The sequence below is a fragment of the Sporosarcina limicola genome (genome assembly GCF_014873855.1).
Classification (GTDB): Bacteria; Bacillota; Bacilli; order Bacillales_A; family Planococcaceae; genus Sporosarcina; species Sporosarcina limicola.
Window position 1 is genome coordinate 1 of the sequence record NZ_JADBEL010000019.1, and the last position, 82,932, is coordinate 82,932.

An 82,932-nucleotide genomic window follows, 5' to 3' on the forward strand; every position below is an offset into this window, starting at 1 on the left:
TTCTGGTAAGCTTATTCACTACTATCCCCTGCTCTGACTTCTCACCTTCCGTCGAACCCTTCTTGTCCATTACGGGGTTGAACGATTCTTACCACCTGAGGTGGAGATGATGAGACCTCCTTGGGTCACGTCAATTCTCTTTCCCTCGAATCCAGTCCTCCTAACTAACAGGATATAGTTGTGGTTTTGGACGTCCCTACGTCTTGCAAGGTTATCCTATCCTGCCAGCCAACATGGTTTATGCTATCTGTTCCAAGTTTTGCCTTCTGGTCCTCCGCACAGAACCTCGCGATACCTGCACTACCAGTCAGCTATACATTTCCGCCACTACGGCATGTTAGGGACTTTCACCCGTTAGAGAAAAGCGCTGCCAAGCGCACAAAAACACCCAGAACCGTTGAAGGTCTAAGTGTTTTTAATGAATTGAATCGATTCAATTCAGAAGAGATTAATTAAATAAAGTTACTTTAATCGTTTCAAGAACGTTTTTCTAATAACTGCTTTCATTTAGCGCACTTCCCGTTACATACCTCTAAAAAACAATCCAAGATGAAGTTTTATTAATTATTTTCGTCAAGCGTTAAAATGTTGCACTAGAATATTTTATTTCTGCTCAATTCTTACTTTTGCACCTAACGATATATAATACTCAGCTAAAGCTAGAGTATTTTCCCCATACCCCTCAGCTATTAGAAACCCACTACTATTTAATCTGTTTCGTATTTCATCGAATGATAGACCCGTTTCTTTTTTTATTGCTAAGATCACTTTTGATTTATTATCACCTAGGTCATCAAGATACACATATTTTTTTTTTACTTTTTCTTTTATTAGTTGCTCAATTGGGGCAAAATTCTCTTTTGATTTTGCAATGGGAAGAAATCCACATATATTTTTAATTTCTTCATTATTTAATTTAACCTTCCACTCCTTCTCCATTAACTCATAATAATCAGATTGATATTCTCCGCTTTTATAGTACCTATCATCATGTTTATCTAGCCATATAGATAAAAAGTAGTCGAATTTCTCCAGTGAATCCACTAGGAGCTTCGGTGAAAATTCTCCACCAACATAATCATAATAAACTGGAGTTTCAACTTCACTTATATCTGCAATTACCGGATTCCCACTCCAACTCGAGATAACAATCCAATTTTCATTCCATTTCATTTCATTTGAGAAGTCTTTCCAATATTCATCTTCCCTAATGAACCTGTAACCTTCTAAAGCAACCAGTAGATTTTCCATACCAATTATATAGAAATCGTTGGTCCAATAAAACATTATGTCTTTAGATTTAGGTAAATTACTATACCATTTCAAAAGTGCTTGGCTTAAAAGGGGAAGGTTAAAATTTTCTTCTAACTCCCGTTTCGTTTCTTCAGATGTTCCTAGATATCTAATCTTACTGCTGTTTTCACTTTCAGATATCGAATGAGCTAAGAATGTCATCGTTTTTTACAGCCCCCTCCACTGTTGTATCTATCTGTCATTGCTTGGCGATCAATTAGTCGACCAGAAGTTGCATTTCTGAAACTTTGTCTATGACCTCTCTCACCATATAAATGTTCATTATATCCTCCAACATGTTTACCATTTGGTAAAAACCTAATATTTCTCGGATCTCCCTTCAAAGCATCCCCTAAAGCACCATTTTTATGATTAGTAATATGGTGCCCTGTAAAACCACCCACTTTTCCACGTGTTTTTAGTTCTTCTAATTCAGCCGCATTCCAAGGATGAGTTCCACTCCCTGTTTTATCGACCAATACTTTTTCTAGTTCCCAAGCCCGTTCTATACCTTGATAATATGTTCCACTTATTGGTGTTACCTTTGTCGGTTTATACATAATTAAGTTTAATTCTGATAAATCCACACCTGGTAACATTGGAGATTTTGGAGCTAGACCAAATGTATCAATTGCGTTGTTAGGGTTTCCGACATACCCATACAAAGTCGGATTTCCACCCGCAAGTCCTATCGGATCTTGCTGAGTATAATTCCCTTGTTCTGGGTCATAGTAACGGAATCGATTATAATACAATCCAGTTTCAACATCTTCATACTGACCTTGATAACGGAATGGGATGAAATCTTTCTCCCCTGTAAATTCTTTCACTCTGCCATAAATATCAAGCTCTGCTGACCAAACTTGATTACCTTCTTCATCATAGGCTTCGACAGGCGTTCCAAGATAGTCACTAATAATACTGTAGTTACCTTCATCCATAATTTTAGCTGAAGGGACGAACCCATCATTAAACACCCATGTGACTAGATTAGCTGGCATTTCAGATTCATTCTGTGAAGAATGCTCAACTAGATTTTCTAGTGTAGCTGAATCATTCTCTGATAAATACTCATGTAGAATCGTATTTCCATCCCACACGAATCTCGTTGTTTTTTCATTAGAACTCTTCTCAATCCGTCTACCCATCGGATCATACTTGAAAGTAACTTCCGTCTGATCTGGTTTGATGACTTTTGACATCATCCCGTTGCCGTTATATTCGTACTTCCACGTATCACTATTTTTTTCGACCTTCTGAACGAGATTCCCTTCCTCATCGTAAGAAAATGTTGCTTCTCTTGTTTCAAGCAATCTGCTGCCGGCACCATAGACACGATCGGTCTTTTCTTTCGTTTCATATAAATTCCCAACGTCATCGACATTGCGGTGTAAGTAGTCAAATTGACCGTCTTGATTGGACCAGACGAGGTTGCTGAATTCGTCATAGCCATAAGTAACTTGTCCGGCGGTTAACTCGTTGACCATGCCTTTTAATCGATGATTGACATCCCAATTGTAAACTCTTCTTCGTGTATGACGGTTTTGACTACTTATTCGATGGTTTGTTGGTCTACCTGTGACATCATACTGCCATTGACTGATGACATTCCCGGGTAAGATTCTTTCGATTTCTTGACCTAGCTCATTGTACTGCATCCCCGCTGTCCACTGGTCTTGATCTGAGCGAGAAGCTGTGATTTGTGTGGCATTCCCCATCGTATTACGAGCGACATCAATTTTTGCACCTAAGCTACTTGTAACCTGTGAACGACTGCCTAAATCATCATAACTACTCGCAATCCACTGGTCATTCTGCCATTCCTTGATCACTTGTCCAGAGGGGTCTCGCTCGAGCTTTACGGTCATATGCTCATTAGCAGTCTCGAGTAACGAACCATTTTTGTCATAGCCATATGTTTCCCACGTGTCATCATAATAATCAGCTCGAATGACATTCCCTATACCGTCATGTTGATACGCCGTCCAACGATCACCCGGACGTTGAATTTTCTGAACCAATCCTGCCTGACTTCGTTCATACGTTTTGGTTAGCTCATCAAAACCGATTTCCTTAACGATATTCCCTTTCGTATCCCGTTCAAACTGGTACGCTTCGCCTTTTTCATTGATGACAGCGGTTAACTGCTCTTCTGTATCATAGGTGAATGTGACGTTCTTCCCACCTTGTTCTCGAGAGGTCAAGCTGCCAAGAATGGTGTAGGCAAAGGAAACTTGCGTGTGGTTATCTTTCGCAAAAACAACATCGTCATAGGCATCATACCGTAAGCGAACGTCGTTACCATCTGACAGGTTGGCCCGTACAAGCCGATTCAATTTATCATAATTGAACTTTTCTGTTGCCCCTAACGGATTGGTCGTTGTTGTGCAATTACCCCGACGGTCATACGCCCATGTCGAACTCGTCCCGTCTGGTAATGTCACTTGACGCAAGTTCAGCTCATCATCGTAAGCTAAGTTTACCATATGACCTTGCGCATTCGTGACCGTGTCAATTAAATAATTCGTGTTATAGGAAAATTCCGTTTTCGTTCCATCTTCTAAGACATTCGCTTGTAATGTCCCGTCTTCATTATAAATCCACTGGCGACTTCCACCCTCTGCGTTAACAGCCTGAATCAGCCTATCCCGCTCATCATACTGAGAAGATAAAGTACTGCCATCTGCAAGGGTAATCGTCACAGGATTTGCCCACTCATCATAGCTAAATGTCGTCACACGACCCTCTTCATCTACTGCTTGGAGTAATTCAAAGTCGTCGTTATAGTCCGTACTGACTTCACTACCATCCGGATGAACAATTTTCGTACAGAGGTTATCTTCGTTAAAATAATAAGTACTCTTATTGCCTAAACTATCAGTAATTTCGTTATAGCCCTCGTAATACGCAAGCTCACCTGCAAGGACATTCCCGTCTCCCCATGTCTTGATTACGCGTGCACCTGTTGTGGGCCCGTCATATCGCCAGAAGAAGGAATTTTTATTGCGATCTGTTTTTTGCATCATTAAGTGATTGGTATAATTTATATGCGTACTTTGCCCTAACGCATCTTGGATTTCGACTAAATCTTGTCCATCATTGTAAATATAACGAACTAAAACTTCACGCTTCATCTGCTTACACAAGGCGACTTCTGTCATTCTGCCCACTTCATTGGTCGTCACCTCAAGCACTCTCCCCACACTGTCGGTTACTTGGGCTAAGAAGCCTTTAAGGTTATAGGCAAATTGTATGTGATGGTCTTGTTCATTTTTCACTGCTTTTAAGCGGTATTTCGTTTCGGTTGTTTGTTCAAATACATACATCAATCGTGTATCATGCTCAAACAAATGGTACGCCTCACCTGTATTCGTCAAGGTCATTCTTTCCCGTTTATTAAAATACGGTAAGTCCGTGGGCAAAATCGGAAAGCCAACTGCTCGGCCATCTGTCACCACAATCCCTATCAAGTCTTCTTCTTCAAAAATCTCCAAGGCTAGATCATATGTAAAATGCATACCATGACCTGACAAGCCAACCCGACGGCTATCACTGTACCAAGCGCGTCCCCATGAAAGAGGAATCGGTCCAGGTAGTTCAAAATCGCTGGCTTCATAAATCATGCGCCCTGTGATTAAGTCAACAGGATCACGTCCTGTTTTACAAAACTTGTCACTTTGCCCTTTTGTACAGTCAGATTTCTTTAAGGTTTTAGGCTTCGTTTTCGTCGGCACGATTTTAGCCATATCTTTCATCTTGTCTACTGTCTTCGAAACAGCTAGCACTTCGTCCATTGATGCGACGACTTTATCTGCGGCGGTTTTCACGCTCTTAGACCCTTTGTTGGCGAGCGCCGTAACTGTATCTAGCGTCGCGGATACTTTCGCATAAGCTACTTTCATCCCTTTGACTACTTTTGCTGCATCAGCTGCCTTATCCGCAACTTTTGCGGTTTTACTGACGGCTTTTGCCGCTTTTTTGACCTGATAGGCCGTTTTTGCCGCATCACCAATACCCGGAATTGTACCGACTAAGTTCATGGCTGCCCCCATGTAATCTCCCCGTGCCAAGCTTAGTCCTGCATTCGCAACGATTGTTAGTTTCCCGTATTTTTGGCAATAGAATGGACATCAGCTTTTGATTTTCTAAAAGAATCATACGCCCCTTAGTTAATATGCAAAAAAATTAGCACATTAACTTGGAAGAATGCAGATATGATACATCCGGAGGAATTTAAAAAAATCTATGTTTTTGCGGGGTGAATAAAGTGATGTTTACACAAGGATCAGTCATAAATGCTTTGATATCAAGGTTTCTAGCCGTTTTCGTTCCTCGTGTCTAAAAATCCCTGTAGCAGATAAGGACAGACACTAAATACACGAAAAAACAATTCCTTTTCTAACATAAAAAACATATGTAAAGAAGAACTTATAACGTCTTCTTTACATATGTTTTGATATCTTAATAACACAATCTTTTATCATCAAATGAATCATACAGAATAGGCTGTAGTATAGCCCTGTACACTACATATCGACAAATTCCGGTCGTTGGGTACTTCCCTCTTTAACAAAATTTATACCCTTTATTTTTTCCTCTTTACATGCTTTCACAAATACATCATCAACAATTATATTTCCTGTATATTCTTTCATTCTTACAATATGATGCCCATTTAGAGAATTTGGTACATATTTTATAGATAATAGTTTGATGGGTCCATCAGGCAAAGACTTTATTAATGGTCTATATTCCGATTTCTCCATATCTAAACAAGATACTACATTTAATACATTCATGACAAAAAATGATTCATTGGTTTCGCCAGTCTCTGTTGATGTTATAACTGTAGGAATGAACTGACAATCTGAACCTAATCCTTCTATCAGCTTTTTTAATTTTAAACTTACCAATGCCCCCCCTATTGTTGGCAACATATTATACTTGTTTAAATAACTATCAAATTTATCTACTGAATAATAAAGTTTCTCATCCAAAGGATAAACAATACCTTTTTCTAAGTCAGACTGATCATATGTGTTCTTTTCACTATAAGAAAAATAAACATCTCGTCTGTAATCGCCATATAACTGATAATAACTCATAAATATCACCCTTCACAATGTACTTTTGTTCTACCCTTTCTCAACTCTTGCCTTTGCTCATTTATCAAATCTTGCATAGCACCACGATACTGTTGAGAAGTCCATTTTTCCTCTTTTCCTTTGTCTACGAGTACAGTTAATTCTGCGCGAATATCCTCGTTATATTTATAATGAAAACTGGTAAATCCTCTATGAACAGATCTAGTTGGGTGATTATCTCTACTAGTAGGTAAATAGATCAGATTTCGTATATTATTTACATCATACCCACTTAATTTAAATATATCATGCGGATTTGCACCATTAAATAAAGACTTCGGAATAATATGATGTAATTGATATCCATCAGGCTTAGGCATATTTCCATAATTCCATCCATCAACCGGCTTTGATTTACCAAATGCTAGTCCAAATGGATCTATCTCAATCATTGGATTATATACATACCCATACAACGTCGGATTCCCACCCGCAAGCCCTATCGGATCTTGCTGAGTATAATTCCCTTGTTCTGGGTCGTAGTATCGGAATCGGTTATAATACAATCCTGTTTCAACATCTTCGTACTGGCCCTGATATCTATATGGAATGAAAACTTTCTCACCGGTAAATTCTTTCACTCGTCCATAAACATCAAGCTCAGCCGACCAAACCTTCTTACCTTCTTCATCATAAGCTTCAACAGGCGTTCCAAGATAGTCACTAATAATACTGTAATTACCTTCATCTGTAATTTTAGCCGAAGGGACGAACCCATCATTAAACACCCATGTGACTAGATTAGCTGGTGTTTCAGATTTACTCTGTGAAGAATGCTCAACTAGATTTTCTAGTGTTGCTGAATCATGCTGCGAAAAATACTCATGTAGGATCGTATTCCCATCCCAGACGAAATTCATTACCTTTTCGTTTGAACTCTTCTCAATCCGTCTGCCCATCGGATCATACTTGAAAATTACTTCTGTCTGATCTGGTTTGATGACTTTCGACATCATCCCATTGCCGTTATACTCGTACTTCCACGTATCACCATTCTTCTCAGCCTTCTGAACGAGATTACCTTCCTCATCATAAGAGAATGTTGCCTCTTTCGTTTCGAGTAATCTGCTGCCGGCACCATAGACGCGATCTGTCTTTTCTTTCGTTTCACACAAATTGCCGACGTCATCGACATTGCGGTGTAGGTAATCAAATTGACTGTCTTGATTGGCCCAGACGAGGTTGCTGAATTCGTCATAGCCATAAGTAACTTGTCCGGCGGTTAACTCGTTGACCATGCCTTTTAATCGATGATTGACATCCCAATTGTAAACTCTTCTTCGTGTATGACGGTTTTGACTACTTATTCGATGATTTGTCGGTCTACCTGTTATATCATATTGCCATTTGCTGATGACATCCCCGGGTAAGATTCGCTCAATTTCTTGACCCAGTTCATTGTACTGCATCGCCGCTGTCCAATTTTCTTGACCCGTGCGTGAAGCAGTGATTTACGACACATTTCCCATTTTATTACGAGCGACATCGATTTTTGCACCTAAGCTACTTGTAACCTGTGAACGGCTACCTAATTCATCATAACTACTGGCAATCCACTGGTCATTCTGCCATTCCTTGATCACTTGCCCTGAAGGGTCACGCTCCAACTTTACCGCCACATGCTCATTGGCAGTTTCTAGTAACGAACCATTCTTGTCATAGCCAAACGTTTCCCAAGTGCCATCATAATAGTCAGAACGAATGACATTCCCTATACCGTCATGTTGATACGCTGTCCAGCGATCAGCTGGACGATGAATTTTCTGAACCAATCCTACCTGACTTCGTTCATACGTTTTGGTCATCCCATCAAAGCCGATTTCCTTGATGATATTCCCTTTCATATCCCGTTCAAATTGGAACGCTTCACCTTTTTCATTGATAACAGCTGTTAATTGTTCTTCTGTATCGTAGGTGAATGCAACGTTCTTGCCACCTTGTTCTCGAGAGGTCAAGCTGCCAAGAATGGTGTAGGCAAAGGAAACTTGCGTGTGGTTATCTTTCGCAAAAATAACATCGTCATAGGCATTGTACTGCAAGCGAACATCGTTACCATCTGACAGGTTTGCCCGTACGAGCCGATTCAAGCTATCATAACCGTACTTCTCTGTGGCTCCAAGCGGATTGGTCGTTGTTGTGCAATTACCCCGACGGTCATACGCCCATGTCGAACTTGTCCCATCTGGTAATGTCACTTGACGCAAGTTCAGCTCATCATCGTAAGCTAAGTTTACCATATGACCTTGCGCATTCGTGACTGTTTCAATTAAATAATTCGTGTTATAGGAAAATTCCGTTTTCGTGCCATCTTCTAAGACATTTTCCTGTAATGTCCCGTCCTCATTATAAATCCACTGACGACTTCCACCCTCTGCGTTAACAGCCTGAATTAGCCTATCCTTCTCATCATATTGTGAGGAGAAGGTACTGCCATCTGCCTGCGTAATCGTCACAGGATTTGCCCACTCATCATAGCTAAATGTCGTCACACGACCCTCTTCGTCGACTGCTTGGAGTAATTCAAAGTCGTCGTTATAGTCCGTACTGACTTCACTACCATCTGGATGAACAATTTTCGTACAGAGGTTCTCTTCGTTAAAATAGTAAGTACTCTTTTGGCCTAAACTGTTGGTAAATTCGTTATAGCCCTCGTAATACGCAAGCTCACCTGCAAGGACATTCCCGTCTCCCCATGTTTTGATTACGCGTGCACCTGTTGTGGGCCCGTCATATCGCCAGAAGAAGGAATTTTTATTGCGATCTGTTTTTTGCACCATTAAGTGATTGTTATAATTTATATGCGTACTTTGCCCTAACGCATCTTGGATTTCTACTAAATCTTGTCCATCATTGTAAATATAACGAACCAAAACTTCACGATTCATCTGCTTACACAAGGCGACTTCTGTCATTCTGCCCACTTCATTGGTCGTAACCTCAAGCACTCTACCCACACTGTCGGTTACTTTGGATAGGAAACCTTTAAGGTTATACGCAAATTGAATGTGATGGTCTTGCTCATTTTTCACTGCTTTTAAGCGGTATTTCGTTTCGGTTGTTTGTTCAAATACATAAAACAATCGTGTATCATGCTCAAACAAGTGGTACGCCTCACCTGTTTGGGTCAAGGTCATTCTTTCCCGTTTATTAAAATACGACAAGTTCGTGGGCAATATCGGAAAGCCAACTGCCCGGCCATCTGTCACCACAATCCCAATCAAGTCTTCTTCTTCAAAAATCTCCAAGGCTAGATCATATGTGAAATGCATACCATGACCTGACAAGCCAATCCGACGACTATCACTGTACCAAGCGCGTTCCCATGAAAGAGGGATCGGTCCAGGTAGTTCAAAATCGATGCCTTCATAAATCATACGCCCTGTGATTAAATCAACAGGTTCAAAACCGTATTTACAAAACTTTTTACTTAATCCTTTTGTACTTTTAAATTTCTTTAATACTTTATGGTTCACATTCGTGAGCGCAATTTTGGTTATATCTTTCATCTTATCTACTGCCTTCGAAACAGCTAGCACTTCGTCCATCGATGCGACGACTTTATCTGCGGCGGTTTTCACACGCTTAGATCCTTTGTTGGCAAGCGCTGTAACTGTATCTAGCGTCGCGGATACTTTCGTATAAGCTGCTTTCATCCCTTTGGCTACTTTTGCTGCATCCGCTGCCTTATCCGTAGCTTTTGCGGTTTTACTGACGGCTTTTGCCACTTTATTGGCCTGATAAGCTGTTTTTGCCGCATCACCCACACCTGGAATTGCACCGACTAAGTTCATGGCTGCGCCCATGTAATCGCCTCGTGCCAAGCTTAGTCCTGCATTCGCAACATCCGCTATGGCATCGAAACCAGGAATAAACCCAGCGACATCCAATGCTAAATTTACGCCATCTAAAATACTGCTAAATCAATTTCATGACAAGAATAGTACAACATCCCTAAAACTAAAGCCACACCATAATTTTCCTATCTAAATATTTCAATGTGAAAAAACACCTACAAATTAATTCGGTCTAAATCTTTACCCGAACATTCAAATGTAGGTGTTTTATTCCACCTCACTCATTTTTTTCTTTAGAGAGTACAGGTTAGGTACTTTTATTCAGGAATATGGATAAGACTGCACGTGCTAGTTCGGGTTGATTCACTCTCAATAGTCACGACAAGTGTGTTATTTCAGTCAAACAAGATTGTTTAAACTAACACGCTGGAGTGAGCATCAGGCACCACATATTAAGCCGTTGAACTAATCATTGAAAATATTGATGTACAGTAGTCTAAAAATCCATAAACGTATCGTGATCCATATAATAATTTAGTCCTAGTATAAAATCATCAATTGAAGCTTGTTTTTTCTGGTGTAAGACATTCATTAACACATCTTCAAATTGTTGTCCGTCATAAAAAAATTCCAATGATTCTTTAATTACAAAATCTGGGTACACCTCCTCGTCGTCATCTGTAATAGTTGGATTGAGATCCAAATAACAAATTAGGTCTGTACTCGCAATTTCTTCATCTTCATTAGTATACAAACAGAAGTTAGTATTTTTAAAACCGTTTTTTTCAACATCCTTTGAAATAACATATATTATCTGACTTAATTTATATGGCATTCTGAACTCTATATTCTCCATAAAAATCCTCCTCTACTTTTTGCATTTCGGCTTACCAGTTTCACCATCTAACTTCCCGTTTCTACCTGGCTTTCCTCCTCCCCAAATGTCACGACCTCCAGCTTTAGTTGGATGATATAATCCATGATTTTTAGCGTGATCAGCGCGGTCTACAAGTGTAAGCCTTCTTACATCTTCATGATGATGCCATGTAAGATCTACCGGACTTGATCCCATACCAGGGTTTTTCAACCAATCATGTAATGCAGGATACCGACCTAGCATATCACGTCGGAAAACTAAATCACTATTGAGTTTATTAATAAATGCTTTATTTGCTCTATTAAACTGAACTTTATCACTTGAATATTGATGTTGAGGGTCTAACATAAAAGCATAAAATATATGATATTGACTATTATTAGGGCGATTAGCCAATCCTAATGGATCAATCATAGTATTCGGATCATTAGTATATCCATATAAAGTAGGGTTATTCCCCGCAAGTCCTATCGGGTCTATCTGAGTATAATTCCCTTGTTCTGGGTCGTAGTATCTGAATCGGTTATAATACAAACCAATTTCTGCATCTTCATACTGACCTTGATACCTAAATGGAATAAAGTCTTTCTCACCTGTAAATTCTTTCACTCGTCCATAAACATCAAGCTCAACTGACCAAACCTTATTACCCTCTTCATCATAAGCTTCGACAGGCGTTCCAAGATAATCACTAATAATACTGTAATTACCTTCATCCGTAATTTTTGCTGAAGGGATGAACCCATCATTAAACACCCATGTGACTAGATTAGCTGGCATTTCAGATTCATTCTGTGAAGAATGCTCAACTTGATTTTCTAATGTAGCTAAATCATTCTCTGAAAAGTACTCATGTAGAATCGTATTCCCATCCCACACAAATCTCATTGTTTTTTCGTTAGAACTCTTCTCAATCCGTCTACCCATCGGATCATACTTGAAAGTAACTTCCGTCTTATCTGGTTTGATGACCTTCGACATCATCCCATTGCCGTCATATTCGTACTTCCACGTATCACCATTCTTCTCAGCCTTCTGAACGAGATTACCTTCTTCATCGTAAGAGAAAGTTGCCTCTCTCGTTTCGAGCAATCTGCTACCGGCACCATAGACGCGATCTGTCTTTTCTTTCGTTTCATACAAATTGCCGACGTCATCGACATTGCGGTGTAGGTAATCAAATTGACTGTCTTGATTGGCCCAGACGAGGTTGCTGAATTCGTCATAGCCATAAGTAACTTGTCCGGCGGTTAACTCGTTGACCATGCCTTTTAATCGATGATTGACATCCCAATTGTAAACTCTTCTTCGTGTATGACGGTTTTGACTGCTTACTCGATGATTTGTCGGCCTTCCTGTGACATCATATTGCCATTGACTGATGACATCCCCGGGTAAGATTCTCTCAATCTCTTGACCCAGTTCATTGTACTGCATCGCTGCTGTCCACTGTTCTTGATCCGCGCGAGAAGCTGTAATTTGCGAGACATTTCCCATTTTATTACGAGCGACATCGATGTTGGCACCCAGGCTACTCGTAACCTGTGAACGACTGCCTAATTCATCATAACTACTCGCAATCCACTGGTCATTCTGCCATTCCTTGATCACTTGTCCAGAGGGGTCTCGCTCGAGCTTTACGGTCATATGCTCATTAGCAGTCTCGAGTAACGAACCATTCTTGTCATAGCCAAACGTTTCCCAAGTGCCATCATAATAATCAGCTCGAATGACATTCCCTAGACCGTTATGTTGATACGCTGTCCAACGATCACCCGGACGATGAATTTTCTGAACCAATCCTGCCTGACTTCGTTCATACGTTTTGGTCAGCTCATCAAAGCCGATTTCCTTGATGATATTCCCTTTCGTATCCCGTTCAAACTGGTACGCTTCGCCTTTTTCATTGATGACAGCGGTTAACTGTTCTTCTGTATCAAAGGTGAAGTTGACGTTCTTCCCACCTTGTTCTCGAGAGGTCAAGCTGCCAAGAATGGTGTAGGCAAAGGAAACTTGCGTGTGGTTATCTTTCGCAAAAACAACATCGTCATAGGCATCATACCGTAAGCGAACGTCGTTACCATCTGACAGGTTTGCCCGTACAAGCCGATTCAAGTGATCATAATTGAACTTTTCTGTTGCCCCTAACGGATTGGTCGTTGTTGTGCAATTGCCACGACGGTCATACGCCCATGTCGAACTTGTCCCGTCTGGTAATGTCACTTGACGCAAGTTCAGCTCATCATCGTAAGCTAAGTTTACCATATGACCTTGCGCATTCGTGACCGTGTCAATTAAATAATTCTGGTTATAGGAAAATTCCGTTTTCGTGCCATCTTCTAAGACATTCGCTTGTAATGTCCCGTCTTCATTATATAGCCACTGACGACTTCCACCCTCTGCGTTGACTACCTGAATCAGCCTATCCTTCTCATCATATTGTGAGGAGAAGGTACTGCCATCTGCCTGCGTAATCGTCACAGGATTTGCCCACTCATCATAGCTAAATGTCGTCACACGACCCTCTTCATCGACTGCTTGGAGTAATTCAAAGTCCTCGTTATAGTCCGTACTGACTTCACTACCATCTGGATGAACAATTTTCGTACAGAGGTTCTCTTCGTTAAAATAATAAGTACTCTTATTGCCTAAGCTATCGGTAATTTCGTTATAGCCCTCGTAATACGCAAGCTCACCTGCAAGGACATTCCCGTCTCCCCATGTCTTGATCACGCGTGCACCTGTTGTGGGGCCGTCATATCGCCAGAAGAAGGAATTTTTATTGCGATCTGTTTTTTGCACCATTAAGTGATTGTTATAATTTATATGCGTACTTTGCCCTAACGCATCTTGGATTTCTACTAAATCTTGTCCATCATTGTAAATATAACGAACCAAAACTTCACGATTCATCTGCTTACACAAGGCGACTTCTGTCATTCTGCCCACTTCATTGGTCGTCACCTCAAGCACTCTCCCCACACTGTCGGTTACTTGGGCTAAGAAGCCTTTAAGGTTATAGGCAAACTGTATGTGATGGTCTTGTTCATTTTTTACTTCTTTTAAGCGGTATTTCGTTTCGGTTGTTTGCTCAAATACATACATCAATCGTGTATCATGCTCAAACAAATGATACTCCCCACCCATATTGGTCAAGGTCATTCTTTCCCGTTTATTAAAATATGGAAAGTTCATGGGCAAAATTGGAAAGCCTACTGCCCGGCCATCTGTCACCACAATCCCAATCAAGTCTTCTTCTTCAAAAATCTCTAAGGCTAGATCATATGTAAAATGCATACCATGACCTGACAAGCCAACCCGGCTACTATCGCTGTACCAAGCGCGTTCCCATGAAAGAGGGATGGGTCCAGGTAGTTCAAAATCGATGCCTTCATAAATCATACGCCCTGTGATTAAATCAACAGGATCACGTCCTGTTTTACAAAACTTGTCACTTTGCCCTTTTGTACAGTCAGATTTCTTTAAGGTTTTAGGCTTCGTTTTCGTCGGCACGATTTTAGCCATATCTTTCATCTTGTCTACGGTCTTCGAAACAGCTAGCACTTCGTCCATTGATGCGACGACTTTATCTGCGGCGGTTTTCACGCTCTTAGACCCTTTGTTGGCGAGCGTCGTAACTGTATCTAGCGTCGCGGATACTTTCGCATAAGCTACTTTCATCCCTTTGACTACTTTTGCTGCATCAGCTGCCTTATCCGCAACTTTTGCGGTTTTACTGACGGCTTTTGCCGCTTTTTTGACCTGATAGGCCGTTTTTGCCGCATCACCAATACCCGGAATTGTACCGACTAAGTTCATGGCTGCCCCCATGTAATCTCCCCGTGCCAAGCTTAGTCCTGCATTCGCAACATCCGCAATGGCACCAAAACCAGGAATAAACCCAGCGACATCCAATGCTAAACTGATGCCATCTAAAATACTGCTAAATAAGCTTTTCTTCTCTTTCTTCGCCACTACCTTTTGCGGGAAAATTAAGTCAACTTTCTGCGTGGCTTCGATTGCTTCGGCATTTAACTTCGGTGGTTGGCTTTGCTTCTCCGTACCTTCTTGATCAATGAGCGTACTGATTAACTGGGTGTCAGCCGCGAGGATGATATGACTTTTCTCTTGCGCTGATAGTGCAATCCACTCTTCTGCCTCCATGAACAGCTCTTTCATGCCGCTCATTTCGAGTGTTTCATCCGCCGCTATCATGATGGTACTGTCGCTCAGGAACGTCACGCCTTCTCCATCATCCATCTGTACTTCCAATACCCCTTCTACTGCACTAAAGGTAATCTCGCCAACACCTAATGTCATGTCTTTCCCAGCAGTAGTTGCCAATGACTTAACGGTAGAATCCGCCATTTTCTTCGTTGCTTTTTGTTTCCCCTCTGATGTGACTGAATCTACGCGCACCGAGCTGATGATGATGGCCTCTTCTTCCACTGCGCTTAGAAAGTGCAATTGGGCACGTGCACCTATTGGGGGCATTAAATACATGACGCTATTGGCATCTGCAGAATAAGCAAACCAATGCGCTTTTTCTTTCTCTTGCTTGTCATCTATATCTAAATGAATTTTAACGGTGTTTTGCGTGACATCTACTATTTTCCCTGCAAATGCTGCACCAATGAGATCTAAGTTGCGTACCAATCGCTGACGAATACTTTTCTCTGGTTGAGCCGTATAGTGAAACTTCAATACACCGCCATCAAGATAGATTTCCCGAACCGTTATGACATAGGATTTTCCCTTTAATTGTACCAACGTGCCCAACTCATGAGCTTCCGTGCTTTCAAACGCACAAAAAGTATAATCGGCTTCGCTCACATCAGTACCCTCATTTTCAGTAATCAACCGATACGCATCCACATCCATACGTAAGACAGAAGGCAGATCGTCGATGGTTACGCTTTTCCTACTTGGAGGTGTACCCAGCCAAAATTGCGCACCCTTTCCTTTTAGATCAGGAAAAACAACCGCATGCAACTGGGAGGCCATTCTTTTAATGTATTCCCAATCTGTTTCCATATACTGAATCGAAATATGATCAATGGCCTGACCATCAGAAGCATGGTCGATATAATCCCCCTGAGGATAAGCACTCACAATGGTATTTATTAACTCCACATACGTCATCGTCGTATCTTGAAAAGAACGTGAGCGCTTCACAATATCCATATTTGCCGTAAATGAGACAGCCTCAACGGAGACATAATGCACGCCTTGTACTGCCTGCAACTCCGCATTTTCAATTCTTCCCGAGAATAATATGTCTCTTTTTCGTCCGAATTTCACAACAACTTCATCTGTATGACTGACCTGTTGAATATACTGTTGCGCTTGCTCTTCAGCAATCATTCCCGTAAAGTACAATCTCGCGTGGTCACTGCCCCTTTGTTTGATGGTTAGTTTATCTAAATGAATAAGTGGATAAGGCCATACAAGCTCAATATCCTCATAAGTACTAACGATATGTACTTCTTTTTCTTCTGGCGATTTCAATTACTTACCTCCTTTCTCCTCTTTAAAAACCTTGTATCGGTATGTCCAACTCCTCTTGCCCGTCATGAACAATATCGATTTTGCCTCCACCTGCTGAACATTGCGTATGACAACGGTTTAATAACGCTTGCTTCCCTACGACATGGACATTTTCCATCCCTTCCATCCAATCAATGGAACAGACTGGCGTACACGGTTTTTCCAACTGTAAGCAGACGCCAAAGGTTGGGATGTTTTCAGGGTTTCGATCCCCTACATTCATCAAGGCCTTCCCCTTGATATAAACGCCATGATCTTGCGGCAAGTTTAAATAATTTAGATGGCTTCCATGCTCACAGCTCACGATTGCCCCATGTACTACATAACTAAATTGCTCCTGTTCCGCACTTTCTGTTTCTAAATTGTCCACAACCTGAGCCATTCGACATCTTCCTTTCATATCGCTTTGACAACCACTGTTCTACAGTGTTTTGGAACGATTTAATAGCCACATTCTATCGTCTGTCTAGTTTTACTCGTTGCAACTGGATTCCAAGAAAGGGTCGTCGTAACATACTTTCTGCCACCTCTAAATTGACTAGGGTGAAAGATTCCTTTTTGCCGTCGACTTGAAAAATACAATCTAGTTCCACCTTCTTCGGGTCAATCACGAGCTCCTTCATTTGTCCGTCTGGATAATAAGTCGTCTCATCGGAAATACAGTTCTTCTTCGCAATGTCCATAAGCCAATACACGCGCTGTGTCCCTTTCTGCACATCCGTAAACACAATGGCTGTAAAAACTAAGCCATCCTCGTATTTCGCTAACAATTCTTTCAAATCATCCGACACGATGCTTTGAGGTTTGTCCAAATAATCCAAATACAACGCATTCTCTTTCTCTACCACTTCCGCGAATACAGACGAACAGACAAAATCAGCATCGAGGTCTGTCTTCAAAGGAATGATTGGGTTTGTAATACTTTGATCTTGTCGAAGAATAAAATACTCCATCTTTTCCCCCCGTAATCCTCATTTCTGTCTCTCATCACTTTGGTGACCACATCAACACGGTAGCAAAGTTAATGAATCCACTGAATGTCTTCCATCTGATCTGGGCTAAATAGACATTTCTCTTGATCGCGTTTAAAGAAGGTAGCCCCTTTTAAATTGGCATCTGTAAAATTGGCACCTGCAATCTGCGCAAACTCAAACCTTGCATTTTCCAAATTCGCATAGGAAAAGTCTATTTGTTTAAAATGTTTCCGCTGTAATTGTAGGTTTGAGAAGCCTTCAAACGTGTACGATTTATCCGTTCTAACTCGTTTAACTCCCTTTGGAAACTCCGCCACCAACGATTGCTATTTCGCCGCTACACGTTCCCAATCATCCAATTTCCGTCCAGTAATCGGGTCTCTTCCGGTTATCACTTCTACTGCTTCCTTCACGTTCCAAACAACCGGGATGGAGTCTACGACGGCGGAGAGTATTTCTCGCAAATTAGCTTCCGCGCTTTGGTGAAGACTTTGCCACTCTTTTTATTAGCCCACCTTTGTAGTTTCAATACATGTAAAAACGCAAAAAGCACTTGTTGCCTATAATAAATAGACAATCAAGTGCTTTAAGTTCCTATATTTTCGAGGTTTATTAATATCCTCAAGTTTTTATGTTTTTGCGAGTTCCGTGTTTTTTATATTGATAATATGACATCCTTGAGTGGTCCCGTCAAGTACGGTCTTTCACTTGACTGTTTTCACCGGTTGCAGTTCTGAAACGGACTTGACTTTTTTCTGTCTAGGATATTGACGTAGATCCATAGGTAATACCAACGTAATATTGTGATTATATAGCTTCAAATACTGTAATAAATAAAGAGTCCCATTCTTCATAAACCTCCACAGAAATATTTCTAGAAGGAAACCTTTGTTTGAAACTCATAGACCAAAATAATTTTAATATATCACCAAGAACTTGTATTTGTGCTGAATTATTTTCATCTTCATTCACATTGATGTGGAAATAGTCTTTCAATTCATATAGATTCATCATCTTTTCAACAGAACACTTATCTCCTTGACACTCATCGTCCCACTTTTTTAACAACTTCTCACTATAGTTATCCTTAAGTAAAAAGTAATTTTCCACCTCTATAATTTCAGGATAATAGAACTTTGCAAATGCTAGGGCAGTCTGTATGTCAGCCTTAATATTTACATAACTCCTCCAACTAAAATTATTTGGGTTGGCTCTTTTATATTCTATATACTCTTTTATAGTTTCATCAGTAAATAACTCCATAAAATCCCCCTCATTTTATTAAGCTACGATTCATCATAATTAACCTGATAACGCGCAAGCTAAAATCTTATTATTTTCTTGAGTTCGGTATTTCATCTGGATCAACTGGGCGAACCTCATATCCATTTTGGAATTGCTCACCTGTTTTTGGATTAGTATTAAACGTTGGCTCTTCTACATTTGGTCTAGGGATTGAACCATGGTCTTTACCGTCAATTCGGACTTCCTTCACTATCTTTCCATCAGAACCATAAGTTGTGTATTTTGTAATATTCCCGTTTGTATCTCTATCAACTTTTGTAGAATTAGGTGTTCCAGTATCAGCAGGGGCGCTACGACTCTTTTTAGATGTAGATGTGGAATTACCCACCGCCTTATCAACTACTTTTTCCACACGAGAGACAACATCCGACGCCACTTTCTCTGGTACTTTCGGTTTTTCCTCTGATTTCTTTGATTTTGTCGATTTCTTCGCTGCCTTTCCACCACCAGCGACAGCCGAAACTACTTTACCGGTCCGAACTGCCCCTTTGACGACAGCACCGCCAACCATGGCCGCACCTGCTGCTACGCGTTCCCAATCATCCAATTTTCGTCCAGTAATCGGGTCTCCTCCGGTTATCACTTCGACGGCTGCTTTCGCGTTCCCAACGACCGGGATAAAGTCTACGACGGCGGAGAGTGTTTCTTTTAAGTTAGCTCCCGTCAGTGACTTGGCAGCTAATGCCGTTTTCTTGGCAGCTTTTTTCAGGACCTTGCCTGCTTGTTTGAAGAAGCCATCTTTTTCTTTTTTCTTCTTTTTAGACTTTTTAGCCAGTACTGCTTTTTTCATGTTCTTTTTCAGTTTCTTAATTTGTTGCTTTGGCGAAAGGTTGTTCTTGAACGTCCGCGCTTTCGTAAAGACTTTGCCGATCTTTTTCTTAGCCTTCTTCTTAGCCCTCTTCACTTTCTTTTTGGCCTTTTTCTGACTGGCGGCTAGTTGTTTTTTCTTTTTCTTGACCGTTTTTTTGACGGCCTTTTTCGCTACTTTCGCAACCTTCTTAACCGATTGAACGGTCTTTTTAGTTGCCTGTTTCACTTACTTCGCCGCATTCTTGACAAACCCACCGCGGGAATACTGCCAAGAAGACTGCCCGCGGCAGCTAAGTCACTCCATGATACTCAACGGAAACTTTATCAATAGAAAGTTGTACGTTATTCATGCGTTTCCCCCATAGGCAAAACTTTTAACGGATTTGCCGCTTGTATTATAGAAATCAGGGAGTCGGTGGCTAGCCTTTAACACATGACCTTCCCGTTAATAGATTTCCATGCTTACAATATCAGTAGTCGTCTTACTCCATTCATAAGTTGCGACCAAGTCCTTTCACCATATCTATTGTTGTGGTAATGTACATTGTAGCGATTCATTTTGAAAAAACACAAAAAAGCGAAGCTAACAAAAAACAGGTCAATCATGGTGGTATCTGACCATAATCGACCTGTTTAATGTAACGGAATATCGTTATTTAGGTTATAGAATTAAAGACTTAATGTCCGTACAAATGAAATGACGAAATCTTTATACGAGTATTACATAGGTTATATGTGTTATTGGTTGAATGATGGATTCATTCGGCACTGGGTACCCCCTCACCAAAATATCAATTAATTTTTTTTATTATATTGATATAGCCTTGATACGTTTCCTTCTGTTCATCGAACATCCAAACATCTGCTAAATCTATTAAGTTGTTCTTTTCAACATTTTCAATCATTCTATCTAATTTACTCTTATGTGCTGAGAGCACTTCCGAACTAATAGATGACAATTTTTCCATCAATTCCATTGAATCAATATCAGCATAGAAAGGTGTGTTCTGTTCATCAATCCTTTCAATAATTTCAACCGTTGCTAAATCTTTAAAAACATCTTGTCTAATACAACGAATCAAATCAAAGTTTGATAACTCACACAGACATTTCCCAGTAACTTCTAAGTGCCATACAGGTAGTGACATATCAGAATACTGAGTTGCATTTTGTATTACACCTTCATATTCTTCATTAGTCAAAAACTCTTTTAATGTCATTTTTCTATTAATCATATACATTACTCCAATCACTATTTAGGTGGATACACTCCGCCATTGGGGGCAAACATATCTACAATTTTTTTCATCGTAGCGTTTACCTCATTCAACATATAATTGTGGTTTTGGACGTTCCCACGTCTTGCAAGGTTATCCTATCCTGCTAGCCAACAGGGTATATGCTATCTGTTCCGAGTTTTGCCTTCTGGTCCTCCGCACAGAACCTCGCGATACCTGCACTACCAGTCAGCTATACATTTCCGCCACTACGGCATGTTAGGGACTTTCACCCATTAGAGAAAAGCGCTGCCAAGCGCACAAAACCTTGAAAGGCTATAAGCCAGTCAAGGTTAATTTAAAATTATGACTCAAAAGCTGTTCTTTCTGGAAACTCACCACCTTCTCTAATTAAGCAAACGGCCAATCTTTGTGCAGCTCTGTCAAAATAAAACTTAGACAGAATATTTGGGTCTGGTATAACTTCTAACTCAGAAAATTTCCTAGTTAATTTATTTAGCTCAATTTTCCCCATAATATTTTCATTAGGTCCAAATCTGTAGACCACAGTTTCATTATTTTCATATTCTTTTAGTAATAAAACGTACGAAGCCAACTTTACTCCTCCTTAGGTGGATACCACGGACGCCCAGAGTCTACTGTTCTATCATGTGCTGTCCTATAATTCGTTTTGAATATCCCTTCAAATTTTGATTCAAAAAGTTCATGATTCAATAAGTCAATGTCATTCTTTTTATATGTGCCTCTTTGAAGCCTATCCCATGCTTGTGCAATTTCATAATCTGCATCAAAGCGTCCAACACCATGTTCTTTAATATGCTTTTTAGTAAACAAATGCTCTTTTATTCTTTGCACTCTATGTTCAGCCATCCCTGTATTTTTTACAATAGACTGAACATCCATTTTCGATTTTCTAAAAGATTCATACATTTTCTCTGCTTTATCGAGTTGTTTAAGATATTCATCAATAGAAAGTTCTCTACCACCCGTTTGAACTTTACCTTTACCCTTATTAGCATTACCCTCAGAAGGTTTACTCGTCCCCTTACCAATCTTCCCAACCTCCTTAGCCTTTTCCCCGACTTTCGCAAAATCATGTGCATAACCTGCTATTTTGGCGGGTTTATAAAATGTGAATAATGCAGCCTCTACTCTCTCTTCTATTGTTGAATCGGCACTCAGCATGGTTCCTATATCTCCTAAAAAGAAGTCAAACCCCGCCATGGCATAAGGAGCCATTCCATCTGGTGTCCCTGGACCATTCCCACCTACGACTTTTCTCATACCCTCGAACGTGATTGGTTCATTATAATCAGGTAACTTTTGACTACCACTTTTACGGTTCGGATCATCAAAGTCTGTGTTTTGCATATACTTTATTATTTCGGCCTCTTCTGTACTGAACTTTACTGCTAATACCGCTTTCTTTTCAGTCTTTTTGACAGCCTTAATGTTTTTGTTTGCCTGTTTAACAACTGCCTTAGTTTTCATTATGACCTTTTTAGTAAGCAGCACTGCTTTCTTCACGGTCTTTTTCAGTTTCTTGACCAGTTGACTCTTCGACAGATTAGTCATTAGTTTCCGCGCTTTTGTATAAACCTTGCCCATCTTTTTCTTCACTTTTCTTTTGAGCTTTTTGAGGCCTTTTCGAATACTCGCGGTCACTTGTTGTTTCTTTTTTTTGAGGGTATTTTTGGCTGGCTTGGCAACCTTTTTGAGGGTCTTCTTAGCTGTCTCGACGCCCTGTTTGACTTTCTCTGCCGCGTCGCGTACATTACCCACAGCGGGAATGCTACCAAGAAGGCTGGCTGCGGCAGCTAAAAATCCTTTACTTTTCTTCGCTTTAGCCATCGGCGCCACCTGCCAATGGCATCATGCCGGCGACATCGAGTCCAAGCTGAAGCTCGTCAATCTCATCCTCTTCTTCTACACTCGAAACAGAAACGGGGGCTTTAGTTGATCCGTCCATTTCCACAAGCTCGCCTTGAATGTCTGTGCTGCCATCTAACACGAGACTACTGGCGTCACACGTGAAATGAATCGATTCTTCGGCGGTCATTATCAAGCGCTGTTTTCCCGTAAAGTGGAGGTCTTGTTCCGCTTTAAGTACTAACGGCTGTTGGCTGTGAAGTTCGATTCCGTCTTCTTCATGGAGTTTGAGAAAGAGGGTTCCTTCCTTCGCCGTTACGCTGACTTCTTGCCGATCCAACTTCATTTCTTTGCCGTAAGGTGTACCCCAATACGTAATGCCTGGGTCCGCCGTTTTCGGATTGGTCGCGCCCTCTTTTCGCAAAGAATGCCGGACGACCGCCTCTTCCTCCCTGCGATTTAGGAAAGTGAGATGGACCGTATCGCCTAGTTCAGGTGGGCAATACAAACCGCTATGTCCTTCTGCCGTATACAGTGGAGCAAGCGGAAACCACGTGGCCTCTTCCTTTTTTTGTTCGGCATCGATTGCGAGGTGCAGTCGCACCCCTTCCTTCGTCACATCAAGGACGGTTCCTTCTACAGACGTTCCAGTAAGTGTCGGCGCGTACATCCTAGCTTGGCGAATGCCCGCTTCAGCTGTTAGGAGATAGTCATAGGTAAGGATACCTTGTTTCATACGAACAATTGCTGTAGCGACCACGAGCTCCTCGCCCTTTAGGTGCACACGATCACCAAGGTGAAGCCGTTGTTTGGATTGGATGCCATACGTCAACACTTCGTTCTCTACCAAGGGACGAGCCGTATCATTGTGGGCTGTATTCCTATAAGTAGAAAGGTCTTTAGCGAGGGTGTAGGTATGAGCGGGTAGCTCCCCTACTTGTCCCTCAGGCACGCCGAACCATACTTTGGGCGCATCGGCGACAGCTTCTGCTACCAACACCGTCCCGAAATGAGACGCCATGCGCTTGAGAAACTGCCAGTCCGTCTCCTTATATTGTAATACAAAATTCCCCAATTGGGTAGAGCGAGAGGCGCTATCAATCGAGTCCGATCCCGGATAGGTTGCGAGCACCTGCTCAATCAATTCAGTGTACGTCATACGCTTGTTTTGAAAGGAACGAGATGCTCGCTGGATGTCCAAGTGAAACGTATGGGAGATGGCCTCAATTTCGACATAATAGATATCCCTTACCATTCGAATGGCAATTTCCGTCACTAGCCCTTTAAATAAAGGGCGCACTAATTGACCGTCTTTCACTTGATTCAGTTCAATCTGATCCGCACTGCTTGCCAGTGCGATGCAGCTGGCTTTCTTGTCTTCGGGGATAATGCCCGTTAGAAATAATCTTGCATGTTCATTGACGGTTTGAATCAGTTTAAGATCATGTATCGTCTGGACTTCATACGGGGATACGAGCTGTAGCTCGCCGTATCCTACCCCTTCCTCGCACATTTTCACACGGAATCCCTTCTTTCTTCCAAGGAGGATGGATTCGGTTTATTCCTGCCCATCCTCTTCAACTTTTATCGTCCCGCAATAGAGACACATATTGCTAGATTGATTGACTAGGGTAGGGAATTTCTCTACCCATTGATCTGCTTTCCCATCAATCCATGGCATCGTTACGACTGGGGTACAAGGCATCGGTTGTAGAACGCCTTGATTGGCTGCGGTTGCTGCGGCCACCGTTGGATTGGCTAGCGTATGACACTTCCCAAAGGGCTGAATGTTGGTATAAGGCTTATAATCCATGATATTCATCTGTGCCTTGTCTTTCACATAGACACCATGACTAGTAGGCATCGTTAAGATGCTTGTCTGATCACCTTGTGAACACGATACAGTAGCACCCGCGACCACGTAGCTTCGCTGCTCGTCCCCTTTTGTCTGCATTTCACTCGTGTTGGATTGAGGCATAATCCCCCGCCCTTTCTTCATCTTAGATTTCAATCAAAATATCAAGATTTCTTCTTCTTTCTCTTTTCCTTCTTCAAATATTTCTATGAACATAATTTTTTTACTACTATCTTCGAGCTCCCCAATAGAAATTTGTAGTACTTTTGTATTTTCTCCTCCCAATCTATAGAAATAGCCGTTCCATCTTCCCGTAACTGCTTGAGCATCTGAAGCAAGTATCTCTTCCTTATACATTAATTCCCCACTATCGGTAGTAATTGTGTTACCATCACCGCTAATTGTTAACTTTTTTAGAATCGTTGAGTCTGGATTATTAATAATGAGCGTCTTATCTTCTTTTTGAATCTCAATTTCACAATTTCCAATTTTACCAAGTTCAAAATAATTATTTGCTTGTAAAATTAATGTGTATTCCTCTTTCGTCACTCCAAGTTTTTCATCATAGGGTAATACTTCACCATCTTCAAGACCTTCTAGCGCTTCCAAATACCACTCTTGGTTTTCAGCTAAAGATTCCTCTATCGTTTCTGAAATCTGATTCATCTTATCGCTCATATCCGCCGGCAATCCAATAGTCATTATATCCGCTTGATATGTACCTTCTGAAAAAGTACTGAAAAAGCTTGACTTACTACCCGCTTTTTTAGCTACGCCTTCAGCACTTTCCGAACTGTTACCGTTATCCGCTGAGTCAGCCTTCTTCCCCTCATTTACATTAGCGTCTGTACCGCAACCAACTAGTAAAAACAATGCGGAAATCATATAAACCCATTTGCTATTCATCTAACTAACCCCTCATATTCGCTATTATTTTTTCAATTAACAATCATTTTATTAAAACATATTATTCTATCTCTAGTAATTGAACGAATGATTTCCCTGCACTTCGTTCCATCTTCCAGCTGTCTGAACTTTTACTAATCGCACTCCTCGAAACGCACGGCGCAATAGACTTTCAGCTAAGGTAACGTTCACTATAAGATAGTCCTCTCTCAATCCCTCCACCTTAAAAACTGTATAAGGTGCTGCTAACTCTTCCTCAATCACAAGTTTTTTAACCGTGCCATCTGGATGAAATTCGGTTTGTTCAGAAAGACATGCGACAGGAGGTGGGATCATAAGCCAATACAACACTTGGCTCCTCTTTTTTGAATCCATTAATACAACAGATTTCAAAGGCATTCTTGGCGCATATTTCTCAATCAGTTGTTTTAAGGGATTAGATAGGAGCGAGATTGGCTTTTCGATAAAATCAATATAATCGCTCGTTCCCTTCTCCAAAATCGGAAATTGGCGATCCAGATTCTCTAATTCGTCTACCCTTTCCATCGTCAACATCTCTCTTTTGAGAACTTGAGAAATTCCAATTGGCTCTACAACATCAGGAATCCGCTCATCCTGTGTTAGGATAAAATAGTTCATCTTCTGCTCTCCTTTCTTCCCAAAAATCGGTTATTTCCAAATAATGCTGGATTCTTGATGTGGTTCAAGCGTCAGATGTTCCCTTGCTTCTTTAGAAAACATTGCCCCAGTAAGATTCGCTCCTGTAAAGTCAACGCCTTTAATAGTTGCTTCAACAAAACACGCACCCTGGAGGTTTGCCTGCTGAAAATCAGCGCCTTCTAGGTTAGCACCAACGAATCGCACGGGAAGATATCCTGGCATTTCCCAGTGAGTTAGGTCCGGTAGACCGCTTGCTCCTTCTGCTTGTCGAAAGATTGCTCCCTGAAGTTGGCTATAGCTGAAATCCGCTTCATAAATCAAACTAAAACTCAAATCGCTTTCCACTAGTTGACATGCTTTTAAATTAGCGCCGACGAGCATACAGTGACGCATTCGGCTGTAAGATACATTACTCTTTTGAAAAAAAGCGTATCTTAAATCCATTGATTCATAGTTTCCTAAAGATAAATTCAAATCTGAAAACACCTCATAAGGGTACTCATCATCCAATTTTTCGTTGAGCCAAGCTTTTACTTCTTCACTATCTTTTACAGTATGATCTTCAATGTAAACGACTTCACTTACATCCATATATTCTCCTACCCGAATTTCAACGGTAAGTTCCTTTTCAAGCGCCTGATATTCTGGGCATATGATGCTAGCAGGCAAAGCATACCGGGCCAAGCTTATGATGTACTGATGGTAGTGTTTGGCTTCCTTCAGTTTAATTCTTTCGATATCTGATTGGGTAATGACCCCAGTAAACGTTTTGCTTCGTTCATTCAGTTCAGTTATCAATTGATCTAAAAAGCGAAATGCCCAACTCGCATCATAGGTTGCTAGAAAAGGTTGCAGGTCAAAAAACCAAGCTTCATCTGTCCCTTCAATGATGTAGGTATGGTTTCCCTCCAACAATTCTGTACGCAACATCGAAAAAGTAATATGGCCAAGTGGTGCTTTACTCATTTGAGTCTGTTGCTCTTTAATGCTAAAACATATCTTTTTGAAGGACTGTTTAAATTCTTCGGCTAGCTCATCTTTAGACGTTTGAAAAAAGTGCTCCAATGCCAACAGATTTTCTATTCTTCTTTTTTCTACTTCATTTTCGAGAAAATGCTGTAAAACTTCCTCTCTATGCATATCCTGTTCTCCTTCCACACCAATAAAATAACTTATCAGTCGTATAAGCCACTATGGTTGGCATCTTACATCACTCTAGTTTGCCTTCACTTCCTTACCGAAAATTTTGACACTTCCATCCATGATGATTTTACTCTCCTTGCAAGTAAGGCTAATTTCTTCTGCTGCTGACATAAGGATCTTCTTGCCCGAGTTTACTGAAATATCTGCATCAGAAATGATTTTGATTTCTTTTTTGCTGAAAATTTCGATACCATTTTCTTCATTTAATCGAATATAAATATCTCCGTCTTTTGCCGTAATAACAATTTCAGTTGGACTCATCATTAGCTCTTTACCAAAAGCGTTCCGGAAATATTTTATAGTAGGATCATCCAGCTTATTTGTCTCACTACTATCTAAATTCTTACGTATCGAACTACTTGCGATTCCATCCTCTTCCTTATCAGTAGGGAAATACACGTGAACATAATCATCTATTTCTGGCATACAATACCATCCACTATGTCCTTCCGCTGTATACACAGTAGAATATAAGAACCAGTGAGCCTCCCCTTTATCTTGTGTTTCATCAATGTTCAAATGGATCTTCACATGATCCTTCGCTACTTCAATCACCTTTCCTTCAACAGATAGCCCGATGACCGATTCATTATAAGTTTCCCTCTGGTTCATTCCTTCTTTAGATGACAGTGTATAGAGATGTTTTAACAGGCCTTCTTTCATCGAAGTGAGGCCTTCACAGACAAACAAGCTTTCCTCTTTAAAAGACACACAATCCCCAATCTCAAGAACGTGATTAGTTTCTACCTCATAATAGATAAAATCATTTTCCTCAATACCCTGATTTCCATTCTTTGTATAGATAAGATAGTCGGCTATTTTTTTTCTCGTGATATAGTGATAGTCTTCCAGCTTTCCTTTATAGCTTCCCTCTGATACACCAAAATGAAATTTTGGCTTATCAAAAGTTGTTGCCGGAACAAGCCCGGTGTTAAATCGAGAAGCCATTCGTTTTAAAAATTGCCAATCGGTTTCTCGATATTGCATCGTAAAATTGCCAAGAGCAGCTCCTTTAGAGGCTTCGTCAATAATGTCGATTCCAGGATAAGCAGCTCCCACCTGCTGGAATAAGGTAGCATAGGTCATTTCTTTATTTTGAAAGGAGCGATTGTTCCTCTTTACATCCAAGTGATACGTGTGGGAAGCCGCTTCAACTTCGATATAGTAAACGTCTCTAACTGTTTTCACTTCAATAGTTAAAACGATACCTTTAAAAAGAGGAAGAGGATTTCCTTGCTCGTCAAGCTGATTGATTTCCACCACTGTGTTGGATTCCGTCATCTTTACATAGTCATCCTTGACATCCTCAGGTACGATACCTGTAAAATATAGCCTGGCATGATCATTCATTTTTTTCGTTAAGGTAAGCTCCTGCAAGCTCATTAACTTATAGGGAACAACTTGCAAATTGTTATAGGCAATTACAGAGAGACTCATCGACTTGCACCTCCATCTATCTCTTTTGGATATACTTGTAAGGTTTCCATCATCGCTTTTGCGACTGGACGCCAATCATCCATGTCCTCCTCCATACAATTGAACGTACCAATGAGAGCTTTGCCATCCAAAGAAACAAAGAACATCAGATTAAAAATGTCACCATCCAGCGCTGGAGTGATTACTTCTATAAAACCAATATTCTTGTCGTTGATTACCCTATCACCCTGTTCTAGCCATTCAGCTGATGGTTGCGTTTGTTGCAGAATTTCTACCATACTTTCTTGAAACTCCGTGATGCCCGTATCATTAAGCAGATTTTGCGTATGATTGAAGGCAAGATTGATCGTTGTAGAATCATCCGTATAGATAATGGCTGGTCTGCGTTCAGAAGGATATTTTAGCGATGCCAACTCGGGAAGCATTAGTTGAAATAGCTTCGGCATCCTTATTTTCACCTTCCCCTCAAAGAGAGTCTGTTCTATTATTTGAATTTCTTCGCCATTTATGCTGATAAAAGATTGGTGAATATCTATTTCTGCTTGTTCATATTCATCTTGAGAAACTTCTTTTTGCTCCGATATCGGATTATTCTTTTCTTGCATTTCATTCATTAATTTAATAATCTTTTCATCTAAGAATTCCATCTCTCTTCATCATTCCTTTCTTTAGATTATTCAAGTAGATTTTGTAGGTTTTTTAATCAACAATCACTCGCTGAGGTCTACCAATATTAAGCTCCGATCTAGGCCTATTCCCTCCTTTTGCTTCTCGTAAAATACGGCTTAAATACGTATGTATTTTTTCATTTGTATATTCTTGATACCCGATGCCAAGCTTACTGCATAAGTAATAGTAAATTACTTCTCGCTGAATGCGTTCCTGATTTAAGCATTGCAAAGCAAATGAAATATCATATGGGTTAGAAGGTTCGCACCTGAGTAATTCCTTGGCAAAGTATTGCAAAATCAACGGATGGAAAGTACTTGTTTGAAAACCGGCATATTGACAATGGATGTAGTTCACTGTATTGTATTCCGTTGCAAAATCAAGAAAATCTTCATACGTAGAGCGTAATCTTGCCCCTAATTTCAGTTTAAAGCGCCCTAACTCAAGCTCATTTTCTGCGACTTGTACTAAATCATCAAGAATGATTTCTGTCGTAAAGGAAGTAAAGTCATGCTGATCACGCTCCTCTTGAAATCTTATTTTAAGAAGCGTTTCTCTACCTATAGCCTGATATGGGAGTAGGTAGTCCGCATCAAGCATATACACACGACCATCGTGCTTGACCATTCCTTTGGTAATAACAAGGGTGGTTTCCTCAACTAGAATATGACCTCCTACAATGATGCCATCTGAATAATCTTGGAAATAACTATCCGTAACATTGCGTGGATAATCTCTAAGATTCTCGAGCATTTCTCTTTTTAATATTCTCCCTTTTTGAAAATGCGGATATATATTATAAAACAACTTCAGTCCACCCCCCAACACTTTTCCCCTATGACTTCCGTTCCCTACTTCAACCCATCAAAGAAATCCAATTCTGATAAATCTGTTTCAAAAGCAAAAAACTCCTTAGCCCCTAAATACAGCTGTTCATCTCTTCTAGCAACCGGCACGACATGGAAGCCCCAATGATCTTCTCCAGCAAAAACAAAAAACTTAACTTCACCGTTGACGATAGAATCCGTTTCATTTTGAGGGATTTTCTCTTGATACTGCTTCGCAATATTCTCATACAATACTGGCACATAGTTTTCTGCACGGCTCAAATAGATATACTTGTAAGTCGTATTACTTTCACTACCCTGTAGGAAAAATTCAACTTCTGTTACACCCCAAGGTCTTGAAATCGACCCATGAATTTGATCTAGCCTTTCCAGACTACTGATTAAAACCTTCTCCTGCTGATTATGAGTGAAAGCACTCACCGCGTAAGGAACTACCGGAGCATGATTAGTTATGTTTGTTTCGATCATGCCAGCCTTTTTAGCATTCAAGTATCGAATCGCTCCTCTGAGACAAGCAAGCTTCAAGTCTGGAACTTGCCCTATATCTTCAGCTTTCTGTCTAAATTCGATGCTTCGTCCTGGTACAAATTCCTTTAATGCTTCTCTGAAAACATCAATCTTGCACGATTGACCCGTCAGCTTAATAATCGAGTACTCTGTCATCTGTCCTTTCTGATAAAACTCCTCTAGAAACTCTCGGACAATATCATAGATATCAGCCTTGATTAAATGATTAATTTCTTTAATATTAAAGACGACGTTTGGATAATCGTACACGTCTTTAAATTGATGTTCCTCCCACAACGATAGGCACCAACGTTCAACCGCTGTCACATTTAAATCGCTATCCTGCTGAGTTCCACTTTCGGAATAGAATCGATTTCTCAGCATTCCGGTTTTGCTAAAAAATTCCTTTTTCATTTCTTCTGCCATTTCCCACAAAAAATAGTAGTTATTTCTTACGCGTAAATACTCATCACGTGTTCGATTTTCATATTCTCTAAAACGTGTAGGAATAATTTTCTCTGCTTCCAAAAAGGCTGTTTCGAACTGTTCATAAACTGCATCACGTCCGAACTCATCGACATGTCTAAAAATATCTTTACCAGGAATATCAATCAACGAATCAATATCGAAAGTACTTTTCCCGCGACTGTAATAATCAGCAAAGACGATCTTCATGAATTGAAAAATTCGATACGTAATATTATTCCCACCAAAATTTGTATCTCCATTTTCATAGGTTGTGTGAATATCAATCTTATAGGAAATGTTTCCATCCTCTATTCTGAATTTACATGATGATAGATCCGTCGTTCCCCCGCCACAATCAATGACAAGTGCCTTGTACTCCTCACCATCCATAAAACTATTGTTCTCTATTTGATTGGCAATGGTATTATAGAGTACAGCCATTCCTTCATCGAGTGCATACTCGGACTCAATCTCATATTCAGGTAAAATAGCGTGAAACATGTCTATGAACTGTGTTTTAAGCTTTACAGGACTGGAAATATGCAGGTGTTTGAAACGGCATTTAAACTGGTGTTCTGCCATACGTATGATATAAAGGATAAATTCCCTTAAAATTTGGGTTCTTGGCACTCCTGCTGTATTTCCTTGTCCATCCATTATTTCTTCGTTCTTAGTATAATTATTCACCCATCTTTTTATCCCTTGAAAATTAGTAGCAAGGCTCGTGTACCCAGTCTTTTTCATAACCTGCAGAGCATCATAGCCAAAAAGATAGCCAATCTTATCGGGATTGAAGCAATCTGCCACACTAATTATAGTAGGGACCACCTCTATCCATTCATCTTGATGGGCTCGATTAGGAAAAGTAACAAAGTTAATGCTGTTTAACCGAATCCTTTGATTTAATAAATCGTGACTGCAAGGAGATGATACGTATTCACTATCTAAATAAGCACCAGCCGTTGTATTAGTCGTCCCAAAGTCAATTGCAAGAATTGCATTCGTTGTTTCAAGCTGTTTTATTTCCAAGTCTGGAATCGGGATTTTATAGTAATGAAGATTAATAGGAGGGAGCTGTTTTTCTTGATAGTATGTCTTATAAATATACTCCGAATCCTGTTTTTTTAAGAATATAAAACTATAGTTTTTATTTTTCGTATCCCTTATCCCAATTTCTTTTTCAGCCGAAAAGTAATAACGATTCTGCTGCTGAAAATCTCTTACTAAATTGAAAATCCCACATAACTCCAGATAATCATTGACCAATAATACATTTGACTCTACGAGACGTCCACCAGTCTCAACAAGATATTTGTCCAACTCATCAATATTCATACCTGAGTAAATGCTCATCTTGGCGGGAATTTTTATTTCACCGCTGTCTGAAAGCAATGTGTTCAAGTAGTTTTGAATTGCTTCTTCTACTCGCTCGAAGCCGCCTTCTTTCTTTTCCTTGATAAGTAAACTATCCTCAGTCCCACGATACTTTAAAATTGTTTGAATTAAACTTTCCCGATCAAGAGGGTTAATAAGCCCTGTGACAAGTCTCTCCTTATGGCAAATGTTTCTAAGCTCGAAGGTTGTCATCTCCACTAATTCTTCACGCGTATAGTTTACGAGTCTTTTTTCTATTGTTTTTTTGTTAGAATGTAGTTTGTATGAATAAACATTCATCCACTTTCCCCCCTGCCTGTCCATATATGCTCAATAAAGTGCAATCCGGTCCAGTTTCATTGTCTCCTCCACATCGATGATGCCAAAATGTTGTTTCCAGTAAATCTCTGTTTGAAATCGAATAGGAAGGAAAATTTCTAGAATCAGGTCCACTTTTGACTGAGTAATCTCAGATTCCTCTTGTCCAATATAAATAAGCAACTCATCCTTCACATCACATTTGAGATAAATAATACAGTCCTTAAACAGTTTTCTCATCGTATCTTTCAACAAGTAAATTTCTTCACCTGTTTGATATAATCTTAAAATATTAGTAGCAATCCTCTCTTTCTCCTCTTTTGTAAACCATTTCATTTTATCCTTTACGCTGTAACCAAACGTTTCAGCCTCAATATCTTTCAATATGAATTTCAGGTAATACTCTCGTTTATTCATCCCTTGTACGAGGTCAATATCCGCTAGAAAGTGAAGTACAAGATCAAAAAAAATGTTCTTAAACTCCACTTCTCCCTCGTCTTCTGGAGGAAATAGATCTTTAAAAATTTCGTAGTATCGGTAATATGGATTAACCTCGACTTTTTTTTCTACAGACTTTACATTAATCACTTCATTGCTTAATTCCATGTAAGGAGAGTAAGAAGTTGCTAAAATAAATTGAATATCTTTTTTATACAATCCGACGTTTTCGGCTTTTATTAACAAGTCCCAAATATAATTCATACCCAAGTTCCTTCACATTGGTACTCTAAAAAATACCGTTGAATTTCCGAAACAAGAAAACTCAAAATATCATTCGATATAAAACTTTGTTCTCCTCGATTTCTAAATAGCAATAGCATGACTTTCTTATTGCTTTCATCACTGATATAATCACTAATGAAAGGATTTATGGGATAGCTAATCCTTTTTCCTTGTAACTTATCTTTTATTTGTACGTCCACTAATTCAACAGATTTAGAGATTTCAAAGGAATTAACCATTCGAATGATTTCTCCCTTCGTTTTCACAATTAGGGCCTGCTTATTCACATATTTGTTTATAAAACGATTGATTCTCCGATTCGACAAAAGCTCGTATTCTAAGCTGCCTACCTTTTCTTTTTCAAACTTTGTAATTTTAAGTAAATTCCATACCCCTGACTTTTCCTGAGGGGAGACAATCGTCACCTCATTTTCCGACCGCTTAATGTAGCGAATACTCTTCTCATCTACGTCAATAAGATATCCATGTTTAATTCCTGTCTTTCGAGTCGAAAGAACATGCTCATAATTCACTTTATCTATTGCCGGAATCGGAAATCCTATATTTTTCATTTGAAGTTTTTCAATATTCCATAATGGAATTAGATCCAGCTTTTTTTTATCTTCAAATTCCTCTAAGTCAAAAGTAAGTTCAATAATTTCTTCTTCTTCTTTAAATTGCGGACAATGCGTCAGCATCACATCACAAAATTTATAAGCAAAGGGATTGTTAATTGTTTTCCAAGGCAGACCATTGATTTGAAATATATGGTATAATTTTTCAATTTCCTGTATATACGTTTTGTTTTGCTGTAGACTCACCTTAATATCATAGTGTCCATTAGTCGTGCGCAGATGCCCAGCGAAATACCTTTGCTTATTAAGTAAAGCTCTAATTTCGGAAGAATCAGACTCCAAAAATAGTGTAAAAAGGTTAACCGCTTCCTTTTTCTTTAGTGACTCGAGCATTTCCTCACTATTATATGTCTTTTTTTCCAGATCAGATGGAATCATCGGATATAAACATTCATGAATCGGATCAATGTCCTCCTTTGTACACAAAGTGACATAGATATCATGCTTATCCTCCCAATCTTCTATTTCATTAAATACTCGTTCTTCTAATTTCCTATTCATTTCTTCCTGGTATTCCACCAGATTTACAAGAACTCCACTAACAATCTCTTTTAGCAATTGGCGTTGTTCAAGATTCTCTATCCTACGCAATCTATCTAACACAATATCTTTCATCGTTGTGATACCTCCCCCTACGTTCCATCATCTGAAAGCTGATTTTCTTCCACCGGTTCAGTAGCCGGCGCGAAAGTCGGTGTAGTATCCGGTGCAATAACTGGTGCAATAGGCGGTGCGACAGGTTCTATACGAGGTGGTGGGTTTAACTTGTCCTTTGCATTCATTATCTTACGTTCAATACTTAAAACCTTTGCAAGTAAATCTGTCTCCTGAAAGATTTCCTGTGCAAGTGTATAGGAATCAATTGCCTTAGCGAAATCCTGTCTATCATAACTTCGATCCCCATTTTTCTCTAAAATTTCCGCTTTCAATTCCTGCTGCTCTTTCTTTAATTCGGCTATTTTTTCTTCGGCTTCTTCCATTTTAAGTTTTATATTACTTTCCCCGCTATAAGATATATCAAGAGCCTTCTTTCGAGCTTTTTTATAGATACTAAGCGCTCCATTATAATCCTCTGCTTCAAAACGAAAGTCCCCTTCTTTGACAGATTCTCCGATTTGAACAACCGCATCCATATTCGTAATCCTTTGTTCGATTACCTCTGTACCAAAATCTCGAATTAGTTTTCCTTCCCCTTTAGCTTTCTCATATTTACTCACAGACTCAGAAAAGTTTTCTTCTTTAGCTTCTTTATCCCCGTCGATAATCAACTGGCTTATTCTCAATTTTTTCGCTAGCAAATTTCTATGTATTGGATTTTTCGCCTTTTTGGCTGCATTTCTGCCTTCACTATATTCCTTTAAGGCACCTTCATAGTTTCCATCTTGAAAATAGAGATTTCCTGTTTTCTCATGGTCAAACATTTCAGCAGTAACTTCAGCTATCTTTTTAGCTTCTTTAACTTTGTAATAAATAGTACTTCCACCTATCAATAAGACTAAGAACAAGGAAACTGCAATTATTTTGATATACTTCAATTTTTTCTTCTTATTTTCTTGATAGATCTTATCAGCAAAAATAGAAACCATCGTGTAGTTATTTATAATTCTTTTTTGCCTACTTAAGAGAACCTCTTCTAATATATCCGTATATTGCTCTGATTCTTTTATCCCCTCTAAAGCATCCGCCATTTCAATTTCACTTACTTCTTCCCATATTCCAGAGGTACAAAGTAATAGCACGTCACCATCCATAAGCTTTAACTTCTTTGAGACAAAGGGTTGAAAATCGTTTGGTTTCCCAAGATAATTAAAGAGGTTATTTCTCTCCTCATGGCGATTTATATCCACGGAAAAACCAAATTTATCTGCTAATCCCTGTGCCAGACTTTGGTCATTGCTTTTATAAAATAGCCTTCCATTTCTAAATTGATAAAATCTAGAGTTGCCCGCAACAGCACAAATCATTCTAGAATAATCTGATACAACCATTACGATACTTGCTTTTAACCTTACCCTTAAACTTTGTACTTGTAATATCTCTTGGGCATTTTTTATATATTTCTTAATTCTCAATCTTGACATGGACGGCTTTTCTATAAATTTTTCTAATATACCCTTTACAGCTAACTCAGCACTTTTGACTTCTTGATCTGAGTCTAATCCTTTAACGACAACCCAGCAGGCTACATCATCAAGCTCCATATAAGCAAAGTAATCTTTATTCTGAATAAAAGAACCTGCTTCGGATGAAAAGCTTGTTTTGAACTCACTATTATCCTTCCTCATTACTATCCTCCTTGCTCCTTAACACAACATTTAATCTACACCTTAGGCCTACACACTATTTCTCTTAAGAATCACAATGGTTGCATTGTCTTGATTCTTCAGACGTTTTCTTTCAACAACATCAATAATTTGTTGAGCTATATCGTAAGGAGGTAAATTACGAGAGAGAATTTTTTCCATTTCTACTTCAGTTATACTGTTATAGACACCATCACTATACAAACAAACCTTATCCCCTTTGTTCAACTTGATTGGTTCTCTTCCAATCTCCATATTTTTAAATCCCTCATACCCTACATAATTTATCAATCTTTTTTTCATCGGGTTTTCTTGGACTTCTACTTTACTGATTTCTCCCGCTAAATAGCGTTCCTTAAGTACGGATTCAAAAATATGCTTTTGATTGACAGCAATAAACTCTCCTTTCCTAAAGATAGTAATTATGCTATCCCCCACAGCTCCCCAATGAAGATACCCTCGTTCATCAATGATAATGGCAACTAATGTTGTTCCACCGCTGGAACCTTTGAGATTTTGAATAATAGTATTATTACTTAGTAATGCGGTTTTTCTAAAAAAAGATTCTATATTATCTAATTTATCTACTTGTAAAAACGCACGTATAAATGTAGTGACAACAACCGTGCTTGCCATTCTTCCATTTGTTAATCCACTAATACCATCAGCTAAAACCGCAATCGTTCCATTTGTACTAGAAGCTGTAGAGAAGTAATCGTCCTGCTCTTTTCGTCTTCCTATGGTCTGTCCATTTCCTATCTCAATAGTTACCTTTCCCTCACTATTAGTCAGGATTCTCCTAACATAGACTAACATTAAAAGTGCAAGTATAAATCCGAGTACAATTATGTATGGTACCAATCCTTGTTCATTCATCTCCTCATCATTCCTCGCTCTGGTTGTTTTCCCATTCAAAGTGAACACCACATAAAGGAATAAAGAGAAACTTGCTTCTACCCAACTGAATAATATCGTATGCTGCTAATTCAGTCGGAGTATAGACTGCCTCATTATTAAGATAGGCTAACCCTGACGCATCTCCAGGTAATAGGAAAAAATTCCTTTTTTTATGATCATAGACAATGACAGCGTGGTTTCGTTTGGAAATGGTATTGTCACCGATAATTCGAATATGCATTTCCTCTGCTCTTCCAATAAAATTTTTCTCAGATAAGATTCTGTAGTCGCGACCCATTTGTGAACCCTCTATACAAACTAACCAACCCGTGACAGGGTCAATCCCTTCAACTTCTCCAAAGTATGGCATCGTTTTATCATCTTCTTCGACTCCCATGATTGGTTGACTGCTTGACTTTGAAACTTGTTCAACAATAACATTACAATAAGGACAAACATTCCCATGCCTTCTCGAACTAAACATGTGGCCGTTTGCACATCTAGTCAAACTCATTTTCTTCATTCCTCCGTTTATGTTTCGAATCAAGGGTATTTTTATTTTACTAATATTCGTGTATTCGCTATGTATAGGATATCTCCTGTATTTATTCTATAAGGGCTTTCATGTCTTAATTTACTTTTAACACGTCTTTCCGATTTTTTCACACCTGTTCCATTAATAGAGTCAATATCTTCAATGTACCATACACCTGATACACAATTTAATACAGCATGTTCATTATTAATTAGTGACTCATACTCAGTATCAGACAAATCTATATCAACCTCTCTATCACTTGAGCCTTTTCCCACAAGTAGAGAGGTTTCTCCTTGTACTAACCATTCCTTTATTTTTTCTCCGTCTTCTTTTATAAGGATTAACTTCATAATTTCCGAGCCAATATCCTCCTTAACCGAACCTTTAAACTCATATTTTATTAATGCATAATTTATCGCTACTACACCTAAAAGTAATCCAACTAAGACTCTCAATAGAATAATTTCATTAATGAAAAATACGTACATCAGTGCTAATAATCCAATCATAATGATTAGCGTATCAATAACTTCTATACTAATTTGATTATTGTTATTTCCCTTCATCTCATGTGAATTATTATCAAAAAACTTGTTTGTTTCAGACATGATCTCATCTCCTTACGTCTGATAATATCCAAAACAAGTACTCAAAAAAAGATAGTAATTATAACTAATAAGATACTAAAAAAACTACGGCTCAAGGTAGTAGATTCGTAATTTTTCTCCTTACCTTTTAAAGAATTTTTCAAATAGGTCTGTTGTATCAATAGGATTCTTCTTTTCGGAATTCTTTTTAGTAGTCGACATTTCTTTTGTCTTAGGATTGAAACCAAAAAAGTGTTCAAAGTTTTCTTCTAAATCACTCATATTAAACTCTTGTTTTTTTACTTTAGTCTGTTCCTTCTGTTGAGTAAAACTACCACCTGAGTCGGCTTGACTATACCTTGCCTCTTTCATTTGAGAATCATAGGTCTGCCTTGAAGAAGTGTCTTTCAACATGTTATAGGCTTCTTGTACTTCTATAAAAATTGTTTCTGATGCCTTACTTCCGTCATTTACATCTGGATGATGCTTTTTTGATAAATTCCTGAATGCATTTTTTATTTCTTGTTGAGAGGCATTCCTATCTACTCCCAATATTTTATAGTAATTTTTCATTGTTTTTTCATCCCTATTATTTAGCTTTACTCAATATCATATAAGGGACTTTAAAGTCCCTTATATGGTTTAAACTACAAAAAACACATCATGTTATTAGACTGAGTAGCCGCCCTCAATTTTTGCTAAATCTGTTTTGTCTTTTTTCTGTTTAAGAAAAAGATGAAATTCTCCAATTCCTTCAGTGTCACCAAACTTTTCGGTATAATCGACAACGAATGCATTTGGAAAATGAATTTTCCTTACAACTTGTTCAGCAGAGATGACCTCTAACGTTACTTTTCGGTAGCAGTCAGACTTTTCGGCCGGTACTAACGACCACAATCCCAACTTCATCGTGTCATCAGAATTATCTCCATCTGTTGCGGTAAGTATTTTCCCTCTTATTTTCAGGGTAGCTCCTACATCTGTTGATCTAGCATTGGAATCATTTGGTGTATCGGTTTCATACTCCACAGCAATAATACTTTCCAATCCTAGTTCGATTGTTTCTGATCCTTCTACTTTCAATTCAAATCCCATACAAATAGCCTCCTAGAAAATTCATATTGTGTTCCAGAAAACTTTTACGTTTTCCAGATTTATATTAAAAGATTCGTTGTTAAAACGAATCTTTAACATACCCTTGTAAAATACTTTTTATTAATATGGCTCACTCATGCCATTTCGTAATGGTTAGTTATAAGCATTTTTATGCTTTTATTGCACTCGTTCCCTTGGTTATCATAACCTCAAGATTTTTTACATTTCCATTGAAAACAAGGTCTATTTGACATAAGCTACTCTTCTCATCGACGATGTAGCCAATGTCGTCACCATCTTGAATAATAGAATTGATAAAACCTTTTTCGTTAAGCCACTTACTTTTTTGACTACTTGGGTTGTTACTGAAGAACTTAACAATATTGTCATATTTAAAATCACCAGATTGAAATCTCAGGATCCTTTCTATATACGTACTTACCTGCGTTTTGTAGATAGAATCAAACCCATCTTCCTCCATCGCTAAGCTTCTCGCTTTATAGACTGTGATTCGCTTAATGTCTGTATCCTGTAATTGAGCATTTTCTGAGGAAAAGACAAAACCGAAATTTCTTCTATTTATTGCATCTTTAATATTATTTGTAAAACCAGATATTTCTTTAGCCATTGTTGTTACAGCTCTAAGCGAGTTATCCCCAGCCTCTATGTCAAAACGCACCCCAGGATAATCCCTTTTAACACTCCGAAATGATTCCTTCAAGTACTCTGGGCATTGATAAGCGGCAACAATACCCGCCGCTACGTAACTAGCACCTACATATACCCCTTCAATCCATAGCTTTAAGATATCCTCTTTTTCCTTGGAAAGTCGTGCTCCATTTTCTGTACTCAGCATTCTCGTGTCAATGACAACACCTGACTTATCTTTTGGAATAATCGTGAAATTCGGGATACAAGGAATTGCAAACTCGCTAAATTCTTTTCTTAGTAGGACCGAACATTTATCAATGAAACGGTCTATCCCTGCTGTAGCGATACCGTTAAATGTTGTTTCTTCTTCAGTCATAAAGCTAAAAAACAATTGTATTTTATAGTCTTTCACGGTATCAAGTAACATTGACAGAGACTCCATAGTGTTTCCATCCTGCTTAGAAATCTTTTCATTCCCTTTAAAACGTTCTCTGCTCACTTTTAATTTACCAACAGACTCCAATTCTAAAGAAGGAACAATACCAAACCAAACAGTGTCTGTAAAATCATTTTTCGAGTTTACAGTATTTAGATACGTGCTTAACTTCGGTATGTTATTACTTTTGACCAACATATCTAGCTTCGTATTCGTGACAAGAAGAGACGGTTGCATTCCTTTGTTTTTTGTAGCATATTGGTCAAAAAACATTTTTACACCTAACAGCTTTTCAACTAGCGGTTTTACTGTTTTTACAAATTCATCTTTTGCATCCTTATAGAATTCTAAGTATGTATTGTAATTCTGTACTTCTGTTTTAATATCAATATCAGTTTTCACTGTTGGTAAAGGCGAAAAGGTTCTGATCACAAGGTTCTTCACATAAGCAGAAGGGGATTCCGTAATAGATTCGTAATCTTCTTCAAAAACAGTGCTTAGTTCATGGTTATTATTCTCATCTATAACCATAAGTTCGGTATTGCTATTTTGAGGCGCCTCGACAATTTTCAATTCACCAACTTCTCCAATGGTAAGCATACCAATTTGAATTTTTTCTGATTCATTTGATTCCTGGTTACTTCCTAGGAGAAGCCTTGTCTTAATATCTTCAATGGCCAATGGCAGCATTGCCATTACATTGTTGTAGTTTCTGCTTGCCACTTCGAACATCGTATTAAGCTTATCCCCCGTATCAAGCTTTTTTGGGTCCCCTTCATCTAACTGATCATACTCGCCATATAAATAGTGGATTTCTTTTCTAACCTGGCGAATATCATCCATAACTTTCTTTGGAGATATCATATCCAAAAGATTTTCAAACTTAAAGTCCACATTTGTTGTGCCTTGACTTCTCTTCGTATCAATTAAAGTAAACAGCATTTTTAAAAAATCATTATTTTGATCGACAGGAATTTCAGAAATACAGTCCTCTTGGATTCCTTCTGGTTTTTTCAATGTATACATCACTTTTTGATTTGCAGCATTGTAAAAGGAATATACTGTCGGAGAAAATTTGTCTAAAAATTCATCAAAACTTTTTACGAGAAGATGTTCATTAATCTCCTTAATCTTCTCATCACTAAGACTGTCAATCCCTTTAACATCACCAACAAGCGTAAGGATATCTAGTTTTTCTGGATTGATTTCTTCAAAGAGCATCGTTCTGTTTGTTTGACTAATAATATCCACAAGTTCGGCAGTCAAATACTATAAACCTTTAGACTTATAGTATCCTACAGCCACCCCTCCCTTTTATAACTATTTTGAATAAATATGGAAATAAATGAAAAGCTAATATTCATGTAATAAACCCTACAACTCATACATTAATTTACTTATAATTTCCTGTCAATCTATTTCCGGGAAAAATCACCATTTTAGGATTTTAGTCGGGTTATCACAATTAGATAAACAGTCTTTATTAGATAAACAGTCTTTTAGGATTATAAATTTAAAAATAATACTAAACATAATTACTTTTCTGAACCTTTAAAACTAGTGTTCGTCAATTTGTACAGTATATTTTTTCAGTGGTAGTTATTTCTATTCTTTTAATTTTGAAAGACAAAGTATTGCTATTTACTATTCCGATTTAATCTTTTCATCCATTTTTCCATTTTTATTATAACGGATTCTAGTAAAATAGAGATTGTGAAAAAGTGTAGTGAAAAGCATCTCTTACTAGGTTGTATCGCAAGGCCCCACATAATGATGCCGGACATTATAGGACTTACTTTCGGGTTATGTTTTCTTACACTTTCCATCCTGTCCTCTATTATTCGTTTCGATATATCTAATGGAGCGACACCACTAAGTGAATAGTAAAAAGTAGCCGCCAAGCTATAGATATCAGAGGATACCCCTTGTTTTGAACTCGCAGAATAAAGCTCCAATGGTGAATAGCCAGAAGTAGTAAATATCGTATGGCCCTCAACTTTTTTATAATAAACGGCTGAACCAAAATCAAGAATCCGAGGGTTCCCTTCGTTATCTATCATGATATTACTGGGTTTTATATCCCGATGAATAATACCCTTTTTGTGAATATAACCGACGGCTTCTATTAAAGGAATCAAGGTTTTATAAAAAAAATCGGAACTATAATCCCATTGGTTTTCTTTAATATATTGATCAAGAAGCTTACCTTCACAGTACGCCATTATAATATAAGCCGAGCCATTTTCTTCGAAGTGATCGTGGTATTGTACAATATTTCCATGAGTTAGTTCTTTTAGGACGAGGGCTTCATCTAGAAAAATCTGCATCCAATCTGCATACTTCTTTTTGGTTGAGGGCAATCGGCTAATAATAGTTTGATGATCCAAATCGCGCAAAGCGAGTTTTCTTGGAAAATATTCTTTAATGACCTGAGTTTCCTTCGTCTTTATGTTTTCTCCTATGTAAACAATCGACAATTCACTTCTCGAAATGACTTTATTTACTTTATATATATTTTTCAGTAAAGTATTTTCTTTTAGACTAATCCCATCTTGAATGGTAACCATTGGATTTCCTCCTTCACATCTTTTTATAGCCATAATACACTATTTTTGTAATTTAAATAGCTACTTTACTCAAAATCGAGTTTCTTCTAATCCATGAATCAAAGTTCCTCATAACGTAAACCGACTGCTACTACCGCTCGGGACTTGTCTCCTTTAGACTCTATCCATGCTAGACGCACAAAAAAAAAGCCGATTAATCCTACAAAGGATCCATCGGCTTTTAAAAGTAACTTGTGTCACGTCTGTTGATTAACCATTTACTTGCATAAAACACTTGGGAGAAGGACTTGGGGAAACCTACATTTTCACTGGACTATTTCCGGTTCGCTTTCGGCAACATATTCGCTAATTCCTCAGCAATGCCAGCCTCCGCCCTCGACACAAGGTTTGATTTTTAGGGAGCTATACATTAAGCCATTTTAAGTAAACGGCAAAAACTGTTTTTTCCTCTTCACTTATGACTTTTATTTCCCCATCGTGCATGTCGACTATACTTTTGGCAATAGCAAGCCCCAATCCAGAACTATCAGAATGTAAGCCCCGTGATTTATCGACCTGATAAAACCTTTCGAAAATATGAGGTAGATCCATCGCTCGGATTGGCTCCCCGTAACTTGTCACTTCTACTACAATATCATCATCTTTCACATAAGCAGAAATATCGATTTGTTTTTTCTTTGTTCCATACTTTAAAGCATTCGACAACAAGTTCTCAAAAACCCGTATTAAAAGATTTCCATCTGCTTCTATAATAAGTGCTTCAGAACTATACGTCTCTTTACAAACAAACTGCATTTGCTCAAACTGTATTCGATAATGCTCGGCAAGTTGACCTAGCATTTCCTTTATATTAAGTGGTACCTTCTCTACTGTAAGCTGATGATTTTGTACGCGCGTATATTCAAATAAATCCTGAATCAACCTATGCAGTTTCGTAGATTTCTCATAAGCAATATCGATATAATACCTAAGTTCTACTTCATCTTTATAGTTGTCTTCTATAATAAGCGCCAAATAACCAAGTATAGATGTTAAAGGCGTGCGAAGGTCGTGAGAGACATTGGTAATAAGATCATTTTTTGTTTTCTGAGCACTGCGTTCTTCCTCTATTACTGTATCCATCTTATTGATAATCATATTGATGCTTTCTGTTAATCGCACTAAATTTTTATCTCGATAGACAGGTATAACTCTTTTTTCTGGGTTGATTACATACTTTTTCGTATCTGCAATAAGTTGATTGAGATCTTTTAAAAACACTCTTCTTTTCTCATGTTTATAAAATAGAAAGAAATAAAACATTGCCAACAATATAAAGCATAACTGTTTAAGGAAGAATGGCCAAGGGGAATCAAGGACATTAAAAACTCTTCTTTTACCAATCAAATTAATGAACTCCATTACCATTCCACTGCCGACAGTTGATTGGATAACATAACCTATAACTGCATTAATTAGTATACTCAAAGAAGCTGCTGACAGGATTGTAGCTAGTATGACCCCCATGAAAAGCCTCCACCTTGAGACAGACCTGACCTCAATTACCCACGCTTTAATAGTCAATTTTATAACCAACTCCCCAAACAGTCACAATCATTTTTTCTCCATTTAATGCTTTATCAAGTTTTGCCCTTAAATTGCTTATATGAACCATAACCGTTTTGCTTTGATAGATTTCCTGCTCATTCCATACCAGCTGGAAGATATCTTCAGAACTAAAAACCCGTCCAGGTTTGCTACAAAGTAAGCATAGAATATCAAATTCAATCGCTGTCAGGCTTAATGGAATTCCGGCAATACTGACTGTATGTTTTTGTTTATTTATTTCTAAAGGCCCTACATGTAATCCTTCTTGAGATATACCCGAAGTACTTTGTGAAAAACCTGATCGCCGAAGTAATGCCTTCACTCGTGCAATTAGCTCCAAAGGATTAAATGGTTTAACAAGGTAATCATCAGCACCCATCGCGAGACCATAAATCTTGTCCATATCCTCTGCTTTAGCACTTAACATTAAGATTGGAACAGTTTGATTACCCTGACGAATTTCACGGCAAACCACAATTCCATCCTTTTTCGGCATCATGACATCTAGAATAATCAAATCAGCCGGAATATTTGACAGTATTTTCAAACCTTCTTCCCCATCATGAGCTAAATGAACCTCGTAATGTTCCATTTCCAAATAAATTCGTAGCAAATTCGTAATATCTTTATCATCATCTAGTACTAAAATAACTGCCCCCATAAGCTATCACCGCCTCTTCATTCTGAAATCTCATTTCATTATAAACATAGTTCCACGCAAATAACTATAGACAACACATTCAATCCATTCTCCTATGCAAATCTTTAGAAATTCTTTAGCTTTTCTTTCTTCTTTATTAATTTCTGCTCGTTACAATGTGGTTATGTTGATAAATACTACAAGAAAAAAGGGGGAGGAAAGAAAATGAATGGTCGAAAGTTAAGAGCAAAAGCACGATTATTAATTATTCTTATCGTGTTGCTAGGAGGCTGTTTGGGGGTTTACATATTTAGTCCAAATGTTCAGGACCTTACTAAACCAGCATTTAAGCTCGCTAAACAATCACTAAAGGTCGCTTTACCTTTACAAAATAGCTCTATAATCAAGGGGAACTCAGCAATCTTAATTGATGCATCCACAGGAAATGTAGTAGTAGAGCAGGATGCAGATATTGCGTTTCCTATTGCAAGTATGTCAAAAATAATGACAGAGTATCTCGTACAGGAGCAGATTGAAGACGGGACTATCCATTGGGATGATCAAGTACAGATGACTGAAAGCGCAAATAACATCGATTCTAGAGCATCTAAAATCTATGTCAAACCTAGAGATTTTCTAACAATTCGGGACCTGTATAGCGCGATGGTCATATCTTCTGCAAACAATGCTACAAAAGTTTTAGCAGAGCATATAGCTGGCACAGAAGAAGAATTTGCACGGTTAATGAATGACAAGGCACGAGAAATGGGCTTGTCCGATAAAACTCACTTTGTAAATTCTACCGGATTGCCTAATGCAGATCACACTGAAAACCAAATGACAGCTAAAGATGTCGCACAACTAGCTTATCAATTATTACTGGATTTTCCCGAAGTAGTAGAAACAACCAAACTCACTAAATACAGACTGGCATTCGATGGTACAGTTTTAAGGAATTCAAATTCTATGCTATTTCCCGAAAATCAAGATCTCTATTTTGAACAGGTGGATGGATTAAAAACAGGATTTACGGAGGCTGCTGGCTATTGCTTTACAGGAACAGCAAAACTAGGAGATAAACGGCTCATTTCGGTCGTAATGGGAGCTAAAAGTGATGAAGCCCGTTTTCTTGAGACACATAAGCTATTTTCATTCGGATTCAAGAATTTTTAACCTACATTTCGGATGAAGGAGAATCTGGAGGCTCCCTTTCTATACCGAGTGTCAACGGAAAACGATGGATTTCAATAATCGTAGCGATCTAAATTTTCCCTTAATTAATGAGGAATGAACATCATTAAAAATACAGTAGTAGCCGGAGGTAGGAAATGAAGAAAAAAGTATTTGTGTTATACGGAGGGAAGTCCGCAGAACATCAGGTTTCTTTAGATTCTGCATTAAATGTGATAAATGAATTAAACAAAGATATGTATGATGTTCTCGCCATCTATATTTCTCAAGAAGGAAAATGGAGCCTGCCACATAAAGTTGGCCGAAAAAATTTACAAAGTCATCAACTTATTATGGATACACACGACGATTTACGAATGTCGATTCGCAAATTTTTAAAGGGCGATTTCGATGAAAATAGCATCATATTCCCGATTTTGCACGGAACATTTGGAGAAGATGGAAAATTGCAAGGGTTGTTGGAAATGTTAGATATCCCCTACGTCGGAAATGGTGTTTTGGCTTCATCAGTTGGAATGGACAAAGTGATGTCTAAGAAGGCTTTTGAAGCTCATAGCATTCCACAAGCGCCTTATGTGTACTACAATCGCAATTCTTTTAAAGAAAATGCAAGTACTTACGTAAATGTAATTAACACAGTAATCGGATTTCCGTGTTATGTTAAACCTGCAAATATGGGATCGAGTGTTGGGATTAGTTATTGTCATGACGATTCAGAAATAATGAAAGCCATTTCTACCGCGTTTATATATGATGACAAAATTCTAATTGAAAAAGAAATCATTGGTAAAGAAGTCATTATTGGGATTACAGGAAACCATTCACTTCGTTGTTCACTTGCGGGTGAATGGCAAAGAGAGCAGCAATTCTTCAAATATGACGATAAATATCTGGACGACCACTTAACACCGCAAATACCAGCGATTATTCCAGATGATACCTATCTAAAATTATGCAGTTATGCGAAAGAAGCATTTAAAGCGTTAGATGGCGCAGGACTTATGAGGATTGACTTCTTTGTGACAAAAGATCAAACCATTTATTTAAATGAAGTCAATACATTACCAGGATTCACAAAACACAGCATGTTCCCGATTCTTTTTGAGAGAACGGAAAATCTGTCGTATTCAGGATTATTAGATCGGCTAATTACGTTAGGGTTTAATCAACATCAAAAGAAAAATGACCTGCAATTTAGGAGGGTAGAAGCATGATTAAAAGAGCATTAACTAATGTAACGGACATGCTACATGACAGTTACTTAAAAGGTCATAATGTTGTTATTCATGGCGTATCGATTGATTCTAGAGCTATTTCAAAAGGAAATCTGTTTATCCCACTAATTGGTCCGAATAGCAATGGACATCATTATAGTAAAAGTGCTATTGACAACGGAGCCGTAGCATCACTTTGGAACAAAAACGAGCCTAATCCTCCTACAGACATTCCTTTAATCTTTGTAGAAGATACATTAGCTGCATTGCAACAATTAGCGGGTTCATATAGACAACAATTGCAACAAACTACCTTTATTGGCATTACAGGAAGTAACGGAAAAACCTCTACGAAGGATATTCTTCATAGCATTTTAAGTACAAGTTTTAGAACGCAGAAAACACAGGGCAATTTCAACAATGAAATTGGCGTTCCACTAACTCTTTTACAGCTGTATGAAGATGTAGAAATAGTTGTAGTAGAAATGGGCATGGATCATAAGGGGGACATCGCATTTCTAAGTAAAATGGTCCAACCAGATATTGCTATTATATCCAATATAGGAAATGCACATCTTATTTCATTAGGTTCTCTGGAAAATATTGCAGAAGAAAAAGTGAATATCGTTAGAGGACTTAAGAAGGATGGATTATTATTATTCAATGGTGACCTACCTTTAGTCACCACAAAAGTAAAAAAGCATAAATATAAACACTATTCGTTTGGAATACACGAGAGCAATGATCTTTTTCTTACATCATGTCGACAAACTTCAACCTCGGTTTTGTTTACAATTTCAGATAATCACTTCGAATTTAATTTACCACTCATTGGACAGCATCAAGCGATTAATTGCTTACCTGCCATAATGATTGCAAAAATTTTAAAGATGTCAAATGAACTGATTCAAGTTGGTTTGAGTGAGGTCGAGTTGACCGAACAGCGAAATGAAGTGAAAAAAATTGGCAACATTACAATTATCAATGATACCTACAAGTCAAACCCTGAAAGTGTGCAAGCGGCTCTTGATACACTCGGCTCCTTAACAAGCAGTCATAGAAAATTATTTATTATGGGTGATATGCTGGATATGGGAGATCAGGATATCAAACTTCATAAACAAGTTGGTGAGTATTTGTCACATAAAAAAATTGATACAGTATATGGTTATGGAGAACTCACAAGGTACACAATTGCTTCCGCAAAACAGAATTTCCCCCAAGGAAAAGCAATTCTTTTCACAGAGGAAGCCCGTTTAATTGATGCAATACTCGACTATACGAAAGAACCCTGTATTCTACTGTTTAAAGCATCTAGAACACTTCAATTCGAAAGACTAGTAAAAGTCATAGAAAGGAGAATAACGCGATGAAACCACAATTACAAATGGATATAAATAAAATCAAACACAATGTAAGAGAGTTAGTGAAAAAAGCGAATGACAAAAATATCACAATAACAGGTATCACCAAAGGGGTTTGTGGAAATATCGATTTCGCAACGGCACTTGTTGAAGCAGGCGTCGATTATTTAGCAGACTCACGAATGGAAAACTTGAAAAAAATCAGCTTTCTTGATATAAAAAAAATGCTGCTTCGTTCTCCTAAGATGAGTGAAGTGAACGAAGTTGTTCAATACGCTGACTATAGCCTAAACTCGGAAATCGTAGTGATTGAAGCGTTATCAGAAGCTGCTCTGTCGCAAGATAAAATCCATAATGTAATTCTAATGATCGATGTTGGAGATCTTCGAGAAGGTATTTGGTTTGAAGATGAGCAAATTATCTATCGTACAATCAGTGCTATTTTACAATTAAAAGGTGTTCATTTAGTTGGAATTGGAACTAATCTAACGTGCTTTGGTGGGATTATCCCAACGCAAGAAAACTACGGATTTATTACTCGTCTTGCAGCAACTATACGCCAAACATTTGGTATCGAGTTACCACTGGTTTCAGGTGGAAATTCAAGTAGCCTTCATATGCTCTATGGAGGAGTCATTCCTATAGGTGTTACTAATTTAAGAGTGAATCAGTCAATTTTTTTAGGAACGGAAATTGCTCACGGTCACTATTTGGAGAATTGGGAGTCTGATGTTATACGCTTACAAGCAGAGATCATTGAATTACAGACTAAGCCCTCATTACCTCAAGGTAAAAAAGCTTACATGAATGCTTTCGGAAAACCACTTTCACCAATTGATAAAGGAATTAGAAAGAGAGCCATTCTAGCAATTGGCAGACAAGATATTGATATTAACGGATTAAAAGCGATTGATGAAGGAATTACTGTAGAGGGAGCAAGTAGTGATCATTTGATTGTTGACGTGACAGATAGTAATCAAAGTTATGAAGTCGGTAATAGGGTTAGTTTCCGATTAGTTACCTATGCAAGCGTGCTTTCTGGAATGGCCTCTTCCTATATTGATCATGTGAGTATTCATAAAACAGTATAATGCAATAGATCTAGCGCGTGTCCTAGCAGACTTTTTGGTCATTTGTATTCATTCAGATCCACTGACTCATTACTCTGATACGATTTGCTATTTAAATTATTTAACCCTGGAAAAGGCCTACTCATTACATTTGCTTTATATTTGGTTGGAACGTTAGTCCAATCTTAATTTTTACATATCTATATAAGTTGAACGTATGAATAACTATAGTATAATATACAAAACAGCTCCCTATCAATTGATAGGGAGCTGTTTTTCTTTGTAGCTTCCGGCAAAATTAAAACTTTGTCGGAAGCACTTGGTAATTCCAAACGTATTTCAGGGCTGCCCAACTCCCTTTCAGTCAACAACAATGTAGGTAACTTTAATCGGTCCATGGACGCCTACAATTAGATTCATTTCAATATCTGCACTATTACTTGGGCCAGATATAAAACTTACACATGAGGATACAGCATGTCCCTGTTGAGTTGCTTCATGAATATGTTTAGCTACCTGAGTCATACGTGGTACAAGCGTACTTTTCGGGATGATTGCAATCCATGTTCTAGGTAGCAAACTGATTGAGCGTCCATTATCTTTGTTGTTGAATAGCGTAATCGTTGCTGATTCTGCAAGTGTCATGTCACTAAAGTTTATGCCAATATCGGCACGTTCAGCAAAAACTTGATTTTCTTTTCCTTTAGTCGCATCCCATTCATGGACTTCTCGACCAACTTGCTGCAACTTTTCATAAAAACCATCTAAGCCATAATCCTTATTACGTGGATCTTTGGCAACGATGATAGACTTCCCTTCATATCCAATGATTACTTCTTTCAAAACGTTTGCCAGACCCGCTTTATCTGTCCGTCTAAAATCAGTATGGATGATTGCACATTGCTTTTCGAGCACATCCACCAAATCATCCTGATCAAACCCTTGATACACTTCCAATTGGGGACTTACGCTCCATATCGGACGCTCAACGCCTTCTGTCCGACGCTCTCGACCTAGAGTCGCTGCTAATTTATCCAAAAATGCTTCTTGCTTTTGAATAACCATTACGCATCTCCTCCTTTATCCCTATCCTTAAACCAATCACGGAAACCTTGTCGACTAGGGGCCGGAAAATCACGTATATCCGTCCAGCCTTTCATAGGTCCAGGTCCGTTCTTAATCGTTTCATCCTTCGTCCATGGCTTTAATGCAGGGCGGGCCATCTTCGCACTGATTTTATAAGCCGCAGGTGTAGAGGCCCATTTCGCAAATCCCTTCATCGCAAGTTTTTCTATTTTAGAGGTCTTGTTTTCCTCTACAATAATCTGCCGATGACGTATCAATAATTCATGTAATGGTATTTTCACCGGACACGCTTCTGTACAAGCAGCACATAATGTTGATGCATACGGAAGCTCTTTATGATCTTCATATCCATCAAGCAACGGAGTAATAACTGCGCCAATTGGACCCGGGTAAATAGATCCGTACGCATGTCCACCAACATGCCGATAAACCGGACAAACGTTAATGCATGCCGCACAGCGGATACAATGCAAAGCAGATTGGAATTCAGTTCCCAAAATTTTAGAACGTCCATTATCAACAACTACCAAATGATATTCCTCGGGACCGTCAACTTCGCCTTCTAATCGTGTACCCGTAATAGCGGTGATATAACTTGTCAGTTTTTGTCCGACTGCTGCACGTGTCAGGAGACTAACAAGAACCTCCATTTCTTCCCAAGTGGGTACAATCCGTTCCATACCCATCACAGTGATTTGTGTATCAGGCAAAGAAGTAACGAGTCGAGCATTCCCTTCATTCGTAACAAGGGTTACTGCACCAGACTCCGCTATCGCGAAATTACAACCCGTAATACCGATATCAGCGGATAAAAAATCCTTACGCAATTGCTCACGTGCAAATAAAGCAAGTTCTTCTGGTTTATCGGACTTATCATAGCCTTTTTTCTCAGCAAATGTTTCACGAATTTGTTCTTTATTTTTATGAAGTGCAGGTGTCACGATATGGGAAGGAACATCATCATCTAATTGTAAAATCCATTCCCCAAGATCCGTTTCAACAACTTCTACACCGGCTTCTTGTAGTGCTTTGTTTAAACCGATTTCTTCAGTGACCATCGATTTAGACTTCACTACTTTTTTTCCATTTTTCTTTTTGATGACGTCTTTAATATACTCATTCGCCTCTTCAGCTGTTTCAGCAAAAAAGACATGTCCGCCACGTTTGAATACTTGTTCGCTTAATTGTTGCAAATAGTAATCGATATTTTCTAGTGTGTGTGTCCGGATTTCTTCCCCTAATGTGCGCCAGTCTTCCCAATTACCAAGTTCAGCAGCAGCATTTAAACGGCCACTTTTAAAGCGACCTTGTGCAGAAGACACCGCCTGGCGCATGAAATCATTTTCAACGCCTCTTTGAACACGGTTTTCAAATGAACCACTACTAATTTTTAAACTCATTTGCTATTCCCCCTGCCCGATTAATGTTGATTTAAAATTTCCGTAATATGTGCCACTTTTATGTTTTTACCTTCTCTTGTCATCCGTCCACCAATATTCATCAGACAGGCCATGTCTCCGCCCACTAAGTATTCTGCACCAGTCTCTGTAACATGCCGCGACTTCTCCATGACCATTTCCCCGGAAATAACTGGACTTTTCACAGCGAATGTACCACCAAAACCACAACAATCTTCACCGATTGGAAGCTTGATTAACTCGACACCTTTCACATTTTCTAGCAGTTTTAACGGTGCTTCCTTCACGCCCAAGACACGTGTCATATGGCAGGATGGGTGGTACGTAATTTTGCCAGTAAAGGAGGAACCAACATCGACAACTCCCATAACATCAACAAGAAATTGTGTGATTTCAAATGTTTTTGCAGCGAGCTTATTAGCTTCTTCTTCCCATTTCGGGTCCCCTGCAAATATTTTTGGATATTCTCTTAACATCCCTACACAGGACCCAGAAGGACCCACAACATATTCCGAATCTTTGAATGCCTTCATCATTTGTTTCATTGCTTTTTTTGATTCCTCTAAATAGCCACTGTTATAAGCAGGTTGCCCACAACAAGTCTGTTGTTCTGGGAAATCAACTTCGCAACCAACTCTTTCTAAAATTTCTACAGTGTCTTTTCCAACATTCGAAGCAAAAATATCGCACATACAAGTAATAAATAATGAAACTTTCAACTCTAGCACCTCCAAAGTTTGATAGAACAGGTCATCTGATGACTACTATAGAAAAATGCACTTTAGGAGACTTCAGAAGAAAACACCCAGCTAATCTAAATGAATCAAATATGCCTCGGCGTATTTGTGCCCGGATTTTGAATTGAGCTTACTCAATTGACTCCTTTCAAAATCCGCGGCATCCGCCGGAGGCTTTAACTTTATTCAGCAGGGCTTCGAATCCCCACTGAATTGTCTACACTCATCGTATTCATCTTACTACTTTTTTAAGTGGGAGACTTCTGCTGAATGAAGTTAAATACTATATTTTCTACTTCAACTAAATGATTGAACATACAATTTTGCGCCTCATTAAATTGCTTTCCCTTAATCGCATCAAAAATCAACTGATGCTCTTTTAATAAATTGGCATGTCCCTTTTCTGAATGGAAGATTAGTTTCCGAGCTTCCCTCATAGCTTCCACCATTATATCAGACACACTACCCATTAAATTGATCAGCATTTGATTATGCGTCGCATTAGCAATTGCTAGATGGAATTCTAAATCTGCCTTTTCTCCAAGTTCACCTTCACCATTTGCGTCTCGCATTGCTTGTAATGCCTGCTCCATCGGTAGTAAATCTTCTTCTGAATGACTTATTGCAGCTAATCCTGCCGCACCCACTTCCAATATCTTTCGCACTTGCGATAGTTCTTTGACATCATCACGTTCCATCACCAAAGCAGCAGCAACTGGAAGTAAAAAGTTTGAAGCATCAAAATGAGTGATGTAGGTTCCTTCACCGTGCTTCATTTCCAATAAACCCATCGCCCGTAGTCCACTAAGTGCTTCACGAACTGCCGAGCGGCTAACATCGAAGTTTTTTGCAAGCTGCTCAACTGAGTCTAATTTATCGCCTGGCTTCAATCGTCCAGTCTTTATCAGATTCAGTAATGAATCCGTTACCTCTTCATATATCTTTCTCGTTCGAATCGGTTTATATTCCAAATCCTATTCCTCCAATATACTAACCCTACCATTCAGTTTACTGGAAATAGACGCAATTGGAAAGCAGAACGGCGAGGCAGCCGTTTCCCTCCTATAGTAGGGCGATTACAATATATCCACCAATACCAGTTAAGAGGCCATATAAAATAGCTGGACCTATCGTTTTGCGGATAATATCTCCTTCTTTTCCGGATAAACCGACAACTGCCGATGCAGCAACAACATTATGAACACAAATCATGTTGCCAGCAGCCGCTCCAATAACCTGTAAAGCCAATACAACTTCCGTATTTATACCGGTTTGATTTGCAATATTAAATTGGATAGGAGAAAACGTCAATGTAGAAACAGTCGCACTTCCTGTTATGAAAGCTCCAAGTTCACCAAGAAACGGTGCTGCAAAAATCCACATGGAACCGAAAGTAGCTGCCAATGACTCGGCAATATACTGTGGCATACTGATTAGATCATTCATATTCATTCCCGAATGGGTGAAGACCTGTACTAAAGCTAATGTCGAAAGTAACGCTAAACCCGCTCCCTGTATAGCAACAAGTGATTCTTTAGAGGCTTTGGTAAAGTTTGAAAATGATTTGCGCTGTATAAAGACTGCAAGAATCGCAGCTAAAATCAGTATCGTACCTGGTGAATATAAAACTGGCCATTTTGACGTGATGCCTTCTACACCAAAAATGTTAGTCCATGACCAATCAACTGCAGTCTGCGTAAATTCTTTTACAGATGGCATGATTCGCGTAATAAGTAGCAAACCTACTACTACCAAATAAGGCGACCATGCAGTTAGCAATCCCATAGTCGATTTTTCTGTTTCCACCTTAAAATCATCCTGCAAAGCATCTGTCCATTCCTTTTTCGGCAATAAAAACCCTTTTTTCGCAGTCAGTGTCGCAACAACCAACCCTGTTAATGATGCCAAAATCGATACAAATTCAGGCCCGAATAATGAGGCGTACAATAGGGCAGACAATGTATAGGTAATACCCACGAAGAATGTCCACGGAAATAGTTCCCAAGCACTTTTGAACCCTTTTTTCTTTCCGAAAAACACCGTTAATATAACGACTAATATGAACGGCACAAAAGTCCCAGGTAACAAATCAATCTGTGTAATCTTTACAGCGATATTTTTATAAAATTCTAAATCAGCACCTGGAATATTACTCAAACCAACTTGTACCGGAGTCCCTACTGCTCCGAAAGAAACAGGTGAACTATCCGCTACCAAGGCCAAAGCTGCTGCCGCCATCGGGTTAAATCCCAATGCAATCATTAGCGGTCCCGTAACAGCAGCAGGCGTACCAAACCCTGCCGCTCCTTCAATTAAAGCACCGAATAAAAAGGCAACAAGTACAACTTGTACGCGCATATCCCCCGAGATACCACGAAATCCCTGGTTGATGCGATCGACTGCACCCGTATGACGTAACGTATTTAGTAAAAGAATGGCACCAAATAGGATTAATAGAATCGTCAATGCTTTATGCATTCCCTCAAAAACAGAAGCCAAAACAACGGTCTGTTCCATCCCCCATACAAAGAATGCCAGTGTAATGACAATAACTGCACTAAAAAACATCCCTTTACGTGCAGAGAATCTTAGAATTACTAAAAAGACAAATGGTGCGATAATAGCGCTTAGTGCAATCAATAACAGCATTTTATATCCCCCTTAAGTTAAACATAGGCTCGCTTTCACTAACTAAAGCGCTTACATTATATATCATTATCCAAACTCTACAGGTCATCTGATGACTTGGTGACGTGTTGTTAGTTTATCTAATATTTAAGGGTAGGTCAACTTGTTTTTTCTTAGTTATGAGAAAAGTTAGATAGCAGTTAGTTATTTCCAAAAGAAACACACAAAAAAGACACCCTACCTAATACGATGTAAAGCCATAAAACCAACATCGGTATACAGGATAGATGTCCTCAGGGAAGGATTGAACTGCATCCTTCCTTTATGAAACAGTTTAACACGATTTCAAATTTTAGTTCTTTGCAAAATCACAGCTTCATATCTCCACTGTCATAGTTGAGCTGCCATTGGATGCCGAACTTATCCGTTAGTTGACCGTAGCATTTGCTCCAGAATGTCTCTTGAAGGTCCATAACTACCGTACCGCCTTCTTTTAATTTGTTAAACGCAGCTTTAATTTCATTCAAATCCTTACTCACAATCGCAAGGCTAATATTATTCCCTAGCGTAAAAGGCATACCCGGAAACACGTCTGAAAACATGACGTTACTACCACTAATGTTGAGTCGTGTGTGCATCACTAAATTTTTTGCTTCCTCGGGTAGAGGATATTCCGGATTAGGCGGCGTCTCCCCAAAGGTCATAATTTGGGGTTGCTCCGTTTCAAAAACCTGTGCGTAAAACGCTACTGCTTCACGGCAATTCCCATTAAAATTAAGATAAACGTCGACAGCCATTTACTTCACTCCCTTTTCTACAATGCGTATGCTTTACATTCATATTACATTATTAACTTGTGCATATACAATTATTCAATTCAAACGAAGCGTAAATACGTTACTATTTTTTATCATCATCAATTATTCGGAAATCGTTCTTACGTTAACTTCCCTTCATATTAGCGTCATTCGTTCCACTCTCCCCATGTCTGTTGTCCAATGGTTCTTTCTAGTCTGTTTATTAGTAGCGGAATAATGATTGTGCTCAATGGGATGTCATATGGTATAAGAATATTCGCAAATTCATACGGACTTGTTTCACACTATAAGTAGGTATTATCTTTGATTCACGTGGTTAAGATTCTGGAATGATTGTTATAGCAACCGTTCGATAATGTGTATCCGCTTCATCAATTTTAGCCGTGTTCGTGTAGTATTTCATGAGTAAGTCTTTTAGTTCATTTTGAAACTTTTCAAAATCATTATCATCAAGCTTTAAATCTCCAAGTGAAAAAGTGGCCTTATCTTCTGTACACGCTTGTGTTTCTAGTTTTGTGAGATAGTTTTGATATTGCGTGAAGAGCGATAATTGATAAAAAGAAATGTAACCTAGTTTCTCTTTCGTGGAGTATTCTTTCCATTCATCTGAACTAAGCTTCATTTCCTCTTCATTTAGCACATAGTATTTTTCAGAAACGGATCTCACTTTCTTTTCTTTACTAATTCGAATGATTCCGGCTTCCAATAAAATTTGTATATGTCTATAAAGTGTAGCTTGAGGTACATCTTCAATGATTTTCACCATTTCTAATGGCGTTAAACCGAATTCTTTGTTCCTCATTAACACCTGTGAAATCTTCATTCTTACCGGGTGCATTAATACTTCTGCTTTATTCGCCAAAGTTACTCCCCCTTCATTATATGTATTGAGAATAATATCATTATAGATAACAGAGTGGTTCAATGCAATGTATAAAGAATTTCGTTATCACTATTGATAACGAAATTGTAATAAGGTATAGTACTTCTAAGGAGATGATGAATATGCAATTGCATTATGAGCTGAGTGATCTGAAAGACATTGACTTTATGGCGTTGTTACCAATCATTTTGCCGGTACTTGTTGTAGGTATGCTGTTAGTTCTTGTTGCATTAATCGATTTGTATAGAAATAGAAAGCAGAGAAACAACGTTTTAATGTGGACACTGATTATACTTTTTGCAAATACGCTTGGCCCGATTCTATATTTTGTTGTGGGAAGAAAGGAGAATAAAAGAGTATGAAATTAGAGGTTAAGACTGTCACAAAAGAGTTTAAGGGGAAAATAGCGGTGAAAAACTTTTCAATGGCGATGCAATCAGGCGAATGTGTGGGATTAATAGGGCCAAACGGTGCGGGTAAATCAACACTTCTAAAAATGATTGCAGATATCATTGACCCAAGTGATGGAGAAATAGTCATTGATGGGAAAAAGATTATGAAAATGAAAAAAGAAATTGGATACCTACCGCAATACCCCAACTTTTATCAGTGGATGTCTGCCCAGGAAACACTTCGTTTTATGGGGGAACTATCAGGCCTATCCAAAGATCATTTAACGAAGGCGATTCCAAAAATATTATCACGAGTAGGGCTAAGTAAAGACGCGGACTCGAAAGTCGGATCGTTTTCAGGTGGCATGAAGCAGCGATTAGGGATTGCCCAAGCATTATTGCACAAGCCCTCTTTACTGCTAATGGATGAACCCGTATCTGCACTGGATCCAATTGGTCGAAGAGAAGTGCTGAATCTCATTAATGACATAAAGAAAGAAACAACGATTTTATTTTCAACACATCTATTAGGTGACGCTGAAGAAATATGTGATCGATTTATCATTATTAAAAACGGAGAGAAAATTGAAGATGCGACGATTATGGATTTGCTATCTCGAAATGACGTAAAGAAAATAAGTGTTGAAGTTGCTTCTAAAAATGAGCAATGGATAAAAGCTGTAAAAGAGTTTAATTTCGTGAAAAACGTGGAGGTTCTAGGAAATAAAGTTGAAATAGAAGTTGAAAATGTCCAGTTGAACAAGAAAAAACTGCTAGAAAGTGTGCTGGAGCATCATGTTGATTTAGTTAAATTTGAAATAAAGAGCGGCTCTTTGGAAGATATTTTCTTGAAATTGGTGGTGGAAAAGTGAGGAATTTTACCGTGTTAGTAAAAAAAGAATTCATTCAAATGGCGCGCGACCTAAAAGTTTTTTGGTTACCTCTCGTGTTTGTATTTTTGGGGATTACTCAACCAATCGTTAGCTACTATTTACCAACGATATTAAAAATGGTCGGTGGAGGACAGGGAATCACAATCGACCCCACTATGCCGGTCCAACAAGGCGCGGAAGTACTCGCAAGTACACTGGTTTCACAATTTGATCAGTTAGGGATTATGATCATTGTCATTTCCATGATGGCGGTCGTACAGACTGACAAAGCAAATGGAATGCTGGCCTTTATTTTGACAAGACCTGTAACGGTTCGTTCATATATTAGCGGAAAAATAGTTTCCAATTATATACTCCTTGCGGGTAGCGTATCGCTAGGCTATTTAACTTCCTATCTCTATGTGAATTACTTATTTTCCAATGTTGCCGTTATAAATATGATTGTCGCTTTGCTATTCTATCTACTATGGGTTTTGTTTATGGTGTCGTTTACAACTATGATCAGTACGATTTTCAATAGTCCAGCTGTCATTGCGCTCCTATCCATTGCATTCCTATTTTTCAGTAGAATTATTGTAGGTTTGAGCGTGGCCATCGACTTTATAAATCCAGCAAGTATGAGTAATTACGCCCTAGAGATGCTGATGATCGGCACAGTAAACACGGATGTTATTTGGAGTGTATTAATGACATTTGTGATGATTGGATTCACAATGATTATCACAAACTTTTGGATAGCTCATAAAAAATATGTTACCGACTAGTTGATTAGAGAGAATAATCCCTGGTATAACAACAGCAAAAAAGTAAGCTTGCAATCAGTCGTGTCTTACTACCTGTAAATGCCTGCTGAATGAAGTTAAAAACGTGTTGACGGACTTGATTAGTTTACTATATAATAAATGAGTTATCAATTATTTATTTTTAGTTAACATAGAATCAGGAGATGAAGAACTAATGACAGAATCAAGTTATAAATTACGTATGATGATTGTATCCGCGCTATTCGCAGCCATTATCGGTGTGTTGGCACAGCTTACTTTTCCAACACCACTTGTACCATTCACTGGACAGACACTAGCAATTGGGCTAGCAGCAACCATTTTAGGATCTAGGTATGGAACATTATCCGTATTGATTTACCTTTGTATGGGTGCAGTTGGAATCCCTGTCTTTGCAAATATGTCAGGTGGTTTAGGTAGCCTCTTTGGACCTACTGGTGGATTTTTATTCGGTTTCCTTCCATCTGCATTTGTTATTGGCTATTTCCTTGAGAAAACAAGTTTCACAATTAAAAATGCAATCATCGCCAATATCATTGGAATGTTTATAGCGTTAACATTCGGAACAATTTGGTTGAAATTCATTGCGGATTTACCATGGACTGCCGCATTTGCAGGCGGATTTACACCATTCATTCTTTTCGGTCTTGTTAAAGCTAGTGTTGCATCATGGGCTGGTATAGTCGTTAGAAAACGATTGAAGTCAACAAACCTTTTAACTGCATGGAATGCTGACTTAAAGTAATTATAGAAACACTATAAAAACACTATAAAAACACTATAAAATCAGATTATATAAGTTGAACGAAAGATCATCGGCCCATTTATACTTGAATAGTTGAAAAAAACGCGTCAAACAAGTATATGTAGAATTAATAAAAGTATAAAACTTAAATTTAACTTATATAGTTAGTGCCTTTAAATAAAAGTTTGGCTGTTCCAGCTTTTACAGACAATTGATTCCCTACTTATACTTTTCGGAATCCTTGATGCAGGGGATCCTTTGACGTATAGCATGTACTAATGACACGACATAGCCAAGACTAGCAAGAAGCTAGTCTTGGAGTCGATGTGATACAAAGGTCTCGCATTTAGATTGCCTTCGCCTACCCTGCTGCTTCTAGTCAGTTTCCCCGTTAATGCGGAATAAAATAACGCAACAAAGTCATTGTTACAACCCCGATAAGAACCGTGAATAAGAGGCTTTTAGTAATGAATGCCACCAATAATGTTGGCAATGCCGCTAATAATCTTAAATTTCCGACTACGTATCCAAATTCGTCATTTGGAACGGCGATTTCTTGAATGAATAATGCAGCCATCACGGCTACCGGGATATGTTCTAACCATTTCACAATAGGCTCAGGAATATTCATTTTACTTAAAACTAATAATGGAAGACTTCTTGGAATAAACGTCACAAGAGCACCCAATAAAATGACAAGTAGAAGCGTTGTATTTATTTCCATTTTTCAATCACCATCCCTACAGTCGCCGCTATAAGTGTAGCCAAAACAATATTTATTCCCCCACTGGCTAAAAATAGGCTTGTTATTAAAGTGATACAAATAGCTACAGTCGCTACAATCAAATCAGTTGACCATCTCTTGCGACTAAGTAATTGTAAGACAATTAGACCTATAAACATAGCCGATAAAGCAAAGTCTAACCCGAAAGTCTTTGGGTTTTCTATCCAGTTTCCAAAATAGGCACCGGCAAGATTCGCAAAAATCCAGTTGACATACGCTGTTAGGTTCAATCCTATTAACCAATTGAATTGAAATGGCGTTTTTTTTGTGAGGCGATTAGCGATAATTCCGTATGTTTCATCAGTCAGTAAGAACCCGTTGAGTGCATTCTTCCCTATCGAAAAGTGTTTAAAGTGGGGAGCAAGTGAAGCACTCAATAAGAAATAGCGAAGATTAACTATGAAAATCGCCATAACAATAGAAAAAACTGGAGCTCCTGCTACCATCATACTGGCCACGACAAATTGTGCAGATCCCGCATAAAGAAGCATGGATATGAGTGCAACTTCAACTATGTTCATGCCTGCTGCGGTTTGAACAACCCCCGCTGCAAAGCCTATCCCTAAATAGCCAAATACTGTAGGCAAGCAGTCTTTCACTCCTTGCCATGCTAAATTCGTCTCGAAGGTGTGTACGATTTCTCTAGACATGTTTCATCCTCCCATACATTAAATAGTTATTAGTAGTTATTTTTATAACTACTACGAAAAAAACCTAAGTGAAACGGTCCAAGTGTATTGAACCGTTTACCGTTTACCACTTACAATCGCTGTTAAGTCTTGTCTGTTTCTCCACAGATAATCTAACTTTTCAGCACCATATTCCTGTGTAATTTCTTCAATCATAATGTCATGTCGAATATACTCTATGGCAACAAGAACGAGAGCTGGGTCTTTTGTTTTTACCGCCCATGCAGCACCTTTATTCAAAAAATTAGCAATTATGACTTCTTCATGATCTCTCGCGACAATACTTAAGTGTCCACCTATCCGTTCACTGACAACTTCCGGAGGCATATAATTGTGGTGATACGTATGTCCATACTTTTTATCAGAAGCACCAAACAATAACGAAAAGAATGTAATACCCTCTTTTTCTTTTTGAAGAATACTTGGTTCAAGTGCAGTAGTTTGAGGTTCCCAAATAGAGAGCCAGACCTCATTAGTTGCCTTTAGAATAAGTTCATTCATTTCCTCAAGAACAAATTTATCTGATTTAATTCGCCATATTGTGTCTATTTCTTGCTCGGATTCGAGTGTTGTTAGTTCTTTTTTCAGAAAATCAAAGGATTGATCAAAGCTTTTCTTCATCCGATCAATTAAGTCGGCTGCATTCAAAGGAGAATATTTCACTGGTTCAGAAGGTACTGTATAGATTGCGCCTTTGTCTAAAAGCTTTCCCAAAACTTCATATATCATAGATCGAGGCACACCTGTACGTTTGCTCACTTCATACCCTGTAATGGGTGAGTGTTTCAATAACCCAATGTAAGCTTTACACTCATAAATTGAGAAGCCTAATTGTTCGAGTGCAAGATGAATTTTAGATTCCATAGCACATCTCCTTAGACGTTATTCTATTAACTACTAATATAAAGTGAACCACTTTGTTATGTCAAGTGGCACCGGTGTTCTATTTATTCACCTGAGAAATCCAAAGAAAAAATCCTTTATAATGGACTGTACAGATAAATGTCTATACAAATCTAAATAAAGGATCCCAGTATGGACAAAAATTCACAAACGCTTCATTTGAAAGGTGGATTGAACCTTTGTGGTCAACTTTTATTATCAGAGTCTTCATGTTACTCTAAAAAAAGAAAGTATGAACTAATATCTCATTACTCACATAGAACCCTTCACAATCGTTCTTTTTGCTTTCTTAATAATCTTATCCGTTGCCTTTGATACAGAATCTTTTTCCCATTGTTCGCAAAGGGTAAGCACCCATTCTGGTTGAGTTTTACTTGCATCATTTAACCAATTTCCTACCGAATCCTGAACATATTTAGACGGGTCTGATTTCAACAAATTCAAAATAGGGAGTACCTTTTGAGGTTCTTGTTTTAGAATTTCAATATGCTTACACCATACGCCTCGAGGACGAATCGATTCTACAGAAAATCTACGAATATTCTCATCATCACTTTTTGCCCACTCTACTAACCATTTCACACTTGAATCTATATCTTTAGCAAGGTCCTCCCTAATCGACATCCAAGAAATTTCGCGAACACCAAAATGGGAGTCAGCAGCAAATGGTCGAATATAATCTAGTTTGTCTTTTAATGCGTCATGGGGATTATTATTCATAAAAGCTGCCCAACACCGAACACTATCAGAAATATGAATTGAACATTTTCTAATGAAGTCTTCTTTTTCACTTGTACTTTTTTCAAGCAGTACATTATTTAGTAGGGACCCTATCAATCGAATAGCTTTCATCCCAGTCTCAACACTTTGTTGTTCCATTTCAGCTACAATAAATTCAGATTCATGATCAAAATCTAGCGTTGGTAAAACGTTTCTCAACAAAAAAATATGGTTGACGGCTAACCATTCAGTTAAATTAACACTTTCAATTTCTCCTCGATTGAGTAAAACAAGTACTTCCTTTGGAATATTGATTGCCTTACTAGCGCCTTTTCTATGTAAAATTTCTTCGCTTATAAACATTTATATCCCCCTCTATCCTACCTAGTTGTCACCTTAAACAGACAAAATAAAAATCATTTGCTCTCCCAATTTCCCGATTTTTCTTCTAGCGGTATCCTTATATCCGACTTTTTCATACAACTTTTGTGCTGGGATATTCTTATTATTTACCGCCAAAACAATCTCGTTACATTCAGGAAATTCCTGATGTACAAATCCATTTAGTAGCTCCATCCCCTTCTTTGCATATCCTTTTCCTTGCTGAGAATGGTTTATTGAAAGTGCGGTTAACAACATAGCCCTTGGATTATCTGTATATTCTTTTACTCTGACGCCCGAATGCAATACAAAAAAGCCCACTGGTTCATCTTCACTCACGATGACAATCGGATAGCGTTCATGAGTCGTTTCCAGCATTTCGGTTGGCAATGCGGTAAATTGTTCTTGTTCTTTTGGTAATTCAAATCCCTTTAGAGATTCAATGTATTCAGCTTTATTCCGTTTTAATACTACCTCATTTATTTTTTTCATAATGAACCTCCTCGTATGTTTCTATTTCAATAGTTACTATATCATCTAGAATGTACGTTTGTAAATTTTCAATCTACTACCTAGTCTCCAGGTAAACGCTTAGAATAAGTCACTTGTTTAAGGTCATACTATTGAGTGTGATATACTAGAATATGTAGTGATAATTTGGATATAAAAGTAAATGACGCTTACCAATTAAACTAAAAAGGGGTTCTATATAATGCAAAGCATAACAGGCAAAACGGCAATAATTACAGGGGCCGCTCGTGGTATCGGACGGGCGACAGCAATTGCTTTCGCTAAAGAAGGAATTCACTTAGGGCTTATCGGAAGAACTTCTGCAAACCTTGAAAAAGTGACAAAAGAACTCGAAGAATACGGCGTTAACGTGTCAATGGCTGTCGCTGATGTATCAGACAATGAATCCGTAATTGCTGCAGTTACTCACATCAAATCAGAACTCGGCCCAATCGATATTCTCATCAACAATGCGGGGATTGGTAAATTCGGGAAATTCCTCGAACTGACGCCCGAGGAATTCAAAAATATTATCGATGTCAACTTGATGGGCGTTTACTATGTCACAAGAGCTGTTCTACCCGAAATGATTGAAAGACGTGCTGGTGACATCATTAACATCTCCTCTACTGCTGGTCAAAAAGGTGCACCTGTTACAAGTGCATACAGCGCTTCGAAATTTGGTGTTCTTGGCCTTACTGAATCTCTTATGCTTGAAGTTAGAAAGCATAACATCCGCGTAAGTGCATTGACACCAAGCACAGTGGCAACAGATTTGGCTTTCGATGAAAATCTTACAGATGGTAACCCTGACAAAGTAATGCAACCAGAAGATCTTGCAGAAGTAATGGTAGCACAGTTAAAACTTCACCCACGTATCCTCGTTAAATCTGCGGGTTTATGGTCAACAAATCCGTAAAAATTCATATTAAAAAAGGGTTCATTCCTCTCAACCAAGAGAAATGAACCTTTTTTGTCGTATAATCATAATGGCAAAGTCAGACCCACTTGAAATAAAACCAAATCTAATTTAAGAAGCCCTCTACTTAGCCATTTACAATGGTTATATGAAAGAATTCTTAAACGATAAGCTACTCCATTTCAATTGTTTGTCTCAATTGTTTTAAGTGACGCTTCTCATGCAATCCAACAAATAAAAACCATTGGACCAATGGAATTCTTCCGAAAATCGGATGCTTGAATGATTTTTCACGGAATACATCCTTTGTGCTTGATTCAAATATATCCAATAAAAAGAGACGTGAATTATGGAGTTCCTGTTTCATCTCATCCTTTGATTTATAGTCATTCGTTGGTGCAGTATATTTCGGCGCTTCCACTTTTATGATACGATTCGTAGATAGTATGATTGGTTTCTTCATTACTTTCGGGCTATCAGGATTTTTTAATTCTTTGGCAATATTGGCAGCAATCGCTGTTTCCATACAGACTAAGTGCTCGAAAATTTGTTTTGGAGACCATCCTCCACTTGAGGGTATTTTGTTGAACTGTTCATCCGTTAATCCTTCAATCGCCTTGAATAGCTCTCTTCGGACTTTATTATTTGATTCTAAAAACATCTATGTCTCCCCTTCGCTATTACACGAATAAATGAACGGTGTATGACCCTCAAATTATTGTAATTGCTCTCTATTATATCACGAAACAAACTTTCGCTTTGTATTTTCCCCCACTAGTAAATAATAACACGCAAAAAATCCCGGTTTCTCGAAAGAACCGGAATTGTTGTAGAACATAGCCACGCAACACTAAGTCCTTTTACGAACTTTTGCTACGATTAACAGTACCAAAGGAAGTAACAGACCAAATGTAGCACCAAAAGGTATCCAAGAACCATTATTGTATTGTATTGATTCAACAATATTAGGATGTACAATGATGGAAAGTACAACTATAATCATCCCCAAAGGCAATGTAAGTGGTCTGTAATCTTTTATGTTGACTAGCTGTGCAAAACCTACGACAGACGCATAGAAATATATGATAAGCTTAAAGAAAATTGTGATAATCCACATGGATGCCATAATTACTTCTATGCGCTGTAGAAAGTTACCAATTTCGATTCTTTTTGCTAAAGCATAGCTGGGGTACATTAGATGTGCAGTTGCCTCCGTACCTAAAACTACAATCGTTAGCGTGATTATGATAACCAAAATGATTCCAGCAATGAATGTTCCTTTGAAAAAAGCTTTTTGAGCTTGTTGTGCGTCATTCACAGCGATGGGGAAAATCATTAATAGAACTATTGGAGAAAGTGAAAAGACACTTATAAAGAGCAATACGCTGTGTAGCATTGGTTTTGTTTTTATTTCTAATACAGGTTGAATGTTTTGAATCTCGACATTTGGAGAAATGAGGATGATAAATAGTACGAATAGAACAATAAACCAAGGAAATATAATTTCTGCTGAACGGGCAAACGTTTCTAATCCGTAACGTACTCCAATAATGACGACGATAGCAAATAAAATGTTGAAAGCTAAAATTGGTGTTTCTGGCATAATTTCAGTACTCATAAAGTTACCAACAAAATAGAGAAATTCTCCTGATGTGACAAGTGTAAAGAAAAGAAAAGCAATCGTCACAATCTTTCCAACCCATTTACCAAGCACCTTTTCAATTATTTCAATAAGAGTCATATTGGGTTCGATACTTCCTACGACGTTGTATAACTTCACTAGTAATAGAGCGACACCTACACCGAGAATAGCAGCAATCCACGCATCCTGTTTGGCTTCCTTAGCTATAATTCCCGGAATTATTAACATGGATGAGCCTACCGAAAATAAAATAACTAAGATTGTGAATTGGCGAACGCTTATTTTAATGGTTTCCATTGAATACCTACCTCTATCAAGCTGATGTACTTTCTTATTTTATAAACGTATTAGCTGTCAAGACTCCAGCTCCTAGAGACTTGGGTCATAAGCCTGCCCTGCTGTGCGGCAAAGAATGCCGCTTGGTCATGTAGTCTTTGCGACACGATGTCGCAAAGACTACGCCAACTTATGCCTTTCGTCTCTGAACAGGCCTTTACCACTTTCTTATTTTAAAGTCGTTTGCAACCAATCGGTAAGTGGTTTATAAATAAATTCAATCCAATCAATTGGGCTGGGTATAGCTACTTTTAAACTAAGTGCAATACTCAAGCTAGTTCCAAACAAGAGGAGAACCGAGAACACTCGAAATTCCTTTATATTTCCTTTCTTTAAAAGAGGGATAGCTTCGGCTGTGAACATCACAACGACCACGACTACTATTAGCACGCTCATCCACATATGACTTACTCCTTCTGTTTTTTTGGCAAGCTGTTCATAACCGTACCTAAGCCTTTAGTCTTCACATCTACTTTCAGTTTCACTTCCAGTTCGGGGAAAATTTCCTCCCATTCTTTCTCCAACTTATACCAAGCCTTGGGATCTGCACGATGAATGGCTTCACCGAATCCGAATATATCAACTTTATATTTATGTTGAATGGTGTCTAGCGATTTTTCAATAATTCCTTTGAGTTTTTCGCTAGCTATTTTATCCAACTCCGCAATTGTTTCTGTCTTTTGCAGGTTAATGTCGCAATCTACTTCTGCTATGGACGTATCACTTCGGATGGTTACATCAATACGGGGCTTTCCTTTTGCCATTTTCCCTTTCACTTTCGTTTTAGAATCCTTCACTTCTGTAGTTATTATCCCTCCTTTAGGGCATGCAATTATTCCCGCAGTACTTTTTACTTTATTTCTAATATAGTTATATCCCTTACTCTCCTCTTCGTTCAGTAAGCCAACCATTTTTTCGTTTTTGAAGACAGCGATATCAGAGTACCGCAAGTGGACGGAGTTATTAATCTTCTCTGCATTCTCTTTACCAGTACCCTGTTTAGGGTCTCCTTCAATACGGATGGTTGTTAAAACTGTATTCCTTCCTTTACTTTCAAGATCTTTGAGTAGCTCATCAAATCGAGTGGGTACAGTCGGTGCCCAAAATTCTGATGAAGATTTAAGCGAGTTAAACATTTTATTTGCTGGGATTTTTTCTAACGGAGTTAAGATACTCAGTACTTCTTTTGCTGATGATTGATCTGCTACGGCTACGTAAAAGTCTGCTCGTAACTCCTGGTCTCTTGTAAAGAAATCCAATGTCTGACCAATTCCTTGTACTGCTAATTCTTCTCCTAAAATCATCATCCGAATATGAGCAAAATAGAGCTTCCTTGGGGTAACCGTTGTCATTTTCCGAATAGCCTCAAACATTGACTCTCCTTTTGCATGATACATAACAACTGGTGTACGCCCTCCACTCGATTTACTTGCAGAAACCTCACTCGGATCAACCACTTGAACCGTGACTTCATATTCTTCTCCGACTTTATCGATTCCAATAGCGACGACAATTGCAAGTTCATTGAGTTCCCGCTTGCTCCAGCAACCAGATATAAGTGGAACTATGACAATAAATAAGCAAGAAATCACCATCACTCGTCTCACATTAAAAACTCCCTTCAAATGCTCATGCTTTTATACCCTACTCTCCACGCTTCAATTTCTGAGTAAGCTCATTTTCTACGCGAATCATATTTTTCTCATTAATAAGACGTGGACGGGATAGTAAAGCCCATCTTGGAAATCGGAGAATTGTATCTTTCTGGTCGGTTAGTATAAGAGGTGCAAATGGACTCATATACGGGACTCCAAACGTCCGAAGACTACATAAATGTAGGATTAGTGCAATGAGTCCAACAATAATTCCAAATAAGCCGAATGTGGCTGCCAGGCCAATCATGGGAAAGCGCAGCATACGGATTGTACTAGACATACTATAGGAAGGGAAAACAAAGCCACTAATCGCTGTTAAGGAAACTACAATAACCATTACAGCAGACACTAATCCCGCCTCCACTGCCGCCTGCCCAATAACCAGTGTGCCGACGACCGATAATGCAGTGCCTATCGTTCTTGGCATACGGAGCCCAGCTTCCCGTAAAATTTCAAATGCCAATTCCATTAACATCGCTTCCAGGAAGGCGGGAAACGGAACACCTTCACGCTGTGAAGCAATACTTATTAACATTGCTGTGGGAAGCATTTGAGGGTGAAACGTTGTAAGCGCGACATATAATGAAGGGCCAAGTAACGATATAAATGCACCGATATAACGAAGAATCCGCACAAGGCTACTAATATCTGCCCGTTGATAATAATCCTCGGGTGAATGAATGAAGGATATAAGCAAAGCCGGGACAACAAGAACAAAAGGCGTTCCATCTATAAGGATTGCAACTTTTCCTTCCAGAAGTTCCGCAGCGACAACATCCGGACGTTCTGTATTGAACACCGTCGGGAATGGCGTAAACGTATCGTCCTGGATTAGCTCCTCAATATACCCACTTTCCAAAATGCCATCGATATCAATCCGATCTAAACGTGCACGAACTTCATCGACAATTTTGTCGCTCGCAATCCCTTTTATAAACATAATTGCAACGTCAGTTTGGGTAACGCGTCCAATTTGCCTCGTTTCAAGCCAAAGATTCGGGTCTTTTATTTTACGCCGAATCAATGAGGTGTTCGTGCGCATCGTTTCTGAGAACGATTCGCGTGGACCACGAACGACAGATTCTGCTGAAGGTTCTGTCACACCACGATCTTGCCAGCTTCTGGTACTTGCCAAAAGCCCTTCAGCATGTCCGTCTATCAGAATAAGCGTCTCACCAGATAAGACCGAGTTGTATAGCGTTTTAAAATCTGAAACGTCCTTGATATCACCTATCGTTAGGGCGTAGTCTTTAAGAAGTTGGAGTATGTTTGTTGAAGATTGGATTTTCTTATCCAGACGTGTTCCTTTAATATTTAACATCAACGTCTCCATTATGAAGTCCGTAATGGCACTTTTATCCGCCAAGCCATCAGTATAAACGATTCCTATTAACTGATCACCCGACTTCCCAATACGTACTTCCCTAATTACGATGTCAGTACTGTTTCCAAGTGTCTTTTTAATATCTCGAATATTATCTTGAAGGCTTGTATGTAGGGGTATTTCGGGTTCGATTTGCTGTTGCTCCGAGTCCCGTTCAAAGGATTCTTTAAAAGATTTAGATACCCATTTCTCGAAAAAGTTCATACTTGCTTCCCCTCACATATACAATTCGTTTCCTAGAGTATGTCCGAGTGGGTTCTGGTGTAAACATCGTGTGGGATTTCGAGGGTGGAATCTGTCGCTTGTTTTCATAATTGGTCGCTTCGCTAGTGCAATTGGTCGCTTGTTTGCTTAATTGGTCGCTTCGCTAATGGAATCGGTCGCTTGAGTTCTTAATTGGTCGCTTCGCTAGTGGAATTGGTCGCTTGAGTTCTTAATTGGTCGCTTCGCTAGTGGAATCTGTCGCTTGAGTTCTTAATTGGTCGCTTCGCTAGCGGTATCAGTCGCTTGTTTTCATAATTGGTCGCTTCGCTAGTGGTATCAGTCGCTTGTTTTCTTAATTGGTCGCTTCACACGAATCGATGCCATCATGTTGGCGATTAACAACAATGTGATAAATACCGCTGTTACAAACATGCCGCTATCCCATATTGGCTTGCCGTAAACAAGCAACTTCGGTAATTCAATCAATCGTTCAGAATGCGATGAAAAACTCGTCGTTTTGCCCAATAAAAGAAAAATGAGCCACCCTAGACCGATTGATAAAAGGACCGAATACTTTGAAACCCACGTCACTTTATAATTCATGGTGATGAACGTGATGAACGTAATGATAATAACGGCAATACTTCCAAATACAACTGCACCGTCAATCGGATCTCCTTTTCCTTCGATGCCAAGCATTCCAGAAATGAATGTTCCACTCAATTGAAGGACAAGCAACAATAGATATGTGTTTTAAACTCACAGCTGGGGTAAATAATTTTCCCACTTTCTTTCTTTCTTCCTTTCTTTTGTAAACTTTTCTGATTTTAATCCGATACAATAAAGGAGATGGTAAAAAACAAAAGGGGAGTTTAGAAATGAAAAAAATTTGTGTTTTATTATTTACGTGTTTAGTCGCATGGCCGTTTTTAGGTGAAAAAGCTTCTGCGGAAATTCTCAATGAAGTTGAACCAAACAACACACCAGCACAAGCTCAACTTATTCAAAGAAATAATCATGACCCTTCTCAAATGCTTATTGGTAACAATACGAGTCAAAAAGTGGTAGCTGGTAGTCTTGAGAGTCAGCTTGATGAGGATTGGTACAAAGTATCGTTACCAGCAAACGCTGAAACAGTATTGTCTATTAACGGTTCAACGGGTATGAGAATGACTGTTGATGTTTTTGATTCTAATTTTACCAGGATTAGGAGTGTGGATTTTCAGAAAGACCCCTCGTTTTCAGGAGCATATCCATATATAGTCGATATACCAAGTTCCGGAGATTATTATGTAAAAGTATTTAATCCTATTGGTATAACACAAGGTTATCTGTTTACTATTGGAAGCCCTAATTATTCATTGGATACTTATTATCATAAAGCGTGGAAATCTTTAACTTTAACACCTACAATAAAATCTGTTCAAGATAGTTACAATTTTACAAATATACTATCTGTCCCTAAAAATGCTGTTGTTTACAGAGTTAGTTTAGGGGGAGTAACTGTAAACTCCGCAATAAGTCAATACCGAAAAATCAAACTTTCTTCAGATTCTTCATGGACAAACACAGCTATGTATACATGGCATGCGAGTATACCTGTTCAAAATAATAAATTATTTCACAGCACTTGGAATTTTAGCGTAGAAGGTACTGTTATAAATAGTTCCAAGCCATTTAGTTTAACACCTGACATCGGCTTCTCTTATGTATATCCAATACTTCCACAACAACAAAAATATATACAAATGGGTGAATTGAAATGAAAATAAATCGACTTTATCAACTACTTTCCAATAGGGTTTTAATGCAAAATAGCACTTACAATAACGCAAGATTATTAAACAAAAATATAAAATCTCAGGATACTATTGAGTTATCCTTATCCGCACATCAATTAAATGCAAATCGGAAAGTTTTAGATTCTCTTACTCACTTAAAAGGGAACGCAATAAGGGAGTTAAAAGCTAACGGTAATATACTCGATATCCAAGAAGGTTCTTATTACCGATTTGAAATGAATGGTTTTTCTACTCTTTTATCAGGGGGTAGCTCTGGATATGTAGGATTACCTAGTTCAGAGCTTAGTGAGGCACTAGGTACAGAGACTATATTATCCATCCAAGAGCATAAAAAGTCATTAAGAATAGAACGCTTTTTCTCTTCTTTAGCAGGTAGTCCAGCAGGTTTAATCGGTTCATGGGAGAAGTATACAGGGGCAGAGACGTTAAGTATATTAAAAAGTGTTGGTATTGAACCAGGATGGTTTACAATCAAGGGAGGGGCAAAGCCAAACACATTTTATTTAACTGAAACCGGGATCGTTCATCCTAAATATGATATGGAGGCTTCAAGAAGGGCGCTTAACAAAGAAAATTTATTTGAAATCGGTTATACTGCGGGCGAAATAATAACCGTAGATGGAAAAGATTTTACCGTGGATGAAACAGGTCATGTGCATATTCCAGATGACGTCCCTGTTTTTCATAATTTCTACAGTGGTAATATCGATAAAACATATCATGAAAGAAGTAGAAATAGTTTGCTCGAAAAATATAATATGAAGTAAAAAATTAATTAGATAAACGAATACCCATATGCCCCTTTAGAGGCCATTAAAAAAGAAAATAGTCATGATTTTTGGTGTCAAGCACTGACCACATGTTACTTCAAACATGTGATCAGTGCCACTTTTGCCTTCACAACTCGGTACTTACATCCTATAGACTACGCTGTAAACGCCCATGCTGGCGCACATCGAAGGAGGGAACGCGATTAACCCCCGACCTCTCACACCACCGTACGGTATACCCGTGGTTCAATTAAGATGACTGACGCAAAAATTCGTAACTTAATACCAGACTTTTGAGCCCTTGGGAACTCCAATAGGGGTTCATTATGAAGAAATTTTTTTCCAATAGAAAGCTTCCCAGAAAGAGAATTAGTCCACCAAAAAGCATTTAGTACGCAGTCATTACGTATGTATCAAATTTAAAGCCCTACATTTTTATCACTTAAGTTCCGCTTGGTTTGCTTTCGCAGGCTTTGAAGATCGTCCGTCCACCTTCATCTATCTCGAAATCCCAATGATTTGCACTATGCCCAAAACCCAAATCTCAGAACCTAGAAAAATAGCGGAATTTTATACGGTCAATATCACTTACTTCAATGGTAGCTTCCAAGCAAATGACGAAATACTGTTTTTGTTTATTGAGCTTATCGAACCGATCATGCTTACCATACGTACAATCTTTGACGAGTATGAATGCCTTATTCGCAAGAGATTCGCCAGCTGGACCATCGTGACTCAGCCCACCCATTTCCTTTACTTCAAGTGGCTTGTCACTAATTTTCAAGTACAAGAGTATAGAGTAATTAATATCGCCTTATGCCCTTGTACCTTTTCAACAAAAACTGCTCAATCACAATCGCAATTATCGTCCCGGTTATCAAACCGTTCGATAATGTTGCAACCAGTACATTCGGCAAACCAGCCATACTTTCCGCTGGAACAGACATCAATCCAACGCCAATCATCAAGCCAAAAGCGGCAACTTTATATGCTTGCGACTGATTCGGATCCGATGCCAATTCATTGAACGCCATTTCAACCATTTTTGTGAAAATGGCGAACGTCACTGCATATGCAACAGGTGCTGGAAGTGTTGCGAATAAAGACATGACATCCGGGAAAAAAGTGATTGCTACGATAATGATACTACCAACAACAAACGGAATCATGGACACCAGCCTCGTCGCACTTACAAAACCAGCTGCGCCTGATATCGGGACAGGCCCAATTGCGGAAAATAACCCAGCAAAAAGATGGTTGATCCCAGATGCAATTGACCCCTCTTTCACCCGATCAGGAGCTGAAATCGAGAACCCTTTCTTAAACAAATTCTCCATCACTCGAATCGATGCCATCATGTTGGCGATTAACAACAATGTGATAAATACCGCTGTTACAAACATGCCGCTATCCCATATTGGCTTGCCGTAAACAAGCAACTTCGGTAATTCAATCAATCGTTCAGAATGCGATGAAAAACTCGTCGTTTTGCCCAATAAAAGAAAAATGAGCCAGCCTAGACCGATTGATAAAAGGACCGAATACTTTGAAACCCATGTCACTTTATGATTCATAGTGATGAACGTAATGATAATAACGGCAATACTTCCAAATACAACTGTACCATCAATCGGATCTCCTTTTCCTTCAATGCCAAGCATTCCAGAAATGAATGTTCCACTCAATTGAAGAACAAGCAACAATAGATACGTGAACGTCACAGCCGGGGTAAATAATTTTTTCATTTTCGAGACGAGACCGAAAACGGCAAGTAGAATAAATAATACACCACTGTACATCATCCCACTTTGCAACGCCTGCAAGGAATCCTTCGCCGTTGGATAAATCACACCGACCATCCCTGCATACACAACGAAAATTCCCCACCATAATCCTGCCGGCCCCTCATTAATTGGCAAGCGGTGACCAATGAAAGCCTGAACCATACACGCAATACCAAGGACCAAAATCGTCCGTTGAACAAATAACGCCGTCTCCGTCACATCCATCCCAAACGCATGCGCAATTGCAATCGGAGCGGCAATCGATGTCGCAATGAGAAAAACCGCCCATTGCAACCCACCAAATAAATGTTTCATAAAACACCTCTACCCTACTAGTTCAACTTTACTCCAACTATCCATTGGGCTTTTCTATTATAACAAAACGCCTAGGGTATGCGTTCATTATTTGTCAATAAGCGATGTCACTCACAATTTCACGTTAATTGAAGCACACATGATTATTTAAACTTTCCCAATTAAATAAGTCACTGGCACTGAAATGGAAACCCCCAAAAACAACTATAGAGATAGTCATTGACAACAAGTGACTATCATGATAGTCTAACTATACACTATTGCAATAGTCATTTAAGGAGGATGTACATCATGGAAATTAAATTATTTGACTCTGAGTTAAAAGTTATGGAGGTGTTGTGGCGAGAGGGTGATTTAACTGCTGGTCAGCTTGCCAAAATCTTAAAGGAAGAAACGAGTTGGAATCGAAACACAACCTACACCGTTATTAAGAAATGCATTGAGAAAGAAGCGATTGAAAGGGTAGAACCGAACTATACGTGCAAGGCTTTGATTTCAAGGGAACAGGTGCAGGAACAAGAAACTACCGAGCTCATTAATAAGATGTTTGATGGTTCAGCTGAATTGTTTTTTTCCGCATTTATTAACCACAAACAACTATCCCAACAAGACATTGACAAGTTGAAAAATATTGTTGATAAGTTAAAGTGAGGCGATTTCAATGAACATTCTTCAGATGAGTGGTTCAGCAGGCCTACTCATACTCATTATTGTGGTTGTCAGATTGCTTACACTTAACAAATTACCTAAAAAAACGTTTATTGTGTTATGGGGAATTGTCATTTGCAAATTAATGATACCTGTCTCTATATCCTCACAGTTTAGCGTGTATAACTTGTTTCAAAAAACCACATCGGCAGTGCATTTACCACTAAAAGCGCTACCCGTTCCGATACCAAATAGAATAGCTACTGCTCCTTCTATTACAGAACAAAGCAGTGTGATGAGTAAATTACTGGATAGTAGTCCCATTGAAATATGTTGGGCAATAGGGACATTACTTCTTACAACCTTTTTTGTAATAGCGTTTTATAAAAGCTATCAACAATTACGAACAGCATTGCCAATCACCAATAACCCTATTATTAACGAATGGTTGAGCAAACAAAAGCTATCACGCAATTTAAAAGTTATGGTATCTGATCAAACAACAACCCCACTGGCCTATGGATTTCTGCGTCCAAAGATTATTCTGCCTAAGTCAATGGACTTTACTAATTCACAACAAATAAACTATATTCTCACCCATGAATTCGTTCACATCAAACATTTTGACACACTATGGAAATTCACAATGATTGTTGCCTTATGCTTCCACTGGTTCAATCCTATGGTTTGGGTCATGTTTGTGCTGATGAACAGGGATTTAGAACTTGCCTGTGATGAAAAAGTTATCAAGATGTATGGTGAAACAATAAAACCTGCCTATGCATTATCTTTAATCAATATGGCAGATAAAAGAAGTAAGTTTAATCCACTATCTAGTGGATTCAGTAAAAACTCAATTGAAGAAAGGATTGTGTCTATTATGAAAATGAAAAAAAAAACTACTCTGTTAAACATTGCTCTCGCCTTTGCTTTGGTGACTGGTACTACGGCTATTTTTGCAACGACGGCGGACGCTACGAGGAAAAGTGCGCATGCAAATATGATTAATCAAAATACAGCTATAACGAATTATGAAAGTAACTACAATGAGGCAAATGCAGATTCTACAAAAGACTTCTCACAATACAAGGAGTACGGCCTTGTCTATGATAAGACCACCGATAAACTTACTTATCAAGGAAAACAGGTTCGCTATTTTGAGGACTTTTATCCTGTGGGCGATTATGCCAATACGGGCATTGATTTTTTCGATAAAAATGGATCAGTTGACGTTCATGCAATAAGAGATTTAACTCTCACTAAAAACCCTGATGGATCGCTAAATCCAGCTGGAAAGCTGCTTGGGTTAGAACAAAGTAGCCAGCAAGAGTTTGACTCAAGAGACATTAGCGATTTCATCAATCCGCCTCAGATATATGCGATAACAGAAGCTAACACCTCCACGGCACAGGAACTGGAAAGCGATAATCCATCCATAGTGCAAACTTATGCAGTGGAAAGCGGCCCTGTCCCATCGCCGGATGAACTGGCAAAATTGTACGCTGTTTATGAGCCATTTGGCGTAACTTATGATAAGAAACAGGATTGTTTTTACTATGATGGCAAGCTCGTTCGGCAGTTTGTTGATATATTGTCATCAAACGGAGAGTCCTTAACAGGTGGAAAGTTCCAGGGATTTATGCGACAAGTGGGTAGTCCTGATGGGGAAATTGACATTAAGGCTGTACGCGACTATAAGGATCTTGACGCTGACGGGTACGGCAAACTGATTGGAATCGAAAAACAATGAGGATTGTTTTTGCGGCTCAGGACTACTCTGAAGTGGCTCGTTTAGATTATAAAATATTTACGAGGAAATATCTAATTGAGTAATGTGATATGTAATATATCTTGTCTTTTAAATAAGCCGTAGACCATTATTAAAGATATCTGCGGCTATTTTTATTCCGCCCAGAGCTTAATCCAAGACCCCACTTCAAGCCTTGCAAAAAATATTGACAAACAAATTAAAAATGTTGATATGGAGAGGGACGATTGTATAAGTTACTTTGACGGCTAAATGGTAGCATATTTTTAGGGATAGCCGATTACAAACTGGAGTTAGTACTAACTATTACAGAGGGAAACAATACTATAGAAATTAGACCATATGAAGCGAAAGATGAAATGCTATCTGCTGTAAAGGCTTATATCCCAACAAGACATTGACAAGTTGAAACACATTGTTGATAAATTAAAGTGAGGCGAGTTCAATGAATATTCTTCAGATGAGTGGTTCAGCAGGCCTACTCATACTCATTATTGTCGTTGTCAGATTACTCACACTTAATAAATTACCTAAAAAAACGTTTATTGTGTTATGGGGAATTGTCATTTGCAAATTAATGATACCTGTCTCTATATCCTCACAGTTCAGTGTGTATAATTTGTTTCAAAAAACCACATCGGCAGTATATTTACCACTAAAAGCACTACCCGTTTCGATACCAAATGGAATAACTACTGCTCCTTCTATTACAGAACAAAGCAGTGTGATGAATAAATTTATGGATAGTAGTCCCATTGAAATATGTTGGGCAATAGGTACATTACTTCTTACAACCTTTTTTGTAATAGCGTTTTATAAAAGCTATCAACAATTACGAACAGCATTGCCAATCACCAATAACCCTATTATTAACGAATGGTTGAGCAAACAAAAGCTATATCGTAATTTAAGAGTTATGGTATCTGATCAAACAGCAACCCCACTGGCCTATGGATTTCTGCGTCCAAAGATTATTCTGCCTAAGTCAATGGACTTTACTAATTCACAACAAATGAACTATATTCTCACCCATGAATTCGTTCACATCAAACATTTTGATACACTATGGAAATTCACAATGATTGTTTCCTTATGCTTCCACTGGTTCAATCCTATGGTTTGGGTCATGTTTGTGCTGATGAACAGAGATTTAGAACTTGCCTGTGATGAAAAAGTTATCAAGATGTATGGTGAAACAATAAAACCTGCCTATGCATTATCTTTAATCAATATGGCAGACAAAAAAAGTAAGTTTAACCCGCTATCTAATGGATTCAGTAAAAACTCAATCGAAGAAAGGATTGTATCTATTATGAAAATGAAAAAAACTACTCTGTTAAACATTGCTCTTGCCTTTGCTTTCGTGATTGGTACTACGGCTATTTTTGCAACGACGGCGGACGCCACGAGGAAAAATGCAGAGCCAAATATGATAACAGGTAGTGAATTCGTTGATACGGATGTTAATGAATTGATTATGATGTCAACTATTGACCAGAAAACTAAGAAAATAATGATAAGTATAGACGGTGGGAATAATTGGATAACGGAAGAAGAATTTGAAAAAGCATATCCATCTCCTAAAGTAGAGTGGTACACCTATACCTATGATGAATATAAATCTTGGTTAGAACTGGAGAAGAAAAGCTTGCAAGAGATAGTGGATTCTAGTGAAAAAGGCTGGAGCCCATCTACTGGCTGGTTTGTCTGGACACAGGAAATAGCGAATGAAGCTATCAGCCGATATGAACAAACTTTGGAAGATATTAAGAATGGAACGTTGTTATCAAAATCGGGAGATGGGAACGTTATTGTGACTAATCAAAGTCATGGTGTTAGCATAGATTCCAATGAGGAAGAAGTTATTGAGTTTGGCCCATATGATACAGAGGTTAAGGCGACAAGAATAACACAGCAAGAAGCCGATAGTGTCTATCTACAATCAGTATCTTCAGCTATTGAGAAAAAAGACTATTAAAGTGAACAAGCAAGGTCCGTGTATAGACCTTGCTTGTTTGATTTTTTCGTTCTTAAGCGGTGTCACTAAAGCTATAATCTTCATGAGATGCTCAGCAATCAAAATGCGTAGCTTGAAGCTATAATGTGTCATTTCAGTTAGATTTTAGATTTAATTTTCGTGAGTAGCTAAATGCAACCCATGAGAAATTTCGGTGCTAAGTGATCAATACGAGTAAAAGAATACGTTTCAAACCGATTGCTTTCCTCTAATTCGAAATCCCTAGTTCGCCATTCCCAACAAACACAATCTCTTATTTCATGGCAGTCAACACCATAATTGATCCGCCTTCACAGTGAAACGTCTTATACTCAATACTTGCTAACGCCTGCTCTTTTAATTCTTGATTCGGAATTTCTTCCGCTCGATTTCTCCAAAACTTTAGCTCCTCATGAACCACATGTATAATCTTGCGGTACACTTGATGCATTAACGAAAACGGATGTAAAGACAAAGTCATCTTTACAGCACCCCATTCTGATTGCAACCCACCAAATAAATGTTTCATAATAAGCCCCAATCCTGCTATATCACTTTACTCCAACTATCCATTGGGCTTTTTTATTATAACAGAACCCAGGCAACGAAAAGCCTGCGTTCTACGCGATTTTTGCGTACTCTGTACATTGTTTACTATGGATTGGTGCCGGGATAAAGTAATTAACTCTACTAATTCTTGTTATTAGGTTTATAACACCAAAATATCGGTGATTGCGGCATTCCAAAAATTGAGACTTATTCCAAAACAAAAAAACCATTCAAAACGCTGAATGGTTTTTTTAAGCTATATCCGTAACAGGAGCAAGCGTTTTACTTTTTGATTTGTTTTTCATCGGCGAGAGTACGCGTTCAAACCAGCCCATAACGATATCTGCGATGACTGCCATTAAAGCAGTTGGCAATGCACCCGCTAAAATAATGACAGTACCATTTGTAGCGTTTGTCCCTCTAACAATAATATCGCCTAAACCGCCCGCACCGATAAACGTTCCCATTGTCGTGATGCCAATTGCGATTACAAGGGCAGTTCTAAGTCCCGCCATAATGACTGACAAAGCAAGCGGAAGCTCAAGCATACGTAGTATTTGAAATTTCGTCATACCCATAGCACGACCTGACTCCAGCAAGGCATGATCGACGTTTTTTATCCCAGTGTACGTATTTTTTAAAATTGGAAGAAGTGAGTATAGGAAGAGTGCAAAGACAACCGTATTAGCACCTAGCCCCATGACCAACATTAAAACAGCGAGCATTGCTAAGGAAGGAATCGTTTGAATAATATTAACTAAGGAGATAACCCATTGGCTTAGTTTCGAAAAACGAGCAATGAATATACCCAGTGGAATCGCGACAATCGCTGCGAACAATACACCGTATGCAGACATTAAGAAGTGCCGGTAGAACTCCACCCATACATATTCTGTATTTTGTGCGTAATACGTCCATACACCTTGAATCGTTTCCAAATCGATTCACCTCCACAAATCTTTAGTCGAAATAATGATTTTCTTCTAGAAATTCTTTTGCTACTAAAGACGGTTCTTTCATCTTCCCATCGGCTTCATAATTTAATACCTGCATGTTTTTAGTACTGAACTTCCCTACAAGCTTTTGTAAAATAGCATTAAGTTCTGGATGTTTTTCCAAAACATCATTGCGTATAACCGGCGAAGCATCATAGGGAGGAAAGAATCTTTTATCGTCTTCTAGGACAACTAATTCATAAGATTTAACGCGCCCATCTGTTGTATATGCGAGAACGACATCCATTTCCCCGCTATTTACAGCCTTATAAACCAGTCCAATCTGCATAGGGTATAGATGACCGAATTCAAATCCATAGTCCTTTATGAAGCCTTCATAGCCATCGCCTTTTCGCTTTATCCATGAATTATCTACGCCTAATCTAAGATTAGGTGCAAATTTCTTTAGATCAGATACAGTCTTAATATTCTTTTCGTCGGCCAGTTTTTTTGTCACAGTGAATGCGTAAGAATTTGCAAACCCATAGGAATCAAACCAGGTTTGATCAAATCGATTTGTAAACCCTTCTTGAACAACTTTCATGGCCTCTTTCGGATCTTTTATCGGTTCCATACCTAGCGAACCTGCTACATCTGTCCCTGTGTAGCGCACACCGCTAATATCAATTTCTTTATTCATCATCGCTTTATGACTCACGATAGAGGAACCTAAGTTATTAATCATCCCTACATGAAGGTCTGTGTGGTGTTCAATCATCAGTCGAACCACATGCCCCATAATCTGGGACTCTGATGTATTCATCGTTCCTACCATAATCGTATTATTCGAGGGTCCTTTTAAACCTGGAAGGGAACAACCATTCATGACAACTACGGCGGAAAGTACGATGACAATTAACAACTTACTGGATTGTATGTTCATTTTTTTCAGTTGCCTCCTTATCAAGTCATTTCCCGAGCTTCCTTCATGCCTGTCGGTGTAACCCAGTTTTCAACTCGGGCAAAAAAGAGATCGACGAACAGAGCAAGCAATGTGACAGGCACGGCACCAGCAATAATATATTCAGGTTGATATAAGTTGAGCCCATTAAAAATATAATCTCCGAGTCCCCCTCCTCCTATAAAAGCGGCTAATGTAGCCCAACCAATTAAACAACCACCTGCTAAAGCAGGTGGATTTCCGACATAAATGTCTACGACTAAAGTCGTTGTGAAGGCTGAAGTCCTTCTTCAAGCACTTA

Annotated in this window: 73 protein-coding genes and 2 pseudogenes; 14 read left to right on the forward strand and 61 right to left on the reverse strand. The window is 38.6% G+C overall.

Translation table 11 applies throughout. The annotated features are described in order from the left end of the window. Positions 1-603: 603 nt before the first annotated feature. From H4683_RS14830 to H4683_RS15010, 37 genes are all read right to left on the reverse strand, one after another. Complete coding sequence (locus H4683_RS14830) at positions 604-1,455, reverse strand: hypothetical protein (protein ID WP_192599613.1); 852 nt, start codon at positions 1,453-1,455, stop codon at positions 604-606. Continuing rightward, entirely contained in the window at positions 1,452-5,333 is a 3,882-nt protein-coding gene (locus H4683_RS14835) for an RHS repeat-associated core domain-containing protein (protein ID WP_192599614.1), read from the reverse strand. Before H4683_RS14835 ends, H4683_RS14830 begins: the two co-directional genes overlap by 4 nt. A 486-nt stretch (positions 5,334-5,819) precedes the next feature. After that, on the reverse strand, positions 5,820-6,398 hold the full coding sequence (locus H4683_RS14840; RefSeq protein ID WP_192599615.1) for an imm11 family protein: 579 nt from the start codon (positions 6,396-6,398) through the stop codon (positions 5,820-5,822). A gap of 5 nt (positions 6,399-6,403) precedes the next feature. After that, on the reverse strand, positions 6,404-7,846 hold the full coding sequence (locus H4683_RS21960; protein ID WP_192599616.1) for an RHS repeat-associated core domain-containing protein: 1,443 nt from the start codon (positions 7,844-7,846) through the stop codon (positions 6,404-6,406). A gap of 42 nt (positions 7,847-7,888) precedes the next feature. Next, complete coding sequence (locus H4683_RS14850; RefSeq protein ID WP_192599617.1) at positions 7,889-10,324, reverse strand: DUF6531 domain-containing protein; 2,436 nt, start codon at positions 10,322-10,324, stop codon at positions 7,889-7,891. Between the two features lie 403 nt (positions 10,325-10,727). After that, positions 10,728-11,087, reverse strand: coding sequence for a DUF7716 domain-containing protein (locus H4683_RS14855; protein WP_192599618.1), 360 nt, complete (start codon positions 11,085-11,087; stop codon positions 10,728-10,730). 12 nt (positions 11,088-11,099) lie between these two features. Continuing rightward, positions 11,100-16,616 carry an RHS repeat-associated core domain-containing protein gene (locus tag H4683_RS14860; protein ID WP_192599619.1) on the reverse strand — a complete coding sequence of 1,839 codons (5,517 nt, stop codon included), beginning with the start codon at positions 16,614-16,616 and terminating at the stop codon, positions 11,100-11,102. 22 nt (positions 16,617-16,638) lie between these two features. Then, positions 16,639-17,037 carry a DUF4280 domain-containing protein gene (locus H4683_RS14865; RefSeq protein ID WP_192599620.1) on the reverse strand — a complete coding sequence of 133 codons (399 nt, stop codon included), beginning with the start codon at positions 17,035-17,037 and terminating at the stop codon, positions 16,639-16,641. A gap of 73 nt (positions 17,038-17,110) precedes the next feature. After that, positions 17,111-17,608 carry a hypothetical protein gene (locus H4683_RS14870; protein WP_192599621.1) on the reverse strand — a complete coding sequence of 166 codons (498 nt, stop codon included), beginning with the start codon at positions 17,606-17,608 and terminating at the stop codon, positions 17,111-17,113. Positions 17,609-17,676: 68 nt separating this feature from the next. Continuing rightward, positions 17,677-17,946: a pentapeptide repeat-containing protein gene (locus tag H4683_RS21965; protein ID WP_192599622.1), complete on the reverse strand. Its 270-nt coding sequence runs from the start codon at positions 17,944-17,946 to the stop codon at positions 17,677-17,679. Positions 17,947-17,955: 9 nt separating this feature from the next. Continuing rightward, positions 17,956-18,093: a pre-toxin TG domain-containing protein gene (locus H4683_RS14880; RefSeq protein WP_192599623.1), complete on the reverse strand. Its 138-nt coding sequence runs from the start codon at positions 18,091-18,093 to the stop codon at positions 17,956-17,958. A gap of 343 nt (positions 18,094-18,436) precedes the next feature. Then, positions 18,437-18,892: a hypothetical protein gene (locus H4683_RS14885; RefSeq protein WP_192599624.1), complete on the reverse strand. Its 456-nt coding sequence runs from the start codon at positions 18,890-18,892 to the stop codon at positions 18,437-18,439. Between the two features lie 70 nt (positions 18,893-18,962). Next, complete coding sequence (locus tag H4683_RS14890) at positions 18,963-19,970, reverse strand: pre-toxin TG domain-containing protein (RefSeq protein WP_192599625.1); 1,008 nt, start codon at positions 19,968-19,970, stop codon at positions 18,963-18,965. A gap of 565 nt (positions 19,971-20,535) precedes the next feature. Continuing rightward, positions 20,536-20,979, reverse strand: a complete 444-nt coding sequence (locus H4683_RS14895) for a contact-dependent growth inhibition system immunity protein (protein ID WP_225942116.1) — start codon at positions 20,977-20,979, stop codon at positions 20,536-20,538. A gap of 346 nt (positions 20,980-21,325) precedes the next feature. Beyond that, positions 21,326-21,577 (reverse strand): hypothetical protein, encoded by a 252-nt coding sequence (locus tag H4683_RS14900; protein ID WP_192599626.1) that lies wholly within the window; start codon positions 21,575-21,577, stop codon positions 21,326-21,328. Positions 21,578-21,579: 2 nt separating this feature from the next. Further along, the gene (locus H4683_RS21470) at positions 21,580-22,833 is read right to left on the reverse strand and encodes a hypothetical protein (protein ID WP_225942117.1); all 1,254 of its coding nucleotides are present in this window, start codon (positions 22,831-22,833) and stop codon (positions 21,580-21,582) included. Further along, positions 22,826-24,364 (reverse strand): contractile injection system protein, VgrG/Pvc8 family, encoded by a 1,539-nt coding sequence (locus tag H4683_RS14910; RefSeq protein WP_225942123.1) that lies wholly within the window; start codon positions 24,362-24,364, stop codon positions 22,826-22,828. The genes H4683_RS21470 and H4683_RS14910 overlap by 8 nt, the downstream gene beginning before the upstream one ends. Positions 24,365-24,409: 45 nt before the next feature. Beyond that, positions 24,410-24,829, reverse strand: a complete 420-nt coding sequence (locus H4683_RS14915) for a DUF4280 domain-containing protein (RefSeq protein WP_192599628.1) — start codon at positions 24,827-24,829, stop codon at positions 24,410-24,412. A 33-nt stretch (positions 24,830-24,862) separates the two neighbouring features. Then, complete coding sequence (locus tag H4683_RS14920; RefSeq protein ID WP_192599629.1) at positions 24,863-25,612, reverse strand: hypothetical protein; 750 nt, start codon at positions 25,610-25,612, stop codon at positions 24,863-24,865. 72 nt (positions 25,613-25,684) lie between these two features. After that, positions 25,685-26,251 (reverse strand): serine protease, encoded by a 567-nt coding sequence (locus tag H4683_RS14925; protein WP_192599630.1) that lies wholly within the window; start codon positions 26,249-26,251, stop codon positions 25,685-25,687. Positions 26,252-26,281: 30 nt separating this feature from the next. After that, positions 26,282-27,412, reverse strand: a complete 1,131-nt coding sequence (locus H4683_RS14930) for a pentapeptide repeat-containing protein (protein ID WP_192599631.1) — start codon at positions 27,410-27,412, stop codon at positions 26,282-26,284. A gap of 75 nt (positions 27,413-27,487) precedes the next feature. Beyond that, positions 27,488-28,912 carry a phage baseplate assembly protein V gene (locus H4683_RS14935; protein ID WP_192599632.1) on the reverse strand — a complete coding sequence of 475 codons (1,425 nt, stop codon included), beginning with the start codon at positions 28,910-28,912 and terminating at the stop codon, positions 27,488-27,490. Then, positions 28,909-29,559, reverse strand: coding sequence for a hypothetical protein (locus H4683_RS14940; RefSeq protein WP_192599633.1), 651 nt, complete (start codon positions 29,557-29,559; stop codon positions 28,909-28,911). Before H4683_RS14940 ends, H4683_RS14935 begins: the two co-directional genes overlap by 4 nt. Before the next feature lie 52 nt (positions 29,560-29,611). Then, the gene (locus tag H4683_RS14945; protein ID WP_192599634.1) at positions 29,612-30,388 is read right to left on the reverse strand and encodes a DNA and RNA helicase; all 777 of its coding nucleotides are present in this window, start codon (positions 30,386-30,388) and stop codon (positions 29,612-29,614) included. A 44-nt stretch (positions 30,389-30,432) separates the two neighbouring features. Continuing rightward, a complete protein-coding gene (locus tag H4683_RS14950; protein WP_192599635.1) occupies positions 30,433-33,078 on the reverse strand; it encodes an Hsp70 family protein in 2,646 nt (881 codons plus the stop codon). A gap of 30 nt (positions 33,079-33,108) precedes the next feature. Further along, positions 33,109-33,798 (reverse strand): iron-dependent peroxidase, encoded by a 690-nt coding sequence (locus H4683_RS14955; protein ID WP_192599636.1) that lies wholly within the window; start codon positions 33,796-33,798, stop codon positions 33,109-33,111. Then, positions 33,795-35,069 (reverse strand): normocyte-binding protein, encoded by a 1,275-nt coding sequence (locus H4683_RS14960; RefSeq protein WP_192599637.1) that lies wholly within the window; start codon positions 35,067-35,069, stop codon positions 33,795-33,797. The genes H4683_RS14955 and H4683_RS14960 overlap by 4 nt, the downstream gene beginning before the upstream one ends. Positions 35,070-35,086: 17 nt before the next feature. After that, on the reverse strand, positions 35,087-36,739 hold the full coding sequence (locus H4683_RS14965; RefSeq protein ID WP_192599638.1) for a PP2C family protein-serine/threonine phosphatase: 1,653 nt from the start codon (positions 36,737-36,739) through the stop codon (positions 35,087-35,089). A 48-nt stretch (positions 36,740-36,787) separates the two neighbouring features. Further along, on the reverse strand, positions 36,788-37,633 hold the full coding sequence (locus H4683_RS14970; RefSeq protein WP_192599639.1) for a PP2C family protein-serine/threonine phosphatase: 846 nt from the start codon (positions 37,631-37,633) through the stop codon (positions 36,788-36,790). Positions 37,634-37,640: 7 nt separating this feature from the next. Continuing rightward, positions 37,641-38,168: an FHA domain-containing protein gene (locus H4683_RS14975; RefSeq protein WP_192599681.1), complete on the reverse strand. Its 528-nt coding sequence runs from the start codon at positions 38,166-38,168 to the stop codon at positions 37,641-37,643. 41 nt (positions 38,169-38,209) lie between these two features. After that, on the reverse strand, positions 38,210-38,800 hold the full coding sequence (locus H4683_RS14980; protein ID WP_225942118.1) for an FHA domain-containing protein: 591 nt from the start codon (positions 38,798-38,800) through the stop codon (positions 38,210-38,212). Positions 38,801-38,920: 120 nt separating this feature from the next. Further along, the gene (locus tag H4683_RS14985) at positions 38,921-39,352 is read right to left on the reverse strand and encodes a DnaJ domain-containing protein (RefSeq protein WP_192599640.1); all 432 of its coding nucleotides are present in this window, start codon (positions 39,350-39,352) and stop codon (positions 38,921-38,923) included. Positions 39,353-39,448: 96 nt separating this feature from the next. After that, positions 39,449-39,874, reverse strand: coding sequence for a membrane-associated protease 1 (locus H4683_RS14990; protein WP_192599641.1), 426 nt, complete (start codon positions 39,872-39,874; stop codon positions 39,449-39,451). Positions 39,875-40,043: 169 nt separating this feature from the next. After that, positions 40,044-42,212, reverse strand: coding sequence for a transcriptional regulator (locus H4683_RS14995; RefSeq protein ID WP_192599683.1), 2,169 nt, complete (start codon positions 42,210-42,212; stop codon positions 40,044-40,046). Between the two features lie 386 nt (positions 42,213-42,598). Further along, on the reverse strand, positions 42,599-43,528 hold the full coding sequence (locus H4683_RS15000) for a serine/threonine protein kinase (protein ID WP_192599642.1): 930 nt from the start codon (positions 43,526-43,528) through the stop codon (positions 42,599-42,601). A gap of 402 nt (positions 43,529-43,930) precedes the next feature. Continuing rightward, complete coding sequence (locus H4683_RS15005) at positions 43,931-45,034, reverse strand: sensor histidine kinase (protein WP_192599643.1); 1,104 nt, start codon at positions 45,032-45,034, stop codon at positions 43,931-43,933. Between the two features lie 46 nt (positions 45,035-45,080). Further along, the gene (locus H4683_RS15010) at positions 45,081-45,776 is read right to left on the reverse strand and encodes a response regulator transcription factor (RefSeq protein ID WP_192599644.1); all 696 of its coding nucleotides are present in this window, start codon (positions 45,774-45,776) and stop codon (positions 45,081-45,083) included. A 204-nt stretch (positions 45,777-45,980) separates the two neighbouring features. Between H4683_RS15010 and H4683_RS15015 the strand changes: the two genes are divergently transcribed. From H4683_RS15015 to H4683_RS15030, 4 genes are all read left to right on the forward strand, one after another. Continuing rightward, entirely contained in the window at positions 45,981-46,928 is a 948-nt protein-coding gene (locus H4683_RS15015) for a D-alanyl-D-alanine carboxypeptidase family protein (RefSeq protein ID WP_192599645.1), read from the forward strand. Between the two features lie 155 nt (positions 46,929-47,083). Then, positions 47,084-48,160 (forward strand): D-alanine--D-alanine ligase family protein, encoded by a 1,077-nt coding sequence (locus tag H4683_RS15020; protein ID WP_192599646.1) that lies wholly within the window; start codon positions 47,084-47,086, stop codon positions 48,158-48,160. Then, the gene (locus tag H4683_RS15025; protein WP_192599647.1) at positions 48,157-49,533 is read left to right on the forward strand and encodes a UDP-N-acetylmuramoyl-tripeptide--D-alanyl-D-alanine ligase; all 1,377 of its coding nucleotides are present in this window, start codon (positions 48,157-48,159) and stop codon (positions 49,531-49,533) included. The genes H4683_RS15020 and H4683_RS15025 overlap by 4 nt, the downstream gene beginning before the upstream one ends. Then, positions 49,530-50,615: an alanine/ornithine racemase family PLP-dependent enzyme gene (locus H4683_RS15030; protein WP_192599648.1), complete on the forward strand. Its 1,086-nt coding sequence runs from the start codon at positions 49,530-49,532 to the stop codon at positions 50,613-50,615. The genes H4683_RS15025 and H4683_RS15030 overlap by 4 nt, the downstream gene beginning before the upstream one ends. A gap of 339 nt (positions 50,616-50,954) precedes the next feature. On the opposite strand, the gene H4683_RS15035 is transcribed toward H4683_RS15030, so the two are convergent. From H4683_RS15035 to H4683_RS15065, 7 genes are all read right to left on the reverse strand, one after another. After that, a complete protein-coding gene (locus tag H4683_RS15035) occupies positions 50,955-51,659 on the reverse strand; it encodes a LutC/YkgG family protein (RefSeq protein ID WP_192599649.1) in 705 nt (234 codons plus the stop codon). Continuing rightward, positions 51,659-53,080, reverse strand: a complete 1,422-nt coding sequence (locus tag H4683_RS15040) for a LutB/LldF family L-lactate oxidation iron-sulfur protein (protein WP_192599650.1) — start codon at positions 53,078-53,080, stop codon at positions 51,659-51,661. The genes H4683_RS15035 and H4683_RS15040 overlap by 1 nt, the downstream gene beginning before the upstream one ends. A gap of 20 nt (positions 53,081-53,100) precedes the next feature. Continuing rightward, on the reverse strand, positions 53,101-53,817 hold the full coding sequence (locus H4683_RS15045) for a (Fe-S)-binding protein (protein ID WP_192599651.1): 717 nt from the start codon (positions 53,815-53,817) through the stop codon (positions 53,101-53,103). Positions 53,818-54,083: 266 nt separating this feature from the next. Continuing rightward, positions 54,084-54,806 carry a FadR/GntR family transcriptional regulator gene (locus H4683_RS15050; protein ID WP_192599652.1) on the reverse strand — a complete coding sequence of 241 codons (723 nt, stop codon included), beginning with the start codon at positions 54,804-54,806 and terminating at the stop codon, positions 54,084-54,086. A 91-nt stretch (positions 54,807-54,897) separates the two neighbouring features. Then, positions 54,898-56,484, reverse strand: a complete 1,587-nt coding sequence (locus H4683_RS15055) for an L-lactate permease (protein WP_192599653.1) — start codon at positions 56,482-56,484, stop codon at positions 54,898-54,900. Positions 56,485-56,831: 347 nt separating this feature from the next. Then, positions 56,832-57,260: a VOC family protein gene (locus H4683_RS15060; RefSeq protein ID WP_192599654.1), complete on the reverse strand. Its 429-nt coding sequence runs from the start codon at positions 57,258-57,260 to the stop codon at positions 56,832-56,834. Between the two features lie 337 nt (positions 57,261-57,597). Continuing rightward, complete coding sequence (locus H4683_RS15065) at positions 57,598-58,143, reverse strand: helix-turn-helix domain-containing protein (protein ID WP_192599655.1); 546 nt, start codon at positions 58,141-58,143, stop codon at positions 57,598-57,600. Positions 58,144-58,286: 143 nt separating this feature from the next. On the opposite strand from H4683_RS15065, the gene H4683_RS15070 reads away from it, so the two are divergent. From H4683_RS15070 to H4683_RS15085, 4 genes are all read left to right on the forward strand, one after another. Further along, positions 58,287-58,526, forward strand: coding sequence for a PLD nuclease N-terminal domain-containing protein (locus H4683_RS15070; RefSeq protein ID WP_192599656.1), 240 nt, complete (start codon positions 58,287-58,289; stop codon positions 58,524-58,526). Then, complete coding sequence (locus H4683_RS15075) at positions 58,523-59,428, forward strand: ABC transporter ATP-binding protein (RefSeq protein WP_192599657.1); 906 nt, start codon at positions 58,523-58,525, stop codon at positions 59,426-59,428. Before H4683_RS15070 ends, H4683_RS15075 begins: the two co-directional genes overlap by 4 nt. Continuing rightward, a complete protein-coding gene (locus H4683_RS15080; RefSeq protein WP_192599658.1) occupies positions 59,425-60,213 on the forward strand; it encodes an ABC transporter permease subunit in 789 nt (262 codons plus the stop codon). The genes H4683_RS15075 and H4683_RS15080 overlap by 4 nt, the downstream gene beginning before the upstream one ends. Positions 60,214-60,406: 193 nt before the next feature. Then, positions 60,407-60,976: a biotin transporter BioY gene (locus H4683_RS15085; protein ID WP_192599659.1), complete on the forward strand. Its 570-nt coding sequence runs from the start codon at positions 60,407-60,409 to the stop codon at positions 60,974-60,976. Positions 60,977-61,367: 391 nt separating this feature from the next. Here H4683_RS15085 and H4683_RS15090 read toward each other — a convergent pair whose 3' ends face one another. The 5 genes from H4683_RS15090 to H4683_RS15110 all read right to left on the reverse strand — a co-directional run bounded on the left by H4683_RS15090 (position 61,368) and on the right by H4683_RS15110 (position 64,945). Then, on the reverse strand, positions 61,368-61,700 hold the full coding sequence (locus tag H4683_RS15090; protein ID WP_192599660.1) for an AzlD domain-containing protein: 333 nt from the start codon (positions 61,698-61,700) through the stop codon (positions 61,368-61,370). Next, the gene (locus tag H4683_RS15095) at positions 61,691-62,410 is read right to left on the reverse strand and encodes an AzlC family ABC transporter permease (protein ID WP_192599661.1); all 720 of its coding nucleotides are present in this window, start codon (positions 62,408-62,410) and stop codon (positions 61,691-61,693) included. Before H4683_RS15095 ends, H4683_RS15090 begins: the two co-directional genes overlap by 10 nt. Before the next feature lie 96 nt (positions 62,411-62,506). Continuing rightward, a complete protein-coding gene (locus H4683_RS15100; RefSeq protein WP_192599662.1) occupies positions 62,507-63,313 on the reverse strand; it encodes a TrmB family transcriptional regulator in 807 nt (268 codons plus the stop codon). Between the two features lie 291 nt (positions 63,314-63,604). Next, positions 63,605-64,435, reverse strand: coding sequence for a DNA alkylation repair protein (locus tag H4683_RS15105; protein WP_192599663.1), 831 nt, complete (start codon positions 64,433-64,435; stop codon positions 63,605-63,607). A gap of 33 nt (positions 64,436-64,468) precedes the next feature. Then, positions 64,469-64,945 (reverse strand): GNAT family N-acetyltransferase, encoded by a 477-nt coding sequence (locus tag H4683_RS15110; RefSeq protein ID WP_192599664.1) that lies wholly within the window; start codon positions 64,943-64,945, stop codon positions 64,469-64,471. A gap of 220 nt (positions 64,946-65,165) precedes the next feature. Here H4683_RS15110 and H4683_RS15115 point away from each other — a divergent pair, with 220 nt between their 5' ends. Continuing rightward, a complete protein-coding gene (locus H4683_RS15115) occupies positions 65,166-65,882 on the forward strand; it encodes a 3-ketoacyl-ACP reductase (RefSeq protein WP_192599665.1) in 717 nt (238 codons plus the stop codon). Between the two features lie 172 nt (positions 65,883-66,054). On the opposite strand, the gene H4683_RS15120 is transcribed toward H4683_RS15115, so the two are convergent. The 6 genes from H4683_RS15120 to H4683_RS15145 form a co-directional block, all read right to left on the reverse strand. Beyond that, the gene (locus H4683_RS15120) at positions 66,055-66,543 is read right to left on the reverse strand and encodes a DinB family protein (protein ID WP_192599666.1); all 489 of its coding nucleotides are present in this window, start codon (positions 66,541-66,543) and stop codon (positions 66,055-66,057) included. Positions 66,544-66,732: 189 nt separating this feature from the next. Then, positions 66,733-67,821, reverse strand: a complete 1,089-nt coding sequence (locus tag H4683_RS15125) for a GerAB/ArcD/ProY family transporter (RefSeq protein WP_192599667.1) — start codon at positions 67,819-67,821, stop codon at positions 66,733-66,735. 207 nt (positions 67,822-68,028) lie between these two features. Beyond that, the gene (locus tag H4683_RS15130; RefSeq protein ID WP_192599668.1) at positions 68,029-68,262 is read right to left on the reverse strand and encodes a hypothetical protein; all 234 of its coding nucleotides are present in this window, start codon (positions 68,260-68,262) and stop codon (positions 68,029-68,031) included. A 5-nt stretch (positions 68,263-68,267) separates the two neighbouring features. Beyond that, positions 68,268-69,467 carry a Ger(x)C family spore germination protein gene (locus H4683_RS15135; protein ID WP_338062480.1) on the reverse strand — a complete coding sequence of 400 codons (1,200 nt, stop codon included), beginning with the start codon at positions 69,465-69,467 and terminating at the stop codon, positions 68,268-68,270. A 37-nt stretch (positions 69,468-69,504) separates the two neighbouring features. Further along, complete coding sequence (locus H4683_RS15140; protein ID WP_192599669.1) at positions 69,505-71,103, reverse strand: spore germination protein; 1,599 nt, start codon at positions 71,101-71,103, stop codon at positions 69,505-69,507. Positions 71,104-71,439: 336 nt separating this feature from the next. Continuing rightward, entirely contained in the window at positions 71,440-71,844 is a 405-nt protein-coding gene (locus H4683_RS15145) for a purine/pyrimidine permease (protein WP_225942119.1), read from the reverse strand. Positions 71,845-71,981: 137 nt separating this feature from the next. Here H4683_RS15145 and H4683_RS15150 point away from each other — a divergent pair, with 137 nt between their 5' ends. Then, entirely contained in the window at positions 71,982-72,869 is an 888-nt protein-coding gene (locus H4683_RS15150; RefSeq protein WP_192599671.1) for a PPC domain-containing protein, read from the forward strand. Then, complete coding sequence (locus H4683_RS15155) at positions 72,866-73,672, forward strand: hypothetical protein (protein WP_192599672.1); 807 nt, start codon at positions 72,866-72,868, stop codon at positions 73,670-73,672. Before H4683_RS15150 ends, H4683_RS15155 begins: the two co-directional genes overlap by 4 nt. A 547-nt stretch (positions 73,673-74,219) precedes the next feature. Here the strand turns inward: H4683_RS15155 and H4683_RS15160 are convergent. Beyond that, entirely contained in the window at positions 74,220-74,423 is a 204-nt protein-coding gene (locus tag H4683_RS15160; protein ID WP_192599673.1) for a hypothetical protein, read from the reverse strand. A 55-nt stretch (positions 74,424-74,478) separates the two neighbouring features. Next, entirely contained in the window at positions 74,479-75,774 is a 1,296-nt protein-coding gene (locus H4683_RS15165; RefSeq protein WP_192599674.1) for a purine/pyrimidine permease, read from the reverse strand. A gap of 291 nt (positions 75,775-76,065) precedes the next feature. Between H4683_RS15165 and H4683_RS15170 the strand changes: the two genes are divergently transcribed. The 3 genes from H4683_RS15170 (at position 76,066) to H4683_RS15180 (ending at position 80,168) form a co-directional block, all read left to right on the forward strand. After that, positions 76,066-76,425 (forward strand): BlaI/MecI/CopY family transcriptional regulator, encoded by a 360-nt coding sequence (locus H4683_RS15170; protein ID WP_192599675.1) that lies wholly within the window; start codon positions 76,066-76,068, stop codon positions 76,423-76,425. Positions 76,426-76,435: 10 nt separating this feature from the next. Next, a complete protein-coding gene (locus H4683_RS15175; RefSeq protein ID WP_192599676.1) occupies positions 76,436-78,172 on the forward strand; it encodes a M56 family metallopeptidase in 1,737 nt (578 codons plus the stop codon). Between the two features lie 463 nt (positions 78,173-78,635). Then, on the forward strand, positions 78,636-80,168 hold the full coding sequence (locus H4683_RS15180) for a M56 family metallopeptidase (RefSeq protein WP_192599677.1): 1,533 nt from the start codon (positions 78,636-78,638) through the stop codon (positions 80,166-80,168). Positions 80,169-80,463: 295 nt separating this feature from the next. On the opposite strand, the pseudogene H4683_RS15185 reads toward H4683_RS15180, so the two are convergent. From H4683_RS15185 to H4683_RS21475, 4 genes and pseudogenes are all read right to left on the reverse strand, one after another. Further along, a pseudogene (locus H4683_RS15185) lies at positions 80,464-80,667 on the reverse strand (DUF2600 family protein); the annotation flags it as partial. Positions 80,668-80,986: 319 nt separating this feature from the next. Next, positions 80,987-81,673, reverse strand: coding sequence for an ABC transporter permease (locus H4683_RS15190; protein WP_192599678.1), 687 nt, complete (start codon positions 81,671-81,673; stop codon positions 80,987-80,989). Between the two features lie 22 nt (positions 81,674-81,695). Next, positions 81,696-82,613 carry an osmoprotectant ABC transporter substrate-binding protein gene (locus tag H4683_RS15195; RefSeq protein WP_192599679.1) on the reverse strand — a complete coding sequence of 306 codons (918 nt, stop codon included), beginning with the start codon at positions 82,611-82,613 and terminating at the stop codon, positions 81,696-81,698. 20 nt (positions 82,614-82,633) lie between these two features. After that, a pseudogene (locus H4683_RS21475) lies at positions 82,634-82,843 on the reverse strand (choline ABC transporter permease); the annotation flags it as partial. Positions 82,844-82,932 lie beyond the last annotated feature (89 nt).

Coding starts and splice junctions, on each gene's coding strand:
- H4683_RS14965 (WP_192599638.1), bottom strand. CDS start 36,739: ATGAGGAAGGATAATAGTGAGTTCAAAACAAGCTTTTCATCCGAAGCA.
- H4683_RS15170 (WP_192599675.1), top strand. CDS start 76,066: ATGGAAATTAAATTATTTGACTCTGAGTTAAAAGTTATGGAGGTGTTG.
- H4683_RS14940 (WP_192599633.1), bottom strand. CDS start 29,559: ATGGAATTCTTAGATGAAAAGATTATTAAATTAATGAATGAAATGCAA.
- H4683_RS15180 (WP_192599677.1), top strand. CDS start 78,636: ATGAATATTCTTCAGATGAGTGGTTCAGCAGGCCTACTCATACTCATT.
- H4683_RS15150 (WP_192599671.1), top strand. CDS start 71,982: ATGAAAAAAATTTGTGTTTTATTATTTACGTGTTTAGTCGCATGGCCG.
- H4683_RS14885 (WP_192599624.1), bottom strand. CDS start 18,892: ATGGAGTTATTTACTGATGAAACTATAAAAGAGTATATAGAATATAAA.
- H4683_RS14975 (WP_192599681.1), bottom strand. CDS start 38,168: ATGAGTTTGACTAGATGTGCAAACGGCCACATGTTTAGTTCGAGAAGG.
- H4683_RS15000 (WP_192599642.1), bottom strand. CDS start 43,528: ATGGTTACCATTCAAGATGGGATTAGTCTAAAAGAAAATACTTTACTG.
- H4683_RS15120 (WP_192599666.1), bottom strand. CDS start 66,543: ATGTTTTTAGAATCAAATAATAAAGTCCGAAGAGAGCTATTCAAGGCG.
- H4683_RS15020 (WP_192599646.1), top strand. CDS start 47,084: ATGAAGAAAAAAGTATTTGTGTTATACGGAGGGAAGTCCGCAGAACAT.
- H4683_RS15095 (WP_192599661.1), bottom strand. CDS start 62,410: ATGTCTAGAGAAATCGTACACACCTTCGAGACGAATTTAGCATGGCAA.
- H4683_RS15060 (WP_192599654.1), bottom strand. CDS start 57,260: ATGGCTGTCGACGTTTATCTTAATTTTAATGGGAATTGCCGTGAAGCA.
- H4683_RS14970 (WP_192599639.1), bottom strand. CDS start 37,633: ATGAATGAACAAGGATTGGTACCATACATAATTGTACTCGGATTTATA.
- H4683_RS15125 (WP_192599667.1), bottom strand. CDS start 67,821: ATGGAAACCATTAAAATAAGCGTTCGCCAATTCACAATCTTAGTTATT.
- H4683_RS15030 (WP_192599648.1), top strand. CDS start 49,530: ATGAAACCACAATTACAAATGGATATAAATAAAATCAAACACAATGTA.
- H4683_RS14980 (WP_225942118.1), bottom strand. CDS start 38,800: ATGTCTGAAACAAACAAGTTTTTTGATAATAATTCACATGAGATGAAG.
- H4683_RS15085 (WP_192599659.1), top strand. CDS start 60,407: ATGACAGAATCAAGTTATAAATTACGTATGATGATTGTATCCGCGCTA.
- H4683_RS15055 (WP_192599653.1), bottom strand. CDS start 56,484: ATGCTGTTATTGATTGCACTAAGCGCTATTATCGCACCATTTGTCTTT.
- H4683_RS14840 (WP_192599615.1), bottom strand. CDS start 6,398: ATGAGTTATTATCAGTTATATGGCGATTACAGACGAGATGTTTATTTT.
- H4683_RS14915 (WP_192599628.1), bottom strand. CDS start 24,829: ATGCCTCAATCCAACACGAGTGAAATGCAGACAAAAGGGGACGAGCAG.
- H4683_RS15010 (WP_192599644.1), bottom strand. CDS start 45,776: ATGGGGGCAGTTATTTTAGTACTAGATGATGATAAAGATATTACGAAT.
- H4683_RS14955 (WP_192599636.1), bottom strand. CDS start 33,798: ATGAATTATATTTGGGACTTGTTAATAAAAGCCGAAAACGTCGGATTG.
- H4683_RS21960 (WP_192599616.1), bottom strand. CDS start 7,846: ATGCAGTACAATGAACTGGGTCAAGAAATTGAGCGAATCTTACCCGGG.
- H4683_RS14830 (WP_192599613.1), bottom strand. CDS start 1,455: ATGACATTCTTAGCTCATTCGATATCTGAAAGTGAAAACAGCAGTAAG.
- H4683_RS14855 (WP_192599618.1), bottom strand. CDS start 11,087: ATGGAGAATATAGAGTTCAGAATGCCATATAAATTAAGTCAGATAATA.
- H4683_RS15175 (WP_192599676.1), top strand. CDS start 76,436: ATGAACATTCTTCAGATGAGTGGTTCAGCAGGCCTACTCATACTCATT.
- H4683_RS15140 (WP_192599669.1), bottom strand. CDS start 71,103: ATGAACTTTTTCGAGAAATGGGTATCTAAATCTTTTAAAGAATCCTTT.
- H4683_RS15115 (WP_192599665.1), top strand. CDS start 65,166: ATGCAAAGCATAACAGGCAAAACGGCAATAATTACAGGGGCCGCTCGT.
- H4683_RS15005 (WP_192599643.1), bottom strand. CDS start 45,034: ATGGGGGTCATACTAGCTACAATCCTGTCAGCAGCTTCTTTGAGTATA.
- H4683_RS15100 (WP_192599662.1), bottom strand. CDS start 63,313: ATGGAATCTAAAATTCATCTTGCACTCGAACAATTAGGCTTCTCAATT.
- H4683_RS15155 (WP_192599672.1), top strand. CDS start 72,866: ATGAAAATAAATCGACTTTATCAACTACTTTCCAATAGGGTTTTAATG.
- H4683_RS14935 (WP_192599632.1), bottom strand. CDS start 28,912: ATGAGTCTCTCTGTAATTGCCTATAACAATTTGCAAGTTGTTCCCTAT.
- H4683_RS14930 (WP_192599631.1), bottom strand. CDS start 27,412: ATGCATAGAGAGGAAGTTTTACAGCATTTTCTCGAAAATGAAGTAGAA.
- H4683_RS15070 (WP_192599656.1), top strand. CDS start 58,287: ATGCAATTGCATTATGAGCTGAGTGATCTGAAAGACATTGACTTTATG.
- H4683_RS21470 (WP_225942117.1), bottom strand. CDS start 22,833: ATGGCTAAAGCGAAGAAAAGTAAAGGATTTTTAGCTGCCGCAGCCAGC.
- H4683_RS14925 (WP_192599630.1), bottom strand. CDS start 26,251: ATGAACTATTTTATCCTAACACAGGATGAGCGGATTCCTGATGTTGTA.
- H4683_RS14985 (WP_192599640.1), bottom strand. CDS start 39,352: ATGAAAAATTACTATAAAATATTGGGAGTAGATAGGAATGCCTCTCAA.
- H4683_RS15105 (WP_192599663.1), bottom strand. CDS start 64,435: ATGTTTATAAGCGAAGAAATTTTACATAGAAAAGGCGCTAGTAAGGCA.
- H4683_RS15075 (WP_192599657.1), top strand. CDS start 58,523: ATGAAATTAGAGGTTAAGACTGTCACAAAAGAGTTTAAGGGGAAAATA.
- H4683_RS15025 (WP_192599647.1), top strand. CDS start 48,157: ATGATTAAAAGAGCATTAACTAATGTAACGGACATGCTACATGACAGT.
- H4683_RS15165 (WP_192599674.1), bottom strand. CDS start 75,774: ATGAAACATTTATTTGGTGGGTTGCAATGGGCGGTTTTTCTCATTGCG.
- H4683_RS15160 (WP_192599673.1), bottom strand. CDS start 74,423: ATGGGTGGGCTGAGTCACGATGGTCCAGCTGGCGAATCTCTTGCGAAT.
- H4683_RS14895 (WP_225942116.1), bottom strand. CDS start 20,979: ATGATTAATAGAAAAATGACATTAAAAGAGTTTTTGACTAATGAAGAA.
- H4683_RS14910 (WP_225942123.1), bottom strand. CDS start 24,364: ATGTGCGAGGAAGGGGTAGGATACGGCGAGCTACAGCTCGTATCCCCG.
- H4683_RS15195 (WP_192599679.1), bottom strand. CDS start 82,613: ATGAACATACAATCCAGTAAGTTGTTAATTGTCATCGTACTTTCCGCC.
- H4683_RS14870 (WP_192599621.1), bottom strand. CDS start 17,608: ATGGAGTATTTTATTCTTCGACAAGATCAAAGTATTACAAACCCAATC.
- H4683_RS14960 (WP_192599637.1), bottom strand. CDS start 35,069: ATGAAAGATATTGTGTTAGATAGATTGCGTAGGATAGAGAATCTTGAA.
- H4683_RS14990 (WP_192599641.1), bottom strand. CDS start 39,874: ATGGGATTTGAATTGAAAGTAGAAGGATCAGAAACAATCGAACTAGGA.
- H4683_RS15035 (WP_192599649.1), bottom strand. CDS start 51,659: ATGGTTATTCAAAAGCAAGAAGCATTTTTGGATAAATTAGCAGCGACT.
- H4683_RS14835 (WP_192599614.1), bottom strand. CDS start 5,333: ATGAACTTAGTCGGTACAATTCCGGGTATTGGTGATGCGGCAAAAACG.
- H4683_RS14865 (WP_192599620.1), bottom strand. CDS start 17,037: ATGGCTCAGGTTGTGGACAATTTAGAAACAGAAAGTGCGGAACAGGAG.
- H4683_RS15110 (WP_192599664.1), bottom strand. CDS start 64,945: ATGAAAAAAATAAATGAGGTAGTATTAAAACGGAATAAAGCTGAATAC.
- H4683_RS15130 (WP_192599668.1), bottom strand. CDS start 68,262: ATGTGGATGAGCGTGCTAATAGTAGTCGTGGTCGTTGTGATGTTCACA.
- H4683_RS14950 (WP_192599635.1), bottom strand. CDS start 33,078: ATGAATGTTTATTCATACAAACTACATTCTAACAAAAAAACAATAGAA.
- H4683_RS15015 (WP_192599645.1), top strand. CDS start 45,981: ATGAATGGTCGAAAGTTAAGAGCAAAAGCACGATTATTAATTATTCTT.
- H4683_RS14920 (WP_192599629.1), bottom strand. CDS start 25,612: ATGAATAGCAAATGGGTTTATATGATTTCCGCATTGTTTTTACTAGTT.
- H4683_RS15040 (WP_192599650.1), bottom strand. CDS start 53,080: ATGAGTTTAAAAATTAGTAGTGGTTCATTTGAAAACCGTGTTCAAAGA.
- H4683_RS15090 (WP_192599660.1), bottom strand. CDS start 61,700: ATGGAAATAAATACAACGCTTCTACTTGTCATTTTATTGGGTGCTCTT.